Source organism: Luteimicrobium sp. DT211 (assembly GCF_049844995.1).
GTDB lineage: Bacteria > Actinomycetota > Actinomycetes > Actinomycetales > Cellulomonadaceae > Luteimicrobium.
Genome location: NZ_JBNCMC010000004.1, coordinates 1 through 109,974, shown reverse-complemented (window position 1 = coordinate 109,974; position 109,974 = coordinate 1). Strand labels below are relative to the sequence as shown.

At 74.5% G+C, this 109,974-nt stretch carries 114 protein-coding genes, 4 tRNA genes and 1 pseudogene (1 of these 119 only partly in view); 53 read left to right on the top strand and 66 right to left on the bottom strand.

Features of this window, described 5'->3' with window-relative positions; translation table 11 throughout:
• The 3 genes from ACLQ14_RS11630 to ACLQ14_RS11620 all read left to right on the top strand — a co-directional run.
• Window positions 1-364, top strand: the 3' portion of a protein-coding gene (locus ACLQ14_RS11630; protein WP_425813103.1) for a uridine kinase family protein. It extends 287 nt beyond the left edge of the window; only the last 364 of its 651 coding nucleotides appear in the window; its start codon lies beyond the left edge, outside the window; the stop codon is at window positions 362-364.
• 120 nt (window positions 365-484) lie between these two features.
• A complete protein-coding gene (locus ACLQ14_RS11625; protein ID WP_425813101.1) occupies window positions 485-1,714 on the top strand; it encodes a glycosyltransferase in 1,230 nt (409 codons plus the stop codon).
• 7 nt (window positions 1,715-1,721) lie between these two features.
• On the top strand, window positions 1,722-2,717 hold the full coding sequence (locus tag ACLQ14_RS11620) for an SDR family oxidoreductase (RefSeq protein ID WP_425813099.1): 996 nt from the start codon (window positions 1,722-1,724) through the stop codon (window positions 2,715-2,717).
• 32 nt (window positions 2,718-2,749) lie between these two features.
• Here the strand turns inward: ACLQ14_RS11620 and ACLQ14_RS11615 are convergent, their stop codons facing one another.
• From ACLQ14_RS11615 to ACLQ14_RS11575, 9 genes are all read right to left on the bottom strand, one after another.
• Entirely contained in the window at window positions 2,750-3,616 is an 867-nt protein-coding gene (locus tag ACLQ14_RS11615; RefSeq protein WP_425813097.1) for a MurR/RpiR family transcriptional regulator, read from the bottom strand.
• The gene (gene murQ, locus ACLQ14_RS11610; RefSeq protein ID WP_425813095.1) at window positions 3,613-4,545 is read right to left on the bottom strand and encodes an N-acetylmuramic acid 6-phosphate etherase; all 933 of its coding nucleotides are present in this window, start codon (window positions 4,543-4,545) and stop codon (window positions 3,613-3,615) included. Before murQ ends, ACLQ14_RS11615 begins: the two co-directional genes overlap by 4 nt.
• Window positions 4,532-5,443, bottom strand: a complete 912-nt coding sequence (locus ACLQ14_RS11605) for an N-acetylglucosamine kinase (protein WP_425813093.1) — start codon at window positions 5,441-5,443, stop codon at window positions 4,532-4,534. Before ACLQ14_RS11605 ends, murQ begins: the two co-directional genes overlap by 14 nt.
• Window positions 5,440-6,684, bottom strand: a complete 1,245-nt coding sequence (locus tag ACLQ14_RS11600) for an anhydro-N-acetylmuramic acid kinase (RefSeq protein WP_425813091.1) — start codon at window positions 6,682-6,684, stop codon at window positions 5,440-5,442. The genes ACLQ14_RS11605 and ACLQ14_RS11600 overlap by 4 nt, the downstream gene beginning before the upstream one ends.
• Window positions 6,681-8,258, bottom strand: a complete 1,578-nt coding sequence (locus tag ACLQ14_RS11595) for a glycoside hydrolase family 3 N-terminal domain-containing protein (protein ID WP_425813089.1) — start codon at window positions 8,256-8,258, stop codon at window positions 6,681-6,683. Before ACLQ14_RS11595 ends, ACLQ14_RS11600 begins: the two co-directional genes overlap by 4 nt.
• Entirely contained in the window at window positions 8,255-9,085 is an 831-nt protein-coding gene (locus ACLQ14_RS11590; RefSeq protein WP_425813087.1) for a carbohydrate ABC transporter permease, read from the bottom strand. The genes ACLQ14_RS11595 and ACLQ14_RS11590 overlap by 4 nt, the downstream gene beginning before the upstream one ends.
• Entirely contained in the window at window positions 9,082-10,059 is a 978-nt protein-coding gene (locus ACLQ14_RS11585; protein ID WP_425813085.1) for a carbohydrate ABC transporter permease, read from the bottom strand. The genes ACLQ14_RS11590 and ACLQ14_RS11585 overlap by 4 nt, the downstream gene beginning before the upstream one ends.
• A 10-nt stretch (window positions 10,060-10,069) precedes the next feature.
• Entirely contained in the window at window positions 10,070-11,365 is a 1,296-nt protein-coding gene (locus tag ACLQ14_RS11580; RefSeq protein ID WP_425813083.1) for a sugar ABC transporter substrate-binding protein, read from the bottom strand.
• A gap of 311 nt (window positions 11,366-11,676) precedes the next feature.
• Window positions 11,677-14,244: an ATP-dependent Clp protease ATP-binding subunit gene (locus ACLQ14_RS11575; protein ID WP_425813081.1), complete on the bottom strand. Its 2,568-nt coding sequence runs from the start codon at window positions 14,242-14,244 to the stop codon at window positions 11,677-11,679.
• Between the two features lie 185 nt (window positions 14,245-14,429).
• On the opposite strand from ACLQ14_RS11575, the gene ACLQ14_RS11570 reads away from it, so the two are divergent.
• The 3 genes from ACLQ14_RS11570 to ACLQ14_RS11560 all read left to right on the top strand — a co-directional run bounded on the left by ACLQ14_RS11570 (window position 14,430) and on the right by ACLQ14_RS11560 (window position 18,403).
• Window positions 14,430-15,356, top strand: a complete 927-nt coding sequence (locus ACLQ14_RS11570) for a universal stress protein (protein WP_425813079.1) — start codon at window positions 14,430-14,432, stop codon at window positions 15,354-15,356.
• A 66-nt stretch (window positions 15,357-15,422) separates the two neighbouring features.
• On the top strand, window positions 15,423-17,312 hold the full coding sequence (locus ACLQ14_RS11565) for a DUF4012 domain-containing protein (protein ID WP_425813078.1): 1,890 nt from the start codon (window positions 15,423-15,425) through the stop codon (window positions 17,310-17,312).
• Window positions 17,313-17,548: 236 nt separating this feature from the next.
• Window positions 17,549-18,403: an LPXTG cell wall anchor domain-containing protein gene (locus ACLQ14_RS11560; RefSeq protein ID WP_425813077.1), complete on the top strand. Its 855-nt coding sequence runs from the start codon at window positions 17,549-17,551 to the stop codon at window positions 18,401-18,403.
• A 123-nt stretch (window positions 18,404-18,526) separates the two neighbouring features.
• On the opposite strand, the gene dtd is transcribed toward ACLQ14_RS11560, so the two are convergent.
• The 8 genes from dtd to ACLQ14_RS11520 form a co-directional block, all read right to left on the bottom strand.
• On the bottom strand, window positions 18,527-18,952 hold the full coding sequence (gene dtd / locus ACLQ14_RS11555) for a D-aminoacyl-tRNA deacylase (protein ID WP_425813076.1): 426 nt from the start codon (window positions 18,950-18,952) through the stop codon (window positions 18,527-18,529).
• Window positions 18,949-19,977 carry an asparaginase gene (locus tag ACLQ14_RS11550; protein ID WP_425813075.1) on the bottom strand — a complete coding sequence of 343 codons (1,029 nt, stop codon included), beginning with the start codon at window positions 19,975-19,977 and terminating at the stop codon, window positions 18,949-18,951. Before ACLQ14_RS11550 ends, dtd begins: the two co-directional genes overlap by 4 nt.
• 26 nt (window positions 19,978-20,003) lie before the next feature.
• Complete coding sequence (locus tag ACLQ14_RS11545; protein ID WP_425813074.1) at window positions 20,004-20,324, bottom strand: DUF2516 family protein; 321 nt, start codon at window positions 20,322-20,324, stop codon at window positions 20,004-20,006.
• Window positions 20,325-20,382: 58 nt separating this feature from the next.
• Complete coding sequence (locus ACLQ14_RS11540; protein ID WP_425813072.1) at window positions 20,383-20,865, bottom strand: type II toxin-antitoxin system VapC family toxin; 483 nt, start codon at window positions 20,863-20,865, stop codon at window positions 20,383-20,385.
• Between the two features lie 28 nt (window positions 20,866-20,893).
• Window positions 20,894-21,229, bottom strand: a complete 336-nt coding sequence (locus tag ACLQ14_RS11535; protein ID WP_425813070.1) for a type II toxin-antitoxin system Phd/YefM family antitoxin — start codon at window positions 21,227-21,229, stop codon at window positions 20,894-20,896.
• Between the two features lie 114 nt (window positions 21,230-21,343).
• Window positions 21,344-22,522, bottom strand: a complete 1,179-nt coding sequence (locus ACLQ14_RS11530) for an FUSC family protein (RefSeq protein ID WP_425813068.1) — start codon at window positions 22,520-22,522, stop codon at window positions 21,344-21,346.
• Between the two features lie 10 nt (window positions 22,523-22,532).
• Window positions 22,533-23,747 carry a YgfZ/GcvT domain-containing protein gene (locus tag ACLQ14_RS11525; protein WP_425813066.1) on the bottom strand — a complete coding sequence of 405 codons (1,215 nt, stop codon included), beginning with the start codon at window positions 23,745-23,747 and terminating at the stop codon, window positions 22,533-22,535.
• A complete protein-coding gene (locus ACLQ14_RS11520; protein ID WP_425813064.1) occupies window positions 23,744-24,352 on the bottom strand; it encodes an FABP family protein in 609 nt (202 codons plus the stop codon). The genes ACLQ14_RS11525 and ACLQ14_RS11520 overlap by 4 nt, the downstream gene beginning before the upstream one ends.
• Before the next feature lie 194 nt (window positions 24,353-24,546).
• Between ACLQ14_RS11520 and ACLQ14_RS11515 the strand changes: the two genes are divergently transcribed.
• Window positions 24,547-24,918 (top strand): DsrE family protein, encoded by a 372-nt coding sequence (locus tag ACLQ14_RS11515; protein ID WP_425813062.1) that lies wholly within the window; start codon window positions 24,547-24,549, stop codon window positions 24,916-24,918.
• A gap of 21 nt (window positions 24,919-24,939) precedes the next feature.
• On the opposite strand, the gene ACLQ14_RS11510 is transcribed toward ACLQ14_RS11515, so the two are convergent.
• Complete coding sequence (locus tag ACLQ14_RS11510) at window positions 24,940-26,481, bottom strand: zf-HC2 domain-containing protein (RefSeq protein WP_425813060.1); 1,542 nt, start codon at window positions 26,479-26,481, stop codon at window positions 24,940-24,942.
• Between the two features lie 147 nt (window positions 26,482-26,628).
• On the opposite strand from ACLQ14_RS11510, the gene ACLQ14_RS11505 reads away from it, so the two are divergent.
• The 5 genes from ACLQ14_RS11505 (at window position 26,629) to gap (ending at window position 29,592) form a co-directional block, all read left to right on the top strand.
• Window positions 26,629-26,853, top strand: a complete 225-nt coding sequence (locus ACLQ14_RS11505) for a hypothetical protein (RefSeq protein ID WP_425813058.1) — start codon at window positions 26,629-26,631, stop codon at window positions 26,851-26,853.
• Window positions 26,850-26,984 carry a hypothetical protein gene (locus ACLQ14_RS11500; protein ID WP_425813056.1) on the top strand — a complete coding sequence of 45 codons (135 nt, stop codon included), beginning with the start codon at window positions 26,850-26,852 and terminating at the stop codon, window positions 26,982-26,984. Before ACLQ14_RS11505 ends, ACLQ14_RS11500 begins: the two co-directional genes overlap by 4 nt.
• A gap of 10 nt (window positions 26,985-26,994) precedes the next feature.
• Window positions 26,995-27,459 carry a hypothetical protein gene (locus tag ACLQ14_RS11495; RefSeq protein WP_425813054.1) on the top strand — a complete coding sequence of 155 codons (465 nt, stop codon included), beginning with the start codon at window positions 26,995-26,997 and terminating at the stop codon, window positions 27,457-27,459.
• An 82-nt stretch (window positions 27,460-27,541) separates the two neighbouring features.
• Window positions 27,542-28,483: a GlxA family transcriptional regulator gene (locus tag ACLQ14_RS11490; RefSeq protein WP_425813962.1), complete on the top strand. Its 942-nt coding sequence runs from the start codon at window positions 27,542-27,544 to the stop codon at window positions 28,481-28,483.
• A gap of 95 nt (window positions 28,484-28,578) precedes the next feature.
• Window positions 28,579-29,592: a type I glyceraldehyde-3-phosphate dehydrogenase gene (gap, locus tag ACLQ14_RS11485; RefSeq protein ID WP_425813052.1), complete on the top strand. Its 1,014-nt coding sequence runs from the start codon at window positions 28,579-28,581 to the stop codon at window positions 29,590-29,592.
• A 66-nt stretch (window positions 29,593-29,658) separates the two neighbouring features.
• Here the strand turns inward: gap and ACLQ14_RS11480 are convergent, their stop codons facing one another.
• On the bottom strand, window positions 29,659-29,883 hold the full coding sequence (locus tag ACLQ14_RS11480; RefSeq protein ID WP_425813050.1) for a hypothetical protein: 225 nt from the start codon (window positions 29,881-29,883) through the stop codon (window positions 29,659-29,661).
• 98 nt (window positions 29,884-29,981) lie between these two features.
• Here ACLQ14_RS11480 and ACLQ14_RS11475 point away from each other — a divergent pair, with 98 nt between their 5' ends.
• The gene (locus ACLQ14_RS11475) at window positions 29,982-30,536 is read left to right on the top strand and encodes a MarR family winged helix-turn-helix transcriptional regulator (RefSeq protein ID WP_425813048.1); all 555 of its coding nucleotides are present in this window, start codon (window positions 29,982-29,984) and stop codon (window positions 30,534-30,536) included.
• A 95-nt stretch (window positions 30,537-30,631) separates the two neighbouring features.
• Here ACLQ14_RS11475 and ACLQ14_RS11470 read toward each other — a convergent pair whose 3' ends face one another.
• Genes ACLQ14_RS11470 through ACLQ14_RS11460 form a run of 3 tightly spaced genes read right to left on the bottom strand, consistent with a single transcriptional unit; the run spans window position 30,632 to window position 32,363 of the window.
• Window positions 30,632-31,105 carry a DUF4395 domain-containing protein gene (locus tag ACLQ14_RS11470; protein ID WP_425813047.1) on the bottom strand — a complete coding sequence of 158 codons (474 nt, stop codon included), beginning with the start codon at window positions 31,103-31,105 and terminating at the stop codon, window positions 30,632-30,634.
• A 43-nt stretch (window positions 31,106-31,148) separates the two neighbouring features.
• Window positions 31,149-31,592, bottom strand: a complete 444-nt coding sequence (locus tag ACLQ14_RS11465; RefSeq protein ID WP_425813045.1) for a thioredoxin family protein — start codon at window positions 31,590-31,592, stop codon at window positions 31,149-31,151.
• Window positions 31,593-31,631: 39 nt separating this feature from the next.
• The gene (locus tag ACLQ14_RS11460; RefSeq protein ID WP_425813043.1) at window positions 31,632-32,363 is read right to left on the bottom strand and encodes a hypothetical protein; all 732 of its coding nucleotides are present in this window, start codon (window positions 32,361-32,363) and stop codon (window positions 31,632-31,634) included.
• Window positions 32,364-32,562: 199 nt separating this feature from the next.
• On the opposite strand from ACLQ14_RS11460, the gene ACLQ14_RS11455 reads away from it, so the two are divergent.
• The 4 genes from ACLQ14_RS11455 to ACLQ14_RS11440 are packed head-to-tail and all read left to right on the top strand — an operon-like array spanning window position 32,563 to window position 36,247.
• Window positions 32,563-33,354 (top strand): winged helix-turn-helix domain-containing protein, encoded by a 792-nt coding sequence (locus ACLQ14_RS11455; RefSeq protein ID WP_425813041.1) that lies wholly within the window; start codon window positions 32,563-32,565, stop codon window positions 33,352-33,354.
• A complete protein-coding gene (locus ACLQ14_RS11450; RefSeq protein WP_425813039.1) occupies window positions 33,351-34,280 on the top strand; it encodes an alpha/beta fold hydrolase in 930 nt (309 codons plus the stop codon). Before ACLQ14_RS11455 ends, ACLQ14_RS11450 begins: the two co-directional genes overlap by 4 nt.
• Before the next feature lie 54 nt (window positions 34,281-34,334).
• Window positions 34,335-35,246: a DUF2510 domain-containing protein gene (locus ACLQ14_RS11445; RefSeq protein ID WP_425813037.1), complete on the top strand. Its 912-nt coding sequence runs from the start codon at window positions 34,335-34,337 to the stop codon at window positions 35,244-35,246.
• Window positions 35,243-36,247: an HNH endonuclease family protein gene (locus ACLQ14_RS11440; RefSeq protein ID WP_425813035.1), complete on the top strand. Its 1,005-nt coding sequence runs from the start codon at window positions 35,243-35,245 to the stop codon at window positions 36,245-36,247. The genes ACLQ14_RS11445 and ACLQ14_RS11440 overlap by 4 nt, the downstream gene beginning before the upstream one ends.
• 37 nt (window positions 36,248-36,284) lie before the next feature.
• On the opposite strand, the gene ACLQ14_RS11435 is transcribed toward ACLQ14_RS11440, so the two are convergent.
• The 12 genes from ACLQ14_RS11435 to ACLQ14_RS11380 form a co-directional block, all read right to left on the bottom strand.
• The gene (locus ACLQ14_RS11435) at window positions 36,285-36,452 is read right to left on the bottom strand and encodes a hypothetical protein (protein ID WP_425813034.1); all 168 of its coding nucleotides are present in this window, start codon (window positions 36,450-36,452) and stop codon (window positions 36,285-36,287) included.
• 116 nt (window positions 36,453-36,568) lie between these two features.
• Complete coding sequence (locus tag ACLQ14_RS11430) at window positions 36,569-37,408, bottom strand: phosphoribosyltransferase family protein (protein ID WP_425813032.1); 840 nt, start codon at window positions 37,406-37,408, stop codon at window positions 36,569-36,571.
• The gene (locus tag ACLQ14_RS11425; protein WP_425813030.1) at window positions 37,405-39,111 is read right to left on the bottom strand and encodes a phosphoribosyltransferase family protein; all 1,707 of its coding nucleotides are present in this window, start codon (window positions 39,109-39,111) and stop codon (window positions 37,405-37,407) included. Before ACLQ14_RS11425 ends, ACLQ14_RS11430 begins: the two co-directional genes overlap by 4 nt.
• 7 nt (window positions 39,112-39,118) lie before the next feature.
• Window positions 39,119-39,712: a TerD family protein gene (locus tag ACLQ14_RS11420; protein ID WP_425813028.1), complete on the bottom strand. Its 594-nt coding sequence runs from the start codon at window positions 39,710-39,712 to the stop codon at window positions 39,119-39,121.
• Between the two features lie 37 nt (window positions 39,713-39,749).
• Entirely contained in the window at window positions 39,750-40,337 is a 588-nt protein-coding gene (locus tag ACLQ14_RS11415; protein WP_425813027.1) for a TerD family protein, read from the bottom strand.
• Between the two features lie 47 nt (window positions 40,338-40,384).
• The gene (locus tag ACLQ14_RS11410) at window positions 40,385-41,197 is read right to left on the bottom strand and encodes a hypothetical protein (RefSeq protein WP_425813025.1); all 813 of its coding nucleotides are present in this window, start codon (window positions 41,195-41,197) and stop codon (window positions 40,385-40,387) included.
• A complete protein-coding gene (locus ACLQ14_RS11405) occupies window positions 41,194-41,757 on the bottom strand; it encodes a TerD family protein (protein WP_425813023.1) in 564 nt (187 codons plus the stop codon). Before ACLQ14_RS11405 ends, ACLQ14_RS11410 begins: the two co-directional genes overlap by 4 nt.
• Window positions 41,754-42,263 carry a hypothetical protein gene (locus ACLQ14_RS11400; RefSeq protein WP_425813021.1) on the bottom strand — a complete coding sequence of 170 codons (510 nt, stop codon included), beginning with the start codon at window positions 42,261-42,263 and terminating at the stop codon, window positions 41,754-41,756. The genes ACLQ14_RS11405 and ACLQ14_RS11400 overlap by 4 nt, the downstream gene beginning before the upstream one ends.
• Window positions 42,264-42,273: 10 nt before the next feature.
• Window positions 42,274-43,455, bottom strand: a complete 1,182-nt coding sequence (locus ACLQ14_RS11395) for a toxic anion resistance protein (protein ID WP_425813019.1) — start codon at window positions 43,453-43,455, stop codon at window positions 42,274-42,276.
• A gap of 32 nt (window positions 43,456-43,487) precedes the next feature.
• Complete coding sequence (locus ACLQ14_RS11390) at window positions 43,488-44,165, bottom strand: hypothetical protein (protein ID WP_425813017.1); 678 nt, start codon at window positions 44,163-44,165, stop codon at window positions 43,488-43,490.
• A 5-nt stretch (window positions 44,166-44,170) separates the two neighbouring features.
• Window positions 44,171-45,376 carry a DUF475 domain-containing protein gene (locus ACLQ14_RS11385; RefSeq protein WP_425813015.1) on the bottom strand — a complete coding sequence of 402 codons (1,206 nt, stop codon included), beginning with the start codon at window positions 45,374-45,376 and terminating at the stop codon, window positions 44,171-44,173.
• A gap of 102 nt (window positions 45,377-45,478) precedes the next feature.
• Window positions 45,479-46,069, bottom strand: a complete 591-nt coding sequence (locus ACLQ14_RS11380; RefSeq protein WP_425813013.1) for a TerD family protein — start codon at window positions 46,067-46,069, stop codon at window positions 45,479-45,481.
• A 351-nt stretch (window positions 46,070-46,420) separates the two neighbouring features.
• On the opposite strand from ACLQ14_RS11380, the gene ACLQ14_RS11375 reads away from it, so the two are divergent.
• Window positions 46,421-46,897, top strand: a complete 477-nt coding sequence (locus ACLQ14_RS11375; RefSeq protein ID WP_425813011.1) for an Hsp20/alpha crystallin family protein — start codon at window positions 46,421-46,423, stop codon at window positions 46,895-46,897.
• 157 nt (window positions 46,898-47,054) lie between these two features.
• Entirely contained in the window at window positions 47,055-47,999 is a 945-nt protein-coding gene (locus tag ACLQ14_RS11370) for an aldo/keto reductase (RefSeq protein ID WP_425813009.1), read from the top strand.
• A gap of 10 nt (window positions 48,000-48,009) precedes the next feature.
• On the opposite strand, the gene ald is transcribed toward ACLQ14_RS11370, so the two are convergent.
• Window positions 48,010-49,110, bottom strand: coding sequence for an alanine dehydrogenase (ald, locus tag ACLQ14_RS11365; RefSeq protein WP_425813007.1), 1,101 nt, complete (start codon window positions 49,108-49,110; stop codon window positions 48,010-48,012).
• A 135-nt stretch (window positions 49,111-49,245) separates the two neighbouring features.
• On the opposite strand from ald, the gene ACLQ14_RS11360 reads away from it, so the two are divergent.
• Window positions 49,246-49,782 (top strand): Lrp/AsnC family transcriptional regulator, encoded by a 537-nt coding sequence (locus tag ACLQ14_RS11360; protein ID WP_425813005.1) that lies wholly within the window; start codon window positions 49,246-49,248, stop codon window positions 49,780-49,782.
• Window positions 49,783-49,801: 19 nt separating this feature from the next.
• Here ACLQ14_RS11360 and ACLQ14_RS11355 read toward each other — a convergent pair whose 3' ends face one another.
• A complete protein-coding gene (locus ACLQ14_RS11355; protein WP_425813003.1) occupies window positions 49,802-50,206 on the bottom strand; it encodes a hypothetical protein in 405 nt (134 codons plus the stop codon).
• Window positions 50,207-50,295: 89 nt separating this feature from the next.
• On the opposite strand from ACLQ14_RS11355, the gene ACLQ14_RS11350 reads away from it, so the two are divergent.
• Genes ACLQ14_RS11350 through ACLQ14_RS11340 form a run of 3 tightly spaced genes read left to right on the top strand, consistent with a single transcriptional unit; the run spans window position 50,296 to window position 54,295 of the window.
• Window positions 50,296-52,638, top strand: coding sequence for an RNA degradosome polyphosphate kinase (locus ACLQ14_RS11350; RefSeq protein ID WP_425813001.1), 2,343 nt, complete (start codon window positions 50,296-50,298; stop codon window positions 52,636-52,638).
• Window positions 52,635-53,735, top strand: a complete 1,101-nt coding sequence (locus ACLQ14_RS11345) for an NUDIX domain-containing protein (RefSeq protein ID WP_425812999.1) — start codon at window positions 52,635-52,637, stop codon at window positions 53,733-53,735. The genes ACLQ14_RS11350 and ACLQ14_RS11345 overlap by 4 nt, the downstream gene beginning before the upstream one ends.
• A 2-nt stretch (window positions 53,736-53,737) precedes the next feature.
• Window positions 53,738-54,295, top strand: a complete 558-nt coding sequence (locus ACLQ14_RS11340; protein ID WP_425812997.1) for an AAA family ATPase — start codon at window positions 53,738-53,740, stop codon at window positions 54,293-54,295.
• 47 nt (window positions 54,296-54,342) lie between these two features.
• Here ACLQ14_RS11340 and ACLQ14_RS11335 read toward each other — a convergent pair whose 3' ends face one another.
• Window positions 54,343-54,975 carry an FMN-dependent NADH-azoreductase gene (locus ACLQ14_RS11335; protein WP_425812995.1) on the bottom strand — a complete coding sequence of 211 codons (633 nt, stop codon included), beginning with the start codon at window positions 54,973-54,975 and terminating at the stop codon, window positions 54,343-54,345.
• A 106-nt stretch (window positions 54,976-55,081) separates the two neighbouring features.
• On the opposite strand from ACLQ14_RS11335, the gene ACLQ14_RS11330 reads away from it, so the two are divergent.
• The gene (locus tag ACLQ14_RS11330; protein ID WP_425812993.1) at window positions 55,082-55,615 is read left to right on the top strand and encodes a MarR family winged helix-turn-helix transcriptional regulator; all 534 of its coding nucleotides are present in this window, start codon (window positions 55,082-55,084) and stop codon (window positions 55,613-55,615) included.
• A 26-nt stretch (window positions 55,616-55,641) separates the two neighbouring features.
• Here the strand turns inward: ACLQ14_RS11330 and ACLQ14_RS11325 are convergent, their stop codons facing one another.
• The 3 genes from ACLQ14_RS11325 to ACLQ14_RS11315 form a co-directional block, all read right to left on the bottom strand.
• Window positions 55,642-56,646 (bottom strand): anion permease, encoded by a 1,005-nt coding sequence (locus tag ACLQ14_RS11325; protein ID WP_425812992.1) that lies wholly within the window; start codon window positions 56,644-56,646, stop codon window positions 55,642-55,644.
• A gap of 6 nt (window positions 56,647-56,652) precedes the next feature.
• Window positions 56,653-57,273, bottom strand: coding sequence for a DUF47 domain-containing protein (locus ACLQ14_RS11320; protein WP_425812990.1), 621 nt, complete (start codon window positions 57,271-57,273; stop codon window positions 56,653-56,655).
• Window positions 57,274-57,526: 253 nt separating this feature from the next.
• The gene (locus tag ACLQ14_RS11315) at window positions 57,527-58,126 is read right to left on the bottom strand and encodes a hypothetical protein (protein ID WP_425813961.1); all 600 of its coding nucleotides are present in this window, start codon (window positions 58,124-58,126) and stop codon (window positions 57,527-57,529) included.
• Window positions 58,127-58,341: 215 nt separating this feature from the next.
• On the opposite strand from ACLQ14_RS11315, the gene ACLQ14_RS11310 reads away from it, so the two are divergent.
• The 3 genes from ACLQ14_RS11310 to ACLQ14_RS11300 all read left to right on the top strand — a co-directional run bounded on the left by ACLQ14_RS11310 (window position 58,342) and on the right by ACLQ14_RS11300 (window position 61,175).
• The gene (locus ACLQ14_RS11310; RefSeq protein ID WP_425812988.1) at window positions 58,342-58,875 is read left to right on the top strand and encodes a MarR family winged helix-turn-helix transcriptional regulator; all 534 of its coding nucleotides are present in this window, start codon (window positions 58,342-58,344) and stop codon (window positions 58,873-58,875) included.
• The gene (locus tag ACLQ14_RS11305; RefSeq protein ID WP_425812986.1) at window positions 58,872-60,599 is read left to right on the top strand and encodes an MDR family MFS transporter; all 1,728 of its coding nucleotides are present in this window, start codon (window positions 58,872-58,874) and stop codon (window positions 60,597-60,599) included. Before ACLQ14_RS11310 ends, ACLQ14_RS11305 begins: the two co-directional genes overlap by 4 nt.
• A gap of 72 nt (window positions 60,600-60,671) precedes the next feature.
• Complete coding sequence (locus tag ACLQ14_RS11300; protein ID WP_425812984.1) at window positions 60,672-61,175, top strand: MarR family winged helix-turn-helix transcriptional regulator; 504 nt, start codon at window positions 60,672-60,674, stop codon at window positions 61,173-61,175.
• Window positions 61,176-61,179: 4 nt separating this feature from the next.
• On the opposite strand, the gene msrB is transcribed toward ACLQ14_RS11300, so the two are convergent.
• The 3 genes from msrB to ACLQ14_RS11285 form a co-directional block, all read right to left on the bottom strand.
• Complete coding sequence (msrB, locus tag ACLQ14_RS11295; RefSeq protein ID WP_425812982.1) at window positions 61,180-61,623, bottom strand: peptide-methionine (R)-S-oxide reductase MsrB; 444 nt, start codon at window positions 61,621-61,623, stop codon at window positions 61,180-61,182.
• 143 nt (window positions 61,624-61,766) lie between these two features.
• The gene (locus ACLQ14_RS11290; RefSeq protein ID WP_425812980.1) at window positions 61,767-63,284 is read right to left on the bottom strand and encodes a DEAD/DEAH box helicase; all 1,518 of its coding nucleotides are present in this window, start codon (window positions 63,282-63,284) and stop codon (window positions 61,767-61,769) included.
• Between the two features lie 193 nt (window positions 63,285-63,477).
• Window positions 63,478-64,527: an LLM class flavin-dependent oxidoreductase gene (locus ACLQ14_RS11285; protein WP_425812978.1), complete on the bottom strand. Its 1,050-nt coding sequence runs from the start codon at window positions 64,525-64,527 to the stop codon at window positions 63,478-63,480.
• A gap of 79 nt (window positions 64,528-64,606) precedes the next feature.
• Between ACLQ14_RS11285 and ACLQ14_RS11280 the strand changes: the two genes are divergently transcribed.
• Window positions 64,607-65,323, top strand: coding sequence for a M50 family metallopeptidase (locus ACLQ14_RS11280; protein ID WP_425812976.1), 717 nt, complete (start codon window positions 64,607-64,609; stop codon window positions 65,321-65,323).
• A gap of 129 nt (window positions 65,324-65,452) precedes the next feature.
• Here ACLQ14_RS11280 and ACLQ14_RS11275 read toward each other — a convergent pair whose 3' ends face one another.
• The gene (locus ACLQ14_RS11275; protein ID WP_425812974.1) at window positions 65,453-65,734 is read right to left on the bottom strand and encodes a Fe-S cluster assembly protein HesB; all 282 of its coding nucleotides are present in this window, start codon (window positions 65,732-65,734) and stop codon (window positions 65,453-65,455) included.
• Between the two features lie 248 nt (window positions 65,735-65,982).
• Here ACLQ14_RS11275 and ACLQ14_RS11270 point away from each other — a divergent pair.
• Window positions 65,983-66,055 (top strand) — tRNA-Lys (locus ACLQ14_RS11270).
• Window positions 66,056-66,067: 12 nt separating this feature from the next.
• On the opposite strand, the gene ACLQ14_RS11265 is transcribed toward ACLQ14_RS11270, so the two are convergent.
• A complete protein-coding gene (locus ACLQ14_RS11265; RefSeq protein WP_425812972.1) occupies window positions 66,068-66,439 on the bottom strand; it encodes a MerR family transcriptional regulator in 372 nt (123 codons plus the stop codon).
• 45 nt (window positions 66,440-66,484) lie between these two features.
• Between ACLQ14_RS11265 and ACLQ14_RS11260 the strand changes: the two genes are divergently transcribed.
• From ACLQ14_RS11260 to uraD, 9 genes are all read left to right on the top strand, one after another.
• Window positions 66,485-67,375: an aldo/keto reductase gene (locus ACLQ14_RS11260; protein WP_425812970.1), complete on the top strand. Its 891-nt coding sequence runs from the start codon at window positions 66,485-66,487 to the stop codon at window positions 67,373-67,375.
• 183 nt (window positions 67,376-67,558) lie between these two features.
• On the top strand, window positions 67,559-68,632 hold the full coding sequence (locus ACLQ14_RS11255) for an aromatic ring-hydroxylating oxygenase subunit alpha (protein WP_425812968.1): 1,074 nt from the start codon (window positions 67,559-67,561) through the stop codon (window positions 68,630-68,632).
• A gap of 8 nt (window positions 68,633-68,640) precedes the next feature.
• A complete protein-coding gene (locus ACLQ14_RS11250; RefSeq protein WP_425812966.1) occupies window positions 68,641-69,609 on the top strand; it encodes a PDR/VanB family oxidoreductase in 969 nt (322 codons plus the stop codon).
• Between the two features lie 50 nt (window positions 69,610-69,659).
• Window positions 69,660-70,280 carry a TIGR00730 family Rossman fold protein gene (locus ACLQ14_RS11245; protein WP_425812964.1) on the top strand — a complete coding sequence of 207 codons (621 nt, stop codon included), beginning with the start codon at window positions 69,660-69,662 and terminating at the stop codon, window positions 70,278-70,280.
• Complete coding sequence (locus ACLQ14_RS11240) at window positions 70,277-71,395, top strand: acetamidase/formamidase family protein (RefSeq protein WP_425812962.1); 1,119 nt, start codon at window positions 70,277-70,279, stop codon at window positions 71,393-71,395. Before ACLQ14_RS11245 ends, ACLQ14_RS11240 begins: the two co-directional genes overlap by 4 nt.
• Before the next feature lie 17 nt (window positions 71,396-71,412).
• Window positions 71,413-73,005, top strand: coding sequence for an AtzH-like domain-containing protein (locus tag ACLQ14_RS11235; RefSeq protein ID WP_425812960.1), 1,593 nt, complete (start codon window positions 71,413-71,415; stop codon window positions 73,003-73,005).
• Window positions 73,006-73,046: 41 nt separating this feature from the next.
• Window positions 73,047-74,255 carry a pyridoxal-phosphate-dependent aminotransferase family protein gene (locus tag ACLQ14_RS11230; RefSeq protein ID WP_425813959.1) on the top strand — a complete coding sequence of 403 codons (1,209 nt, stop codon included), beginning with the start codon at window positions 73,047-73,049 and terminating at the stop codon, window positions 74,253-74,255.
• Window positions 74,252-75,559, top strand: coding sequence for an allantoate amidohydrolase (locus tag ACLQ14_RS11225; RefSeq protein WP_425812958.1), 1,308 nt, complete (start codon window positions 74,252-74,254; stop codon window positions 75,557-75,559). Before ACLQ14_RS11230 ends, ACLQ14_RS11225 begins: the two co-directional genes overlap by 4 nt.
• Window positions 75,552-76,427, top strand: a complete 876-nt coding sequence (gene uraD / locus ACLQ14_RS11220; RefSeq protein ID WP_425812956.1) for a 2-oxo-4-hydroxy-4-carboxy-5-ureidoimidazoline decarboxylase — start codon at window positions 75,552-75,554, stop codon at window positions 76,425-76,427. Before ACLQ14_RS11225 ends, uraD begins: the two co-directional genes overlap by 8 nt.
• Before the next feature lie 39 nt (window positions 76,428-76,466).
• On the opposite strand, the gene ACLQ14_RS11215 is transcribed toward uraD, so the two are convergent.
• The 12 genes from ACLQ14_RS11215 to ACLQ14_RS11160 all read right to left on the bottom strand — a co-directional run bounded on the left by ACLQ14_RS11215 (window position 76,467) and on the right by ACLQ14_RS11160 (window position 88,692).
• Window positions 76,467-76,706, bottom strand: a complete 240-nt coding sequence (locus ACLQ14_RS11215) for a hypothetical protein (RefSeq protein ID WP_425812954.1) — start codon at window positions 76,704-76,706, stop codon at window positions 76,467-76,469.
• A gap of 138 nt (window positions 76,707-76,844) precedes the next feature.
• Window positions 76,845-78,686 (bottom strand): DUF222 domain-containing protein, encoded by a 1,842-nt coding sequence (locus tag ACLQ14_RS11210; protein ID WP_425812952.1) that lies wholly within the window; start codon window positions 78,684-78,686, stop codon window positions 76,845-76,847.
• A gap of 230 nt (window positions 78,687-78,916) precedes the next feature.
• Window positions 78,917-79,444, bottom strand: coding sequence for a nucleoside deaminase (locus ACLQ14_RS11205; RefSeq protein WP_425813957.1), 528 nt, complete (start codon window positions 79,442-79,444; stop codon window positions 78,917-78,919).
• 5 nt (window positions 79,445-79,449) lie between these two features.
• A complete protein-coding gene (gene pucL, locus ACLQ14_RS11200) occupies window positions 79,450-80,328 on the bottom strand; it encodes a factor-independent urate hydroxylase (protein WP_425812950.1) in 879 nt (292 codons plus the stop codon).
• Between the two features lie 34 nt (window positions 80,329-80,362).
• Window positions 80,363-81,721: an allantoinase AllB gene (gene allB, locus ACLQ14_RS11195; protein WP_425813955.1), complete on the bottom strand. Its 1,359-nt coding sequence runs from the start codon at window positions 81,719-81,721 to the stop codon at window positions 80,363-80,365.
• Window positions 81,721-82,323, bottom strand: coding sequence for a pyridoxine/pyridoxamine 5'-phosphate oxidase (locus tag ACLQ14_RS11190; RefSeq protein WP_425812948.1), 603 nt, complete (start codon window positions 82,321-82,323; stop codon window positions 81,721-81,723). The genes allB and ACLQ14_RS11190 overlap by 1 nt, the downstream gene beginning before the upstream one ends.
• Window positions 82,320-83,108 (bottom strand): creatininase family protein, encoded by a 789-nt coding sequence (locus tag ACLQ14_RS11185; protein ID WP_425812946.1) that lies wholly within the window; start codon window positions 83,106-83,108, stop codon window positions 82,320-82,322. Before ACLQ14_RS11185 ends, ACLQ14_RS11190 begins: the two co-directional genes overlap by 4 nt.
• Window positions 83,105-84,478 carry an FAD-binding oxidoreductase gene (locus ACLQ14_RS11180; protein ID WP_425812944.1) on the bottom strand — a complete coding sequence of 458 codons (1,374 nt, stop codon included), beginning with the start codon at window positions 84,476-84,478 and terminating at the stop codon, window positions 83,105-83,107. The genes ACLQ14_RS11185 and ACLQ14_RS11180 overlap by 4 nt, the downstream gene beginning before the upstream one ends.
• A gap of 5 nt (window positions 84,479-84,483) precedes the next feature.
• Entirely contained in the window at window positions 84,484-85,689 is a 1,206-nt protein-coding gene (locus ACLQ14_RS11175) for an ABC transporter substrate-binding protein (RefSeq protein WP_425812942.1), read from the bottom strand.
• 41 nt (window positions 85,690-85,730) lie between these two features.
• Entirely contained in the window at window positions 85,731-86,585 is an 855-nt protein-coding gene (locus tag ACLQ14_RS11170) for an ABC transporter permease (RefSeq protein ID WP_425812940.1), read from the bottom strand.
• The gene (locus tag ACLQ14_RS11165; protein ID WP_425812938.1) at window positions 86,585-87,355 is read right to left on the bottom strand and encodes an ABC transporter ATP-binding protein; all 771 of its coding nucleotides are present in this window, start codon (window positions 87,353-87,355) and stop codon (window positions 86,585-86,587) included. Before ACLQ14_RS11165 ends, ACLQ14_RS11170 begins: the two co-directional genes overlap by 1 nt.
• Before the next feature lie 44 nt (window positions 87,356-87,399).
• Window positions 87,400-88,692: an amidohydrolase family protein gene (locus tag ACLQ14_RS11160; protein WP_425812936.1), complete on the bottom strand. Its 1,293-nt coding sequence runs from the start codon at window positions 88,690-88,692 to the stop codon at window positions 87,400-87,402.
• A gap of 196 nt (window positions 88,693-88,888) precedes the next feature.
• Here ACLQ14_RS11160 and ACLQ14_RS11155 point away from each other — a divergent pair, with 196 nt between their 5' ends.
• The 4 genes from ACLQ14_RS11155 (at window position 88,889) to ACLQ14_RS11140 (ending at window position 92,891) form a co-directional block, all read left to right on the top strand.
• Entirely contained in the window at window positions 88,889-89,542 is a 654-nt protein-coding gene (locus ACLQ14_RS11155) for a helix-turn-helix domain-containing protein (protein WP_425812934.1), read from the top strand.
• Entirely contained in the window at window positions 89,539-90,513 is a 975-nt protein-coding gene (locus tag ACLQ14_RS11150; RefSeq protein ID WP_425812932.1) for a PDR/VanB family oxidoreductase, read from the top strand. The genes ACLQ14_RS11155 and ACLQ14_RS11150 overlap by 4 nt, the downstream gene beginning before the upstream one ends.
• 48 nt (window positions 90,514-90,561) lie before the next feature.
• Window positions 90,562-91,875, top strand: a complete 1,314-nt coding sequence (locus tag ACLQ14_RS11145; RefSeq protein WP_425812930.1) for an amidohydrolase family protein — start codon at window positions 90,562-90,564, stop codon at window positions 91,873-91,875.
• Between the two features lie 209 nt (window positions 91,876-92,084).
• Window positions 92,085-92,891: a glycosyltransferase gene (locus ACLQ14_RS11140; RefSeq protein ID WP_425812928.1), complete on the top strand. Its 807-nt coding sequence runs from the start codon at window positions 92,085-92,087 to the stop codon at window positions 92,889-92,891.
• Here ACLQ14_RS11140 and ACLQ14_RS11135 read toward each other — a convergent pair.
• Window positions 92,822-93,766, bottom strand: a complete 945-nt coding sequence (locus ACLQ14_RS11135; protein ID WP_425812926.1) for an alpha/beta fold hydrolase — start codon at window positions 93,764-93,766, stop codon at window positions 92,822-92,824. The two genes, ACLQ14_RS11140 and ACLQ14_RS11135, sit on opposite strands and share 70 nt — an antisense overlap.
• Before the next feature lie 98 nt (window positions 93,767-93,864).
• Here ACLQ14_RS11135 and ACLQ14_RS11130 point away from each other — a divergent pair, with 98 nt between their 5' ends.
• The 3 genes from ACLQ14_RS11130 to ACLQ14_RS11120 are packed head-to-tail and all read left to right on the top strand — an operon-like array spanning window position 93,865 to window position 95,765.
• Window positions 93,865-94,509, top strand: a complete 645-nt coding sequence (locus ACLQ14_RS11130) for a dihydrofolate reductase family protein (RefSeq protein ID WP_425812924.1) — start codon at window positions 93,865-93,867, stop codon at window positions 94,507-94,509.
• Window positions 94,510-94,552: 43 nt separating this feature from the next.
• On the top strand, window positions 94,553-95,317 hold the full coding sequence (locus tag ACLQ14_RS11125) for a glycerophosphodiester phosphodiesterase (protein WP_425812922.1): 765 nt from the start codon (window positions 94,553-94,555) through the stop codon (window positions 95,315-95,317).
• Window positions 95,318-95,333: 16 nt separating this feature from the next.
• Window positions 95,334-95,765: a pilus assembly protein CpaE gene (locus ACLQ14_RS11120; protein ID WP_425812921.1), complete on the top strand. Its 432-nt coding sequence runs from the start codon at window positions 95,334-95,336 to the stop codon at window positions 95,763-95,765.
• 40 nt (window positions 95,766-95,805) lie between these two features.
• Here ACLQ14_RS11120 and ACLQ14_RS11115 read toward each other — a convergent pair whose 3' ends face one another.
• Window positions 95,806-96,612 (bottom strand): alpha/beta hydrolase family protein, encoded by an 807-nt coding sequence (locus ACLQ14_RS11115; protein ID WP_425812919.1) that lies wholly within the window; start codon window positions 96,610-96,612, stop codon window positions 95,806-95,808.
• 68 nt (window positions 96,613-96,680) lie between these two features.
• Between ACLQ14_RS11115 and galE the strand changes: the two genes are divergently transcribed.
• The gene (gene galE, locus ACLQ14_RS11110; RefSeq protein WP_425812917.1) at window positions 96,681-97,682 is read left to right on the top strand and encodes a UDP-glucose 4-epimerase GalE; all 1,002 of its coding nucleotides are present in this window, start codon (window positions 96,681-96,683) and stop codon (window positions 97,680-97,682) included.
• 44 nt (window positions 97,683-97,726) lie between these two features.
• Here galE and ACLQ14_RS11105 read toward each other — a convergent pair whose 3' ends face one another.
• Window positions 97,727-98,071 carry a metallopeptidase family protein gene (locus ACLQ14_RS11105; protein ID WP_425813953.1) on the bottom strand — a complete coding sequence of 115 codons (345 nt, stop codon included), beginning with the start codon at window positions 98,069-98,071 and terminating at the stop codon, window positions 97,727-97,729.
• 51 nt (window positions 98,072-98,122) lie between these two features.
• Here ACLQ14_RS11105 and ACLQ14_RS11100 point away from each other — a divergent pair.
• The 5 genes from ACLQ14_RS11100 to ACLQ14_RS11080 all read left to right on the top strand — a co-directional run bounded on the left by ACLQ14_RS11100 (window position 98,123) and on the right by ACLQ14_RS11080 (window position 99,342).
• A tRNA-Glu gene (locus ACLQ14_RS11100) sits at window positions 98,123-98,195 on the top strand.
• A gap of 100 nt (window positions 98,196-98,295) precedes the next feature.
• Window positions 98,296-98,369, top strand: a tRNA-Asp gene (locus ACLQ14_RS11095).
• A gap of 53 nt (window positions 98,370-98,422) precedes the next feature.
• A tRNA-Phe gene (locus ACLQ14_RS11090) sits at window positions 98,423-98,495 on the top strand.
• A gap of 158 nt (window positions 98,496-98,653) precedes the next feature.
• Window positions 98,654-99,070, top strand: coding sequence for a phage holin family protein (locus ACLQ14_RS11085; RefSeq protein WP_425812915.1), 417 nt, complete (start codon window positions 98,654-98,656; stop codon window positions 99,068-99,070).
• A complete protein-coding gene (locus ACLQ14_RS11080; protein WP_425812913.1) occupies window positions 99,067-99,342 on the top strand; it encodes a DUF3618 domain-containing protein in 276 nt (91 codons plus the stop codon). The genes ACLQ14_RS11085 and ACLQ14_RS11080 overlap by 4 nt, the downstream gene beginning before the upstream one ends.
• A gap of 98 nt (window positions 99,343-99,440) precedes the next feature.
• On the opposite strand, the gene ACLQ14_RS11075 is transcribed toward ACLQ14_RS11080, so the two are convergent.
• Entirely contained in the window at window positions 99,441-99,662 is a 222-nt protein-coding gene (locus tag ACLQ14_RS11075) for a BldC family transcriptional regulator (protein ID WP_036947462.1), read from the bottom strand.
• Window positions 99,663-100,049: 387 nt separating this feature from the next.
• Between ACLQ14_RS11075 and ACLQ14_RS11070 the strand changes: the two genes are divergently transcribed.
• Window positions 100,050-100,250 carry a DUF3073 domain-containing protein gene (locus ACLQ14_RS11070; RefSeq protein WP_425812910.1) on the top strand — a complete coding sequence of 67 codons (201 nt, stop codon included), beginning with the start codon at window positions 100,050-100,052 and terminating at the stop codon, window positions 100,248-100,250.
• 55 nt (window positions 100,251-100,305) lie between these two features.
• Here the strand turns inward: ACLQ14_RS11070 and purM are convergent, their stop codons facing one another.
• The 5 genes and pseudogenes from purM to ACLQ14_RS11045 all read right to left on the bottom strand — a co-directional run bounded on the left by purM (window position 100,306) and on the right by ACLQ14_RS11045 (window position 109,092).
• Entirely contained in the window at window positions 100,306-101,415 is a 1,110-nt protein-coding gene (purM, locus tag ACLQ14_RS11065) for a phosphoribosylformylglycinamidine cyclo-ligase (RefSeq protein ID WP_425812908.1), read from the bottom strand.
• A gap of 109 nt (window positions 101,416-101,524) precedes the next feature.
• Window positions 101,525-103,072 (bottom strand): amidophosphoribosyltransferase, encoded by a 1,548-nt coding sequence (purF, locus tag ACLQ14_RS11060; RefSeq protein WP_425812906.1) that lies wholly within the window; start codon window positions 103,070-103,072, stop codon window positions 101,525-101,527.
• Window positions 103,073-103,177: 105 nt separating this feature from the next.
• Window positions 103,178-105,424 (bottom strand): annotated as a pseudogene (locus ACLQ14_RS11055) (bifunctional metallophosphatase/5'-nucleotidase); the annotation flags it as partial.
• 298 nt (window positions 105,425-105,722) lie between these two features.
• Window positions 105,723-106,169: a hypothetical protein gene (locus tag ACLQ14_RS11050; RefSeq protein WP_425812904.1), complete on the bottom strand. Its 447-nt coding sequence runs from the start codon at window positions 106,167-106,169 to the stop codon at window positions 105,723-105,725.
• 73 nt (window positions 106,170-106,242) lie between these two features.
• Window positions 106,243-109,092 carry an ExeM/NucH family extracellular endonuclease gene (locus ACLQ14_RS11045; RefSeq protein ID WP_425812902.1) on the bottom strand — a complete coding sequence of 950 codons (2,850 nt, stop codon included), beginning with the start codon at window positions 109,090-109,092 and terminating at the stop codon, window positions 106,243-106,245.
• Between the two features lie 232 nt (window positions 109,093-109,324).
• On the opposite strand from ACLQ14_RS11045, the gene ACLQ14_RS11040 reads away from it, so the two are divergent.
• A complete protein-coding gene (locus tag ACLQ14_RS11040) occupies window positions 109,325-109,720 on the top strand; it encodes a hypothetical protein (RefSeq protein WP_425812900.1) in 396 nt (131 codons plus the stop codon).
• Window positions 109,721-109,974 lie beyond the last annotated feature (254 nt).

The following is a 109,974-nucleotide window of genomic DNA, read 5'->3' as shown; positions in this document are numbered from 1 at the left end:
ACGCGCCGAGGTGCCCGTCTACGACATCTCGACGTCGCGCCGCACGGGCTCCACGCAGCTCGACGTGACCGGGGCACCGCTCCTCGTGGCGGAGGGCATCTTCGCCGCCCAGCTCGTCGACGCCTGCCGCGCCGAGGGCATCCTCGCGGACGCGATCTGCCTGCGCCGCCCGCGCGTCGTCACCGCCTGGTACCGGCTGCTGCGCGACCTCGGCGAGATGCGCAAGCCGCCCCTCACGCTGCTGCGCCGGGGCTGGGGGCTGCTGCGGGCCGAGCCCGCGCTCGTGCGGCGCTGGGTCGCGCTCGGCTGCCGCCCCATGGGTCCGGCCGAGGCCGAACGGACGATCCGGGCCCTCGCCCGCTGACCCGCGTCACCGTCGGCGCACGGACGTCACCGCCGGCGGGTTCGAGCGTTGACCCTGCCGTAACAGCGCGGACATCCCCCGGCCACGGGCGGCCCGCATGCTCGCGGCAGGAGGTGGGTCATGACCACGAGGCCGTTGCGGGTGCTGTCGGTGTACGAGGGGTTCTTCAGCGGTGGTGCGCGCGCGCTCCACACGAGCGTGGTGACGGGGCTGCACACGGGCGGCACGCAGACCCATCGCGTGCTCGCGATCCACCGCGAGGTGCAGCGCGAGAGCCTGCGCCAACGCATGGCGGACGACCCGCGCTACCGTGCCCTGCGCCAGGCCGGGGTGCGCGTGTCGAGCCTCGGGCGCGGCTGGGACGACCCGGCGGACCGGCCGTTCGACCCGACCGAGCTGGCGCGGGCGGCGCGGCAGGCCGCGGCGTCCGACGTCGTGCTGACGCTCAAGGAGCAGCCGCTGCGCCTGGTCGCGACCGACGCCTTCGGGGACGCGCCGGTCGTGGCGTGCCTGCACCGCTCGGACCCCGAGCACTCGGGGCGCGGCCTGGGGGACCTGCTGGCCGCCGCGGCGTCGGGCCGGCTCGCGGGCGCCGTCTGCTGCGCGTACTCGACCCGCGACGCGTACGCCGCGGCGGGCGTGCCCGAGCACCTGCTCACGGTCGTGCCCAACGGCATCGACCTGCTGCGCTTCCGGCCGGCCGGGGTCGGGCGCCGCGCGACCCTGCGCGTGAGGTCGGGCATCCCGGTCGACGCGTCCGTCGTCGTGCTGGCCGCCCGCTACGACACGATGAAGGACGTCCCGCTGTTCCTCGCGGCCGCGCGGGTGCACCTCGCCGCCGACGACGCCGCCCACGTCGTCGCGTGCGGCGCCGGCATGAGCCTCGCGAACCCGGGACTGGTGGACGACGTCGAGCGCGCGTTCGGGGACCGGCCCGACCTCCTCGACCGGCTCCACCTGCTCGGGGTCCGGGACGACGTGCCGTCGATCCTCGCGACCGCCGACGTCGTCGCGCTCACGTCGTCGTTCGGGGAGGCGGCGCCGCTGTGCCTCATCGAGGGCGCGATGTGCGGGGCCGTGCCGGTGACGACCGCCGTGGGCGACAGCGAGCGGATCGTCGACGGCATCGGGCTCGTCGTCGCGCGCGACCCGCACGCCGTCGCCGCCGGCTGGGCCGAGGGCGTGTCCCGGCGCGACGAGCTGACCCCGGCCCTCGTCCGCAGCCGTTCGCGCTTCAGCCGGACGCGGATGGTCGCGGCGTACGGGGGCGTCGTCGAGCGGGTCGCCGGCGGGCGCGGCGTCGGGCGGCGGGTCGAATCGATGCGAGGGGTGCCCGTGCGGGTGCGATGATCGGCGCATGACTGCGACGAAGCGGATCCTGTTCCTCGGCGGCAGCGGCGTCATCTCCGCGGCCACCGTCCAGCGTGCGGTCGAGGCGGGGCACCATGTGACCGTCCTCAACCGCGGCACCACCAGCCTGCGCCCCCTGCCCGACGACGTCCGCCGCCTCACCGGCGACCTGCGCGACCCGGCGTCGCTCGACGCCGCGCTCGGCGGCGAGGAGTTCGACGTCGTCGCGCAGTTCATGGCGTTCACCACCGAGCACGTCGCCGCGGACGTCGAACGGTTCGACGGGCGCGTCGGGCAGTACGTGTTCATCAGCTCGGCGTCGGCGTACCAGAAGCCGCCGGCGCGGCTGCCCGTGACCGAGTCGACGCCGCTGCGCAACCCGTTCTGGCAGTACTCGCGCGACAAGGCCGCGTGCGAGGACCTGCTCGTCGCCGCGTACCGCGACCGCGGGTTCCCGGGCACGATCATCCGGCCGTCCCACACGTACGACCGCACCATCCTGCCGACCATGGGCGGCTGGACCGACGTCGCCCGGATGCGGGCCGGCAAGCCCGTCGTCGTGCACGGGGACGGCACCAGCCTGTGGACGCTCACGCACGCGCAGGACGTCGCCGTCGGGCTCGCCGGGCTGCTCGGGCACCCCGCCGCGACCGGCGAGGCGTTCACGCTGACCGGCGACCACACGCCCACGTGGGACCAGGTCTACACGTGGCTCGGGCAGGCCGCGGGGGTCGAGGCGGAGCTCGTGCACGTCGCGTCCGAGACCATCGCGCTCGCGTCCCCCGAGCACGGGCCCGGGCTGCTGGGCGACAAGGCGCACTCGATGGTCTTCGACAACGCCAAGGTCCGTGCCCTCGTCCCGGAGTTCCGGACCACGACGACGTACGACGAGGGCGCCGCCGAGCAGGTCGCCTGGTTCGACGCGCACTCGCACTACCAGGACGTCGACCCCGCGTTCGACGCGCTGTCCGACCGCCTGGTCGCCCACGCCCGCGCGATCTGACCCCAACCCGACCGCGAGGTAGACGGGCCGATTCAGCGGGCGGGGCGGTGCGGGGCGACAGCCTCGTAGGTGCGGCGCAGGGCGTCGGCTGCAGTGTCGAAGCTGCGCTGCACGACGCGGACGAACAGGATGTCGACGATCGCGAGCTGGGCGGTCCGGCTCACCATGGCGCCCGCGCGGAACAGGCTCTCGCGCACCTGGGTGGTCAGGACGACGTCGGCGTGCTGGTCCACCGACGTCCCGGTCCCGTTGGTGACGGCGACGGTCGTCGCGCCGGCGGCCCGCGCGGCGGCGAGCACGTCGAGGGTCTCGTGGGTCGCGCCGGAGTGCGTGAACCCGATCGCGACGTCGCCGGGCTCGAGGAGCGCGACCTGCGCGAGCGTCTGGTGCACGTCCGACGAGCACCCGACGGCGAAGCGGACGCGCGACAGCTTCTGGAAGAGGTCCTGCGCCGCCAGCCCGGACGCCCCCGCTCCGTACACCTCGACGCGCCGGGCACCGAGAAGGGCCTCGACCACCCGGTCGACGGCGGCCACGTCGAGCTGGTCGCCCAGCGCGCGCAGCGCTTGGACCTCCTGGAAGACGACCTTCGCGACGGTCTCGGCGGCGGTATCGGTGGGGTCGATCTCGGCGTCGTCGATGTGGAAGTGGTCGCGCGCAGCGCCCTCGCGCGAGAGCGCCTCGACGACCGCGAGGCGGAAGTCCCGGTACCCCCCGTACCCGAGCGACTGGCAGTAGCGGGCCACCGTCGCCTGGGACGTGCCCGACGCCCGCGCGATCTCGGTGATCGTGGACGCCGCGACGATCTCAGGACGCGCCGCCACGAGCTGTGCGACCCGGGCCTCCGCCGCGCGCGGCGCCTCGAGCGAGCGGCGGATCTCCAGCAGGACGTCGGTCACGTCGTCGCCTCGAGCGCGTCGCGCAGGCGGCCGTCGTGCGCGGCGAGCAGGTCGAGCGCCTCCGGGCCCGGCAGGTCCTTCATGCAGACCAGGATCGCAGCCTTCACCGCTCCCCCGGTGTCACGCAGCGCCGCACGCGCCGCGTCCTCGTCCACGCCCGTGACCAGCATGACCGTCCGCTCCCCCCGGGCCAGGAGCTTCTCGTTCGACGTCTGCAGGTCCACCATGTGCCCGGCGTACGTCTTGCCGAGCCGGATCATCGTGACGGTCGAGATCGTGTTGAGCACGAGCTTCTGCGCGGTGCCCGCCTTGAGCCGGGTCGACCCGGCGACGACCTCCGGCCCGACGACGACCTCGATGCCGACGTCCGCGAGCGCCGCGACCGCCGTCCCCCGGTTGCACGCGACAGCGACGGTGCCCGCCCCGACGCCGCGCGCGTGCGCGAGCCCGCCCACGACGTACGGGGTCCGCCCCGACGCCGTGATCCCGACGACGACGTCGTCCGGCCCGACGCCAGCCGCCTCGAGGTCCGCGGCGCCGAGGCTCGCGTCGTCCTCGGCGCCCTCGATCGAGCTGACGAGCGCGGCGGGCCCGCCCGCGATGATCCCGACGACGCGGCTCGGGTCGAGCCCGAACGTGGGCGGGATCTCGCTGGCGTCGAGCACACCGAGCCTGCCGGGCGTCCCGGCCCCGAGGTAGACGAGGCGGCCACCGCGGCGCATCCGTTCCGCGACGAGGTCCACGGCCCGGGCGATGTCGTCGGCCCGGGCGAGGACCGCGTCGGCGACCTGGCGGCCGTCGTCGAGCATGACGCGGACGACGTCGCGGGTGGGCAGCACGTCCAGGTCGGCGAACTCGGCGGCGGCGTGCTCGGTGGTGAGCCCTTCCAGCTCGGTGCGCAGGCGGGCGATGCGGTCAGACCGGGTCACGGCGGCTCACCGTCCTCTCGTAGGGGGTGGTGGGGTCGGCGGCGAGGAGCAGCCCGCCGTGGGGCGGCGCCGACTCGGGCACGACGACGGAGCCCGGGCCGAGCACGGCACGGAGCGCGGAGGCGAAGGGCTCGGCGGTGGCGATGCCGCCGACCGGCGCGTAGGGCGCGGTGGCGTGGGAGCACGCGTCGGCGACGGCGCGCACGGCTTCGGCGACGATCGTCCGCGCGACGCCGTCGCCCTGCGACGCCGCGGCGAGCACGTGGGGGGCGAACGACGCGAGCGTCCGTGCGGGCGCGTCGGCGCCGGCGACGCGGGCCGGCAGGGCGTCCGGCGGCCCGCCCCACGCGCCCGCCCGGTCGGTCAGCGCGGTCGGCTCGCCCCGCCCCTCGTGGGCCCGGAGCACGGCGCGGAGCCCCGCGCGGCCGAGCCAGGTCCCGCTGCCGTCGTCGCCGAGCCACGGGCCCCAGCCGTCGAGCGTGCGCAGGTCTCCGGACCTGTCGAGCTCGACGAGCACCGTCCCCGTCCCGACCGCCACGACCGTGCCCGGCCGCCCGGCGAACGCGCCGGCGTGCGCGACCGTGGCGTCGGACGTGACGGCGACGGGCGCCCCGCACGCGGCCGCGAGCTCCGTGGCGAGCCGGGCGGCGGCGTCCGGGGCTGCGAGCGCACCGGCGGCGCCGACGCCGACCGCCCGAAGCGTCCCGGCGCCGGCCGCCGCCGCCCGCAGGCCGGCGAGCACCGCGTCGACGGCGCGCGCGACCCCGTCGGGGGACGCGAGCCCCGGCGCACCGACGGCCTCGCCGACCCGCTCGCCGTTCGCGTCCCGGACGACCACGCGGCACGACGTCTTGCCGAGGTCGACGCCGGCCACGCCCGTCGCCCCGCCCGCCGTCACGACGCCGCCCCACGGCCGCTGCTCACGGTCAGCCGGGCGACGTCGTCGACGGGCGCGGCGAGCGCCTCCGCGAAGGCCGGCCCGCCGAACGCCCAGCCCGCGAGGTGCCCGGCGACCCGCGGCCGACCCGCGGTGCGCGTGGGCAGGTCGAGCGGGAGGCGCCGCGCCGAGAGGTACCCGAGCACCGCGAACATCACGGCCTCGCGCGCGTCCGGGTCGATGCCGTGCGCCGCGCTGGACTCGAGCCGCACGGCGTCAGGACCGGCCTCCCGGTCGAGCGCCGCCCGCAGCGCGGCGACGAGCGCGGGGTTCCGCATGCCGCCGCCCGACCCGATCAGGAGCCCCGGCAGGCCCGCGCCCAGCCCCGCGACGCCTCGCGCGACCGTCCGGGCCGTGAGCTCGACGAGCGTCGCGCACTGGTCCTCGAGCCCGACCGTCCGGCCCGCGGCGTGAGCGCGGTCGAGCGCGGCGTCGACGACGGCGACCGAGAAGGTCTCCCGACCGGTCGTCGTCGGCGGGCGGCGGAAGTAGGGGTGGTCGAGCAGCGCGGCGAGCAGCGCCTCGTCGACGCGGCCGGCCCGCGCGAGCGCCCCGTCGGCGTCGTACGGGCGGCCGGTCGCGCGTCGCACGACCGCGTCGAGCAGCCCGTTCCCGGGCCCGGTGTCGAACGCCTCCACGCCGCCCGGCCGCACGCGCTGGACGTTCGCGATCCCGCCGAGGTTGAGGGTCGCGACGCCGCCCGGCCCGGCCTGCGCGGCGAGGTCGCGCAGCCAGAGCCGGTCGAACGCGGCGATCAACGGCGCACCGGCTCCCCCGGCGGCGACGTCGGCGACGCGCAGGTCGAACAGCACGGGGGTGGCGAGCGCCTCGGCGAGCCACGCGGGCTGGCCGACCTGGAGCGTGCCCCAGGTGCGGCCGTCCCGGGTGCCGTGGAAGACGGTCTGGCCGGGCGAGACGACGAGGTCCACGGCCCCGCGCTCCGCCACGACCGCGCGACCGGCGTCGGCGAGACCCAGGCCGACCGCCGTCTCGAGCCGGCACCACGCGCCGGGATCGAGAGGAACGCCCTCGACCGCTTGCAGCACGGCCGCCTGCGCCTCGGCCTCCCACGCGACGGTCCGCACGTCGAGCACGCGCACGTCGAGGTCGGGGCGCCGCGGCTCCCCCGACGCCGCGACCTCGACCAGCGCCGCGTCGACGCCGTCCGCTGACGTCCCCGACTGCAGAGCCAGCACCCTCATCGCAGCGCCCCCGGGGCGGAGGCGCGGCCGGCAGCTGCGGGCGTCGCGCGGCTGTCGACCACCGAGTCGGCGCCGAGCCCCGCGAGCACCCGGTCGAGGACGCGCACCGAGAACCGCGAGTCGGCGCCCAGCGGGACGCGCGGCACGCCCGCGCGCACGACGGAGCCGGGCACGTGCGCCTCGGGCGCCCCGACGTCGACGACGAGCGCCAGACGACCCTGCTCGCGCAGCCACTGCACCGCGGCCCGCTGCCTGCGGTCGGAGAGCCGGTCCACGACGACGGCAACGCCGGTCGCCCCCGGCGTCACGTGCTGCTCGAGCGCGGGGACGACGGGGTGCGCGCGCGACGCCACGGCCGCGGTGGCGGCGGCCCGCGCGTCGCGCACGGAGCCGAAGGGCGCGGGCGCCGACGACCCCGAGCGGGCGAGGACCGCGCCGGCGACGCGCGCGACGGCGTCGTCGAGGTCCAGGGCGCGGGCTACCGGCCCGGCGACGGCGGGCGTCGCAGCCCCCGCCGCCGTCGGGCCGCCGTTTCCGGAGACGCGCAGTGTCGCGACACGCAGCGACGCCTGCTCCAGCCGGTCGCGGTCGAGGTTGCCCTCCCGGACAGCATCGACGACGGCGCTGTGTACCGCCAGGTAGAGCGCTTCGTCGTCGGTCCCGGCAGAGCCGTCGCCGGGAGAGCCCCCGGCGGCGAAGCCCGGATTTCCCAGGCAGACGAGGTCGACGCCGGCCCGCAACGCGGCGACGGCACCGGCGGGCGTGCCGTAGGTGGCGCGGATGGCGGCCATGTCGATCGCGTCGGTCACGACCGGCCCGTCGAAGCCGAGCGCGCGCAGCTCGCCGATCAGGGTGGCGTTCACCGTCGCGGGCGCCGGACCGGCCTCGGGCACGACGACGTGCGCCGTCATGACGGCCGCGACCCCGGCCTGGACCGCTGCACGGAACGGGAGGTCGTGGCCGGCGTCGAGCACGGCGCGCGGGACCATGGGCAGGTCGACGTGCGAGTCGACCGAGGTCGCGCCGTGGCCGGGCCAGTGCTTCGCGCACGCGGCGACGCCGGCCGCCTGGATCCCGCGGACGGCCGCCGCGACGTGCCGCGCCACGAGCCCCGGGTCCGAGCCGAACGCGCGCGGGCCTATCACGGGGTTGCGCGGGTCGGACGCGACGTCCGCGTCCGGGGCCAGGACGAGCGTGACGCCCGCCGCCCGGACGCGCTCGCCCAGCGCACGCCCGACGGCCTCGGTGAGCGCCACGTCGTCGACGAGGCCGAGCTGCGCGGGCGAGGGCAGCGTCGAGCCGTGGGCCGACTCGAGCCGGGTCACGACCCCGCCCTCCTCGTCGACCGCGACGACCGGCGCCCCGGCGTGCTCGCGCAGGGCGGCCGTCAGCCGGGCCGGCTGGGCCCGGTCGTCCGGGTCGAGGTTCTGCGCGAACAGCACGACGCCGGCCAGGCCGTCGTCGAGCGCGCGCGCCAGCCATCCCGGGACCGTCCGGCCCAGGAAGCCGGGCAGCAGCACGCTCGCCGCGAGCCGGTCGAGCTCGCGGTCCGGGCCGCCGCCGTGCACGCTCATCCCTTGACCGCCCCGGCGACGAGCCCCGCGGACAGCCGCTTCTGGACCAGGATGAAGAAGATCATGACGGGCACGGTGATGATCGTGGAGCCCGCCATGATGGAGCCCCAGTCGTTCGAGTTCTGCTGGAAGAACGACTTGAGTCCGATCGCCACGGTGTACTTGTCGGCCTCGCCGCCCAGCAGGGTCATGGCGAAGATGAACTCGTTCCAGGCGGTGATGAAGCTGAAGATGCTGGTCGCGACGAGCCCTGGCGCCACGAGCGGCAGCAGCACCGAGCGGAACATCCGGGACCAGCTCGCGCCGTCCAGGTACGCGGCCTCCTCGAGCTCGACGGGCACCGCCGCCACGAACCCGCGCAGCATCCAGATCCCGAACGGCAGCGCGAGCGACACGTAGACGATCACGAGGCCTGTGAGCGTGCCGAGGAGCTTGAGGTCGCGGATCTGCACGAAGAGCGGGATCACGAGCGCCTCGAGCGGCACCATCTGCACGACGAGGATCAGCATGAGCATCTGCGTGCGGAACCTGAACCGGAACCGCGCGACCGCGACCGACGCGAGCAGCGCCACGACGCCGGACACCACGACGGTCGCGAGCGCCACCACGACGGAGTTGCGCAGGAACGTGCCGAACCCGCCGTCCGTCAGGACGTACGAGAAGTTGTGGAGGGTGAGCTCGCGCGGCAGCAGGGTCGCGCCGCCCTGCCCGGCGCGGCCGTCGAACGCGCTGACGAGCATCCAGTACGTCGGGAAGAGCGTGAAGACGAGCAGCAGGACGACGAGGACCGCCTTGACAGCCTTCACGGAGGCCGAGGACCGCCTCACAGGTCCTTCTCCTCTCGCAGGATCGTCCGCACGTACACCGCGGTGATGACGAGCAGCAGCAGCGTGAGCAGGACGGCGATCGCGGACCCGAAGCCGTACCGGTTCTGGCCGAACGACTCGACGTACGACCACACGCCCAGGTTGAGGACGTCCCGGTTCGAGCCCGCTCCGCCCGGCATGAGATACACCTGCGCGAAGACCTTGAAGTCCCAGATCGTCGACAGGATGATCACGACCGCGAACACCTGGCGCAGCTGCGGGAACGTGATCTGGAAGAAGCGGCGGAACGCGCCCGCGCCGTCGACCTCCGCGGCCTCGTGGATCTCGCGCGGCACCCCCAGCAGGCCAGCGAGCACGGTGACCGCGACGAACGGGAACCCGTGGTGGATGACGTTGAGCAGGACGATCCCGTAGAACGACCACCGGTCCGTGAACCAGTTGACCGGCTGGTCGATCAGCCCGAGCGACGTGAGCACCTGGTTGACGACGCCGTGGTCCGCGTCGAAGATCCACACCCACACGTACGTGCCCGTGACCGCGGGCATCGCCCACGCGGCCATGATGGCGCCCGTGACGAACCCGCGGGTGCGCGGTCCGAGCGACTGCAGGAGCAGCGCCACGAGCGTCCCGAAGACGACGGTCCCCGTGACGGACAGGACCGCGAAGCCCACCGTGTTGGGCAGGACGACGGCCCACAGGTCGTGCGAGGTGAGGATCTCACTGAAGTTCGCGAACCCGATCCAGTTCGTGCTCCCCGAGACGATCTCGCGCAGGCCGTAGTCCTGCAGCGAGAACATCGCCACCCGGACCAGCGGCCACAGCAGGAGCACGCCGAGGATCACCAGGGCCGGCGCCAGCAGCAGCCAGGGCCGGATCCGCGCGATCCCGCGACGGCTCGGGCCGCGGGCCGCCTGCGGCCCCCCGTCCGGGGCGGCCTGCGAGGAGGCCGCCCCGGCCGGGGTCGGGTACGTCACCGCCACCGGGTCACTTCCCGTTGAGCAGCGAGGTCATCTCCTGCGCGGCCGCGGTGGTCGCGTCGTCGACGCTCTCCTTGCCGGACAGGATCGCCTGCATCATGACGCTCGTCGTCTTCTTCGCCTGGACGGCGCCGAAGTTCGGCGAGACGGGGACGGACGCGCCGCCGTCGACGAACTGCTTCGCGAACGGCGCGACGAGCGGGTCCGTGCTCTTCGTCGCCTTGTCGAGCAGCGACGTCTGGCCCGGGAAGTAGCCCGACTGGTCGGCCCACTGCTGCGCGAACTTGCCGGTCGTCATGAGCTTGATGAAGTCCCAGGCCAGGTCCTTGTCCTTGGCCGTGTTGAACATGCTCAGGTGCGAGCCGCCGAGCACGGACGGCGCGATCCCGCCGGTCTCGCCCGGGATGGGCACGGCCGCGAACTTGCCCTTCATCTCCGGGTTCTTCTCGGTGATGGCCGCCGGGGTCCACGAGCCCATGACCGCCATGCCGACGTCGCCGTTCGCGAACGCGTCGAGGACGTCGGTCTCCTTCCACGTGGTCGCGCCCGCGGACGACAGCTTGTCCTGCGTCGCCAGGCCGGTCCAGAACGAGATGCCCTTGCGCGCCTCGGCGCTGTCGAGGCCGGACGTCCACTGGCCGCCCGACTGCGTGGCGACCTGGCCCCCCGCACCCCAGACCCACGGGTACACCGTGAACTCGGCGTCGCCCGGGACCGCGACGCCCGACATCTTCGGGTTCGCCTTCTTGATCGCCTGCGCGTCGGCCTGCAGCTCCGCCCAGGTGGTCGGCGCCTTGAGGCCGAGCTTGTCGAACAGGTCGCTGCGGTAGACCAGCGAGCGCACGCCCGCGTACCAGGGCATGCCGTAGAGCTTGTCGTTGTACGTGCCCGCGTCGACGAGGCCCTTGACGAGGTCGTCGCCCAGTCCGTCCTTCTTCACGTAGTCGTCGAGCGGGGCGAGCGCGCCGGCGTCCGCGAACTCGGGCGTCCAGGTGGTGCCCGTCTCGGCGACGTCCGGGGTGGTGCCGCCGGCGATCGCGGTGACGAACCGGTCGTGGGCGTCGGCCCACTCGACGTACTCGACCTTGAGGGTCGCGCCCGTCTCCTCCTTGAACGCCTTGGCGACGTCCGCGAAGAACGGCTCGGAGTCCGGGTTGGTGCCCTTCATGATCCAGACGTCGAGCGTCTTGCCCTTGCCCGAGCCCGAGCCCGAGTCGTCGTCCGAGCCGCCCGAGCAGGCGGCGAGCGTGAGCGTCAGGACCGTCGCCGCGGCGGCGAGCGGGTAGAACTTCGATCTCCTCATGAGAGCTCCTCGTCCGTGTCGTGTTCAGCCTCGTTGCTGGGACGCCCCCTCCGCGTCTGGGAGTAACTCTCATACATTGACCCCGCGATGAAAAGTGCTTTCACGCGGTGGTGACCAGATCGTGACATGCCTGTCATCTTGGCCGCCCTCCCCGGACCTGTCAGAAGCTCGTGAGCCTCGGGCCTCACCACGTTCTGACAGCGCTCGAGGGCGGAACGCGCGAAGGGCCCCGGTCCCACCTCCGAGGAGGCGGGGCCGGGGCCCTCGTTGCCAGGCCTGCGCCGGGCGGCAGTGCGCCCGACGACGGCGCGTCAGTCCGCGGTCGCGCTCAGCGTGCCCGTGGGCGGGAGGTCGCGCGGATGGACCCCGGTCGGCGCGTCGAGCGCTGCGCTCGCGCCCACCGACACCGGGCCACGCTCGTGCTCGGCCTTCGGGACGCCACGGAACGTGAACTCCCCGAGGATCCCCTCGCCGACCGCGTCGACCAGGACGACCTGGCCGGACGTGAGCTCGCCGAACAGGATCTTCTCGGACAGCGCGTCCTCGATCTCCCGCTGGATCGCGCGACGCAGCGGCCGCGCGCCGAGCACCGGGTCGTAGCCCTTCTCGGAGAGCAGGGTCTTCGCCGCGGGCGTGAGCTCGATGCCCATGTCCTTGTCGTGCAGGCGCCGGTCGAGCTTCGCGACCTCGAGGTCCACGATGGCGACGATCTCCGACTGCGTGAGCTGCGGGAAGACGATCGTGTCGTCCACGCGGTTCAGGAACTCGGGACGGAAGTGCGTCTTGAGCTCCTCGTTGACCTTGGCCTTCATGCGCTCGTAGCTCGTCGTGGTGTCGTTGCCGGTGTTGAAGCCGGTCTGGAGACCCTTGGCGATGTCACGGGTGCCGAGGTTCGTGGTCATGATGATCACGGTGTTCTTGAAGTCGACCACGCGGCCCTGCGAGTCGGTCAGGCGACCGTCCTCGAGGATCTGCAGGAGCGAGTTGAAGATGTCCGGGTGCGCCTTCTCGACCTCGTCGAACAGCACGACCGAGAACGGCTTGCGCCGGACCTTCTCGGTGAGCTGGCCGCCCTCGTCGTACCCGACGTAGCCGGGGGGCGAGCCGAACAGCCGCGAGACCGTGTGCTTCTCCGAGAACTCGGACATGTCGAGCTGGATGAGCGCGTCCTCGTCCCCGAAGAGGAACTCGGCGAGCGCCTTGGCGAGCTCGGTCTTCCCGACGCCGGTCGGGCCGGCGAAGATGAACGACCCACCCGGGCGCTTCGGGTCCTTGAGCCCGGCACGCGTGCGGCGGATGGCCTGCGACAGCGCCTTGATGGCGATGTCCTGGCCGACGATCCGCTTGTGCAGCTCGTCCTCCATGTGGAGCAGGCGGCTGGACTCCTCCTCGGTGAGCCGGACGACGGGGATGCCCGTCGACATGGCCAGCACCTCGGCGATGAGCTCCTCGTCGACCTCGGCGATGACGTCGAGGTCGCCCGACTTCCAGGCCTTCTCCTTGTCCTGGCGCTGCTGCGTGAGCTGCTTCTCGGTGTCGCGCAGGCGCGCGGCCTTCTCGAAGTCCTGCTCGTCGATCGCCGACTCCTTGTCGCGGCGCGCCCCGGCGATCTGCTCGTCGAGGTCACGCAGCTCCGGCGGCGCCGTCATGCGGCGGATGCGCAGGCGCGCGCCCGCCTCGTCGACGAGGTCGATCGCCTTGTCCGGGAGGTAGCGGTCGTTGATGTACCGGTCGGCCAGCGTGGCGGCCGCGACGAGCGCGCCGTCCGTGATGGACACCCGGTGGTGCGCCTCGTACTGGTCGCGCAGGCCACGGAGGATCTCGATGGCGTGCACGAGCGACGGCTCGGCGACCTGGATCGGCTGGAAGCGGCGCTCCAGCGCCGGGTCCTTCTCGACGTACTTGCGGTACTCGTCGAGCGTCGTCGCGCCGATGGTCTGCAGCTCGCCGCGGGCCAGCATCGGCTTGAGGATGCTGGCGGCGTCGATCGCGCCCTCGGCGGCACCGGCACCCACGAGGGTGTGGATCTCGTCGATGAACAGGATGATGTCGCCGCGCGTGCGGATCTCCTTGAGGACCTTCTTCAGGCGCTCCTCGAAGTCGCCGCGGTAGCGGCTGCCGGCCACGAGGGCCCCGAGGTCCAGCGTGTAGAGCTGCTTGTCCTTCAGGGTCTCCGGGACGTCGCCGCGCACGATGTCCTGGGCGAGGCCCTCGACGATCGCCGTCTTGCCGACGCCGGGCTCGCCGATGAGGACAGGGTTGTTCTTGGTGCGGCGGGACAGCACCTGCATGACCCGCTCGATCTCCTTCTCGCGCCCGATCACCGGGTCGAGCTTGGAGTCGCGTGCGGCCTGCGTGAGGTTGCGGCCGAACTGGTCGAGCACGGCCGAGCCGGACGGCTGGCCCTCGGCGGGGCCGCCGGCGGTCGCGGGCTCCTTGCCCTGGTAGCCGGACAGGAGCTGGATGACCTGCTGGCGCACGCGGTTGAGGTCGGCGCCCATCTTGGTGAGCACCTGGGCGGCGACGCCCTCACCCTCGCGGATGAGGCCGAGCAGGATGTGCTCGGTGCCGATGTAGTTGTGGCCGAGCTGCAGCGCCTCGCGCAGCGAGAGCTCGAGGACCTTCTTGGCGCGCGGCGTGAACGGGATGTGACCCGTCGGGGCCTGCTGGCCCTCGCCGATGATCTCGATGACCTGGGCGCGCACGCCGTCGAGGGAGATGTCGAGCGACTCCAGCGCCTTGGCGGCGACGCCCTCTCCCTCGTGGATGAGCCCGAGCAGGATGTGCTCGGTCCCGATGTAGTTGTGGTTCAGCATCCGCGCCTCTTCTTGGGCGAGGACGACCACCCGACGGGCTCGGTCGGTGAAACGTTCGAACATGTGCTGCTCCTCACGAGCGGCGTGTGCCTGCGCGCTACAGGCCTGACCGCTTCGACTCTAGTGGGGTCCAACCGCCGCCACGCCGCGGATCTGCCCGTGTTCGCCCCTGGCGTGACGATCGGCGTCGTCCTGCACGACGACGCGGCCTGGGGAACGATGGAACCGACCGACGGACGGAGCGAGTCATGGGTGGTCTGGTGGTCGGGGTCGACGGGTCGGCCCAGTCGGACGGGGCACTGGACTGGGCCCTGCGCGAGGCGGCCCGGCGGGACACGACGCTGGTCGCGGTCCACGCGTGGGTGCAGAGCTGGGACGACGGCGCCCGGGGCGTGCACCCCGACGGTGCCGAGGAGCTCTTCGCCGCCCGCCAGACCTACGTCCGGTCGCTCCTCGACGCCGCGGTGCAGCGGGGCCGGGACGCGGGCCACGTGGTCGGCGACCCGGACCGCGTGACGGCCCGCCAGGTGCACGGGTGGCCGGCGGAGGTGCTCCTCGCGCTCGGCACGGAGACGGACGCCGAGATGCTCGTGGTCGGGCGCAGCGGGCTCGGCCGGTTCGGGCGGTTCCTGCTGGGCTCGGTCTCGAGCTCGGTGGTGCAGCACGCGCACGTCCCGGTGACCGTCGTCGCGCACGAGGGCGCGCCCGTGCCCCTGCCCGAGCCCCCGGCGGGCGGGACGACGGACGACGGGCCGCGCGTCGTCGTCGGCGTGGACGGCTCGGACGTGTCGCTCGCCGCGCTGCGCGAGGCGGCGGCCGCGGCCGAGCGCGTGGGCGGTGTCCTCGAGCCGGTGTACTGCTGGCAGATCACGACGATCTCGCCCCTGCCCGAGGCGTGGGGCTGGGTGCCCCCGGTCGACGACTACGACCGCTGGGCGCACACCAGGCTCGCCGAGACGGTCCGCGACGCGCGGCTGGACCTCCCCGCGGACCGGGTGCGCCCCGTCGTCGTGCACGCCCCTCCCGCACCGGGACTCCTCGGCGTGGCCGCCGGGGCCGAGCGGCTCGTCGTCGGCGCTCGGGGGCTCGGCGGCTTCGAGCGGCTCGTGCTCGGGTCGGTGAGCCGTCAGGTGCTCGAGGCGGCGCCCTGCCCGGTGACCGTCGTCCGCGGCTGACGACCGCCGGGTGAGGTTCCGTCCGACGGCCACGGCGCGCCGGCCGCGGCCCTTAGAGTGGCGGCCATGCCGAGCGACCCGCCCGACGCCCCCGGCGACCCCGACCCGGCGTCGGAGCTCCACCCGGTCCCCGCGCACGGGCGCGCCAGGCCGAGGCGCCGGCACGTGGGGCGCTGGGTCGCGCTCGGGATCACGGTCGCCGTCGTGGCGGTGGCGGTCGCGGTCGGGCTGGCCGTCAGGGGCGGCCTGGAGGCGCGCGACGCGCTGACCTCCGCGCTCGACGACGTCCCCGCCGTCGAGCAGGCGCTCACCGGCGGCGACACGCAGGCCGCGCAGCATGCGCTGACCCAGGTTCAGGAGAAGACGGCGAAGGCCCGGCGCGGCACGAGCGGGCCCGTCTGGGCGGTGGCGGGCTCGCTGCCCGGGATCGGCACGGACGCCGAGGCGTTCCGGACGGCCACGCGCTCCGTCGACGACCTCGCCCAGGACGTGCTGCCGCCGCTCGTCGAGGCGTCGGGCGTCGTCGACCTGGCGGGGCTGCGCGCGAAGGACGGCGGCGTCGACCTCGGGCCCCTCGAGCGGGCGGCCCCGCTCGTCGCTCGGTCCGCCGCGGCACTGGTGCCCGTCGAGCGGGACCTGGACGCGCTCGACCCCTCGTCCCTGCGGCCGCAGCTCGGCGACCCGGTCGCAAGCCTGCAGGACAAGGTGCGCACGCTCGGCTCGACGGTCACCACCGCCCACCGCGCCACCGCGCTGCTGCCGTCGATGCTCGGCGCGGACGGCACACGCACCTATCTGCTCCTGTCGCTCAACAACGCCGAGCTGCGCTCGTCGGGCGGGATCCCCGGCTCCATCACGGTGCTGCGCGCCAAGGCCGGGAAGGTCACGGTCGTCGGGCATGCGTCGTCGGCGGACCTGGGCCCCTGGGCGAGGCCCGTGGTCGACCTCGGCAAGGACGCCACCGACGTGTTCGGGACGCAGCCCGCCCGCTACCCGCAGGACACGACGATGCTCGCGGACTTCCCCGACACCGGCCGCACCATGGCCGCGATGTGGAAGAAGGCGGGGCACGGGTCCGTCGACGGCGTGCTCGCGACCGACCCCGTCGCGCTCTCGCACCTGCTCGGAGCGACCGGACCGGTCACGGTGAAGGCCCCGGCGACGGGCGGCGGGACCACCGACGTCGAGCTCACGTCCGACAACGCGGTGGACGTGCTGCTCTCGCAGGTCTACGCGGCGATCGCCGACCCGGCCGAGCAGGACGCGTTCTTCTCCGCGGCCGCCGGCGCCGTGTTCGACACGCTCCTGCACGGCGACGTCCCGGCGTCCGACCTCCAGCACGCGCTGACCGCGTCCGCCGACGAGCGCCGCCTCCTCGTGTGGTCCGCGCACGACCGCGAGCAGGCCCTCCTCGCGGGCACCGAGCTGAGCGGGGCGCTGACCTCGACGCCGCGCGGCGGCGCGGCGGTGGCGGTGCTCCTCAACGACGGGACGTCCGGGAAGATGGGCTACTACCTGCGGACGAGCACGCGGCTCACGTCGTCGCAGTGCGTCGCCGGCTCGTCGGGCACCCGGCGCGACGTCTACACGGTGACGCTCCGGTCCGAGGCCCCGAAGGACGCGAAGGAGTCCCTGCCGAGCTACGTGACGGGCGAGGCCGCCGGGATCGACCTCAAGCCCGGCACGATCCGGACCAACGTCGCCGTGTACACGCCGCAGGGGGTGGGGGCGCCGGTGATCGAGCGCGGCACGCAGACCGTCGGCGGCGACACCCACGACGTCGCCGGCCGCACCGCGACCCAGCTCACGGTCGACCTCGCGCCCGGACGGACCGCCACCCTCCGGGTCACGCTCCTCACCCCCCGAGCGGGCGCCGGGAGCCTCGAGCTGTGGACCACACCGACGACGACGGCCGGCGGCCTGGCGGTCGTCGATCCGGCGTCCTGCACGGGCTGAGGGCAGGATTCCGGCGCCCCGGGCGACGGACCGGCGGGAGCCCGGTAACGAATCGGCATCGACACGCGGGATCACCCCCGGTTCACCCGCCTGACCTGCAGTTGCGTCGTCCTTCCGTGAGTAGTATCAGGCCCACGAGCGAGGGCTCACCGAGGTGGTGCCGCCGTCGGCCGTCACACGTCCCGCTTCACGTCGCCCGTGAACCATCCGCCGTGAACCTACGAGAAGAGTTCGTCATGGTGTCAGCCCGCACATGGCGTCGCGGGGCCGCGGCCGCCGCGCTGGTCCTCCCCCTCACGCTGGTCGCCGCCTCGGCCGCGTCCGCCGCCGACCCGACCCCGACGCCGACGCCCACCGACGGGTACGGCGCACCGCACCAGCCGTCCGTGGGGCTCGCCGTGAAGTCGCCCGAGTGCGACGGGAACGTCCCCTACCTGCGCTACGCCGTCGACGTGTCGAAGGACCCGTCCGCGACGGCGGTCGACCTCACCTGGACGTCGCTCGACGGCTCGCACTCGCAGACGCAGAAGAACCTCCCGGTCTCCGGCAAGGTCCTGTGGCTCGGCGCCGAGGAGTCGGGCGGCCAGCCGACCGCCTGGCCCGGCTGGGTCTTCAAGGACGGCACGTGGGAGGAGGGCGGCCCGTACACCTGGGTGCGGCCCGACGTGAAGGTCACCTTCACCGTGCACGACGCCGACTACACCGGGGTCGCCACGACCGCCCGGGCCCACGTCAGCGACGGCGTGTACCGGACCGGGACGGCGAAGACCGTCACTGCGGCGCTCGCGCTCCCGGCCGTCAACGCCGTCTCCAGCGTCGTCAGCTACCCGCCGGCGACGACCGCGTGCGCCAACCCGGCCAACGTGCCGGGCCCGTCGAGCTCGCCCAGCACGTCGGTCGAGCCGACGTCCGGGACGACGACGGCCGGCGTGGTCCCCGGCGAGACGCCGGCGTCCCGCTCGGACGCCCGCTCCGGCCTCGCCGAGACCGGCGCGAACGTGCTCCCGTTCGCCGGCGCGGCGGCCGCGCTCCTGCTCATCGGCGGCGGCCTCCTCCTCGCCGGACGCCGGCGCCGCAAGGCAGCGCTCTGACGCCCTGAGCCGCGGGACCTCACCCCCCTGAGAGCCCCGTGAAGGCGCGACGACCCCCCACGGCGTCGCGCGGAGGGCCCCGGTCACCCCCGTGACCGGGGCCCTCGTCGCCTGGGTGGTGGGTCAGACGTCGACGACGAGGGTGAACGGGCCGTCGTTGACCAGCGCGACGTCCATCATCGCGCCGAACCGGCCCGTCTCGACGTGCACCCCGGCGGCCCGCAGCCCCGCGACGACCGCGTCGACGAGCGGCTCCGCCACGGGCCCGGGCGCGGCCGCGACCCAGGACGGGCGCCGCCCTTTGCGCGTGTCGCCGTACAGCGTGAACTGGCTGACCACGAGGACCGGTGCGCCGGCGTCCAGCACCGAGCGCTCGTCGCGCAGGATCCGCAGCCCGGCGACCTTGCGGGCGAGGGTCGCGGAGGCCTCCGGCGTGTCGTCGTGGGTCACGCCGACGAGCACCAGCAGGCCGGGCTCCTCGATCGCGCCGACGACCTCGCCGTCGACGGTCACGCTCGCCCGGGAGACGCGCTGGACGACCGCCCTCACGCCCGGTCCCCGCCGACGACGGCACGCACCTCGCCCACGCCGACCCCGCCGCCCTCGACGGCGACCGGCGGCAGCAGCGGCAGCACGAGACCGTCGGGGCCGGGTCCGGGACCGATCCCGAGGGCCCGCAGGGCGGCGTCGAGCACGGCGTGCACGGGGCGCTTGGAGCCGTCGGCGACCTTGAACGCGAGCGCGCGCCCGTCGGGGGCGGCGAGCGCGAACACGCCGTCGGCGCCGTCCTTCGCGATCAGCCCGTCGACGGCCTGCATGAGGACGGTCGCGTCCCGGCCGCTGCCCGACACCATGTGCGGGTGCTGGCTCATGGCGCGGGCGATCCGGGCCTCGGGCGACAGCGGGTCGCGGCGACCGGCGCCGCCGATGCGGGCGAAGGCCCGGGCCAGCCCCGCGACGGTCGTCGAGAACAGGGGCGCGCCGCAGCCGTCGACGGTCGCGTGCGCGGCGCCGGGCTCCTCGTCCGCCCCGCCCTCGGCGTCGGGTCGGGCCGCGGTCAGCTCGCGCACCGTCGCGGCGACCGCCTGCTGCAGCGGGTGCTCGGGGTCGAGGTACGTGCCCGTGTCCCAGCCGTTGACGCGGCAGGTGACGAGCATGGCGGCGTGCTTGCCCGAGCAGTTCTGGGTCAGGTGGGTCGGACCGTGCCCGGCGAGCTCCCACTCCAGCGCGACGGCCGGGTCGAGCGGCAGCGCCGGGGCGTTGCGCAGGGCCGACTCGTCGAGACCGGCGAGCCCGAGGAGCTCGTGGACGCCGTCGCGGTGGACGGCGTCGCCGGCGTGGCTCGCGCACGCGAGCGCGAGCAGGCGGTCGGGCACGTCGAGACCGGCGCGCACCATGGCGAGCGCCTGCACCGGCTTGAGGGAGGACCGCGGCCAGAACGTGACGGCAGGGTCGCCCGCCTCGAGCACGGTGCGGCCGGCGGCGTCGAACGCGACCAGGTGCCCCGCGTGCACCGACTCGACGAGGTCTCCGCGGATCACCTCGGCGAGCGGCGCGGCGGGCGAGGCGGACATGGTGCGCGCCGTCCGACCCATCGGGGTCACCACCCGCCCGACGACGGCCGACGCGGACCGGACCCGCCGCCGCTCCGGCGGGAGTACGGCTGCAGCTTGGGCCGCACGTCGGCGAGGTAGACCAGGGCCGGGGTCACGAGGAGCAGCGAGTAGAAGCTCCCGCCGAGCGCGTAGGTGAGCAGCGCCGCGACGAGCAGGATGAGCAGCCAGATCGGCTTCTTGAGCTTGTTCTCGGCGAGGTAGGCGTGCGCGGGCCGGATCCCGGCGTCGATCAGCGCGAAGACCTGCACGAGGAACGACGCGAGGACGAGGAGCAGGAGCACGACGCTCTGGCTGGTGCTGAACACCCTCCGAGCGTAGGGGACGCCGCCCACCCGGGGCACCGACCCGCGGCGGGTCGCGGGCTCAGGATCCCCCGGCCGCGCGCCGCGACGCCGCGCGCGGGGCGTGCCGCTCGTGCGCGGCGTACCGGCCGGGCAGCACCGTGAGCCCTTCGGCCTCCGCCGCGGCGGCGACGTGCTCGTCCCAGACGGCGACGACGACGTCCGGCGCGAGCAGCAGCGCGGACGCGAGGTGCACGGCGTCCCCTCCGCGCAACGGGTGGACCGTCACGAGCTCGGCGGCCCGGTCGGCGACGGCGCGCGTCATCTCGACGAGGTACAGCGAGGGCCAGAGGTGGGACCACGCGTCGAGGGCGGCCGCGTGCTCGTCGTCGGACAGGAGGCCACGCCGCGCGCCCGCGGCGAGCACCGCCCGGAGCTCGACGTCGCTGGTGCGGCTGGTCGCGACGATCGGCGCGCGGTTCCACAGCGCGGCGGCGAGCTCGCTCCCCGGCTCGCGCCGCACCAGCCGGACGAGCGCGCTCGTGTCGAGGTAGGCGGTCGTCATGCCGGCGTCACCGGCCGCTCACCGGCCCTCACCGACGCAACCGCCGGACGAGGCCAGACACGGCGTTCTGGCCGCGCGCGACGGGAGCCGGCAGGCTCGGCCGCTCCTCCTCGGGCGCCGTGAGGAGCCCGTCCCGGAGCAGCCCGGCCACCAGGTCGGAGCCGTCGATGCCGGAGAGGCGGGCGACGGGCACCCCGCGGTCGGTGACGACGACCTCCTCCCCCGCCTTGGCGTGGTCGAGCCACGTCTTGAGCTCGGCGCGGAGCGCGCTCACGGAGACCTCCATGTCCGGGACCGTACACCCCGACGCCTGCCAGGTGTACAGCGACGCCCCGACCACCCGCGACCCGTCAGAACGTGGCACGGCCATAGGGTCGCCAGGTTCTGACACGTGCGGGAGCGCCCGGGCTTGTCAGAACCTCGACCGGGCATACCCCGCTCAGGTTCTGGCAGGTCCCGGGCCCCTCGTGCGGGCACCTCAGAGCGGCGGGAGCGCGTCGCGCGCCGCGGCCGGGTCCTCGCCGGCCGCCTCGAGCGCGTCGACGACGGCCGACCGCACGAGCAGTGCGAGCGACGCGACCTCCCAGTCGTCGGGCGCGAGCTCCCGCGGATCCAGCAGCGCCGCAGCGACCCGGAGCCCGTCGCGGGCGCGCGCCGGGTCCCGCCCCTCGCCCACCGCGGCCGACAGGTCGCGCACCGCCACCGCGAACCGGGAGACGACGTCGGCCAGCCCGGTCGTGTCGTGGTCGCCGGCCAGCGCGGCGGTCCGGCGCGCCAGCACGCGGACCGTGCGCATGACCCGGTCGGTGAGCACCGCCTGCTCGGCGGACCGGTCGATCACCGTGATGTGCCGGCGTCCCTGGGCGTTCACGCGGGCCAGCTCACGCGCGTCGGACGCGGACGTGTGCCAGATCTCGAGCGCCGGCTCGGCCGCGCGGCCGCGAGCGAGCGCCGCGCGCGCCTCGTCGGCCCGCCCGTGCGCGAGCGCGCCCGCGAGCATCGTCAGCGTGTCGGCGAGCGCGGCGATCGCCTCCCGGCCCAGCAGGGCGAGGCGGCGCCGCGGGTCGCGCGGCCACAGCATCGCGACGACGAGCGCGATCGCCCCGCCGACCAGCGCGTCGACGAGCCGGCTCACCGGACCGCCCGTGCCCGACGGCGGCAGCAGGACGATCACGACCGCCTGGACCCCGGCCTGGGTGGTGAGCAGGATCCCCGCGTCGACGAACCGCGCGACCAGCGCCGACACGACGAGCACCACGGCGACCTGCCACGCGCCCGACCCGATCACGTGGACGATCGCGTCGCCGATCCCGACGCCCAGCGCGACCCCGATCGCGAGCTCGAGCACCCGGCGGATCTGCCGGTCGGGCGCGAAGCCCAGGCAGACCCAGGCGGCGACGGGAGCGAAGAACGGGAACGGGTGCCCGAAGAGCTGGTGGGCCACGAAGTACGCGAGCCCGGCCGCGAGCGCCGACACGGCGATCGGCACGAACGACGTGCGCACGCGGGCCACGCCCTGGCGCGCGCGTGCGCGGCCGGTGAGGATCCGCAGGCGCCGCCAGGTGTCGGCGGCGACGACGCGCGCCTGCGTCACGCCGTCGTGCGGGCCGCCGGGGCGCGCACCCGGGCCGGGCTGCGGGCGGGCGTCGTCGGGCATGGGGCCAGCGTCAGGCGCCGGGGCCGAGCGCGCCACCGAAGCCGGGCGAGCCCACGCCGGCCGAGCCCCCGCCGAGGCCGCGCGCCAGCGGGCCGCGTGCCTCGGGCCGGTCGGTGCTGACGCCGTCGCCGGGGACGATCTCCTCCTGCCCCGCGGCGATCACGCCGCCGGCAGGGTCCCCGGACGCGAGCCCGTCGACGATCAGCTCGCCGGTCGGCGCGGACCGCTTGAGCACGACGAGCGCCACAGGCCCCAGCTCGTGGTGCCGGACGACGCTCGTCACGCGCCCGACCGGGCGCGCCTGCGGGTCGGCGTCGGGGCCGCCGGGGCGGACGAGCGCGCCGGCCTCCGGGACGGTGTGCCCCGACCCGTCGAGGTGCGCGAACGCGAGCCGGCGCGGCGGGCGCCCGAGGTTGTGGACGCGCGCCACCGTCTCCTGGCCGCGGTAGCAGCCCTTGTGCAGGTGGACGGCGGTGCGGAGCCAGTCGAGCTCGTGCGGGATGGTGCGGTCGTCGACCTCGGTCGCGACCCGGGGGCGCCAGGCCGCGACGCGGGACGCCTCGGTCGCCCAGGTGCCGACGAGCCGCCGGCCCACGGCCTCGCGCGCCTCGACCTCACGCACGAGGTCAGCGCGGGGCACCAGCACGAGCCGCCAGTCGCGCTCGGCGCCCGGGTGCTCGTCGTCGGGCAGGCCGTAGCGGGTGCCACCGGGGGCCGTCGTGGGCCACGGGTCGCGCCAGGTCACGGGGCCGCCTTCAGGGCCCTCGGCGTCGACGGGCTCGCCGAGCACCGCGTACTCCGGGGTCGCGTCGGTGATCTCGACGCGCAGCATGAACTTCATGCGGTCCAGCCACGCGGCCAGGGTGGGAGCGTGCGAGCCCTCGGTGATCAGCCAGGTGGACTCGCCGTCGTCGACGACGCCCGCGGCGTGCTCGACGTGACCGTGCGGGTCCAGCACGAGCAGCTCGGTGGACGTGCGCGGCGGCAGGCCGAGCAGGTCCTGAGAGGTGATCGAGTCCAGCCAGCTCAGGCGGTCGGGGCCGGCGACGCGCACCACGCCCGTGTGCGACAGGTCCGCGACCCCGACGCCGCGCTCGAGCGCGCGCTGCTCGGCCGTCGGGTCGCCGTAGTGCCACGCGACGCCCGCGTCGGGGCCGGACGCCTCGACCGCGCCGTGCCGCGCGAGCAGGGGGCTCCGGTAGCCGGTGGCGGCGTCGGCGGTCATGACTGCTCCTGCCGGACGAGCCGGGCCGACGCGTAGTTCTGCAGCGGGTGGCCGAACGCCGCGAGCTCCCAGACCCACATGAGGTCGCCCTCGACGAGGCCGTAGAGCCGCTTGGCGGCCGTGACCTCCGCGGACGACGACGTCCGGGCGATGAGGTCGTGCACCAGGTCGATCCGGCCGTTGCCGACGGCGCCGACGTAGAGGGTCAGCCAGCCCGCCGGGTCCGCGAGCATCACCTCGAGCGGCTGCTGCGCCTCCGTCAGTCCCTCGGGGCGCTCCGGCGAGACGCGCCAGAAGCCCGTCTCGGTCTCCCACACGGGGAGCTCGGCGGTGGACGACGCGACGGGCGCGGCGTCACCGGCCGGGGCATCGCCGTCGGCCGTCCACTCGTCCGGCACGGTCTCGGGGAGCTCGGGCTCGACCAGCCGGATCGTCGACTCGTAGCGCAGGTACGGGCCGCCGTCGTGGTCGAACTCCACGTCCTGGACGAATGCGGCCTCGTCGATCCCCGGGTAGGAGATCACGCCCTCGCCGCGCCAGCGGCCGACGAGCCAGGCGAGCGGGTAGGCCTCGGGCGCGAGCCCCTCGGGGAACTCGAACGGCATGGGTCAGCGCTGGCCCTCGAACAGGCGGTACACCGCGTAGCAGGTGAACCAGACGATCGCGACGGTGGTCACCCCGAGCAGCGTGACGAAGAAGATCTCGGTACCGGTCATGGGCCGATCCTACGTCGGGGAGGTGCCGGTCCCACGGCGACCGACGGGCCCCGGACGTGGCGTCCGTCTCATACGCTCGACCCGTGACCACCCCCACCCCGACCCTCGTCGTGAAGACCACCAGCGGCACCGACCGCCCCGAGGCCGCCAACCAGGCGTTCACCGTCGCCGCGGCCGCCGTCGCGGCCGGCGTGCCGGTCAGCCTGTGGCTCACGGGCGAGTCCGCGTGGTTCGGCGTGCCCGGGCGCGCGGCCGAGCTCGTCCTCGAGCACGCCGCCCCCCTGCCCGACCTGCTCGACGCCGTCCTCGCCGCCGGGACGGTGACCGTGTGCACGCAGTGCGCGGCGCGGCGCGGGATCACGCCCGACGACGTCCTCCCGGGCGTCCGGATCGCCGGCGCGCCGGTGTTCGTCGAGGAGGTCATGACGCCCGGAGCCCAGGCGCTCGTCTACTGACGGGCGGCTCCGCGCGGGACGTCAGGCGGCGCGCAGCCAGGCCGTCGAGCCCGGCGGCCCCGTGAGGGTGACCGTCACGACGTGCGGGCTCGACGTGCGCCACACCTGGACGTACCACCGGTCGCGCACCCAGTGGTAGACCCACGTGTCCGCGTGCGGGGCGCTCACGCCCGTGATCGCCGCGCCGTCGCTCACCGCGATCCGGTACAGGCCGATCGCGAGGTCCCGGACGGGCAGCTCGACGGTGACCGTCCGCGCCACCGGCGGCGAGGGCGACGCCGTCGGCTCGGGGGTCTCCGGGGCGGACGGCGTCGCGGACGGGGTCGTCACCGGCGCGGACGACGGCGTGGGGCCGGGCGACGTGGGCCGGGCGGCGGCGGTGGGCGCCGCGGCCGCCGGCGACGACGGGGCGGCCCCGGGCGCGGGGCCCGCCGGGCCCGCAGCCGACGGGGACGCCACGGGCGTCGGGGCGCGGTCGGGGGCCTCCGTGGCGGCGGCGGTCGACCGGCCGGCGTCGTCGCTCCGGCTCGCGGTGCCGGGGACGTCCGCGGCGCGGCCCGGGGCCGCGGCAGGCGCGCTCGGGTCCGCCGACGCGCCGGCAGACGCCGACGCTGACCGGGGTGCCGACGGGCTCGCGGCCCCCGGGCCGGCGGGTTGCCCCGCGCCCGGGTCGGCAGCCACGCCGCCCGCGGCCATCACCGCGACGGTCGCCGCCGGCGCCGGGTCGCCCCCGTCGCCCAGGACCAGGGCCGCGGCCACGCCCGCCGCGACCGCGAGCACACCGCCCGCGACCGCGGCCGTCGTCGTGCGGCCCCGGCGCGACGCGGCCGTGGCGCCCGCCGTTCCCGACAGGACGGCCGCGCCCTTGAGCCCCGCCCCGGCGCCGAGCCACGGCGCGATCGCCTTGAGCCCCCACGAGACCTCGCGCACGTCGACGAAGGCGCGCGTGCACGCTGCGCAGCCGTCGACGTGCTGCTCGAGCTCCCGGCGCCGGCGCACGCTCAGCCGCCCCTTGAGGTAGGCGTGCATCCCCGCGCGGGCGGCGCGGCAGGAGGCCTCCTCGGTCAGGGCGGCGTGCGCGGCGGCGAACCCCGCGGCGAGGCGCTCCTCCGCACGGCGCAGGCGCACCGTCACCGCGTGCGGCCGCACGTCCAGGCCCTCGGCGATGGCGGTGACGGACCGCTCGTCGACGTGCCTGCTCCAGAGCAGGTCCCGGTCCGCGCCGGTGAGCCCGTCGAGCGCGCGCCGCAGCATGTCGACGTCGGCCTGCCGCTCCGTCTCGAGCGCGGCGACGTCGAGCGCGGGCGGGGCGAGCTCGTCGAGGACGTCGTCCTCGACGGGGCGGGCCCGTGCGGCCTCGCGCGCGAGCGAGCAGGCCTCGTTGACGGCCGCGCGGCGCCAGTACGCGAGCGGCGCCTCGAAGACGACGCCCTCGTGGGCGAGGCGGAGCATCTTCACGAGCGCGCGGCTCGCGGCCTCCTCCGCGTCGACCCCGCGGACGGCCCCCGCGGCGGCGGCGACCACGCGTGGACGGTGCTGTGCCCACGTGCTGGTGTCGTCCACCCGTCACCCTTCCGTCGCGGCTCGTCGGCGGCCACTATGCCATCCTTGCGACCCCCGTCCGGACGCCTCCCGCCCGCCGCTCCCCGGGCCCACCAGGAGGTGCGGCGGAACCGTGTGACATCCGCGCGGCTCGCGCGTCCAGGAGGTATGACACACCCCGTCGACCGCACCGCGCTCCTGCGCCTGGGAGCGGACTATCTCGTCGCGTACGCCGCGCGCGACGCCGTCACGCTGTTCCGTCTGTCCGACCGCTGGACCGACACCGAGCTCCGGGACGCGGCCTGCGAGGTCGCGCTCGTGGGGTTCCGGGCGGCGCTCGGACCGAGCGGCCTGGACGCCGTGTGCTCGCACCTGCGGGCGGCCGCGGCATGAGCGGGCTCCTCGCCCGGGCGAACGTGGCCCTCCGACGCCGCCCGCGGACCCCGCCCGCCGTGCTCGCCCCCGTGTGCCTCGTCGTGGGCGGGCTCGCCGGCGTCGTCGTCGGCGCGCTCACGCTGCGCTGAGGCCGCGGTCGTGCTCCCCGAAGACCCCGACCGCACCGGGTCGCGCCCGGGCCCCGTCGCCTGCGCCGCCGGCTGCAGCCGCCCCGCCGAGCGCGGCCTGCTGTGCGCGGCGTGCCACGGCCGGCTCGCCCGCGCGCTGCGGCAGCTCCCCGACACGATCCTCGACCGGCACGCCGGCTGCGCGCGGCGGGCGTACGACGTCTACGACGCTCTCGCCGGCTGGGTGCGCGACGCCCTGGAGGTGTACCCGCCGCCCACGGCGCGGCCGCCTCGGCTCGACGCGGTCGTGGGCCCGTCCGCGCACGGTCCGCTCACGCCGCGGCACCGGCCGCTCGGCGTGCCCGACGACGCGCACGGTCTCGCCGACGCCGCCCGCGCCCTGTGCGGGTGGCTCGACCGGCACCTGCCGTGGGTCGAGTCCCAGCCGTGGGCGGCCCGCATGGCCGCCGAGCTCGGCAGCCTCGTGGAACCCTGACGCGACGCGGGGCGCCCCTCGTGCGTACCGTGCGGCCGTGTCCTCCCCTGCGACCGCCGGCCCGGCGGCAGACCTCGACCGCCTGCGACGCGTGGCCGTCCTCGTCCTCGAGGGCGCGAAGCCGCTCGACGTCGGGATCCCCGCCCAGGTCTTCACGACGCGCCCGAGCATGCCGTACGAGGTGCGCGTGTGCGGGCCCGCGCCGGGACTCGTGACGGGCGGCGACGGCCTCGCGTACCACGTGGCGTCCGGCCTGGAGGCGCTGACCTGGGCGGACGTCGTGTTCGTGCCGGGGTACCGGTTCCCGGACCGGGAGGACCCGCCGCGGGCCGTCGTCGACGCCCTCGTCGCGGCGCACGACCGCGGCGCCCGGCTCGCCGCGATCTCGACGGGCGCGTTCGCGCTCGCCGCGACCGGGCTGCTCGACGGCCGACGCGCGACCACGCACTGGCACTACACGCGCGCCCTCGCGGCCCGGCATCCCGCGGTGCGGGTGGACGAGAACGTCCTGTTCGTCGACGAGGGCAGCGTGCTCACGTCCGCGGGCGCGGCGTCCGGCATCGACCTGTGCCTCCACGTGCTGCGCGGCGACCTGGGCGTGGCGGCGTCGAACCACGCGGCGCGCCGGCTCGTCGCCGCCCCGTACCGCAGCGGCGGGCAGGCGCAGTACGTGCCGCGCAGCGTGCCCGAGCCGCTGGGCGAGCGGTTCGCCGCGACGCGCGAGTGGGCGCTCCACCGCCTCGACCGGCCGCTGACGCTCGACCTCCTGGCCCGGCACGCCGCCGTGTCGCCCCGCACGTTCTCGCGGCGCTTCGCGGACGAGACCGGGTGCACGCCCATGCAGTGGGTGCTGCGGGCGCGCGTCGACCTCGCCCGCGAGCTGCTCGAGCGGTCCGAGCGGAGCGTCGAGCAGATCGCCGACGACGTCGGCCTGGGCACGGGTGCGAACCTCCGCCTGCACTTCCAGCGGGTCCTCGGGACGACGCCGCGCGAGTACCGGCGCACCTTCGCGGGCGGCGAGTAGCGGCTGGCGCGATCCTTGCGGACCGTGGCGCAGGCGCCTCTGGTCGGTGACCTGCGTCACGCGCGAGCCTGGTGGGGACCGAGAGGAGAACACCCATGACCCGCTCCACCACCCCGACCCGCGTCGCGATCAACGGCTTCGGCCGGATCGGGCGCAACGTGCTGCGCGCGCTGCTCGAGCGCGACACCGCGATCGAGGTCGTCGCCGTCAACGACCTCACCGAGCCCGCCGCCCTCGCGCGGCTGCTCCGCTTCGACACCACCGCCGGCCGCCTCGGGCGCCCGGTGTCCGTCGACGGGGACGACCTCGTCGTCGACGGCCGCCGCATCCGCGTGCTGGCCGAGCGCGAGCCCGCGAAGCTCCCCTGGGGCGAGCTCGGCGTGGACGTGGCGCTGGAGTCGACGGGCCGCTTCACCGCCGCGACCGCGGCGCGCGCCCACCTCGACGCCGGCGCCCGCAGGGTGCTCGTCAGCGCCCCGTCCGACGGCGCCGACGTCACCCTCGCCCCCGGAGTCAACACCGAGGCCTACGACCCGGCGCGGCACACGATCGTGTCGAACGCGTCCTGCACGACGAACGCCCTCGCCCCCCTGGCCCAGGTGCTCGACGAGCTCGCCGGCATCGAGCACGGGTTCATGACGACCGTCCACGCGTACACGCAGGAGCAGAACCTCCAGGACGGCCCGCACCGCGACCCGCGGCGGGCCCGGGCGGCGGCCGAGAACATCGTGCCGACGACGACGGGCGCCGCCAAGGCGATCGGGCTCGTCCTGCCGCAGCTCGACGGGAAGCTGTCGGGCGACTCGATCCGCGTGCCGGTGCCGGTGGGCTCGATCGTCGAGCTCAACACGGTCGTGGCGCGCGACGTCACGCGCGACGACGTCCTGGCGGCCTACCGCGCCGCGGCCGACGGGCGGCTCGCGGGGATCCTCGAGTACTCGGACGACCCGCTGGTGTCGTCGGACATCACCGGGAACCCCGCGTCGTCGATCTTCGACTCCGCGCTGACCCGCGTCGATGGCCGGAACGTCAAGGTCGTCGCCTGGTACGACAACGAGTGGGGCTTCTCGAACCGCGTCGTCGACACGCTCGAGCTGCTCGGCGACTGACGGCCCGCCCGTCCGGTGACGGCCTTCGCCTGTGGGCCGTCACCGGCGGCGAGGGACCGGCCGGGCTCAGCCGGTCGTCTCCCGCTCGACGACGTACGCGTGCCCGTCCGGCCCGACGACCCGCTCGTAGACGGTCCGGATCCGTCGCTCGCGCTCGCGCGCGTCGTCCGAAACCTCGCCGACGGCGTGGACCGGGCTGACCTGGGCCGGCCCGAAGAACGGCAGCAGCGCGGTGTCGAGGCGGTCGCTGAAGGCGTCGCCACGGGGCGAGCGAGAACGGTGTCGTCGCACGGGTGCTCCGTTCGGGAGATGGGGCGCTGGGCACCGATACTTGGTGCACCAACCTTTGGTGCACCCTACACCGCTCGCTCCGGACCTACCATGGCGAGGTGGCCACCACCGCAGAGCACACGACCCGACGCACCGCCGCGGACCCGGACGCCGAGCCGACCACGGCCGACCGTCTGCGGGACGACCCGCTCGCGCTCGAGTCCCAGGTCTGCTTCGCGCTCTCCGCGGGGGCCCGGGGGCTCGTCGCGCTCTACCGACCGCTGCTGGAGCCCCTCGGGCTGACCCACCCGCAGTACCTCGTCCTGCTGGCGCTCTGGCAGGACGACGCCGACGGCCGCCCGGGGACCGTCACCGACCTCGCCGACCGCCTCGCGCTCGACGCCGGGACCCTGTCTCCCCTGCTCCGCCGTCTGGAGGGGAGCGGCCTGCTGACACGGGAGCGCTCCGTCGACGACGCCCGCGTGGTGCACGTCCGCCTCACCGCACGCGGCAGGGCGCTGCGTGCGGAGGCGGCCACGGTGCCGCCGGCGATCGCTGCCGCGACCGGCCTCACGATCGACGAGCTCGCGGAGGTCCACACCGCGGCGTCGAAGGTCGTGGCCGCGGCACGGCGGGCCGGCGTCATCGGGGGCGCCGCGCCGCGCCCCGCCTGAGCCGTCGCCGGGACGGACCCCGCCGCGCGGCCTACCTCACGAGGGACCCCTCCCGGAGGCCTACGTCGTCGCGGGACCCGGTCCCGTGTCCGCGCTCAGGCGGCGGTGGGGCGCAGCCGCCGCAGGACGACGTAGAGCTCGCAGCCGAGGCAGAGGTCGAAGACCGCGTTGAGCACGGCCGCGACGAGCGCGAGCGCCGCGGCGACGGGGATGGCGGCGTCGACGCCCGCGACCCCGAGGACGAGCCCGAGGCCCGTGATGACCAGCCCGACGAGCTGAGCGAAGCGGGGCGGCCGCGGGTCCTCGAGGTCGTTGGGAGGCGCGAGGCGCGGTCGGACGAGCCGCCGGAAGATCGTCCCCTGCCACGTGCCCTGCGTGCCGAGCGCGGCGCCGAGCGCGAACGACGCCGCCACGACCAGCAGCAGCCAGGCGGCGGCGGAGGTCCCGGTGAGCAGCAGGACCACCGCGAGCAGCACCGCCGTCACGCCGGCCCCGAAACGCGGCCCGCGCGGGTCGATGCCCTCGGGCGCGTCGGTGGCGGTGCGGTCGGTCACGCTGTCGTGGCTCATCGTGGGCTCCTGCGGCTGGGGTCGAGGCGCGGGTCGGGCGCCGTCACGCGCCGACGACGGCGAGCGCCTGCTCGGCCTGCGCGCGCCGGACGGCGCCGGTCATCCGTGCGACCTCGTTCCCGTCGCGGTCGAGGATGAGCACGGTCGGTGCGCGCAGCACCGAGAAGCGTCGCACCAGATCCAGGTTGTGGTCGATGTCCATCTCGCGGTGCGAGACGTCGTCACGCCGTGCGACCAGCTCTCCGAGCACCCGTGAGGTCGCGCGGCACGGGCTGCAGTGGTCGGTCGAGAACTGGACGAACGTGGCCGCGCCGCCGAGCTCGACGCCGCGGTCCCGCCACACGTCACCGGCCGTGCGGGCGTCGGCCGCGGGCACGTCGGCGGACGGCTCGGGACCGCGCACCCGCACGACGCCCTGGCGCGAGCGCCACCACCGGCCGAGCACGAGCGCGACGGCGACGACGACGGCCACGAGCAGCACGCGCACCAGCACAGGAGACCTCCACGCCCCGGGGGACCGAACAGGTCAGCCGATCAGCCGGCCGACCACGAAGATCAGGATGCCACCGACGGCGACGGGCACGGTCGCGGCGCTCAGGGACGCCCACCGGCCCCGCGCCGTGGGCACGTGCCCGAACAGCGCCGTCACCGACGTCACGACGACGCCGGCGACGAGGCCCGCCCACAGCCCCGACGGCCAGTCGATGCGGGGCAGCGCCCGGGCCACGCCCGCCCCGGCGCCCGCGGCGAGCGCGACCGCAAGGAGGATGCCCGTCCAGCCGTGGAGCGGCGTCGAGCACACGACGGCGGCCACCGCGATCGCGACGGCGCAGCTCACGACGAGGGCCGCGCCCTCCTCCGAGAGGCCGGCGGCGAGCCAGCCGGAGCAGCCCACCGCGACGACGATCCCCGACACCTCGCCGGACACGTTCGCCACGACGTCCTCGCGCGGCCCGCGCCGGGCCAGCTCGTTGACGAACGCGAGGAGCAGACCCATCGCGACGACGACGGGGAGGTTGCGCAGCACCGGCTCCCCGTCGGTGACGTCCACGACCAGCGCCGCCCCCAGGCCGACGAGGGCCACCAGGAAGCCCGACGCGCCGCGGGCGTGCAGGTGCATAAGACCGGACCAGCCGATCGCCGTCAGGAGCACGAGGACGACGACCGCGCCCGCGAGCGGCACGGTGCCGAAGTACGCGGCCACGGCGACCAGCGCGGCGAGGCACGCGGTCACGACGGAGCGGGTGGTCGACCTCATGCGTGGCCGAGGGTCGGACGCTCCCCGCGGGCACGGGCCGTCACGGGGACACTGGGGGTGGGCACGCCTCCGAGTGTCCCAGATCCGCGCCCGGATCAGGCCATCCGTCCCGCGACGCGGGCGGCGCTGGTCGGGCGCGGCGCGCGGAGGCGCTACCGTGGCGACACGCGCCGCACGACCACCGAGTGGAGGTGACGAGGTGGCACAGCTCCTCGTGCTGACCCCGACGACGGGAGGATCCGTCGAGATCCTCCCTGCCCTCGGCCTGCTCTCGCACCGGGTACGGGTGCTGCCGATGGAGCCGTCCGCGCTGGTGGACGCCCCGGACTCCGACCTGGTGCTCCTCGACGCGCGACGCGACCTCGTGGCCGCCCGCACCACGTGCCGGGTGCTCCGCGCGACCGGCATGACGGTGCCCCTCGTCCTCGTGATGACCGAGGGCGGGCTGACCGTCGTGACGGCCGAGTGGGGCGCGTCGGACGTCGTCCTGTCGGACGCGGGACCGGCCGAGGTCGAGGCCCGGATCCGCCTCGCCGTCGAGCGGGGCGCCGGCAGCGCCCGCGACGACAAGGAGGAGATCTCCGCGGGCGAGCTGACGATCGACGCCTCGGGGTACACGGCGCGGCTGCGCGGCCGCCCCGTGGACCTCACGTACAAGGAGTTCGAGCTCCTCAAGCACCTCGTGCAGCACCCGGGCCGCGTCTTCACGCGCGCCCAGCTCCTCCAGGAGGTCTGGGGCTACGACTACTACGGCGGCACCCGGACGGTGGACGTGCACGTGCGTCGTCTGCGCGCCAAGCTCGGCCCCGAGCACGAGCAGCTCATCGGGACGGTCCGGAACGTCGGCTACCGGTTCGATCCCCCCAAGGAGCGACGCGAGCGCGCCGGGACCGCGGACGGCTCCGCGCCGGCCGCCGTCGGCGCCGGGCACGGCACGCCGACCGAGGACGCGCCCGCCGTGGGCAGCGACCCGGTAGGTTCGCTCGGGTGATCGCCGACTACTCGACCGCCCTCGTCGAGGGTCCGTGGCGGCACGAGTTCGTCGCCGCCAACGCCGCCCGGTTCCACGTCGCCCTGGCGGAGCCCGCGGGCGAGCAGGGCGCACACGGCACGCGCGCGCCGCTCGTCGTCCTCCTGCACACCTACCCGCAGTTCTGGTGGGCGTGGCGCCACCAGGTCGAGGCGCTCGCCGGCGCCGGGTACCGCGTGGCCGCGATGGACCTGCGCGGGACGGGCGCCTCCGACAAGCCGCCCCTCGGCTACGACGTCCCGACCCGTACGCGCGACGTGGCCGGAGTGATCCGGTCGCTCGGCGCGGACTCGGCGGTCGTCGTCGGGCACGGGGAGGGCGGCACGATCGCCTGGGCGATGGCGGCCATGCAGCCCGCGGTGACGCGGGCCGTCGCCGCGCTCGCCGCTCCGCACCCGGCGCACCTGCACGTGTCGCACCGCGCCCCGTACACGGCCGCGATGCGGCGGCACGTCGCGTTCGCCCAGGTGCCGTTCCTGCCCGAGCGGGCGCTCGGCGACGGCAGGCTGGTCGACGACGTGCTCCGCGGCGGGGCGGTGCGCCCCTTCGACGAGGAGACGCTCGAGCTGTACCGGACCGCCGCCCGGATCCCCTTCGCCGCGCACTGCTCGACGGAGGCGCTGCGCTGGTCGGTGCGCTCGATCCCCCGGATGGACGGGCGCCGGTTCACCACGGCGGTGCGCCGCCGCGTCGACCAGCCAGGTCTGCTGCTCCTCGGCGCCGAGGACCCGTACCTGCGCACGGACGCCGCCGCGATCGACGCGACCGCGCTCGTCCGGAACCTGCGGGTCCAGGTGCTCGACGGCGTCGGGCACTACCTCCCGGAGGAGGACCCGGAGGCGGTGTCGGGCGCGCTCGTCGAGTGGCTGGCCACGCTCGAGCGGTGACCACGCCGACACGCGGAAGTCGGCGTTTCGTGCCCGATGGCGCAGAATGTGCGGATGTCGAACGCGCAGCCCGGGTGGTACCCGGACCCGAACGCGCGCGGTCGCATGCGGTGGTGGGACGGCGTCCGCTGGCACCACGCGACCCGCGCGGAGACCACGCAGGCTCCCGCGCCTGCCGACCCGGACGCCGCCACGCCGCCCAGCGCCCCTGACGCGACGACGCAGGCCATCCCGCTCGCACCGGTGCTGCCGTCGCTCATGGAGGCGGCCCGCGAGCTGGGCGCGGAGGGGCCGCTCGGGGCTGACGGCGCCCACACTCCGGGCGCCGACACCCCGGGCGCCGACACCCCGGGCGCCGACACCGGGTCCGGGGACGGTCCCGGCCGCCGGCGGCGGAAGGGCTGGTGGTGGGCCGCGGGCGCGGCCGGCGCCGCCGCGATCGTCTGCGCAGCGGTCGCGCTCCCCGGGCACGACGGCGACCCCGCCGCCGCGCCGAGCCCCACGCCGTCGTTCGTCACGCTCGACCCGGCGGCCCGCGCGCACGCGACGCCGACGCCCACGGCGACGCCGACCAGGACGCCCACGCCGACCCCGAGCGCGACCGCCCGCCCGACGCCGACGCCCACGCCGACCGCGACGCGGACGCCCGTCCCCTCCGCCACGCCCACCCGCGGGGCGACGACGAGGCCGGGCCGCACGACAGGGCCGTCGACGACCCCGTCCGCCTCCCCGACCGCGACGCCCAGCGCGACGACGAGCCCGACCGCGACGCCGACGCCCACCCCCGTGCCCACGGGCCCGGTCGAGCCGCTCGCGTCGGGCACCTGCCCGAGCGACGCGCCGATCATGGTCGTCTACCACACCGCCTACGGCCCCGACAGCTGGATGTACACCCACGCGACGCCCGACGAGTGCTACCGGTCGTTCGACGACGCGGAAGCCGCCGGCTACTGGCGGGGCCTGTGACGCGCTGGGCGCGCGCCCTCGCCGCGGGCGGCGTCGCCGCCCTGCTCGCGGGCACGGCCGCCTGCGCGCCGACCGCCTCCGAAGGGCACGACGGCGCGACCCCGGGCGGCCCCGCCACCACGGCTCCGGCCACGACGGCGACCGCCGGGACCGCGCTCGCCGTGCTCGGGACGCTCCCCGTCAAGGGCAGCGCGCCCATGACCGGCTACGAGCGCGACCGGTTCGGCGCCGCGTGGAAGGACGTCGACCACAACGGCTGCGACACGCGCAACGACATCCTCGGGCGCGACCTCGACGACGCGACGTACAAGGCAGGGACGCACGACTGCGTCGTCCTCACGGGCACCCTCCCGGACCCGTACTCGGGGCGCAGCATCGCGTTCACGCGCGGCGTCACGACGTCGACGGCGGTGCAGATCGACCATCTCGTCGCGCTCGCCGACGCCTGGCGCACCGGCGCCCAGCTGCTGTCCCCGGCCACGCGCGAGCTCCTCGCCAACGACCCGCTCAACCTCCTCGCCGTCGACGGGCCGCTCAACGAGCAGAAGTCCGACGGCGACGCCGCCACCTGGCTGCCGCCCGCGAAGTCGTCCCGGTGCTCCTACGTCGCGCGGCAGGTGGCGGTCAAGCAGCGCTACCGCCTGTGGGTGACCACCGCCGAGAAGGCGGCGATCACGCGCGTCCTCGACACGTGCCCCGCGCAGCGCGTGCCCGTGGGCGGCCTCACGGGCACGAAGGTGGTGACGCAGAAGGGACCGTCGGGTGCGTCGGCGACCACGGCGCCGTCGTCGGGGACCGGGAAGCCGACCACGACGCACCCCGCGGTCGCGGCGCCGGTCTCGGCGTACGACTGCCCGAGCTGGGCGCCCATCAAGGGCAACGCGTCGAGCCACCTCTACCACCTGCCGACGGGCGGGTCCTACGACGCCACGAAGCCCGAGGTGTGCTTCGCGACGGAAGCGGCCGCACAGGCCGACGGGTACCGGGCCGCGAAGCGGTAGCGCGGTGTCCCCGTGATCAGCGCTCCGCGTCGTTCCTCTACCGCTCGCAGGCGTCGTCGTACCGGCTCATGAGGCTCTGGACGAAGTCGTCCCGCTCGGCGTTCGAGACGAACCTGTCAGCAGGGGCGAGCTCCGTGACCCCCTTCTCGAGCGCGCCCTCCGTCGCGTCGTAGCGGTCGCCGTCGATCGCATCCCGGACGGACACGTGGACGTCGGGGCCCCCCTGCGTCGTCGTGCGGTCTTCGTCCCACCTGCGCCGAGGCCACGGACTCGTCGACGGCACGAGATGGGGAGTCCTCCCCCTCACGCCCGCGACAGCGCTCAGACCGGGCGCGACGCGTCGAGCGCGCGGACCCGTTCGGCTCCGGGCAGGTACCGCGGGAGGCCCGCGAGGCCGTCGCGCGCGGCCACTCGGACGAGCCACGCGACGAGATCCGACGGTGCGTCCGCGAGCGCCGCGTCGAGCGCGGCCGGCGCCAGCGCGAGCAGCCGCCGGGCCACGCGGGCGTTGGGGACGAACCCCGGCACGGCCGCGAGCGCCAGCACGTCCTCCACACGGCTGACGGACGCGGCGTTGAGCTCGGCCTCGACCGACGCGGGGCGGCCCCGCGGGACCCGGACGACGTACAGGTGGTCGACGTGCCGCGCGCCCGCAGCGCGCAGCGCCACGTGCGCCGCGTGCTCGTGGGCGCCCGTGACCCGCACGTCGTCGAGCGCGACGACGTGCGCGCCGCGGACGTCCGAGGGCACCGTCAGGTGCGCCGGTCGCAGCCGCGCCCGGCGCTGCGCCGCCCCCCAGGTCGCGTAGTCCCCGTCGGAGGGCACGTGCCGGTGCACGACGACGACCCGGGCCTGGTGCCCGTGGCGCGCCAGCGTCGCGACGAAGGGCGCGACGAGCGCGGCCGCCGCAGGGGGTGCGACGTCGTAGCCGGACGACGTCACGACCAGCGGCCCCCGACGCTGCGTCCGCCCGCTCACGAGGTAGGTCAGGGCGAGCGCCTCGCCGTACCGGGCCGCCACGGCACCGTCGCCGTGCTTGAAGCGGCTGTACGCGGCGGCCGTCCCAGGATCCGCGCCGGCGCGGCGAGCGAGCGAGGTCGGCGTGAGGGCGAAGCCCGCGTCGGCGGCGCCGTCGAGCCGGGCGAGGGCGTGCCGGGTCACCCTCGGGCCGCCTCGGCGAGCCCGGCGGCGCGTCGACGCGCGTCGTGGACAGCCGCGAGGCCGGACGGGAACGCGGCGCAGAACGCGGGACCCGTGGCGAGCGCGCCGTCGGCGATCTCGTCGAGGAGCGAGGCGTCGCACGCCCCCAGGAACGTCTCGCGCTCGGCGTCCGGCGCGGCGAGCAGCCGCTTGAGGAAGCGGATCGTGAGCGCGAAGCGGCCGGCGCGGACGGCGTCGGCGAGGTCGGCGACGGACCGGGCCGCGGCGTGGTTGAGCACCGACTCGACGGTCGGGTCGGCGGCGAGCCCCGGCTCGCAGACCGCGACGTAGGCGGTGACGACCTCGGCGGGAGGGCCCGCACCGTCGCGGGCAAGGACGTCGAGCAGCGTCTGCTCGGCGAGCCCCGTCACCCGCACGTCGTCGACGAGCACCACGCGCGCGCCGGTGAGGTCCTCGTCGAGGCGGAAGCCGATGGAGGCGAGCTCGGCGCGGCGCGCCTCGGCGGACGCGCCCGCGTAGTCGGTGCGGGTCACGGAGCCCTTCGCGACCCGCACGACCCGGCCGGGGCCGAGCCCGCGCGCCGCCCGGGCGTCGTTGACGACCGCGAGGACCGCGCGTGCCAGCAGCAGGCACGCGGGCGGCACGGCGAGGTAGGCGACGGGGAGCACGACGGGCGCCGGATCCGTCGCGAGGGCCGGGACGCGCGCGAGGAGCTCGCGGCCGAGACTCCGACCGAGCGCCCCCGCGGCGTCGAGGTCTCCGTGCTTCATGCGCGAGTACGTCCGCAGGTCGAACGGGCGACCGGTCGCGACGTCGCGCAGGTCGTCCCGCGTCCCGTCGAGCCGGGTCACCGCGACCGTCCGGACGCGAGGGTCCGCACCCGCCGGGGCCGTCGGACCGTCCGCCGGGCGGACGACGCCACCACCCGGCCGACGGACCGTCCGGACCTCGGCGAGAACCCGCCGGAGCAGCACGTCGGTCGGCTCGTCCGGCCCGACGAGCGCCGCGCGCAGCCCGGCGTCGAGTGCACCGCAGACGTCCGCGACGGGGTTGTCGCCCACGTGCAGCACGTCGCCCGCCGGCACCCCCAGCCCAGCCACGGTCGCGGCGAAGACGGCGGCGTGCGGCTTGCCGGTACCCAGCTCGTCGGAGAACGTGAGGACCCCCATCGGCGCGAGGAGCCCGGCGGCGTCGAGGAGGGCGCGCATCGTCGTGCCCGGGAGCATGCCCGTGTTGCTCGTGACGGCCAGCGGCACGTGCTCAGCGAGCGCTGCGAGCAACGCCGGAAGGTCGGGGTGCAGCGGCAGCGGGGGCAGCTCGAGCGCGAGCTCGCGTTGGCGCGCGAGGAGCCCCGCCACGAGCTCCGGCGCCTCCGCCAGCGCGACGCCGGCCGCGGGTCCCGCCTGGCCGTCGCGGCGGAGCGCCGCGACGGCCAGGTCCACCCGTTCGGCGAGCCCGCGGTCCCGTCCGTCGGCCTCGACCAGCCGGTCCGCGGCGACGTCGGCGGACCGCAGCGCGGCCGAGAAGACGTCGTCGGGCACCGGGAGGCGGAGCGCCGACCGCAGCGCCGCGTCCCGTGCCGCCTTGAAGCGCGGGTTGCTGCGGAGCAGCGTCAGCCACACGTCGAGGCTGACCGCGCGGACCGTCGCGAGCGCCCCGGGGGCCTCGGGGCCGGCACCGCCGGGGCGGGCGTCGTCGGTCACGGCAGTGTCAGAGCGAGCCGAGCGCGAGCGCCTGGAGCTGGTGCGCGGTGCGCCCCTGCCCGGGCGTCCCGAGGGCCGTGAGCTGCCACCCGTCGGCCGTGCGGGACACGCGAGCCATCACGAGCGCCGTGTGCGCGCCCGAGCCGGTGAGCGTGAACTTCGCGAGCTCGGCGTCGCGGGCCGTGGTGTCGACGACGCGCACGGAGGCGTTGTCGATCTGCTCGAACGTCTCGCCGCTGTACGAGTTGACGGTGAACACGATGTGCTCGATCTCGGGGTGCACCCGCGCGAGGTCGACGAGGATCGACTCGTCGTCGCCGTCGCCGTCACCCGTGAGGTTGTCGCCCGTGTGCTGGACGGAGCCGTCCTTCGAGCGGAGCTGGCCGAAGTACACGATGTCGCGGACCTGGCCACCGCCGACGAGCAGCGCGGACGCGTCGAGGTCGATCGCCTTGCGGATCTCCTTCGTGCCCCCGAACAGCGACTTCTTCTGCACCACCTTGACGTCCCAGCCCAGCCCCATGCGGACGTGGGTGAGCCCGGCGCTGCGGTCCGGCTTGGTGAGGTCGATGGTCTGGCCCTTGGCGAGGTTGATACCCATGGTCGGTTCCCTTGCTGGTCGGAGGTGGGGGCGGCGCTCAGGCCGCGGCGAGGCCGTAGTCGGCGACGATGCCCGCGAGGCCGGACGCATAGCCCTGCCCGACCGCGCGGAACTTCCAGTCGCCGGCGTTGCGGTAGAGCTCGCCGAACACGAGCGCCGTCTCGGTCGAGGCGTCCTCGCCGAGATCGAACACGACGGTCTTCGCGTCGTCCTGCGGGTCCTCGGCGTCGAAGACGCGGATGTAGGCGTCGGACACCTGGCCGAAGTTCTGCCGGCGGTCCTCCGCCTCGTAGATGCTCGCGAGGAACACGACGCGCACGACCTCCGCGGGCAGGGCCGCGAGGTCGACGGCGATCTGCTCGTCGTCCCCGTCGCCGTCGCCCGTGCGGTTGTCGCCCTGGTGCACGACGGCGCCGCTCGGGTCCTGCAGGTTGTTGAAGAACACGAAGTGCCGGTCCGAGAGGGCGCGGCCGTCGGAGTCGACGAGCAGCGCCGCCGCGTCGAGGTCGAACGCGGCGCCGTCCGTGGTGCGCGGCTTCCAGCCGAGCCCGACGACCGCCTTCGTGAGGCCGGGCGCGACCTTCGTGAGCGAGATGTTGCCGCCCTTGGAGAGGTTGACTGCCATGGTGGGTGCCTTTCTCTGGTGCCCCCGCGCGGGGACGACGTGTGGGGTCAGCCGGCGAGCACCGTGTCGGCGTCGCGCCAGGACAGGCGCCGGTAGCCGTACGCGGCGAGCGCGTCGCGCAGCGGGCGGACCTGCCGGGCGTGCTCGGCGCGGAGCACGAGGGCGCCGCGGACGAGGTGCCCCGTGAGCGCGACGGTCGACGTGCGCCCCGGGTCGGGCCCCGAGGGTCCGGCGTCGCTCGGGTCGAGCGGGATCTCGAGGCGGCTGCCGCCCGTCGTGGTGACGACGAGCACACCTTCGACCGCGGCGGCGGGCTCCGCCGGCCGCACCACGACGACGAACCGGCGCAGCTCGCGCGCCTGGCGCAGGTCGACCGTGAAGCGTGTGCCCGCGAGGTGCACGACGGGCCGCCGCTCGTCCGGGCCGTAGGGGTGCGCCTCCCGCACGACGCCCTGCGTGCGGTCCGCCAGCTCGTAGGCCACGACGACGCTCGCGTCGACGGCGGTGTGGAGCTCGCCGCGCAGGCCCCCGACGCCGCTCTGCACGCGCGTGAGCTGGACGACCGGGGCGTCCCTGGCGAGCAGCAGCCGCTCCCCCTGGCCGACGCCGGGCAGGCCCGCGAGCAGCGGGGGCAACGGCGTGCGGCCCGGGCGGGTGGGGGGCGTCGCGCCGGAGGGCGGGGCGAGCGCGAGCGCGGGGGCCGGCGCCGTCGGCCCCGCTGCGACGGGCTCCTCGGCTGCCGGCGCGGGCGCCGCGGGACGCGCGCGCCGACGCAGGAACGTGAGGTCCTCGCGGACGGGCGCGCCGGCGGGTGCGCCGGTCACGAGGGTCCGGACGGTCGTCGTGCTCGCGGTGCTCATAGCGGCAGCCCGTACTGCTCGGCGACGCCCACGATCCCTGCCGCGTAGCCCTGCCCGACGACCTTGAACTTCCAGCCGCCCTGGTGCCGGTAGACCTCCCCGAGCACGACGGCGGTCTCGGGGCCGAACCCGGGCGCGAGGTCCTCGGACGAGACGATGCCCGCGCCGGTGGCGCCGTCGAGCACGCGGACGACGCACCGCTTGAGCTGTCCCAGCGTGCGGCGTCGCGGGCCGCCCTCGCTGAGGTAGAGCACGACGACGACCCGCTCGACGGCGGCGGGCACCCCGTCGAGGTCGATCTCGAGCTGCTCGGTGTCGTCGCCCAGCGCGGCGTCGACGGCCGCGACGGACAGGTCGGACGAGACCACCTGCTGGAAGAAGACGAAGTCGTCCGCGGACGTGGCGCGCCCGTCCGGCCCGCACAGCACGGCAGCCAGGACGAGGTTGTCGTCGAGCGCGTGCTCGCCGCCCGCGTCCCACGCGGCCCCGACGACGAGCGTCCGCAGCCCCGGGATCTCCTTGGTGAGCGCGACGTTCGCGCCGCGCATGAGGCCGCTCACAGGCCGGCCTCCGCGAGGTCGGCCCCCGTGAACCGGGCGCGCAGGAAGATGCCCTGCGCCTCGACGGCGCGCAGGTCGTCGTCCCGGAGCGCGTCGACGGACTCGCGCACGGCCGCGCGGATCGTGCCGAGCTGCTCGACGAGCGCCGCCTCGAGTCGCGCGTGGTCCGCGCCGGCCACGCCGCGGGCGGCCGCGTGGCGGCGCAGCGACGTGGGGACGTAGTCGGTGACGACGGCGTGCAGCGCGACCCGGCCGTGGATGTTCATGCCGGTCGGGGCGGTCTCGGCCCGGCGCAGCGCCTCGTCCGCGAGGTCGGTGATCCGCCGCGCCACCACGACGGCCTCGGTCGGCAGGTCCCCCGCGTCCGCGTCGACCTGTGCGACGAGGGCCGCGACGTGCCGGTGCAGCGCGTCGACGGAGTCGGGCGCGGCGTCCGCGGGCGCCGGCACGACGGATGCCGCGCCGTCGGACGACGACCCGGTGATCCGTTCGAGCCAGCGCGGCACCGCGGCGCCCTCAGGCCTCGATCGAGCGACGCGCCCGGTCCACGTACGGCTTCGCGCGCTCGACCTGCTGCTCGAGCTGGGTGATCGTCGTCGCCATGGCCTCGGTCGCCTGCCCGCGGAACGTGTCGATCGCGTCCATGGTCGCGAACACGTTCTCGAACGCGGCCTGGAGCTTGTCGATCTCGATCGTGGACTCGGCGGCCTGCTGCTGGATCGCGGCGCCCTGCTGGCGGAGCTGGAGCGACGTCGCCTCGATGAGGCTGCTCGTGGTCGAGTTGAGCGCGTTGATCTGGTCGAGCACGAGCTTCTGCTGGCCGAGGGCCTGCGACACGATCACCGCGGTGCGCAGGGCGGCGACCGTCGTGGTCTGGGCGCGGTCGACGCCGCGGATCAGCTCGAGGTTGTTCTTGCGGATGAGGTCCATCGCCAGGTAGCCCTGCACGGACACCGCGGCCTGGGTCATAAGGTCCTGGTGGCGCTGGCGCACCGCGAACAGGACGTCGGACCGCATGGCGTCCGCCGTCTCGGTGTCGCCCGCGGCCTCGGTCTGCGCGATCTTCTCGACGACGGCCGCGTCGAGCGCCTCGAGCTCGACCTTGAGCTCGCCGAGGCGGTTCATGGTCTCCCAGAGCTGGTTGCGCTCGACCTCGATGGCCGCGTTGTCCTTGCGGAGCTCGTCCTGCCCCGCGGACAGCGCGCGGATGATCGCGTCGAGGTGCGACTGCGCCGACTTGTACTTCTGGAAGTACCGGTCGATCTTGTTGCCGCCCGGGATGAACTTGAGGACCTTCTTGACGCCCTTGAGGTCTGCGCGCGTCGGGTCGAGCTCGGTGACGGTGATGCGCAGGTCGACGAGCGTCTTGGACACCTTGCCCTGCGGGCTCGCGTCGCCGCTCGCGGCGGCGGGGCGGTCGAGCATCCGGTTGGAGGCGCCCGCGGACTGGCGCACCTCCTTGTCCCCGATGCTCCCGATCTTCGCGACCTCCTGCGAGAACTGCGGCGAGCGAGCGTCGAGCGCGGACAGGCGCTCGACGACGGCCGCGGCCTTGCGCTCGGCCTCCGTCTGCTGCTCCACCGCCTTCCCCTGGTTGGCGGACGCGATGGTCGCGACGGCCTGCTCGGGCGTCACGAGCGGCGCGGGCTGCGGCGGCTCGAGCACGAGGACGGGGGCGGAGTCGGCGGTCGTCGTCATGACGGGTCCTTCCGGGAGGGTGGCGCGGGTGGTTACTTGTAGGCGTTGACGGGCCCGGCGTCCATGACGACGGACAACCGGTCGTCGACGACGGGGCGGCGTTCCGAGCCGCGCGCCGAGTAGAGCTCGAGGGCCTCGACGCGTACCCCGTCGGCGCCGTTGAGGACGATCCCCGGCACGCAGGTGTAGACGGCGTCGTCGCGGCTCGCGTTCGCGGACTCGATCTCGACGACCTCGCCCGCCCCGTTGTCGATCCGCACGGACACGCGGTACCGGCGGAACGACCCGGTGCCGTTGGACTGGGCCGAGTAGGCGACGGGGACGACGGCGGCGACGGTGGGCGTGAGCCGGATCTCGACCGTCTCGGTGGCCTGGCTCCCGTCGCCGCGCCGGACGTCGCCGAGGTGCCGGACCGCGCCGTCGGGCGTCGTGGGGCTGAACAGCTTCGGGGCGTCCTCGGTGCCGAACTGGCTGACCGTGACCTGGGTCCCGTCGTGGTAGCGCACGAGCGCGTACACGTCGTAGTCGGTCACCGACGGCCAGGAGACCGTGGCCGTGAGGACCGGAGTCTTGGTGAGGGAGATGCCCTGGCCCCGCGAGAGCTTGGTGAGGGACACCGTGCCGACGGCGGCCGGCGCCGCGGGCGCGGGCGCGGGGGCCGGCGCGGGGCCCGGGGCCGGCCGGGAGGACGAGCGCGTGAAGAGTCCCACGGCGGTCAGGCCTCGCTGTCGACGCCGGCGGCGACGGGCGTGGCCGGGGCCGCGTCGTCGACGGACGCCGGTCGCGACGCGAAGATGCCGGGCGCGGGGACGTCCTCGACGTCGACGATCGCTGCGAGCTCGGCCTCCTCGCGGCGGTTGGCGGAGACCGACGTGAGGATGGCCGCGACGATGAACGCGATGCCCACGAGCCCGACGACGACGTCCGGGATCTCGAACCGCAGCGTCACCACGAGCAGCAGCGCGAGCGCGCCGATCGCCCAGTGGGCGCCGTGCTCGAGGAACCGGTACTCGGCGAGCGTGCCCTGGCGGACGAGGTAGACGGTCATCGACCGAACGAACAGCGCACCGACGCCGAGGCCCAGCGCGATGATGACCGGGTCGGGGGTGATCGCGAACGCCCCGATCACGCCGTCGAAGCTGAACGAGGCGTCGAGCACCTCGAGGAACACGAACAGCGAGAACGCGGCCTTGCCGGCGAGCGCGACCTGCGCGCCCAGGCCCGGGCCCTCCTCGGCGCCGGACTCCGCGAGCGCCTCGGCCTTCTCCGCCTCCTTGTCCTCCATCACGGACGCGAGCCCGTTGACGGCGAGGTAGGTCACGAGGCCGAGGAGGCCCGCGAAGAGCACCGTGGACTGCTCGTCGCCGTGCACGAGGGTCTGGGACGCGACCAGGAGGATCACGGCGGCGACGATGACGCTGAGCTGGTCGAGCCGGCCCACCTTGAGCAGCGGCTTCTCGATCCACGACAGCCACGTCGAGTCGCGCTCGGTGTCGAAGAGGAAGTCCAGGAACAGCATGAGCAGGAAGATCCCGCCGAACGCGGCGATCGCGGGGTGCGCCTGGTTGAGGATGTACCCGTACGTGCCCGCTGTGTCGGGGTCGCCCTTCTCGAGTGCGAGGCGGATCGCCTCGGCCGGGCTCACGCTGCCCGTGAGGCAGACGATCACGAACGGGAACACGAGGCGCATCCCCACGACGGCGACGAGCACGCCGACCGTGAGGAAGATGCGCTGCCAGGCGTCGTTGAGCCGAGCGAGGTACTTGGCGTTGACGGCCGCGTTGTCGAACGAGAACACGATCTCGACGACGATGAGGATGGCCGCGAGCCAGACGGCGCCCCACCCCTGGTAGACGAACGCGACCGCGAGCGCGGCCAGCATCACCACGAGGTCCCACTTGAAGTGGCGGACGGTGTGCACGGGGGTTCTCTTCTCTGCCGCGCGCGCGGCGCGACGGTGGAGCGGGGGGAGGTGGAGCGCGCTCGGCGGAGCCGGGGCGGCGGGTCGTCCGAGGAGGGGCGGTCAGCTCGCCTGGAGCCCGTAGTCGCGGATGACCCCCGCGAGCCCCGACGAGTACCCCTGCCCGATGGCGCGGAACTTCCAGTCGCCGGCGTGCCGGTAGATCTCGCCGAACACGAGGGCAGTCTCGGTCGAGGCCTCCTCGCCCAGGTCGAAGAGGACGACCTTGGCGTCGTCGGTCGGGTCGTCGCCGTCGTACACGCGGATGTAGGCGCCCGAGACCTGGCCGAAGTTCTGGCCGCGCTTGTCCGCGTCGTAGATGCTCGCGACGACGACGATGCGCGCGACGCGCGGGTCGAGCGCCGGCAGGTCGACGGTGATGGTCTCGTCGTCGGCGCCCTCGGTACCGCCGACGCGCTCGTCGCCCAGGTGGACGACCGAGCCCCGGGGGTCCTGGAGGTTGCCGTAGAAGACGAAGTCCTCGTCCGAGAGGGCGCGACCGTCGTCTCCCACGAGGATGGCCGACGCGTCGAGGTCGAAGTCGACGCCGTCGGTCACGCGCGGGTTCCACCCCAGGCCGACGACCGCGTGGACGAGACCCGGCGCGACCTTCTCGAGGGAGATGTTGCCGCCCTTGGCGAGGCTCACGGCCATGCTGGTCCTCCGTCTGGCGCGTCGCGCCGGTGTCGCTCGAGAAGGGAGCGAACGCGACGAACGCCGCGAACGACGTTTTTTCGGCCCTACCCCCCAAGATGGTGGCTCAAGGTATCAGTCTGGTTCGGAGCGTCACAAGGACGGTTCGTCCGTCATATCCCGCTTCTTGATGACTTTTCACCCGCGACGGTCGTGGTCGCGATCGGCGTCGACCACCCGCACGCCACGACGGTCGCGTCGTCGTGCGCCGGGCGTTCGTCCTGGGCGTACCCGAACCGGGATTGAGCGGCCCTCGCTCAAGGTTGTCGTGGTCAGACCGGGCCGCTCCGGCCCCGCACGAAGGAGACCACGATGACTGCAACGCTCACCGGCTACACCGACGTCGACCGCCTGTTCCGCGACCTCTGGACGGGCCGACCGGTTCGCACGGCCGACCGCCGCGAGGCGGACGGCTTCTCCCCCGCCGCCGACGTGTACCGCGACGGAGACGACCTCGTCGCCCGCTTCGACCTCCCGGGCATCGACCCGGCCGAGGACGTGTCGGTCGAGGTCCAGGGGCGCCGCCTCGTCGTCTCGGGCGAGCGCAAGGACGCCCGGGCTCACGACGCCGACGGCGCCGCCGACACGCCGAGGGTCCGCGAGACCCGCTACGGGTCGTTCCGCCGCGGCGTGACGCTGCCCCGCGCAGCGTCCGGCGACGACGTCACAGCCCGCTACGACGCCGGCGTCCTCGCCGTCACGGTCGGCGGCGTGCTCGCCGGCCCGACGACGCACCGCGTCACGGTCGAGACGGGCGCCGCGCCCGTCGTCGCGGCCGACGCGGACTGACGGAATCAGCCGCCGGCGCCCCGGCAGGACGGCCGGGGCGCCGGGGGCGCGGGCGCACCGTGACGCACGCCACACGGCTGGAGCGCGCCGCCGGGAAACGTTGCCCCGGCCGCGCGGTTGGCACCTGGTGCAGGGACCAGCGAGCATCGGAGCAACCATGACCCACCAGACCCGCACCCGGCTCGACCTCGGCCCCGTCGTCCTGGGCGGCAACGTCTTCGGGTGGACCACCGACCGCGACGAGGGCTTCCGCGTCCTCGACGCGTTCGTCGACGGCGGCGGCCGGGCCATCGACACCGCCGACGTCTACCCGGCCTGGGTGCCGGGCAACTCGGGCGGCGAGTCGGAGGCGATCATCGGCGAGTGGCTCGCGTCGCGCGGGAACCGCGACCGCGTCGAGATCGCCACCAAGGTCTACTCGCTCGCGACCCGCCCCGGCCTGTCCCCGGCAAACATCCGGGCCGCCGTCGAGGACTCGCTGCGCCGCCTGCGGACGGACCACCTCGACCTCTACTACGCGCACCGCGACGACGCCGACGTGCCGCAGGAGGAGTACCTCGCCGCGTTCGACGCGCTCGTCCGCGAGGGCAAGGTCCGCGAGCTCGGCGCGTCGAACTTCTCGGCCGACCGCCTCGTCTCCGCCGCCAAGATCGCCGAGGCCGAGGGCCTCACGCCCTTCACCGTCGCGCAGGACCGCTGGTCGCTCGTCGAGCGCGCCGTCGAGGCGGAGCTCGTGCCGACGCTGCGCGAGCTGGGGATCGTCGAGGCGCCGTACCACTCGCTCGCCGCCGGGTTCCTCACGGGCAAGTACCGCGCGGGCGGGGCGCCCGTCGACTCGCCGCGGGCCGGGAAGGCCGCCACGTACCTCGACGACCCGCGCAACGTCGAGCTCCTCTCGCTCCTCGACGACGTCGCCGCCGCCCACGCGACGAGCGTCGCCGCGGTCGCGCTCGCCTGGCTGCGGCAGCAGGACGCGGTCGCGGCCCCGATCGCGAGCGGTCGGAACGTCGAGCAGGTCGCGACGCTGCTCGAGTCGGCGCGCGTGGAGCTCGACGCCGACGAGCTGGCCCGCCTGTCGGAGGCCACCGCGCCGCGCGGCTGAGCGCAGCGCGTCAGGCCGGGACGGTCGTCCCCCGTCGCGCGACGGCGGCCGCGACGGCCGGGTGCACGACCTTCCCGTCCACGGTGCTGAGTCCGTGGGCCAGGGCGGGGTCGTCGGCGACGGCGGCGCGCCAGCCCCGGCCGGCGAGCTCGCGCACGTAGGGCAGCGTGGCGTTGGTGAGCGCGGGCGTCGCGGTGGCCGCCGCCGCGCCGGGCATGTTGGCCACGCAGTAGAACACCGAACCCTCGACGCGGAAGGTGGGGTCGGCGTGCGTCGTCGGGTGCGAGTCCTCGAAGCAGCCCCCCTGGTCGATCGCGACGTCGACGAGCACGCTGCCCGGCCTCATGCGCGCCACCAGGTCGTGGCTGACGAGCCGGGGCGCCCGGGCGCCGGGGACGAGGACGGCCCCGACGACGAGGTCCGCGTCGAGCAGCGTCCGCTCGACCTCGTACGCGGAGGACGCGACGGTCGCGACCCGCCCCTGGAACAGGGCGTCGATCTCGCGCAGCCGCGGCAGCGAGAGGTCGAGCACGGTCGTCCGGGCACCCAGCGCGACGGCCTGGCGCGCGGCCTCGAGGCCCGCCGACCCGCCGCCGATGATCGCCACGTTCGCGGGCCGCACGCCCGGCACGCCGCCGAGCAGGGTCCCGGAGCCGCCCTGCGCCCCGAGCAGGTGGTAGGCCCCCGCGACGACGGACATCCGCCCGGCGACCTCGCTCATCGGCGCGAGCAGCGGCAGGCTGCCGTCGGCGAGCTGCACGGTCTCGTACGCGAGCGCCGTCGTGCGGGCCGCGAGCAGCGCGTCGACGAGCGGCAGGTCCGCGGCCAGGTGCAGGTAGGTGAACAGGGTGAGGTCGGGGCGCAGGTACCCGTACTCGGACGCGACCGGCTCCTTGACCTTGAGGACGAGGTCCGCGCCCCACGCCTCGTCGACGGACCCGAGCCGGGCGCCGACGGCCGTGTAGGCGTCGTCGGCCAGGGCGGACCCCAGCCCGGCGCCCCGCTGCACCGTGACGGTGTGGCCGGCGCGCACCAGATCCTGCGCCCCGGCGGGCGTGAGCGCGACGCGGCCTTCGTGGTCCTTGACCTCGGCGGGAACTCCGATGCGCATGACGACTCCCTCGACTGACCGGACGGCACGGCGCGCCCGGCACCTGGTGGTGATACGCGCCACACTAGGAAGAACGTCCCGTGGCCCAGGCCGGGGGCGAAGATCCTTCGACGAACAGCCCGAGGAGCGCAGAAGATGCCGCGAGCGGACGCGCGAGGAGGCCGCACGGAGCAGGACGTTCGCCTCGACGACCTCGACGAGCAGATCCTCTGGGAGCTCGCGCGCGACGCGGACCTCACCAACGCGGCTCTGGCGGACCGCCTCCACGTCGCGCCGTCGACGACGCACGCCCGGGTCCGCGCGCTGCGCAGCGCCGGGGTGCTCGGCGCGTCGCACGCGGACGTCGACTACCGCGCCGTCGGGCTGCCGCTGCAGGCGATCGTGTCCGTGCGGCTCCGCGCGCAGGCACGCACCGTCATCAAGACGTTCGCCTCCAAGATGGCGCGGCACCCGAACGTCCTCGACGTGTTCTTCGTGGGCGGCCAGGACGACTTCCTCGTGCGCGTCGTCACGACGTCGCCCGAGCAGCTGCGGGACTTCGTGGCCGGCCCGCTGTCCAGCGACCCGGTCGTCGCGTCGACCCACACGCAGATCGTCTTCGACCACCTGCGCGGGCTCGACCACTGGGGCGACGCCGACGGGTTCGACGAGCTGCGCGGGCCTCTGTCCTGAGCGGCGCGCGGCGCCGCGCTCAGGGCCGGAGTCGGGCGAGCAGCCGCTCGTCGAGCACGACGTCGTGCGGCAGCCGGGCGAGCCCGGCGCCGTCCACGACGACGCCCTCCCCGCCGAGGCGCGCCGCGAGCGCGGCCCAGTGCAGGGCGTCCTCCTCCTCGCGCGTGCGCCCGGGCGCGGGCTCGTCGGGCCCCACGACGACGCGCGCGGTCTCCTCGAGCTCCGCTGCGGTCTCGCGTCCCCACAGGCCCGGCGGGTCGACCGGGCCGAAGGCGGTGGTGCTCCAGCCGCGGTCGTCGAGCAGGACGACGCGGCGCCCCTCGTCGAGAACCGCGTCGAGGTGCGCGGACACCGCGTAGGAGCGTCCGTCGGCGGGCGCGTGGACGAGCCGCACCGTCGTCTCCAGCCGTTCCGCGCGCGCCATGCCGACATCCTGGCAGGTGAGCGCGTCCCCGGAGCACGCGCCGTGAACCACGTCACCCGGTGTTCACGATTCGGTGCCACGATGAGTGCATGACTGAGAGCACCGCCGCCACCGCGGGGACCCAGGCGACGCTCGAGCCCGAGCTTGCCGCCCACATCGCGGAGCACATCGCCGACGACGGAGCGGCGGACGCTCCCGCCGCGCTCGCCGCCGGGATCGCCCGGCTGGACGAGTCGCTCCCCGAGCTGCCGGACGACCGTTTCCTCGACCGCGAGGTCAGCTGGTTGGCGTTCAACCGCCGGGTCCTGGAGCTGGCCGCGGACGACGCGCTCCCCCTCCTCGAACGCGTCCGGTTCCTGGCCATCGTGGCGTCGAACCTGGACGAGTTCTTCATGGTCCGCGTCGCCGGCCTGAAGCGCCGCATCGCCACGGGCATCGCGATGACGGCGGCGTCGGGCCTTTCCCCGCACCAGGTCCTCGAGGTGATCAGCGAGCACGCCCACGCGCACATGGACGAGCACGCGCGGGTGTTCCGCGAGCAGGTGCAGCCGGCGCTCGTCGGCGAGGGCATCACGCTGGTGCACTGGGACGAGCTCTCCGAGCACGAGCAGGACCGGCTGCGCAAGTACTTCCGCAAGCAGATCTTCCCCGTCCTGACGCCGCTCGCCGTCGACCCGGCGCACCCCTTCCCCTACATCTCGGGTCTCTCGCTCAACCTCGCGGTCGTCGTCGTGAACCCGACGACCGGCAAGGAGCACTTCGCCCGCGTCAAGATCCCGCCGCTGCTGCCCCGCTTCATCGCGGTCGACGCGCGGGGCCGCCCGTCGGCGCCGAGCACGCAGACCGCGGACCCGGAGAAGGGCCCCACGTCGTTCGTGCCCCTCGAGGAGGTCATCGGGCAGCACCTCGACCAGCTCTTCCCCGGGATGGAGGTGCTGGAGCACCACACGTTCCGCGTGACCCGCAACGAGGACGTGGAGGTCGAGGAGGACGACGCCGAGAACCTCCTCAAGGCCATGGAGAAGGAGCTGCTGCGGCGCCGGTTCGGCCCGCCCGTGCGGCTCGAGCTCGCCGAGGGCATCAGCCCGCGCATCCGCGAGCTGCTGATCCGGGAGCTCGGCATGGACGCGTCCGAGGTCTACACGCTGCCCGCGCCGCTCGACCTCACGGGCCTCAACCTCATCGCGGACCTCGAGCGCCCCGAGCTCCACTACCCCCGGTTCGTCCCGACGACGCACCGCCAGCTCGCCGAGGTCGAGTCCGCGCTGCCGACGGACATCTTCGCGGCGATCCGCGAGCAGGACATCCTGCTCCACCACCCGTACGACTCGTTCTCGACGTCGGTCCAGACGTTCGTCCAGCAGGCGGCGGCCGACCCGCGCGTCCTCGCGATCAAGCAGACGCTGTACCGCACGTCGGGCGACTCGCCCATCGTCGACGCGCTCATCGACGCGGCCGAGGCCGGCAAGCAGGTGCTGGCTCTCGTCGAGATCAAGGCCCGGTTCGACGAGCAGGCGAACATCGAGTGGGCCCGCAAGCTCGAGCAGGCGGGCGTGCACGTCGTGTACGGGATCGTGGGGCTGAAGACGCACTGCAAGCTCGCGCTCGTCGTCCGGCAGGAGCCGGACGGCTCGCTGCGGCGCTACTGCCACGTCGGCACGGGGAACTACAACCCGAAGACGGCCCGCCTGTACACCGACCTCGGGCTGCTCACGTGCGACCCGGACGTCGGGCAGGACCTCACGCGCCTGTTCAACCAGCTGTCGGGCTACGCCCCGCGCTCGACCTTCCACCGGCTCCTCGTGGCGCCGCGCGCGGTGCGGACGGGCCTGGTCGAGCGGATCGAGCGCGAGCGCCGCGCCGCGCTGGCGGGCCGCGAGGCGTGGGTCAAGATCAAGGTCAACTCGGTCGTCGACGAGGCCACGATCGACGCGCTGTACCGGGCCTCGCAGGCCGGCGTCCCGGTCGACCTGGTGGTCCGGGGCATCTGCGCGCTGCGTGCCGGCGTGCCGGGGCTGTCGGAGACGATCCGGGTCCGGTCGATCCTGGGCCGCTACCTGGAGCACTCGCGGATCTACGCGTTCGCGAACTCCGGCGGGGAGCCCGACGACGCCCCCGCCGTCACCGGAACCTCCGACGGCGCCGCCCCGGGTCCGGAGATCTTCATCGGGTCCGCCGACCTCATGCACCGCAACCTCGACCGCCGCGTCGAGGCGCTGGTCCGGCTCAAGGACCCCGGCCACATCGACGAGCTCCTCGAGCTCTTCGACCTGTCGATGTCCGACGCGACGAGCAGCTGGCACCTGCTGCCCGACGGGACCTGGGTGCGCCACGACCGCGGCGACGACGGCAAGCCCCTCGCCGACCTGCAGGACGTGCTGATCCAGCGCCAGCGCGCCCAGCTGTCGTCGGCGCGGGCGGTCGGGTCGTGACGGGCGACCCCAAGCCCGTGGCGGGCACCGTGCTCGCCGTGCCGTACTCGTCGCCCAAGCCGAGCAAGGCGACGTCGCGGCGGCCCGCCGTCCTGACGCCGGTCGAGATGACGCAGCCCGGCACGCTCCCCAGGCCACGGTCGCGGCTCATCGAGGCCGCGGGCGCCCTGGTGTGGCGCGAGCGGCGCCGCGAGCTCCAGGTGCTGCTGGTGCACCGGCCCCGGTACGGCGACTGGTCCTGGCCCAAGGGGAAGGTCGACCCGGGCGAGTCGCGGGCGACGACGGCCGTGCGTGAGGTCCAGGAGGAGACGGGCCACGCCGTCGTGCTGGGGCAGCCGCTGCCGGGACTGCAGTACCTCGTGCCCGACGGGCGCGTGAAGCGGGTGCACTACTGGGCGGCCCGCACCGCCGCCGACGCCGACGGCCCGGCCCTGCGGGCACGCCACCCGGTCGCGCCCGTCGACCCGGACGAGATCGACACCACCGAGTGGCTCGGCGTCGAGGAGGCGGCGCGGCGGCTGACCCGCACCGCCGACCGGCAGCCGCTCGTCGCCCTCGTGGAGGCGCACGCGCACGGCCGCCTCGGGACGCACGCAGTGATCGTGGCGCGGCACGGCAGCGCGCTGGCCCGCTCGCAGTGGGCCGGCAAGGAGCACGCGCGGCCGATCACGCCGATCGGCTGGGCGCAGGCCGCCGCCCTCGTGCCCGTCCTCGCGGCGTACGGGGTGCGGGACGTGCTGACGAGCCGCTGGTCGCGCTGCGCCCAGACCGTCGCCCCGTACGCCGCCGCCTCGGGACTGGCGCCCCGGCGGCACGACAGGCTCACCGAGGCCCAGCACGAGAAGGCGCCGTCGCGCGTCGCGGCGGTCGTCCGGGAGCTCCTCGAGGCCGAGGAGTCGTCGGTCCTGTGCACGCACCGGCCGGTGCTGCCGACCGTCCTCGACGTGCTCGCCGAGCACACCGGCCGCAGCGTCGCGGACGCCCTGCCGCAGAAGGACCCGTACCTGGAGCCGGGCGAGGCGCTGGTCGCGCACGTCGCCCTCACCGCGAAGGGCCCGCGCGTGGCCGCGGCCGAGACGATCGCCCCGACCATCTGACCGTGCCGACGATCCTCCTTCTGGGCGGTGCGCCAGGGACCGGCAAGTCCACGCTCGCGCACCGGTGGGCCGACGCCCGCCCGCTCACGCTCGTCCTGGACGTCGACCGGATCCGCGGACTGCTCGGCGCCTGGCAGGACGACGTCGGGGCCGCGGGGCTCCGGGCTCGCAGGCTCGCCGTGGCAGCAGCGTGGGCGCAGCTCGAGGCGGGCGGCGACGTCGTCGTGCCACAGCTGCTCACCCGCCCGGAGCTCGCCGACGAGCTCGACGGCCTCGCCACGGTCGCGGGCGCGCGCTTCGTCGAGGTGGTGCTCACCGCCGAGCCCGACGACCTCGCCCGCAGGCTGGCCGCGCGGATCGGCGCGCGCCCGCCCGACGGCGACGCCGACCCGTGGTCGGCGCTCGAGGGCGAGCCGACCGTCGAACGGCTGACCGAGCTGACCGCCGCGGTCGACGCCTACGCCGCGACGCGGCCCGGGACGCTCCGGATCACGAGCGTCCCGGGCGACGTCGACGCCACGCTCGCGCGTCTCACCTCGGCCGTCGCGACGTCCGGCTGAGGCCCGACGCGCGGCACCGTCGGCCGCGGCCCGGGGCCGGGGGGGGGTCAGCGGGACGCGAGCGCCCGGCCGGCGTCGACGGCCGCGGTCTCGGCCTCCTTCTTGATGAGCTGCGCGGCCTCGAGGAAGTCGTCCATCGCGGGGTTGACCCCGGCGAGGGTGAGCTCGCGCTCGACGACGGTCAGGTCGGCCTGCCAGACCTCGCCGAGGATGCGCCGGAGGTAGGCGACGCTGTGGTCCCAGCCCTCCTTGGGCGTGCCCGGCTGGTACGACCCGCCGCGCGTCGCGAGGAGGACCGTGGGCGTGCCCTGGAGCAGCGGCGTGCCGGCGCTGCTGCCGGCGATGGCGAGGTCGATCCACGTCTTGACGTGCTGCGAGACGCCCCAGTTGTACAGCGGGAGCGCGAGCACGGCGACGTCGGCCGCGCGCAGCTCGTCCGCGATCGACGTCGCGAGGGCCAGCGCCTCGAGCTGGGCCGGGGTCCGGTCCGCCTCCGGGGTGAACTGCCCGGCGATCGCCGCCGGCCAGGCCTCGGCGGGGAGCGGCTCGGAGCCGAGGTGGCGCCGCACGACGGTGGCCTCGGGCCGCGCCTGGGTCAGCTCGCTCGTGACGAGGTCGGCGAGCGCGCTGCTGGCCGACGCCGGGCCCTGGATGCTGGCATCCACGCGGAGGACGTTCATGGGGGCTCCTGTCCGCGGGCCGAGGCGGCCCGACGTTCGAGTTGAACATTCAAGTGGCACGCTACGCCCATCCGACTTGAATGTTCAACTTCGGTAGACTGGGAGGATGAGCACGCAGGCGACCGAGACGGCCCCCGCGCTGTCGGACGCCCAGGTCGAGGCGTGGACGGCGCTCGTCGCGCTCCTCGCGACGCTCCCCACGGCCCTCGACAACCAGCTCAAGCGCGACGCCGGCATGAACATGTACGAGTACCACGTGCTCGCCGCGCTCGCGGCGTCGCCCGGCGGCGTCCTGCCGATGACCGACCTCGCGCTCAGCGCCCAGGGGTCGGCGTCACGCCTCTCGCACGCCGTGACGCGCCTGGAGCGGGCGGGCTGGGTCGAGCGCGTCAGCTGCGCCGAGGCGGGCCGCCGGACGAGCGCCCTCCTGACCCGGTCGGGCGAGGCGCACCTGCGGACCGTCGCGGCGGCCCACGTCCGCGAGGTCCGACGGCTCGTCGTCGACGCGCTCGCTCCCGAGCAGCTCGCACAGCTGGGCGACGCGGCCCGGGCGATCGTCGGCAGGGTCGACCCCGACGTCGCCGCGGCGCTCGGCGACACGCCCTGCGGAGCCGGCCCGTCCGGCACCACCGTCTGCTGACGGCGCCCCGGAGCCCGGGGCTCCCGCTAGGTCAGGAACGGGCGCAGCACCACGTAGAACAGCGCGGCCACGGCCGCGGCGGCCGGCAGCGTCAGCACCCACGCCAGCATGATGTTCTTGGCGACGCCCCAGCGCACGGCGCTGAGCCGCTTGGTCGCGCCGACGCCCATGATCGCCGACGTCACGGTGTGCGTCGTCGAGACCGGCGCGTGGAGCGCGAACGCGTTGACGTAGAGCACCGTGGCGGAGACCGACTCGGCGACGAACCCGCGCGCCGGGTCGACCTCGATGATCTTGCGCCCGAGGGTGCGCATGATGCGCCAGCCTCCCGAGTACGTGCCGAGCGAGATCGCGCTCGCCGCGCAGATCTTGACCCAGAGCGGGATGCCCGCGTTGGGGTCGGCCCACCCGACGGTGAGGAGCGCGAGGTAGATGACGCCCATCGTCTTCTGCGCGTCCTGCAGGCCGTGGCCGAGCGCCATCGCGGACGCCGAGACCGTCTGGGCCAGCCGGAACCGCCGGAAGGTCTTGGCCGGTGCCGCGTTCCGCAGGACCCACAGGATGCCGAGCATCACCCCGAACGCGAGGACGAAGCCGATGAGCGGCGAGAAGACCATCGGCAGGACGACCTTGTCGACGACCGAGCTCCAGTAGATGCCCAGCCCGCCGACGAGCCCCGCACCGACGAGGCCGCCGATCAACGCGTGCGTCGAGGACGACGGGAGCCCGAACCACCAGGTGATGAGGTTCCAGCAGGTCGCCCCGATCAGCGCGCACACGATGACGGTGAGCGAAACCCTGTTGGAGGCGTCGCCGAGGTCGACGATCGACTTGGCGATGGTCTCCGCGACGGCCGTGCCGAGCAGGGCTCCGACGAAGTTCATGACGGCCGCCATGGCGAGCGCGACGCGGGGCGTCAGGGCCCGCGTCGAGACGGACGTCGCGATTGCGTTCGCCGCGTCGTGGAAGCCGTTGGTGTAGTCGAACCCGAGGGCGAACGCGACGATGACGACGACGAGTGCCGCTTCCACCGGGGCTCAGGACTCCTTGAGCGCGATGGTCTCGACGGTGTTCGCCACCTTCTCGAAACCGTCGGCCGCAGCCTCGAGGATCTCCACGATCTCCTTGAGCTTCATGAGCTCGATCGGGTCGGAGACGTTGTCGAACAGCTCGGCGAGGAGCTTCCGGTGCGCCTTGTCGGCCTGGTTCTCGAGCCGGTTGACCTCGACCCAGTACTCGGCAAGGTCGTTCATGCCGCGCAGCCGGGGCATGGCCTCGGCGGTGAGCTCGGCGGCGCGCTGCAGCACCTGGACCTGGTCGGACACGCGCGCGGGCAGCTCCCCGATCCGGTACAGGACGATGAGGTCCGCCGCCTCCTCCATGAAGTCCATGCAGTCGTCGAGCGACGACGTCAGCTCGTAGATGTCGTCGCGGTCGAACGGGGTGACGAACGTCTGGTTCAGGCGACGCATGATCGAGTGCGTCGACTCGTCGGCGTCGTGCTCCGCCTCGCTGAGCCGCTTCGCGAGCTCCTTGCGCTCGGGCCGGTCCGCGCCGAGCATCTCGGCGAGCAGGTTCGACCCCGTCACGAGGTGCTGGGCGAGCTCCGTCAACAGGTCGAAGAAGGTGGTGTCGCGCGGCGTCAGGCGCAGGGGCACGGTGGGCTCCGGAGGGGGGTGCGAGGGGCTACGCGCGAGTCGTCGCCCCGCAGGACGGTTCCAATGTAACGGAGCGGTCGGGGCGCCTTGTAACCGTGGCGTGTCGCGTGCTGGTGAGCGCGACACCGGGCCGCAGAGCGCCTGTCGGCGCGAAGGCCGCTCGTAGCGGCTGAGTGTGGAGCCCGGGGCTACCGCGACCCGGTGTCGCGCCTCCATCCTACGGCCCGGGCGGCGGTGCCCGGGCCCGCTCGGGTCACTCGAGCTTGCCCTGACGCCAGAGCGAGGCGGCGTGCTCGAGGTCCTCGGCGGTCCCCTGCAGCGACGCGGCGCCCCGGGTCAGGCGGCGCGCCCAGTCCGCGTCGAGGTCGTCGCGGGCGTCGGCGTCGTGCGTGGCGCCGATGGCGAGGATGCGGCAGAACGCGCCCGCGCGCTCGAGCGCCACCGCGAGGTCGCCGGTGTAGACGCCGGAGAGGACGTCGTCGGCGAGCCGGCGCACCTCGTCCGGCCCGGGAGGGCCGGCGACGCCCGCGACGACCTCGGCCACGGGCGCCGCGTGGACGCCCAGCCGGTAGCGCAGCGCCACGATCTCGCCGTCGCGCCGCACCCACTCGCGCAGCGCGTACAGGCGCCAGAGGGCGCCCGGGAGGCTCGCGGGCGCCGCGTTCGACCACAGGCCCGCGACGACGTCGAGCCCCTCACGCTCGACGAGGCTCACGAGCCGGTCGACGACGGCGGGGTCCTCGCTCTCCCGCGCGCCGCGGACGAGCGCCGCGGCCGTCGTGTGGGCGACCTGGTCGCGCAGCGCGGGGTCGAGGTCGCCAGGGATCTCGTCGGCCTCACGGGGGTCGAGCATCGCGGGCCGGCGGGGCCGCCGGCTGCGGCCGTCGGGGGGCAGCGTCATGCCTCCAGCCTCGCACGCGCCCCTGCCGAGACGGCAGGGCGGGGGGCACAGCCGACTCTAGTTGCTTGATGCAAGCAAGCGTTATATCCTTGCTAGGAGCAAACGTTGGGGCGACGCTCGATCCGAGCGGGATCGCCCCAGCGGCAGGCAGCGAACAGGCAGGCACCATGACCACTCTCACCCCCGTCGAACCGCGGTCCCGCAAGTCCGGCCCGCACGCCGACGCGGCGACCGTCGACGGTCTCCTGGGCGCGCTCGAGGAGCTCGGGCGGGCGCAGCGGGAGTCGGCGACGGCGACGGCGCGCGGCCTGGGGTGCACCCGGTCGAGCCTCGCCGTCCTGCGGATCCTGGAGAAGAACGAGGTGCCGATCCAGATCGGCGACCTCGCGCACGCGATGCGCATCGACGTGTCCGTGGCCAGCCGCCAGGTCGGAGCCCTCGTGCGCGAGGGCCACGTCGTCCGCGAGGTCGACGAGGACGACCGGCGGGCCCGGACGCTCGCCCTCACCGACAGCGGGCGGACGCTCGCCGCCGAGGCGTTCGGCGCCTGGCGCGAGCAGGCCCGAGGAGTTTTCGGGGACTGGTCCCCGGACGAGCTGCAGGACGCCGTCCTGCAGCTCCGCAAGATCGCGGACAGCGTCGTCCGACACCACGACACCCCTGACCACCGTGCCACGACCGGAAAGAGCAGGACCGTATGACCACCACCTCCGAAGCGACGGTCGCCGAGGGTTCACCCTCGTCGACCGGGCGCGCCACCGAGAAGCCCGCCATGACGCGGCGCGAGACCCTCGAGGCGATGTCGGGCATCCTCCTCGGGATGTTCGTCGCGCTCCTCGCGACGTCCGTCGTGTCGTCCTCCCTGCCCCGGATCGTCTCCGAGCTCGACGGCTCCGGCAGCTCCTACACCTGGGTCGTCACCGCGACCCTCCTGACCACGACGATCGCCACGCCCATCTGGGGCAAGCTCGCCGACATGACCAACCGCAAGCTGCTGATCCAGGTCGCGATGGTCATCGCGGTCCTGTCCGCGGCCGCGGCGGGCCTGTCGCAGAACGTCGGCGAGCTGATCGTGTTCCGCGCCTTCCAGGGCATCGGCGCCGGTGGCCTGACCGCGCTCGGCACCGTGCTGATCGCGGACATCGTCTCCCCGCGCGAACGCGGCAAGTACATGGGCCTCATGGGCGGCGTCATGGGCATCTCGATGGTCGGCGGCCCGATCCTCGGCGGCGTCCTCACCGACTCGGTCGGCTGGCGCTGGGACTTCTTCGTCGGGCTCCCCTTCGCGGTCATCGCGATCGCCGTCCTGCAGAAGACGCTGCACCTGCCCAAGCGCTCCCGCGGCGGCGCGCGGATCGACTACTGGGGCGCGTCCCTGATCGCCGCGGGCGTCGCCCTGCTGCTCCTGTGGGTCACGTTCGCCGGCACCAACTACGACTGGCTGTCCTGGCAGACGTTCGCGATGGTCGGCGGCGCGCTCGTGCTGCTCGCCGTGGCCGTCGTCGTCGAGCAGCGCCTCGGCACGCAGGCGATCATCCCCATGCACCTGTTCAAGAACCGGACGTTCGTCCTCGCCGTCATCGCCAGCATCGCGGTCGGCGTGGCCATGTTCGGCTCGACCGTGTTCCTGAGCCAGTACATCCAGATCGCGAAGGGCCGCACCCCGACCGAGTCCGGGCTCCTGACCATCCCGATGGTCGCGGGCATGCTCCTGTCGTCGATCGTCGTCGGGAACCTGATCGCCCGCACCGGCCGCTACAAGTACTTCATGGTCGCGGGCGGCGCGCTGCTCACGACGGGGCTCCTGCTCATGTCGACCATCGACTACCAGACGAGCTTCGTCACCGTCGGCATCTTCCTCGCCATCCTCGGCATCGGCGTCGGCATGCTCATGCAGAACCTCGTCCTCGCCGTCCAGAACACCCTGGACGTCCACGAGGTCGGCTCGGGCACGGCGACCGTCGCGTTCTTCCGGACGCTCGGCGGCACCATCGGGGTCTCGGTCCTCGGCGCCGCGCTGACCACGAAGGTCACCGACCAGATCTCCTCGGGTCTCGCCAAGCTGGGCGTCGACGCCGGTCTCTCGGGCGGCGGGACCCTCCCCGAGGTGGACAAGCTCCCCGGCCCGGTCCGCACGGTCGTCGAGCAGGCGTACGGCGACGGCGTCGCCCACGTGTTCCTGATCGCCGCGCCGCTGGCGCTCGTGACCGTCATCGCGTGCCTCCTGCTCAAGGAGATCCCGCTCGGCACGAAGTCCGGCGTGGAGCTCCTGCAGGAGGAGAACGACGCCGCCGGCGAGCTCTCCGCAGCCGGTGCGGAGCACCGGGCCGAGCTCGACACCGCGATGTCGGTCGTCGCGCCCGTCAGCTCCGAGGAGCCCGACGAGGTCCCGGCCGGCCCCGCGCAGGGCACCCACCGGGGCTGAAGTTCGCGTCCTGGCACGACGGGGCGGCTCTCACTGTGGTGAGAGCTGCCCCGTTGCCGTCACAATGGCCGCATGACTACTGGCAGCACCGCCGGTCCCAGCCCGGCCGCGACCCCGGGCACCGCCGCCCGAGCGCCCCTCAACCGAGTCGAGCAGGAGCTCCGCATCGTGCTGCGCCGTGCCGCGGCAGCCCAGTCCGAGCTCGCCCGACGCATCCACCCCGACCTCGACGCGAGCGCGTACCCGCTCCTCGCGATCATCACCGCGGAGCCGGGCGTCCACGCCACCGAGCTCGCCCGACGCTTCGGCATCGGCCGGGCCACCATCTCGCGCCAGCTGAGCCGCCTCGACGAGCTCGGCCTGATCCACCGCGCCGTCGACCCGGAGGACAACCGCGGGCAGCTCCTGACCGCGACCGACTCCGGCCGCGCCCACGTCGAGGCCGCGCTCGCCGCGCGCCTCGACTACCTGTCCCAGGTGTTCTCGGACTGGCCCGACGACGACGTCTCCGCCCTCGCCGACCTGCTCGCCCGTTACAGCGCGAGCGTCGACGAGGTGCGGGCCCGCCGGTCGTGACGCCTCAGGCGTCGACCGGCTCGAAGCTCAGCGAGACGGAGTTCATGCAGTAGCGGTCGCCGGTCGGGGTCTGGGGCGCGTCGTCGAACACGTGCCCCAGGTGCGAGCCGCAGCGTGCGCAGCGCACCTCGGTGCGCAGCATGCCGAGCGTGCGATCCTCGATCAGCTCGACGGCGTCCGAGTCCTCCGGCTTGAAGAAGCTGGGCCAGCCGCAGTGCGAGTCGAACTTCGTGTCCGAGCGGAAGAGCTCCTGGCCGCACGCGCGACACCGGTAGACGCCGGTGCGCTTCTCGTCGAGGAGCTCGCCCGTCCACGGACGCTCCGTCGCCGCGTGCCGCAGCACCGCGTACTCCTGCGGATCCAGCTCGGCGCGCCACTCGGCGTCGGACTTGGTGACCTCGTAGCCGTTCGCGGGGCTGGGCTGCGAGAACAGGTCGTTCAGGGACATGGGGTCCACCTCCGGTGTTCCAACCGTAGGCCGGATCCCCGTGTTCCACCCCGCCGAGATACCGAAGAACGGCCGAGATACCGAGGCGAACTCGGTATCTCGGCCGTTCTTCGGTATCTCGCGGGCGCGCGGGGCGCCGCGGGTCAGCGCGGGGTGGAGGTCGAGTAGACGCTCGGGCTGCCGGTGCCGCGCTGGGCACGGCCGCGCCCGCCGCGACGACGACCGCCGCCGGCCGCCGAGCCACCCGCCGAGGCGGCCGAGCCGCCGCGCGAGGTGCCGGCCTGCGCGGTGGTGCGCTGCGCCGTCGTGCGCGGGGCCGAGCCGCCCTGCGATCCGCCGCGCTGCGACGGCTGGCCGCCGCCCTGCGGGTTCCCGCCGCGGCCGCGGCGACGGCGCCCGGACGAGCTGCCGCCCGACGACGACGGCGCGCCCGCGGGCTTCGACCCGCCGCGCTGGGCGGGGGCGGGCGGCGCGACGGGCGCGACGTACGGGGCGCGCTCGCCGACGAGCGCCGCGACCTGGGGGTCGCCGGCGGCGGTGCGCCGCGGGGTCGCGGTGATGCGCGCCTTGCGGAGCAGGTCCTTGACGTCGCCGGTCTGCTCGGGCAGGACGAGCGTCACGACGTCGCCGCCGGAGCCGGCACGGGCGGTACGGCCCGAGCGGTGCAGGTACGCCTTGTGCTCGGCGGGCGGGTCGACGTGGACGACGAGCTCGACCTCGTCGACGTGGATGCCACGCGCCGCGATGTCCGTGGCGACGAGGACCTTGACCGCGCCCGACGTGAACGCCTCGAGGTTGCGCTCACGCGCCCCCTGGCCGAGGTTGCCGTGCAGCTCGACGGCGGGGACGCCGTCGGCGGTGAGCTGCTTGGCGAGCTTCTTGGCCTGGTGCTTGGTCCGCATGAACAGCACGCGACGCCCGGTGCCCGACGCGAGGTCGTGGACGAGCTGCTTCTTGACGCCGGCGTCGGCGAGGAGCAGGACGTGGTGCGTCATCTCGGCGACGGGCGCGGCGGCCGGGTCGACCGCGTGGGTGACGGGCGCGTGGAGGTAGCGCTGGACGATCTTGTCCACCCCGTTGTCGAGGGTCGCGGAGAACAGGAGCCGCTGACCCTGCTTCGGGGTGCGGTCCATGATCCGCTTGACGCCCGGCAGGAAGCCGAGGTCGGCCATGTGGTCGGCCTCGTCGAGCACGGTGATCTCGATGCCGTCGAGCGTGAGGAGCCGCTGGTTGAGGAGGTCCTCGAGCCGGCCGGGGCACGCGACGAGCACGTCGACGCCCGCGTCGAGCGCGGCGACCTGCTTGCCCTGCCCGACGCCGCCGAAGACCGTCGTGGTCCGCAGGCCGAGCGCGGCCGCGAGGGGCGCGAGGGTCGCGTCGATCTGGTTGGCGAGCTCACGGGTCGGCGCCAGGACGAGCGCGCGGGGGCGACGGGCCTGACGGCGGTTGGCCTGGGCGGTCTCCGCGAGGCGCGTGACGACGGGGAGCGAGAACGCGAGCGTCTTGCCGGAGCCGGTGCGGCCGCGGCCGAGCACGTCGCGGCCGGCGAGCGTGTCGGGGAGCGTCGCCGTCTGGATGGGGAACGGGGACTCGATGCCCTGGTCGGCCAGCGTCCGCACGACGGCGGCGGGCAGGGGGAAGTCGGAGAAACGGGAAGTCATGAAGAAGGCCTCTCGCGTCCGGGTCGGTCCGATCGTCGGGCGCGGGAATGCGCTCGCGGTCCGGACGGACCGTGGGACGGGTTGGGTAGGTCGTGGGTCGCCGCGCGAGTCTTCGGGGGAATCTCCACGACGTCAGGCGCGCGGGAATCGCGCTGCCTCACCACCAGTGTCCCACACCGACCTGGGGAAGACCTCAGAGCAGGGCCGACGCCAGCAGCCGCAGCGTCTCCTCGCGGGCCGGCGACGCCGTGGCGTCCGTGCCCTCGTGCGCGCCCGCGACCGGGGCGACCATGATCTCGTCGGTGCGCAGCTCGTCGGCGACGGCGCGGAGCCGCGCGGCCGCCTCCTCGGGCGAACCGACGATCCACGTCTGCGCGAACCGGTCGGCCGCCGCCTGGTCGGCGGGCGCGAGCGGCGTGGCGTCGGCCTCCTCGACGAGCTCCTGCGGGGCGAGCGGGCCGCCCGAGCGCAGGCGCCACATGCTGCGGACCTGCGGCAGCGCGAGCCGGCGCGCCTCCTCGGTGGTCTCGGCCACCACGGCGTTCACGACGCCGATCGTCACGGGTTCGGCGAGGCGCTCCGACGGCCGGAACTGCGACCGGTACGCCGCGAGGGCCTCGAGCGTCCCGCCTCCTCCGAAGTGGTTGGCGAACACGTACGGCAGGCCGTTCGCGGCGGCGAGCTGCGCCGAGTACATCGAGGAGCCGAGGAGCCAGATCGTGGGCTCGGTCGTGGCCTTCGGTGTGCCCGCCAGGTCGTACCGCTGGGAGCCGAGCGCGAGCGACACGCCACCGGGCGCGAGCAGCCCCGCGACGGTGGCGACGTCGTCCGGGAACGAGTCCACGCCGTCGTCGGGGCGGACGCCGCGGCGCAGCAGGTGGCTCGTCACGGGGTCGCTGCCGGGCGCGCGGCCGAGGCCGAGGTCGACACGGCCGGGGAAGGCCGCCTCGAGCAGCGCGAGCTGCTCCGCGACGACGAGCGGCGCGTGGTTGGGCAGCATCACGCCACCGGACCCGACCCGGATCCGGGACGTCGCCGACCCGACGAGCGCCATGAGGACCGGCGGGTTGGTCGCCGCGACCGCGCGCATGTTGTGGTGCTCGGCCAGCCAGTAGCGGGTGAAGCCGAGGTCGTCGGCCGTCCTGGCCAGCGCGACCGTGGCCGCGAGGGCGTCGGCCGTCGACTGGTCGGAGCGGACGGGGACGAGGTCGAGCACGGACAGCCGGAGCGCACGGTCGGTCATGCTCGGGGCAACCTCCCGGGCGCCCGCGGCATTCCGACCGTGGGAACGCCCCAGGGGGCGCCCCGGAGGGCATGGTTCGATGGGCGCCGTGACCGACGTCCTCTCCGACATCTGGCATCGCGCCACCACCGTCGCCCCGGCCCCCGACGCGCGGGTCGCGTTCACCGCCGCGGCGGTGGCCGCGCTCGTCGTCCTCGTGACGCCCGTGTGGCGGGTCGCGCGGAACGTCGTGACCATCGCGCACGAGGGCTCGCACGGCCTCGTCGCCGTGCTGTGCGGGCGGCGCCTCGCCGGCATCCGACTCCACTCCGACACCTCGGGCCTCACCGTCTCGAAGGGGCGGACGCGCGGCTTCGGGATGGTCGCGACCGGGTTCGCCGGCTACGTCGGGCCGGGCGTGCTGGGGCTGGGCGCCGCGTGGCTCACGAGCCGCGGGTACGGCGTCGGGATGCTGTGGCTCGTGCTCGTCGCGCTGACGCTCCTGCTGCTGCAGATCCGCAACTGGTACGGGCTGTGGTCGGTCCTCGTGACGGGCGCGCTGCTGTTCGTGGTCACCTGGTGGCTCGACGTCGAGTGGCAGGTCGGCATCGCCTGGACGCTCAGCTGGTTCCTGCTGCTCGGTGCGGTGCGGCCCGTCGTCGAGCTGCAGGCCGACCGCTCGCGCGGACGCGCGCGCTCGTCGGACGCCGACCTGCTCGCACGGCTCACGGGCCTGCCCGGGATCTGCTGGGTGATCCTGTTCGGCCTGATCACCGTGGGCTGCGCGGTGCTCGGCGGGCGCTGGCTCTGGCCGTGACCCTCGGCTCCCGCCGCCGACGGAGGCGCACGGAGCCGGACGCACAGAGCCAGACGCACAGAGGCCCGACGACGCGCGCTGCGCCGTCGGGCCTTCGTGCGACCCCGCGGGGTCAGGTCTGCGGAGCCGTCACGGCTGCGGCGCGAGCACGAACGCCGTCCCGGACGCCGCCGGGTCGGTGTCGAGCGTGAGGTTCGCGAGCGCCGGGGCGGTCGTGGACTCGACGAACACGCGGGCGTCGTCCTCGACGACGACCTGGTCGTCCTCCTGCGGTGCGGGTACGACAGCGAGCTCGAGGCTGCCGGCGACGGTCGGCGACTCCGCGATGCGCAGGCCGCCGTCCGGTCCGACCCCGGCCTGGGAGGCGAGTCCGACGACGGCGGTACGGGCGTTCTCGGTCAGGGTGAGCATGGTGCTCCTCTCGTTGCCGTGGAGGCGCCCGCTCGGTCGTGCGCGGGGCCTCGCTGTCGTGTCCACCCGAGCATCCGGGGCGACACGCGATCAAGCGCTTCGCGGCGTTTTGGCCTGATCTTCCCGCTCAGCGGGACGGGGCGTGCACAGGGACGACCGGGTCGCGTAAGGTCCGCCCGCTCCCGGCCCGACGGCCCGGCGGACCACGGCCCACGTAGACTCGCCGCGGGTCGCGGTCCGCCGCGCCCGGGCCTCTAGCTCAATTGGCAGAGCTGCGGACTTTTAATCCGTAGGTTGTGGGTTCGAGCCCCACGGGGCCCACCGTCGTCACCGTCACCCCGCCCGGTCGCCGATCAGGCCGACCAGGGCTCCGCGGTGGGCGGCGAGCTCGGCGAGCCGATCGTCCACCCGCGAGACCTCGTCGATGAGCAGCGGGTCGAGGCACGGCTCGACGTCGCCCTCCCCGCCGCAGGCGCACGCGAGGATCGTGCGGATCGTGCGGGTGCCGAGGCCCGCGTCGAGCAGGCGACGGATGCGACCGACGGTCTCGACGTCCTCCGCCGCGTAGAGGCGCTGGCCCGACGGGGTGCGCCGCGGGGCGAGGAGCCCCTGCTCCTCGTAGTACCGCAGGAGCCGCACGCTGACGCCCGTCGCGTCGGAGATCTCCCCGATCCGCATCGTCGCTGCGGCTGTGACCTGCGTCATGTTCGCTTGCCCCTCACACCGGTGTCAGTTCCTACCGTCGTCGTCATGACCACGAACACCGTAGTGAGCACCGCACTTCCCGTCTCCCGCATCGGGCTCGGCACCATGCGCTTCGCCGACGCTCCCGGGCGGCGCAACGGGGACACCGCCCCGATCTGGGGGCCGCCGACGGACCGGGACGACCTCATCGCGCTCGTGCGCCGAGCCGTCGACCTCGGCGTCGACCACTTCGACACCGCCGCGGCCTACGCGCTCGGCGAGGGCGAGCGGCTCCTCGCGGAGGCGCTCCGGGGCGCCGACGTCACCGTCGCGACCAAGGTCGGCGTCGCCCGGCCGAGCCCGGCCGAGTGGGTCCCGGTGGGCCGTCCCGCCGCCCTGCGTCAGCAGGTCGAGCAGAGCCTGCGGCGCCTCGGGACCGACAGCCTCGACCTCGTCTACCTGCACCGGGTCGACCCCGACGTCCCGCTCGAGGACCAGGTGGGCGCGCTGAGGACGGCGCAGGAGGAGGGCAAGGTCCAGCGTGTCGGTGTGTCCGAGGTGGACGCCGACACGCTCGAGCGAGCCCACGCCGTGACGCCGGTGGCCGCGGTCCAGAACCTCTACAACTACGCGGCGCGCGACCACGACCCCGTGCTCCGGCGAGCGGCCGAGCTGGGCATCGCGTTCGTGCCGTTCTTCCCCGTGTCTCCCGGCGACGAGGTCGACGGGTCGCCGCTCAAGTCGGTCGCCGACGAGACCGGGGCGACCGTCACCCAGGTCCAGCTCGCGTGGCTGCTGAGCCGGGGCGACCACGTGCTGCCGATCCCCGGGACGACCGTGGTCCGGCACCTGACCGAGAACGTCGCGGCGTCGACGCTGGAGCTGACGGCCGCGGAGCTCGCCCGCCTCGACGGGTGGACACCGTGGCGTAACCGGGCCGAAACAGGCACTCGCTAGCGTCGCCGTCAACGGGTCACACCCGGACCGGACGAGGAGGCGAGCCCGCATGAATCCCACGCACGGCCCCTCCTGCTGGAACCGCGGCACCATCGCCCACGGGCATCCGAGCGCCTGAAGCACCGGCAGCCTCCGCGCCGCCTCACCCTTCACCGCCCGCTCGACGTCCCCGAAGGAGCCCCCGTGTCCCTGCTGACCCCTGACGCGCCGACCACCGCCCCCGCACCGCTCCCCCTGCCCCGCAACCTCACGTTCGACCCCGACGACTGGCAGGTGATCGCGCGCTACTGGTACCCCGTCGCCAAGAGCGACGAGGTCACGGAGGGGCCGCTGGGCGCGACGCTGCTCGACGTGCCGCTCGTCGTCTACCGGTTCGAGGGCGAGGTCGTCGTCGCCGACAACCTGTGCACCCACCGCGGCATGATGCTCAGCCTCGGCGAGGACCAGCGCGACGGGCAGGGCATCAAGTGCCCGTACCACGGGCTGCGGTTCGGGGCGGCAGGCCGGTGCACGTCGATCCCCGCCCACCCGGACGACAAGATCCCCGAGCGCATGCACCTGCGCTCGTACGGCGCCGTCGAGCGGTACGGCCTGGTCTGGGCGTGCCTCGCGGCCAAGCCCGGCGACGAGCCCGCGATCCCGCCGGTCCCCCACTGGGACGACGCCGGCTTCCAGCAGATCAACTGCCCGTGGATCGACATCGAGGCGTTCGCGGGCCGGCAGGTCGAGGGTTTCATCGACGTCGCGCACTTCGCGTTCGTCCACGACAAGTCGTTCGCGGACTCGAGCAACCCTGTCGTCCCGGACTACACGCCGGTCTCGACGGCGGACGGGTTCGAGACCGAGTACTGGTCGAACATGGGCAACATCCCCGTCGGTGTGGAGGCGGACATCCCCGACGGGTTCCTGTGGCTGCGGCACTACCGGCTGCACGTCCCGTTCACCGCGAGCCTCGTGGTGCACTTCCCGGGCGGCGGCCGGCTCAGCATGATGAACGCCGCCTCCCCGGTCTCGGCGCGCAAGACGCGGCTGTTCGACGCGCGGTGCCGCAACTTCGACACCGACCAGCCGGTCCAGGACGTCTACGACTTCAACCGGCAGGTCTTCGAGGAGGACCGCGCCATGGTGGAGAACCAGAAGCCCGAGAACCTGCCGCTCGACCCGAAGCTCGAGGTCCACATCCCCGCCGACCGCTCCTCCATCGCCTATCGGCGTGCGCTGCGGGACATCGGCCTGACCGCGTTCTTCACGGCATGAGCGCGGGTATGAGCGCGCCCCGTCCGCTCGACGTCGTCGTCCGCCGTGTCGAGCCGGCGGGCGACCGCGTCGTCCTGATCGAGCTGGGACCCGCCGACGCGGCCGCAACCCTGCCGCCCTTCACGGCCGGCGCGCACGTCGACGTCCACGTCGGGGGGTTCGTGCGGCAGTACTCCCTCCTCGGCAGCGACGACGACGCGTCGTCGTACCTCGTCGCCGTCCTGCGCGAGCGGGACGGGCGGGGCGGGTCGGCGGCGGTCCACGACACGGTCCGGCCGGGCGACCGGCTGCAGGTCTCGGCGCCGCGCACCACCTTCGCGCTCGACCCCGACGCCGAGCACAGCGTCCTCGTCGCGGGTGGCATCGGGCTCACGCCGCTGGTCGCGATGGCCGAGCGGCTCCACCGCGAGGGCCGGTCGTTCGAGCTGCACGTCTACTCGCCGTCGGCCGCGACACTCCCGCTGGGCGCGCACCTGGCCACGCGGCCCTGGCGCGACCGCGTCGTCACGCACTTCAGCGCGTACGGCGACAGCTTCCGCGGGAACGCGCCCGCCGTCGTCCCGCGCCCGCGGCCGGGTGTCGCGCTGTACGTGTGCGGCCCCCTCGGCATGGTCGCGTCGGCGACGGCGTGCGCGTCCGCGCTCGGGTGGCCGCGCGCCGACGTCCACGTCGAGCGCTTCGAGCGGTCGGCGCCGGTCGAGACCGGCGGCGAGGCGTTCACCGTCGTCGCCGCGTCGACGGGCCGGCGGATGGACGTCGGCGAGGACGAGACCGTCGCCGAGGTGCTCCAGCGCCACGGCTACGAGGTGTTCCTCTCGTGCGAGCAGGGCATCTGCGGTTCGTGCCTGACCGGCGTCGTCGACGGCTTCCCCGACCACCGCGACGAGGTGCAGACGCCCGCCGAGCACGCCGCGAACACGCAGGTCAACGTGTGCTGCTCGCGCTCGCTGACCCCCACCCTGACCCTGGCCGTCTGACCGGTGTCGTCGACCGACCCGACCGTTCGCCCGACCGAGAGAAGGCCCTCATGACGCCACGCTTCACCCTGACGGTGTTCTGCGGCTCCGCGCCCGGGCACGACCCGCTCTACCTCGCGGCCGCGGTCGAGGTCGGCCGCGCGCTCGGCCGGCACGGCATGGACCTCGTCTACGGGGGTGGCCACGTGGGCCTCATGGGCGCCGTCGCCGACGCCGCGCTGCGGGCGGGAGCGCGCGTCACCGGCGTCATCCCGGCGGCCCTCCAGGCGCGCGAGGCGGTGCACGAGAAGCTCACCGAGCTCGTCCTCGTCGACAGCATGCACGAGCGCAAGACGATCATGTCCGAGCGCGCCGACGGCTTCCTCGCCCTGCCCGGCGGACCCGGCACGCTCGAGGAGCTCACCGAGCAGTGGACGTGGGCGCAGCTCGGACTGCACGAGAAGCCGTGCGGCGTGCTCAACGTGGGCGGCTACTTCGACCCGCTGCTCGCGTTCGTCGCGGGCATGCGCGACCGCGGCTTCACGCACCCCCGCTACGTCGACATGCTCGTCGTCGCGGACGAGGTCGACGACGCGCTCGAGCGCCTGCGCGCGTACAGCCCGCCGCCCCGGGCGCTCGCGTCGCCGGGCGCCGAGATGGCCGACCGGCTCGCCGCGGCGGTGCGCCCGTGAGCGCCGGCACACTGACGGCGGACGCGCGCGCCGGCGTCGTCCCGACGCTCCAGCCGGGCGAGGGCCCCGGCCGCTCGGCCGCGTACCTGAGCGCCGAGCCCGCGCACGTCCTGTGGGGCCGGCTCCCCTGCGCGTCCGACGCCCCGGTCCTCACCGTCGACGACGGCGCCACCGTCACCATCGACACGCTCAGCCACGAGGGCCTGCTCGAGGACCAGGGCCGCGACCCGCTGGCGTTCTTCGCGGGGCACGGGGTCGCGCCCGAGGACGTGCTCGCCGACGGGGTGGCCCTCGCCGCCCTGGACCGCGAGCGGGACGCGGACGACGACGGCCCGCACGTCGTGACCGGCCCGATCGCCGTGCGCGGCGCGATGCCGGGCGACGTCCTCACCATGACCGTCCTGGAGACGCTGCCGCGCGTCGGCTACGGCGTCGTCTCGAACCGGCACGGCCGCGGCGCGCTCCCGGGCGAGCTCCCGGAGGGGCCGGGGACCGTCAGCGTCTTCACGCGGCTCACCCAGGATCCCGCGGGCGGGTACAGCCTCAGCATGCCGCGCGACGCCGCGGGGTCCCGGACCGTCGCGTTCCGCGCCGCGCCGTTCCTCGGGATCATGGGTGTCGCGACGGCGACCGGCGAGCGCGCGCACTCGGTCCCCCCGGGCCCGCACGGCGGCAACATCGACATCCGCCTGCTCACCGTGGGCGCGGCCCTCCACCTGCCCGTCCAGGTGCCGGGCGCGCTCGCCTACGTGGGCGACCCGCACTTCGCGCAGGGCGACGGCGAGGTCGCGCTGACCGCCGTCGAGGGCTCGCTCCGCGCGACCGTGCGCTTCGACGTCGTGCCGGCCGCGGTCGCGGCGGAGCGGTTCGGCGACCTCACGGGCCCGCTCGTCGAGACCGCGGAGCACCTCGTGCCGACGGGGCTCGACGAGGACCTCGACGAGGCGGTGCGCGAGTGCGTCCGGCACGCGATCGCTCTGCTCACGGCGCGCTACGGCTTCGACCGGGCGCACGCCCTCGCCTACCTGAGCGCGGCCACGGACTTCGACATCTCGCAGGTCGTCGACCGCGTCAAGGGCGTGCACGCGCGCATCTCGAAGGCGGACGTGGCGTGACGGATACGCTCGACCCCGTGGCTCCCCCGCCCTCTCCCCTGGTCGCCGGCGACCCGGCCCCCGACGGCCTGCTCGACGCGTTCTGGGCGTACGAGGCAGCGCTCATGACGGACGACCTGCCCGCGCTCGACCGGCTCTTCGCGCCGGGCCCGGACACGCTGCGGGGCGACGCCGCGGGTCTGCTCGTCGGCCACGACCGCATCGCCGCGTACCGTGCCGCCCGGGGCGGCGCGCCGTCGCGCACGATCGCGCGGGTGCACGTGCGGCGCGCCGGCGACGACGCCGCGCTCGTCGTGGCCGTGACCCGGAACGACGCGGGCGGCGTCGGGCAGCAGACGCAGCTGTGGCGGCGCGGCCCCGCGGGCTGGCAGGTCACGGCCGCGCACGTCAGCCACACCGCGCCGGCCGCGCTCGACGCGAGCGTGTGGCGCGTCGCCGGGACGCCGCTCGTGGACGGCGCGCCCTCCGGTCCCCTGCGCGGCCGTCGGGTCGCGGTCAAGGACCTGTTCGCCGTCGCCGGGCACCCGATCGGCGCGGGCGTGCCAGCGTTCCTCGCCGGTCGCTCGCCCGAGCCCGCGCACGCCCCGGCCGTCCAGGCGCTCCTCGACGCGGGCGCGAGCGTCGTCGGGATCGCGCGGACCGACGAGCTCGCGTACAGCGTCGCCGGCCGCAACCCGCACTACGGCACGCCCCCCAACCCGGCCGTGCCGGGCGGGCTGCCGGGCGGCTCGTCGAGCGGGCCCGCGACGGCCGTCGCCCTCGGGCAGGCGGACGTCGGGCTCGCGACGGACACCGCCGGCTCGGTCCGCGTGCCCGCGTCGTACCAGGGGCTGTGGGGCCTGCGCACGACGCACGGCGCGGTGCCCCGCGACGGCCTGGTCCCCCTCGCGCCGAGCTACGACACGGTGGGGTGGCTCGCGCGCGACGCCGCAACGCTGCTCGACGCGGCCTGCGTCGGCCTCGCGGGCGCCCCGCAGCGAGCCGGCGCCGGTCGGCTCGCCGTGGTCGACCTCGCCTCCGCCGGCCTCGGGGGGCCGGTGGCCGACGTCTTCGCCCGGACCGTGGACGCCCTGGTCGCCGCGGGCGTCGAGGTCGACGGGACGGTCGACGTGGGCGACCTCCGGGACCTGTACGAGGCGTTCCGCGTGACGCAGGCCGCCGAGGCGTGGCGGCAGCACGGCGCGTGGATCACCGCCCACCCGGGCGCGCTCGGCGCAGACGTGGCCGCCCGGTTCGCGACGGCGTCGCGCATCACGGCGGACGAGTCCGCGGGCGCGGCGGCGGAGGTCGCGGCGGCGCGGGCGCGGATCGAGGCCCGCGCCGGCGGCCGGGTCCTCCTGCTCCCCTCGGCGTCGTCGACCGCACCCGAGGCCACGGCGCCGACGGCCGAGGTCGAGGCCAGCCGGGCCGCCACGCTGCGGCTGACGTGCCTCGCCGGCATCACCGGCCGCCCGGCGGTCTCGGCCCCCGTCATGACCGTCGACGGCGCGCCGCTGGGGCTCGGCCTCGTCGGCGAGCGCGACGGCGACCTCGCTACCCTCGCGCTGGCCCGGCAGGTCGCCGCGGTCCTCCGCCCTGCGAACCCACCGACCCGAGAGGCTCGCCCGTGAGCGCACCCGTCCTGCCAATCGACCCGCCGCGCCGCCTGCTGATGGGCCCGGGACCCATCGACGCGGACCCGCGCGTGCTGCGGGCGATGTCGTCGGCGCTCGTCGGGCAGTACGACCCCGTCATGACCCAGTACATGGCGCAGACGCAGGAGCTCTACCGCACGGTCTTCCGCACGGCGAACCAGGCGACGCTGCTCGTCGACGGCACGTCGCGGGCCGGGATCGAGGCGGCGCTCGTCTCGCTCGTCTCGCCGGGCGACCGGGTGCTCGTGCCGGTGTTCGGGCGGTTCGGTCACCTGCTGCGTGAGATCGCCGAGCGGGCCGGGGCCGAGGTCCACGTGGTCGAGCGCGAGTGGGGCACGGTCTTCACGACCGAGGAGCTCGTCGCGGCCCTCGACGACGTCCGCCCAACTCTCCTGGCGCTCGTCCACGGCGACACCTCGACGACGGTCGCGCAGCCGCTCGCGGAGATCGGCGCCGTCTGCCGCGAGCGTGGCGTGCTGCTCTACACGGACGTCACGGCGTCGCTCGGCGGCAACGCGTTCGCGATGGACGAGTGGGGCGTCGACGCCGCGACGGCCGGGCTGCAGAAGTGCCTGGCGGGGCCGTCGGGGTCCTCGCCCGTGAGCCTCTCGGACCGGGCGGTCGAGGTCGTCTCCCGACGCACGAGCGTCGAGGCCGGGCTGCGCGACGACCCCGACGACGACCTCGCCCGCGGCGGCGACCGGATCCGCTCCAACTATCTCGACCTCGGCCAGATCCTCGCGTACTGGGGGCCGCAGCGGCTCAACCACCACACCGAGGCGACGTCGATGCTGTACGCGGCCCGCGAGTGCGCGCGGCTGCTGGCCGAGGAGGGCATGGACGCTGCGGTGGCGCGGCACGCGCTGCACGGGTCCGCGATGGTCGCGGGGCTGCAGGGGCTCGGGCTCACCCTGTTCGGCGACCAGGCCCACCGGATGAACAACGTGGTCGGCGTCGAGATCCCCGACGGGATCGACGGCGAGGCCGCGCGTGCCGCGCTGCTGCGCGACTTCGGGATCGAGATCGGGACGTCGTTCGGTCCGCTGCACGGGCGGATCTGGCGGGTCGGGGTCATGGGCTACAACGCGCGCCGCGACACCGTGCTCACGACGCTCGCCGCGCTCGAGCACGTCCTGCGCGCGGGCGGCGTCCGGGTCACCGGGGGCGCGGGCGTCGGGGCGGCGCTCGAGCGGTATGAATCCACCGGCGAGGAGGTCGCGGCATGACCGACGCCGCCGCGCGGATCATGGCGCGCGCCGACGAGCTGGGCGCGATCAGCGCCCGGCCCGACGCGCTCGAGCGCACCCACTTCACCCCCGAGCACTGCAGGGCCGCGGATCTCGTCGCTTCGTGGATGCGCGACGCCGGCCTCGCCGTCCACGAGGACGCCGCGGGCAACGTGTGCGGCCGGATCGAGGGCGTCAGCCCCGGCCTCCCGGCCGTGCTGCTCGGGTCCCACATCGACACCGTGCCCGACGCCGGCCGGTACGACGGGCCCCTCGGCGTCCTGCTCGCGATCGAGGTCGCGCGGGGCGTGCGGGCCGGCGAGCTGCCGTTCGCGCTCGAGGTCGTCGCGTTCTCGGACGAGGAGGGCACGCGGTTCGGCAGTGCGTTGAGCGGCAGCCGCGCGCTCGCCGGGTCCTGGGTCGAGGACTGGTGGGGCTTCACCGACGACGGCGGCGTCACCCTGGCCGACGCGTTCCGCGCCTACGGCCTCGACCCGGCCTGCGTGGGCGAGGCGGCCCGCGTGCCGGGCTCGCTCGTCGCCTACCTCGAGGCGCACATCGAGCAGGGCCCGTACCTCGAGGACGCGGACGTGCCGCTCGCGGTCGTCTCGTCGATCGCGGGGGCGCGACGGTTCGCGCTCACCATGACGGGCCGCGCCGGGCACGCCGGGGGCACGCCGTACCAGCGGCGGCGGGACGCGCTCGTCGGGGCGGCGGAGCTCGTCGTCGAGGTGGAGCGGATCGGGCGGTCGTCGGGCGTGGTCGCGACGGTCGGGCGGCTGCAGGCCTTCCCCGGCGGGGTCAACGTGGTGCCCGGGCTCGTCGAGCTCAGCCTCGACCTGCGCGCCGAGGACGACGCCCCCCGCGACGCCGCGTGGGACCGGATCGAGGCCGCCGCCGAACGGATCGCCAGCGACCGGTCGCTGGCCTTCGCCGCCACCGAGACCTACCGCGCCGACGCCGTCGCGTGCGCACCCTGGCTGCAGGACGCCGTCCGCGCGGGAGCCCACGCGGCGGGCGTGCCCGAACCCCCGACGCTGTGGTCGCGGGCGGGCCACGACGCGATGGTCGTTGCGGGGGTCGCGCCGGTCGGGATGCTGTTCGTGCGCAACGGGAACGGCGGCGTGAGCCACAGCCCCGACGAGATCGTCACCGAGGCCGACGTCGCCGTCGCGCTCGACGCGTTCGCGGCGACGGTTGCCGCCCTGGCCGGGAGTGTCGAGGTCGGGGCTGGTACCGCGGTCGGGGCCCACACCGCGGTCGGGGCCGACACCGGGGCCGCGGTTGGGGCCAGCCGTGGCTAGGCTCACCGCGGCCGCGATGCGCGACGCCCTGCTGCCCGCGCTCGCGGTTCGACGCTGGGCCGACGACGTCCTCGCGGGCGCGCCATACGACTCCGTCGACGCGCTCGTCGAGGCCGCGACCGCCGCGGCGACGCCGCTCACCGATGCCGAGCTTGACGAGGCCCTGGCCGCGCACCCCCGCATCGGCGAGCGTCCGTCCGCGGAGCACGGCGAGGCGGAGGCGCGGTTCTCGCGGACGGAGCAGGCGTCGTCGGACGCGGGCGACCCGGCCCTCGCCGCCCGGCTCGCGGAGGGCAACCGGGCGTACGAGGGGCGGTTCGGGCGGGTGTTCCTCATCCGCGCCGCGGGCCGCACGCGGGCCGAGATCCTCGCCGAGCTCGACCGTCGGCTCGCGCTCGACGACGATCAGGAGCGCGCGGTCGTCGCCGAGCAGCTGCGGGAGATCATGGCGCTGCGGCTCCGGGCGACGTTTGCCGCCGACGCCGCGCCCGTGCCCGCGCCGCCGGCGCCCAGCCTCGTGACGACGCACGTGCTCGACACCGCCGCGGGCCGCCCGGCGGCGGGCATCCCGGTCCGCCTCGAGGCGCTCGTCGACGGGACGTGGCAGGAGCTCGGCTCGGGGGTCACCGACGACGACGGCCGGGTGCGATCGTTCGAGCCGAACGCCGTCGCGCCCGGCCGATGCCGGCTGGTCTTCGACACCGAGGCCTACCTGGCCGAGGCCGTGGAGCCCCCCGACGAGAGCGGAGGTGGCGAGGTGTTCTTCCCCGAGGTCACGGTGACGTTCGTCGTCGGGCCGGACGACGAGCACCTGCACGTCCCGCTGCTGCTCAGCCCGTTCGGCTACTCGACCTACCGCGGAAGCTGACCGTCCAGGAGAGGACTGACGCTCAGCCGGGGCTGCCGTTCAGCGCCGCAGCGCCCGGTACAGGCAATAGATCGCCGACGCTCCACCGAGGGCGACGACCACGTAGACGTACACGCCGAGGGGCGACGACGAGCCGCACTCCTCCACCGAGCCGCCCGCCTCGCTGGCGCAGCTCCCGGTCTTCCATCCGCCGACGACCACCGTGACGAGCGCGATGACCACACCGAGGATGGCCCACGCCACTCGGGCGATCAGGCCGGCGTCCGCGGGGCGCTCCATGGGGAGCGATCGTAGCGTCGCGCGCGACCCAGCGGACGGCACACGCGTCATCGCACACCATCACCATCGTGCAGTCAGCACACCGCTCGGCCAGCACAGCACGCGGTCAGAACAGCACGCGGTCAGACCAGCGCGGGATCAGAACGGAGGGTCGTCAGGATCCTTCGGCGTTGACGCTGTCAGCCCGACGCCCGTCGGGCCTACTCCTCCCGGCCCGGACGGAGTCGGACCTGCCGATGGCGCGCCCGTGCGCTCCGAACCTGCACCCCCGGACCCTGCGCTCGCGGTGCGTCTGGTCACAGCACCGGGTGGGCGACTCGGATCGGTCGGGTTCGGCGGGACGACGTACTCGCGCCCGGTCGGGGACGTCCAGACGATCGTCCCGTCACCACCACCGCTGTCGCCACCGCCGGCGTCCCCGCCGGCGCGGGTCGACCATCCGCCGTGGGTCTTGGCGTTGTGGTGTGCCCGGCACACGGGGTGCAGGTTCGACGCACGGGTCTGCCCTCTCGTGTCTCGTGCCGGGTCGAACGGGTCGACATGGTCCAGGTCGCACCGGGCCGCGGGCACGTGGCAGCCCGGGAACGTGCACACCGGGTCCCTGGTGCGCACCAGGTCCCCGAGCACCACGCCCGGACGGTAGCCGGTGCGTGAGACGTCGGTCGCGGCCCCGGTGACCGGGTCCGTCACGATCCGGCGCCACGTCGCGTCACCGCCCGCCGCGAGCACCCGGGCGACCGCCGCCGGGACCGGCCCGTACCCACCCAGCAGCGCCGGCGCGTCGTCCAGGCCCAGGAGCGTGGTGGCCGACACCGTCACGTTCACCACCGCACCCACCACACTGACCGAAGATCCACCGGCCGCCGCGGAACCCGTCGCCGCGGAACCGGTCGTCGTGGGGCCGGTCGTCGTCGAGGCCTCTCGGGTGGTCACCAGGTCGGTCAACGCGTCCGCGCGCAGCTGCCCGAGCGTGCGTGCCTCCCCCGGCAGGCGCACACCGCGCCGGGCGGTCTCGTCCACCCGTGCCCACACCCGGGCCGCGTCCGCAGCCGGCAGCAACGCCGTCAACCACGCCATCTGATCGGGCGCGGGATCGATCCACACGCCCCGCTCCGTGGCCGCCTTCTCGGCCCTGACCGCGGAACCACCCGGGTCCGCCTCGATCGCGGCCCGCCGCAACCGGTCCCGCAGCTGGCGGGGCGTGAGCCCCGACGCCGGCCCCGGCACCTCCGCCGTGCCCACGAGTTCGGTCGCGACCCGGTCCCGCACCCCCACCGGGACCGTCCCACCCGCGAGCAACGCGTCCGCCCGAGCGACATCGATCCGACCATCAGTCAGCGCATCAGCGACCGCGGGAACCTGCCCCAGGCCCACCGCCCGCCCGACCAGGGCCCCCGCAGCATGCCGCGAGGACACCAACGCCGCAGACAGCTCGTGCGTCACACCCTCGACGGCCCGCGAGGACCCGCCCGACCGCGCGACCAGCTCGTCCACGACCCGGGCCTGCGCCGCCACCGCCCACGACACCACGTGCTGCCACGCGACCACCGCATCCACCAGGACGTCATCGCTCGCCCCCGACAGGTCAGCACCCACCAAGCCGGCAGCCTTCGCAAGGACCACCGCGTCAAGCCCGCCCAAGCCGGCGCCGTCCGCGCCCTTCACGCCGTCGCCCGGACCGGCGTCCACCTCACGGTCGGCCTGACCGGCGTCGCCGCCACCGCCCTTGACCGGGCCGGCGTCCACCTCACGGTCGGCTTGACCGGCGTCATCCTCACCACTGTCGACCGGGCAAGACCCGTGGCGACCCCAGTCCGCCCGACCGACGTCGAGCACCCCCGCCACCAGGCTCGCGAACCCGACCTCCAGGAGCGACACACCGTCCCGCACCTCATCGCCGACCAGGGCGCGCCCACGAGCCGCAGCGGCGCCGTCGTCGGCCACCCCGCCACCCTCGAACACATCCCCGGACTCGAACACGTGTTCGATTCTACCGGTTCGGACCGTGCCACCGCCACCCCTCGACCCGGCCTGTGGACGACGACTTTTCGCGCCCGCGCCCACCCCGCGACCCGCGCAAGCCGCGCAGTCCGCACGCGTCTGGGCTCGACGCCCGACGACCGACGCCACCATCGGCGAACGCGGCGTCACCATCGGCGAACAGGCGTCACCATCGGCGAACGCGGCGTCGCCATCGCCAAGCCGGAGCCTCAGTACTCGACGCGGGCCGCGTGCACGCTCCACCGCTCGAAGGGCAGGGTCGCGGTCGCGATGCGCTGCGAGGCGACGCGCGGGCTCGGCCACGTCGCGCGGTCGGTGGCCCACCGCGCATAGAACTCGTCGTCGTCGAACCCGGCGAGCGCGGCGTCGTTGCGGTCGGCGGCGAACACGACGCGGTCGACGCGCGCCCACAGGGCGGCGGAGAGACACAGCGGGCACGGCTCGCACGAGCTGTAGAGCGTCGTGCCGCCCAGGTCGAAGGTCCCGAGCGCCCGGCCGGCGGCGCGAACCGCGTTGACCTCGGCGTGCGCGGTCGGGTCGTTGTCGCGGGTCACGCTGTTGGCACCCTCCGCGACGAGCAGCCCCGCCCGCACGACGACGGCCCCGAACGGCCCGCCCCCGGCCGTGACGTTCGCGACGGCGAGCTCGACGGTCCGCGCGAGCCAGGCCTCGTCGTCGGCGGGCCACTCCCGGACCCCGGCGGGCGCGGTCCCGGCGGCGGGCGCCGGCTCCTGCACCGCGGTCACCGGGTCACCGTGGCCTCGATCAGACCGTACGGGCGGTCGGCGGCGTGGAACACCTCGCCGGCGTTCTCGACGCCGGGCTCCAGGTCGTAGCGCGAGAAGTCGTAGAGGAAGTGGTGCTTGTTGGGCGCGGAGAGCGAGATCGACGCGACCTCCGGCACGGCGTCGAGGACGGCGCCGCCGATGTGCCACAGCGTCTGCTGCAGCGCGAGCGAGTGCAGGGTCGCGAACGTCCCGACGACGGCGGCACGCACGGCCGCGTACGCCGCGTCCCAGTCGGCGGGAGCGGTCGCGAACTCCCACGTCGCGTCGATCGCGGTCGCGAGGATCCGGTCCTTGGTCTCCTCGAGCGTGGTGAAGCCGTCGGTCAGGAAGTCGTGGAACTCGCTCCCGGTCGACTTGAGGATCACGAGGTCGCGGATGCCCCCGCCCACGCGGACGGTCTGCGGCTCGCCGTCGCCCGCGCCCTTCCCGTCGACGGTCACCGTGACCGTCCGGTTCTCGGGGCCGCGGCGCACCCAGGTGTGGTCGTGCTCCTCTCCGTCGACGACGACCCGCTCCCAGTCGTCCACGACGACGTCGACGCGCGCCCCGTGGATCGGCTCGACGTCGTCGACGAAGTGCTTCGCGAGCGCGACGCCGTACTCCTCGACAGTCCCGCCACCGTGCTGCTTGGCGTAGACGAACGCGGTGTTCTTCTGCGAGTCGGTGGGCAGCACCTTCGACTGGTCGCCGGTGAGGTACGCGTCGTCGAACGCGCCGCGCATGGCCGTGGTGACCGTCAGGTCGCGGATCTCGTGCCGCGGGGTGTCGCGGTAGATCCGCACGATGTGGTTCTCGGCCTTGCCGTACTGGTGGCTCGTGAGCGTGTAGGCCATGGGGGGTCCTCTCGGGTGGACGGGGACGAAGGGGTCAGGGGACGGGCACCGCGGGCACGGGGTCGCGCCGGGCCAGCAGCTCGCCGCGCGGCACACCGCGGGCGACGGGCACGCCCGCCAGCCAGGTCTCGCGCACGACGCCGCGCAGCCGGGCGCCGTCGTACGCGGAGACGGGGTTGCGGTGCTCGAGGCGGGCGGCGTCGACCAGGAGCTCGGCGTCCGGCGCGAGCACGGCCAGGTCGGCACGCAGCCCGGGAGCGATCGAGCCGCGGTCGTCGAGCCCCGCGAACCGGGCCGTCGCGGACGCCATCCAGCCGACGACGCGCTCCAGCGGGACCCCCCGGCGCGCGGCCTGGGTCCACACCGCCGCGAGCCCGAGCTGGAGCCCCGCGATCCCGCCCCAGGCGAGCCCGAAGTCGCCGTCGCCGGCGGTCTTGAGCTCGACGGTCGACGGCGAGTGGTCGGTCACGACGAGGTCGATCGTGCCGTCGTCGAGCGCCTCCCAGAGCAGGTCCTGGTTGCGGGCGTCGCGGATCGGCGGGGCGCACTTGAACCGGGTCGCGCCGTCGGGGACGTCGGCGGAGTCGAGCGCGAGGTAGTGCGGGCAGGTCTCGGCGGTGATCCGCAGGCCCTCGGCCTTGGCGGCCCGGAGCACGGGCAGCACCTGCGCGCTGGATACGTGCAGCACGTGCGCGCGGCCGCCCGTGCGGCGGACACCCTCGACGACGTGCTCGACGGCGGCGACCTCCGCGGCGTCGGGCCGCGACGCCACGTAGCCCGCGTAGCCGCGCCCGCCGCGGTAGCCGTGGTGCAGGGCGTCCGGGTCCTCGGCGTGCACGATCAGCAGGCCGTCGAACTCCGCGAGCTCGTCGAGCGCGGCGTCGAGCTGCGGGCGGTCCAGGTGCGGGAACTCGTCCACGCCGCTCGGCGCGAGGAAGCACTTGAACCCGAAGACGCCGGCCTCGTGCAGCGCGCGCAGCCGGCCGAGGTTCCCCGGCACCGCGCCGCCCCAGAAGCCCACGTCCACGACGGCCGAGCGCTCCGCGGCGGCCCGCTTCACGTCGAGCGCCTCCGGCGAGAGCGTGGGCGGGATCGAGTTCAGGGGCATGTCGACGATCGTCGTGACGCCGCCCGCCGCGGCCGCGGCGGTCGCGGTCGCGAAGCCCTCCCACTCGGTGCGGCCCGGCTCGTTGACGTGCACGTGCGTGTCGACGAGCCCCGGGATCAGCACCTCGTCGGGTGCCAGGAGACGCTCGTCGCGGGCGTCGAAGAGCGCGTCGGCAGGCCCGACGGCGACGATCGTCCCGTTCGCGACCGCGACGGCCGCGACGCGCTCGCCGTCCGGCAGGACGACCCGCCCGCGGATCACGAGGTCCAGCGCGTCCCCCGGCATCAGCCCGGCCACCGCTCGGACGTCCACGTGTCCGAACCCGGCTCGCGCTCGTACGCGACCCGCGTGCTCGGGCCGTCGTCGTCGCCCTCCCACAGCACGACACGCACGGGCGTGAGTGCGTACCCGCGCCACGTCGGCGGCGGGTCGAGCGGGCCGGGGTGCGCGGCGTCGAACGCCGCCCAGCGGGCCCGGCGCTCGTCCCTGCCCGCCTGCGCCGTCCCGACGTCGTTGACCCACGCGAGCAGCTGGAGGTAGCGGGGCCGCCGCCGGTAGGCCGCGAGCGCCTCCTCGGCGGTGACCGGCGCGACGTCGCCCGTCAGCACGACCTGGCGGGCGACGTCGGGCTGCAGCACGGTGACGGTCGCGCGCGGGTCGACGCCGAGCTCGACGGCCTTGCGCGACCGCGAGTCGGAGTGGAAGTGGACGCGCTCGCCGTCGAACAGGGACAGGAGCACGGTCCGCGCGTCGGGGTACCCGTCGACGCCGGTCGTCGACAGCGTCATGACGGGCGTCTCGCCGCTCTCGGGCGAGGGCAGCCAGTCCGCCAGCAGCCCGAAGGGGTCGGCGGGGAGCGTCCCGGGTCCCTCGGGAAGCCCTGTCATGCGCGCCGCACCGGGTCGAACGCCGCGATCTCCCGCAGCGCGGCCGTCGCCTGGGCGACGGACTCGTCCCACAGGAGCTTCCCGTACTCCGCGGTCGCCTGGGTGGGGTCGCCGACGACGCCGGGGGTCCCGAAGTCGTCCGAGAGCCACCCGAAGCTCACGGGCATGCCGTTGAACCCGACGTGCTCGAGGTCGGCGAGGTGCTCGGGCACCCACCGCTCGGCCACCGTCAGGTCCACGAGGTGCGGCCGCAGGTGCAGGATGATCGACGTCTCGGCGGCCCCGCCGTGGATCCCGAGGCCGCGCTCGTCGTCGCCCTCGCCGTTCGGCGGGTCGGTGCGCCGCAGGGTCGGCATGAGGAACGTCCGCAGGCCGTAGAGCCTCCGGATCTCCCGGAGCGCGACCTGCAGGAGCGCCACGTTGCCGCCGTGCCCGTTCGCGAAGACGAGCGTCCCCGCGCCCATGAGCGCGACCGAGCGACCCACCTGCACGACGGTCTCGAACATCGTGGACGCGTCGAGCCACACGGTCCCGGGCGCCCAGGAGTGCTCGTCGGACTTCGTGAACGCGAGCGTCGGGAGCGCCCAGACGTCGAGCCCGCCGGCCGCCGCGGCATCGACCGCGGCGTTGCCGATCTCGTCGGCGAGCAGGTAGTCGGTCTGGAGCGGCAGGTGCGGCCCGTGGTGCTCGATCGCCCCGGTCGGCTGGACGACGATCGTGTCCTTCGTGAAGCGCCCGGCGAGCGCGGGACCCGGGAGCTCGACGAGGCGGCGCGTCCCGGTCACTTGCCGAACCCCGGGATCGCGGCCGCCGGCTGGGCCGACGCGGTCGCGTCCCCGACGAGGAGCCCCTCGGGCGTCCCGAGCTTGCCGGGATTGAGGATCCCGGCCGGGTCGGTCGTCGCCTTGAGCGCGAGGAGCTCCTCGACGCCGTGGTCGACGTAGTACTGGTGCGGGCTGTGCACCCGGACCCCGAGGCGCTGCAGCGCGGCGTAGCCCGCGTAGACGTCGTCGGCGCCGGTGTACGGGGCGGTCAGCATGCCGATCGGGAACAGGTGGGCCGCCTCGATGTGCAGCATCCCGCCCGGGTAGACCGCCTGGACCTCGTCGATCGCGTCGATCAGCGCCTCTCCGCCGACCTCGACGTGGAAGTACACGGTGTCCGGCTCGTTCTTCTTGAGCCACCAGATCGGGTGGTTGTAGGAGAGCATCGAGACCTTGACGGTCTGCGGGGTGCCCTCCCGGACGTCGGTCACGACGCCGCCCGCGGCCTCCACGAGCGCCGTCGCCTCCTCCAGCACCGCGGCGTCGATGATGCCCCGCAGCGAGGACGTGCCCCGGACGATCGCGGGGTCGGCCGGGAGCCGGTCCGTGATGAACGCCGGGTCGGCGCTCACGAGCCGCGGCGCGGGGTCGAGCGCCCGCAGCGACCGCACGGCCGCGAGCGCCCCGCCGAGGTCGGGGAAGCTCGCGTACACCGCCCGCCAGTCCTGCAGCGGCTCGAGCCGCACGGTCGCCCGGGCGATCACGCCGGCCGTCCCGTAGGTGTGGACGAACGTCTGGGCCTCCTCGTCCTCGACGTGCCGCAGCCCGGCCTCGCCGGGGAGCGCGACGTCGAGGGCAGTGACGAAGCCCTCCCAGTTGGAGCCGTGCACGATCGACCCGGTCCCCCCGGACCCGCCCGACAGGAAGCCCCCGACGGTGGACTGCGCCGTCGACGGGTACATCCACAGCTGCTGCCCCGCCGCGTTCGCGGCCTGCTCGAGCGCGACCATCGAGGCCCCGGCCTCGGCGGTGACCCAGCCGTCCCCGACCTCGACGACGGCGCGGGCCCGCGTGGTGTCGAGGACGAGGCCGCCGCGGAGCGGGATGCCCTGCCCGTAGTTGCCGGTGCCCTTGCCGCGCGTGGTCACGGGGACGCCGTGGCGGCTCGCGGCGGCGACGACCTGGGCGATCTCGTCGGCGCTCGTCGGGTAGGCGACGAGGTCGGCGAGCCCGAGCGGGAGCTGCTCGCTGAGGATCGGGCTCATGGTCGCCTCGTCGACGGACGCGCGGGCGCGGGTGCGCTCGTCGTCGCTGACGCCGCGTTCGCCGAGCGTGGCCAGGAGGTCGTCACGCAGCGCGGCGATCGCCTCGATGGTTGCAGTCACGGTCATCTCCCTCAGAAGCCGATCGAGGTGTCGAGGAACTCGTTGGTGTAGAGGTCGCCGGCCTTGAGGCCCGACTTCACGTGGCCGCCGGTCTGCTGGAAGACCGGGACGGCGACCTTCATGAAGTCCTCGACGCGCTTCTCGCTGAGGTCGCCGACGTAGTCGTTGTCGCCGTTCGTCGCGATGTCGAGCTTGCGCATCTGCTCAGCCGCGAACGCCCCCACCTCGGCGTCGTACGCCCAGCCGTTGTTGTACGAGTTGACGAGCTTGACGATGAGGTCGTTGGTGGGCGCCGGGTCCTTGAAGTAGTCGACGTCGGCCTGCTGCATCACGGGGACGAGCTTCTTCAGGCAGGGGGTGAGCTTCGTCAGGTCGCCCGACCGCACGGACATGGTCTCGGGGTACGGCGACCACCCGGTGTCGGCGATGAGCTGGTACGCGAGCGGCTTGGACCAGGCTCCGACCTCGTGCTCGTACACGTACGGCTCGGCGGTCGCGAAGCCCTGCTGGCCGTCCTTGCCCTTCGCGGTGACGAACTTCGCGGGGGTCCCGTCGTAGCTGCCGTCGGTCACGGACTTGGGCAGGATGCCGCTCTCGGTCAGGTACGTCATGTAGGCCGCGCCGTTGAAGTACCGGACGACGCCCTTGTCCTGCTGGAGCGCCTTCCCGAGGTCGGCGATCGTCTTGACGTCCGGGTAGGTCTTCGGGTCCCACATGACGGCCATGGGCGACTTGTCGTTCTCGGCGAACACCGCCGTCGTCGGCAGGTTGCCGGAGAACTGGACGGCCTCGTCGGTCGAGACGTAGCCGATCGTGATGCTCTTGTCCTGGTACATCTGTGCGCTCGTGGTCGCGAACCCGATCGCGGGGCCGCCCGCGCGGATCTCGAGCTTGACGCCCGTAGGCTTGCCGTTCGCGTAAAGGTCGCCCGTGACGGACTTCTTCTCGGTGTCGATCGACGGGTTCGGGCCGAGCATCTGGTACAGGTGCGCGTGGTCGGCCTCGGGGTTCCAGTCGGTCTGGGCGACCACGGTCGCCGGGCACACGCCTGACAGGTCGACGGCGGGACCGGCCGCGGCGGCGGACGCGGACGACGTCGCGCCCGTGGTCGAGCCGCTGGTGCCGCCGCTGCAGCCGGCGAGGGCGACGACGGCGGCGGTGACGGACGACGCGACGGCGATGCGGGTGATGCGGGTGGCCGTGGTGCTCGTGCGCATGGGTGCTCCGTTTCGGTGGGGGCAGACGTGGGGCAGAGGGGTCAGCTGAAGTCGTACCAACGGCCCACGGCGAGACGGCCGAGGAGCCCGAAGACGAGGAAGACGGCGACGCCGAGCAGCGAGGCGACGATGATGGTCGCGTAGAGCTCGGGCCCCATGAGGCGGGACGCGGTCACCTGGATGAGCACGCCCAGCCCGGGGTTGCCGCGCTGGAAGAACTGGTCGCCGACGATCGCGCCGATGACCGACAGGCCGGCCGAGGTCCGGAGGCCCACGAAGATCGACGGCAGCGCGGCGGGGAGCTGGAGCTTCGCCAGGCGGGTCCCGCGGCCCGCGCCCTGGAGCTGGAACAGCTCGCGCTGCCCCTTGTCGGTGGACTGCAGCCCGAACAGGGTGTTCGACACCATCGGGAACAGGGCGATCATCACGGTCACGATCACGCGGGACGGGAAGCCGTACCCGAACAGGGCGCCGATGAGCGGCACGAGCGCGAGGATCGGGACGCACTGCAGCACGACGGCGTAGGGGTAGAGCGAGCGCTCGAGCCACTTGGCCTGGGACATCAGCACGGCCCACGCGACGCCGATGACGATCGCGATGGCGAGCCCCGTCAGCGCGACCGCCGTCGACCGGCCCAGCGCCTGCCAGAGCTCCTGGTTGAACGTCGGCTGGGCCGTGTCGTGGACGAGCGCCTCGAGCACGAGCCGCGGGTACGGGACGAGGAACGCCAGCCCCTTGGACTTGTCGTAGTACAGCGCGACGAGCGACCACACGCCGACCAGCAGCGCGAGGACGACGACGGGCTGCCACCACTGGACGGGCGTGCGCTTCCGCGAGCGCCGGACGGCGACCCGCGCCACGCGGGTCTCGGTGACTTCCTGCAGGGTGGTGGCCATCAGCGGTGTCCTTCCCTCAGAGCGCGGGAGACCTGGCCCACGAGCTCGGCGAACTCGGGGGTGAAGCGGATGTCGGGGTCGCGGGGCATCGGGAACGGCACCTCGAACTCCTGCACGACCGTCCCCGGCCGGCCCGACATGACGACGACCTTCGTCGAGAGGTAGACCGCCTCCGAGACCGAGTGCGTGATGAACAGGCCCGCGAACCGCTGCTCGACGAACAGCCGGAGGAGCTCGTCGTTGAGGCGTTCGCGCGTGATCTCGTCGAGCGCGCCGAACGGCTCGTCGAACAGGAAGAGCTCGGGGTCGAGGGTGAGCGAGCGGGCCAGCGAGGTCCGCATCCGCATGCCGCCCGACAGCTGCTTGGGCAGGTGCTTCTCGAACCCCGTGAGGCCCACGAGCTCGATCGCGCGGTCCCCCTTGGCGTGGCGCACGGCCTTGGGCTGCCCGTTCAGCTCGGCGAGCAGCTCGACGTTGTCCCGCACGGACCGCCAGGGCAGGAGCGTGGCGTCCTGGAAGACGTAGCCGATGCGGGACGCGTCGACCCGGGCGGCGCCGTCGGACGCGGTCTCCAGACCGGACGCGATCCGCAGCAGCGTCGACTTGCCGCAGCCGGACGGTCCGACGACGGAGACGAACTCGCCCCGGTCGACCGTGAGGTCCACGCCGCGGAGCGCGACGGTGCCGTCGGGGAACGTCATCTCGACGTCGCGGAAGTCGAGCAGGGTGCTGGTGACCGTCTCGGTGACGGGTGCGGTGGCAGTGGACACGGGTACCTCTTCCTCGGGCGCGGGCTGGAGGGTGCGGGGCAGGCTCATCCGACGGGCGCCGGCTCGCGGACGGCCGAGGCAGCGGGGACGGTGGCGACGGTGGTGGTGAGGGTCGTGCGGGCGACGACGCGCCCGCGGTGGATGACGACGCGGTCGGGGGACGCCGTCGCGACGACGTCCGCGAGGCTCGCGCCCCGGACGGCGAGCAGCTCCGCCCGGGCGCCCGGCCGCGGGCCGGCGGCCGGCAGCCCGAGGACGCTGCGCGCGCCGTCGGACACGAGGGCGTAGGCCTCGGCGGGCGACAGGTGCCCGGCGGTGACGAGCAGCGACGCCGTCTCGAGCGCGTCGCCGCGCCCGACGGGGTTGAACGGGTCGCGGACGTTGTCGGCCCCGGCGGCGACGCGCACGCCGGCGTCGAGCAGGCTCCGGAGCGCGGTCAGGCCGCGCGGCGTGCCGACCGGAGCGTCCCAGCCCTGCAGGTACAGGTTCGTGATCGGCAGGGTGATGATCCCCAGGTCCGACGCCGCGACCTCCGCCACGACCCGGTCCCGCTCGTCCGCGGGCAGGGTCCCCAGCCGGACGCAGTGCCCCGCGGAGTACTGCCGGTCGCGCGGCCAGTCGCGGACGGCGCGCGCGTACGCGTCGAGGGTGACGGGGCCGTCGAGGCTCTCGTCGGTGTGCAGGTCGACGGGCAGGCCGCGGCGCGACGCGATGGCGAGCAGCCGGTCCAGGTCGGCGAGCGGGTCGTCGGCGAGGTGCGGCGCGCCCCCGACGGCGTCCACGCCGAGGTCGAGGACCGCCTCGACGTGCGCGTCGGGGCACAGCGGCCCGGCGAGCGCGACGAGCTCGAGGTCGACCAGCGGCGCCAGCTCGTCGCGGACCGCGACCAGCGCACGGGTGCCGCGCGTCGCCTCCTCGACCGTCGCGGAGCCGTCGCCGCTCAGCACGTCGACGTGGGTGCGGATCGCGGTGGTGCCGAGCGCGAGCATCTCGAGGACCTGGGCGCGAGCCCGGTCGGCGATCGACTCCACCGACATCGTCGCGGCGTACTCGCGCCACGCGTCGATCGCGGAGCCGAGGTCGCCCAGCGGTGGGCCGATGAGCTCGAAGCTGCGCGCCTTGTCGAGGTGGGCGTGCGGCTCGGCGGGCGCGGTGAGGAGCACGTAGCCGGTCAGGTCGAGGACCTCGCCGTCGGCGCCGGCCGCCTCAGCGGCCCCGTGCCCGGCCGGCACGACGGCGGTCACGACGCCGCCCGCGATCGCGACGTCCGCGGTGCTCCCGTCGGGGAGCGTGGCGCCGCGCAGCAGGGAGACGGGGCGAGGCGGCGCATCGGTCACGGCGGGTCCTCCGAGGGTCCTTCACGGGCGGCCGCCACGCCCTCGCGGCGGCCCTGGGATGTTGATGGGATCAACATCGGCGACGCTACGGAGCGCGCGTTTCGGCCGCGTAACGCGTCGGGCCGCGCGTGTAAAGAGTGATCGACAGCTCGCCTCGAACGGAGACGGCGCGGTTACGGTCCAGGAATGAGGTCCGATGTCTAGCGCCGTCACCAGCCCAGCCGCGCCGCCCCCGGAGCGGGTCCTCGACGACCAGGCCCGCCGGGTCGGCGAGCGCATGCGAGCCCTGCGCCGCGCCCACGGGCTGACGCTGATCCAGGTCGCCGAGCGCACGGGCCTGTCCCACTCGTTCCTCAGCCAGCTCGAGCGCGGGCACACCCGGCCGAGCATGGTCTCGCTGGAGCGGATCGCGCAGGCGCTGCGCACCAGCCAGGTCGAGCTGCTGGCCGCGGGCGACCCGCAGCAGGCCGACCCGGACGACCGACGCCCCCGGGTGCTGCGGTCCACCGAGGGCGCCCGCGGCCCGTTCTCGCAGGGCGAGGCCCGCCTCCTCGTGCGGGGCGCCCGCGCGTTCGAGCCCCTCGAGTGGGTCGGCGCCAACACCGACCCGGGCGAGTACTACGTCCACGACGAGGACGAGTTCCTCTACGTCGTCGCGGGCGGCGTGGTGCTGGACCTCGGCGACGACGGCGTCTCGGAGCTCGCCGCCGGGGACTCGGCCTACTACCCGGGCGGCACGTCGCACCGGTGGCGCTCGGCGGACGGCTCGCTGTTCCGGCTGATCGTGGTCAAGCAGAAGCCCCGGCTCGACGCGCCCACCCGGCGCCGACGCGACCGGAGCCACCGGTGAGCGCCGCGGACGTCGCGCGCGGCGTCGTCGTCGTCGCCAAGGAGCAGCTCGCCGACGGCGTCGTGGCCCTCACGCTCGCCGCCGCGGACGGCGCGCCCTTGCCCGCCGCGGAGCCCGGGGCCCACGTCGACCTCACGCTCCCGGGCGCCGGCGTCGAGCGCCAGTACTCGCTGTGCGGCGCGTCCGACGCCCGCACGTGGACCGTGGCGGTGCTCCGCGAGCCGGCTGGCCGGGGCGGGTCGGCCTGGGTGCACGACGCGCTCGCCATCGGCGACGAGCTGACCGCCCGGGGGCCGCGCAACCACTTCGTGTTCGACGCGGCGGCGCCCGCGGTCCTCGTCGCCGGGGGGATCGGCATCACGCCGATGCTCCCGATGATCGCGGCGGCCGAGGCGGCCGGCACCGCGTGGGTGCTGCACTACGGCGGGTCGAGCCGCGCGCGGATGGCGTTCGCGGACGAGCTGACCGCCAAGCACCCGGGCCGGGTGGTCCTGCACGTCGCGGACGAGGGCAGCCGGGCCGACCTCGACGCGTTGCTGGGGAACCCTGCGGCCTTCGAGCCGGGCGCACAGGTCTACTGCTGCGGGCCGGGGCGGCTCATGGCGGGTGTCGAGGACGCGGTGCGCTCCTGGCCTCACGGCTCGCTGCACCTCGAGCGGTTCGAGCCCAAGGAGCAGCCCGCCGACGCCGCCGCGGACGTCGCGTTCGAGGTGGAGCTCGAGCTCACGGGCACGACGATCGAGGTCCCGGCGGACCGCACGGTGCTCGAGTGCGTCGAGGAGGCCGGGGTCCTGGTGCTCTCGTCGTGCCGCGAGGGCACGTGCGGGACGTGCGAGACGCCGATGGTCTCGGGCGAGGCCGACCACCGCGACTCGGTGCTCACGCCCGACGAGCAGGCGGAGCACCGCACGATGATGCTGTGCGTCTCGCGCGCAGCGGCAGGCTGCCCGCGCCTCGTCCTCGAGCTCTGACACGCGCACGTCACAAGCGCGTGACACGCGGCTGGTAGAAACGGCCGCATGCTGCACGTCACCTCCGCGGAACGCGTCCTGACCGACGCCGCGACCGACCTCCCGGGCGCCGACGCTCCCCTGCTCCTCGACGACGGCCTCCCCAGCACCACGTCCCTCGACGCGTCGGGGTGCGTCGTCACGCCCGGCCTGGTCAACGCGCACCACCACCTGCTCCAGAGCGCCTTCCGCACGCTGCCGGGGACGCGGGGCGTGCCGATGGCGCGCTGGCTGCCGACCATGGCGGCCGCCTACGACGGCGCGGGCCACGACCCGGACCTGTATCGGGCCGCCGCGGCGGTGGGCGCCGCGGAGTCGCTGCTGTGCGGCGTCACGACGGTCGCCGACCACCACCTCAACTGGCCGCACGACGTGGACGCGGAGCGGACCGTCGAGCTCGCGGCCGCGACCACCGGCGCGGTCCGGGACGTGGGCGCGCGCCTGGTGCTCGTGCGGGGCTCGGCCCGCGAGGACGCGGCCCGTGCCGCGCGCTCGGCCGACGCGATCGTGCGCGCCCTCCTCCCGGGCGGCGGGCCGGGGAACGGCGTGACCGACGACGGGATGCTGCAGCTCGCCGTCGGGCCGGCGGGCGTCCACTCGGACGACGAGGCGACGTTCCGCGCGCTCGGAGAGGTCGCGCGCGAGCACGGCCTGCGCCGCAGGACGCAGGCGAACGAGCAGGTCGACACGGCGATCGCGCTCGAGCGCTACGGCCGGCGGCCTCTCGACCTCCTCGAGGCGTGGGGCTGGCTCGCGCCCGACGTGACGGTCGCCCACCTGTGCGACGTGACGGACGACGAGATCGCCCGGCTGGCCGCCGCCGGCGTCACCGCCACGCACGCCCCGGGCTGCGACGTGCCGATGGGCTGGGGGGTCGCGCCGGTCGCCCGGATGCTCGACGCGGGGATCACGGTCGGCCTCGGCACCAGCGGCGGCGGCAGCAACGACGCGGGCCACCTGCTCGCCGACGCGCGCCTCGCGCTCCAGGTCTCGGCGCTGGTCGGGCCGCAGCTCCCCGCGCGCACGGTGCTCGGCCTGGCGACGGCGGGCTCGGCGGCGGGGCTCGGCCGGCCCGGGCTGGGCACGCTGGGCCCCGGCACGGCCGGCGACCTGTGCGTGTGGGACGTCTCCGGCGTGGCGGACGCGGGCGTCGCCGACCCCGTCGCGGGGCTCCTGTGGGCGGCCCCGGGCCGCCGGCCGAGGCACGTCGTCGTCGGCGGGCGAGTCGTCGTGCGGGACTACGCGCTGGTCGAGGTCGACGAGCGCGAGGTCGTCGCGGCGCTGCGCGAGCGCCTGGCCCGCACGCCCGCGGCGGCGGCGTGACGACCCGGCCCCGGAGCACGACGAAGCCCCGGCCGCGTGCTGCGACCGGGGCTTCGTGACGTAGGTGGTGACGCGGTGCAGGGGGGATACCGCGTCACCGTCGGACACACTAGCCCACGGACCTGGATAGGGCGAAACGCCTGGTCAGCGGCGGCTTCCACGCCGATCCTCCCGGGTTCGCGCCGCCCGACGCCGTAGGCTCACGACACGTGAGCGCTCCCTCGGTCGCGGTGGTCGTCCCCAGTCGCAACGACGCCGCCCTGCTGCGACGGTGCCTCGCCGCGCTCGAGGCCGGGACCCGCCGCCCGGACCGTGTGATCGTCGTCGACAACGACTCCGCCGACGACACCGCGGACGTCGCCCGGGCCCACGGCGCGACCGTGGTGACGCAGCCCGTCCACGGGATCTGGCCGGCGTCGGCGGCAGGGTACGACGCGGCCACCGAGGACGTGATCGCCCGCCTCGACGCGGACTCGCTCCCGGCGTGGGACTGGGTCGAGCGCCTCGTCGCCCGGTTCTCCGGCCCCGACGCCCCGGACCTGCTCACGGGGCGCGGCCGGTTCTACGGACCCCGGCGCGTGGTCAACTGGATGGGCGACCACTGGTACCTCGGCGGCCTGTACGCCGTGGTGGGCCCGTACCTGGGGCACCCGCCGCTGTTCGGCTCGTCGATGGCGATGCGTCGGGAGGCGTGGCGCGAGCTCCGCGACCTGGTCCACCGCGACCGCGCCGACATCCACGACGACCTCGACCTCAGCTTCCAGGTGCGGCCGTGGATGCGCGTCGTGCACGACGACGCCTGGGTGGTCGGGGTGTCGGCGCGGCCGTTCGACTCGTGGTCGAGCTTCGGCCGCCGGCTGCGGTGGGTCGTGACGACGGTCCGCGTCTGCTGGCCGGAGTCCCGGCCCTTCCGCCACCGCGCGGAGCGGCGCGCGTGGCGCCGTCGTCAGCCCGGCGTGCCCTCCGGGTCCTCGACGGGCGTCACGCCCTCGCCGGACGACGGCGCCGCTCGGTAGAGGCGCACCAGGTCCGCGGTGAGAGCGGCGGGCGCGGTCTCGTTGGGGCTGTGCCCGGAGCCGTACACCCCGAGCTCGGCGCCGATGCTCGCGGCGAAGCGGGCGTGCCGCCGCACGGGCCACAGGTCGTGCCGCCCGACCGCCACGAGCTTGGGCACAGGCAGCGCCGCGACGGCGTCCCGCACGTCGGGGATCGCCATCATGAGGGCGATGGTGTCGTCGACGCTGTCCCGGCGGGTCGCGCCGAGCCGGGCCCGGACGAACGCGAGCCGGTCGTCGTCGACCCGGTTGAGGTTGTTCCGGACGCCCCAGAGCATGAGCGACGCCGCCACGCGCGGCCCGAACGTCCCGGACGCCCAGCCGATCCAGGACACGCCCCGGAACCCGTTGCCGTAGCCGGGGGGCGTGGAGACGAGCGTGAGACTGCGGACGAGGTCGGGCCGCGCGACCGCCACGAGCTGCGCGACCACGCCCGCGAACGAGTACCCGACGACGTGCGCGGGCTCCCCGGCCTCGAGGATCGCCGTCACGTCCCCCGTGTACAGCGGGTAGTCGTACGAGGCAGACGGGCTCGCCCCCGCCGACGCGACGCCGCGCGGCCCGGCGGACGCCGACTCGTACTGTCCGGCGAGGTCCACCGACTCGCTGTCGAGGCCGGCGCGCGCGAGGAGCGGCATGACGAGCGCGAAGTCCTCCTTGGACCCCGTGAGCCCGGGCAGCAGGACGACGCGGCCGCCGCGCGCCCCGCCGGCGTCGACGGCCTCGGGGTCGGCGGCGAGGCTCACGGCCGCGAGCGTGCCGCTGGGGACGCGCACGCCGTGGTAGCGCGCACCCGGGACGGGTGCCGCCCAGTCGATGCCCGTGCGCGTGCTCACCGACCTCAAGGTAGCGGACCGGCGGCTCGCCGCCCGTGACCGACCCGTGACCCGTGCCCCCTGGCGCCCCGCGGCCTCACCCGGGAGGCTGGGGCGCTATGAGGCTGACGGCGACCATGTTCCAGACCATCGACGGCGTGGTGCAGGGGCCGGGCGCCCCGGACGAGGACCGCAGCGGCGCCTTCGACCGTGGCGGCTGGCTCGCCCCCTACGCCGACGAGGGCATGAACGAGGTGATCACCGCGGTGTTCGGGCGCGCGGCGGGCTTCCTGCTCGGCCGCCGGACCTACGACATCTTCGCGGCCTACTGGCCGACGGCGCCGCGCGAGGTCGGCGGCGTCACGAACGTCGTCGCCCAGCGCCTCGACGACCTGCCCAAGCACGTCGTCTCGACGACGCTCACCGACCCCACGTGGGCCGGGACGCACGTCGTGGGCCGCGACGGCGAGGACGTGCGCGCCGCCGTCGAGCGGCTCAAGGAGGCCCCGCCGTCGCCGGTCGGCGACGAGCTGCAGGTGCACGGCAGCCCGACGCTCGTCGCGTGGCTGGTCGCCCAGGGGCTGCTCGACGAGCTGCGCCTGCTGACGTTCCCGGTCGTCCTGGGGCGCGGCGAGCGGCTGTTCCCGACGGGGTCCGCGAGCGCTGCGTTCACGCTCGGGGACGTGCGCCGGACCGGCAGCGGGATCGTCGTGACGACCTATCGCCCGGCCGGGCGCCCGACCTACCGGTCGGTCGCGGGCTGACCCGCGGTTCGCCGGGACGCACGAAAGGCGGCAGGCTGGGGACATGCGCGTCGTCGCCCACCGGGGCAACTCGTCCGTCGCCCCGCAGAACACGCTCGCCGCGTTCGAGGCCGCCTGCCGGGTGGGCGCGGACGCGGTCGAGCTGGACGTCCGCCGGACGCGCGACGGCGCGCTCGTCGTGATCCACGACCGCGACGTGACCCTCACGACCGACGGCACCGGGCGCGTCAAGGACCTCACGCTCGCCGAGGTGCGAGCGCTCGACGCCGGCACGCGGTTCTCCCCCGTGTTCGCGGGCCAGCGGGTCCCCGAGCTCGCGGCCGTGCTCGAGCTGGTCGCCCGCTACGCGTCCGTCGGGGTGCTCGTCGAGCTCAAGGGGCTGTGGTCCGCCGACGACGCGCGGCGGGTCACCGACACGGTCCGGACCGCGGGGCTCGCGTCGCGCGCGACCTTCCAGAGCTTCCGGCGGCGCACGGTCGGCGCCCTCCGCGACGCCGCCCCGGACCTGCCCCGCGCGCTCCTCGTCGAGCTGTGGACGCCGGACGTCGTGCGCGCCTGCCGGCACCTCGGCGTCGTCGCCTGCAACCCCTCCAAGCGGCTGCTGCGCGAGCGGCTCTCGCGGGTCCGCGAGCTGCACGACGCGGGGCTCGAGGTCTATCCGTGGACGCTCGACGACCCGGTCGCGTGGACGGCGGTCGCGGCCGCGGGCGTCGAGGGTGTGATCACCAACCAGCCCGACCGGCTGCGGGGCTGGCTGGACGGGCGCGCGCTGACACCGGGCGCCGTCGGCCCTGCGAGCTCCGAGTAGCGGCGATACTGGGCCGATGATCTCTCGCTCCCTGGCCCGTGCCCTGCGTGACGCGGGCGTCCGCTGGACGCCCCTGGACGGCGACCGGTTCGCCCTCGACGCGGACGGCCTCGACGACCAGGTGTTCACCGTCTCGGAGATGACGATCGAGGAGCACCGCTACGAGACCGGCTCGGTCCTGGGCTTCAACGGGACGACGGAGTGGGCGCTCGACTCCGTGGCCCTGGAGGACGCCCTGTGGCTCCCGGCGGAGCACCAGCTCCGCGACCTGCTGGGCGGCACGTTCCGCTCCCTGAGCCGGGTCGCGGCGGAGGACGGCTCGGACGCGACCGCCCGCTGGACCGTCGACGTCGCCCTGCCCGCCGGCCCGCAGTCGTTCACCGCGGTCGACCCCTCCGACGCGTACGCCGAGGCGCTGCTCACGCTGGTCCGCGCCGCCGCGGCCTGAAGCCCCTCCCCGGCCCGACGACGCCCGGCCGGGACCGCGGTCACGACGTCGTCGGCGGCGCGTACGTCGCGAGGAACGCCTCGATGCTCTTCTCGACGGTCCCGCTCTGCGCCGACCGCAGCAGGCCGGTGCCGTGCTCCGACGAGTCGACGATCTTCACGGTCTTGTCCTTGCTCGGAACCTGCTTCGCGACGATGCGGGCGGCGTCCGCGAAGCCTCCGTTCGAGTCGTCCTTGCCCGCGATCAGCAGGACCGGCACGGTGACGCCGGCGGCGTCGACGGCCTCGTTCAGGAAGTTGAGCGGCGTCGCGAGCGACACGACGGCCTCGGGCGCGACCTCCCCGACGTCGTTGAGCGACGCCTCGGCGCCCATGGACGCCCCCATGAGGACGATCTTCGTGGCGCCGTGGGACTTGAGGTAGGCCGCGGCCTGCTCGACGTCGGCGTCGTTGCTCTGCGTCCCGGGCCCCAGCACCGATCCGCCGTTGCCGGCGAAGTCGAACGCGAGCGTGGTGTAGCCCTTCGCGGCGAGGGCCTTGGCGTACGGGAGCCAGTTGCAGGAGTCGGACTGGTACTCGTGGGCGAGCACGATGCCCGTCGTCCCGGACCCCATGACGACGCCGCCGAGGTAGTCGTCCTCGCCGAACCGCACCTGGGTGCCGCCCGCGGCGTCGGCCGGGCAGGCCGCGCCCACCTGCGGCTGCGGGGTCGCGCTGGGCGACGGCGACGACGCCGGGCCGTCCCCTCCGTCGTCGTCGGACGAGCAGCCCGCGGCGAGTGCGAGAACGGCCGCGAGGACGCCGGCCGCAGCGGTGCGGCGCCGACGGTGGGAGCGCTTCCACGTCATGGGTCCGAGTGAACCAGAGGCAGGGCGGGCACGGAAGCCCCCCGACCTCGTCGGATACCGTGTCGGGCATGACGTGGCTCGTGACCGGCGGTGCCGGCTACATCGGTTCTCATGTGGTGCGCGCGTTCTCGGAGGCGGGCATCGCGCCTGTCGTCGTGGACGACCTGTCGTCGGGGCACCGGGCGTTCGTGCCCGACGGCGCGGGCGACCTCCCCGCCGTCCCGTTCGTCGAGGCGTCGATCCTCGACACCGCGACGCTCGTCGCGGCGATGCGCGACCACGGCGTCACCGGCGTCGTGCACCTCGCGGGCTTCAAGTACGCGGGCGAGTCCGTCAAGCGCCCCCGGCACACCTACACCCAGAACGTCACGGGCACGGTCAGCCTGCTCGACGCGATGGCCCAGGCCGGCGTCCCGCGGATCGTCTTCTCGTCGTCGGCGGCCACGTACGGCACGCCCGACGTCGACCTGGTCACCGAGGCCACCGAGACGCACCCCGAGTCGCCGTACGGCGAGTCGAAGCTCATCGGCGAGTGGCTGCTCGCCGACGAGGGCCGCGCGGCCGAGGCCACGGGCGGCACGCCGTTCCGCCACACCTCGCTGCGCTACTTCAACGTCGTGGGCTCGGGCTCCCCCGACCTGTACGACACCAGCCCGCACAACCTGTTCCCGCTCGTGCTCGACGCACTGCTCGAGGGCCGCACGCCCCGCATCAACGGCACGGACTACGCGACGCCCGACGGCACCTGCGTGCGCGACTACGTGCACGTCGCCGACCTCGCGGTCTCCCACGTCGCCGCCGCGCAGGCGCTCGAGGCCGGCCGCGAGCTCGCGCCCGTCTACAACCTCGGCTCCGGCGACGGTGTCTCCGTGCGGCAGATCATGGACGCGATGGCGCGCGTGACGGGCATCGACTTCACGCCCGAGGTCGCACCCCGGCGCCCCGGCGACCCTGCGCGCATCGTCGCCTCGGGCGAGGCGGCCGCCCGCGACCTCGACTGGGCCATGCGGCACACGCTCGACGAGATGGTGCGGTCGGCCTGGGACGCGCGCCGCGCTCACCGCGGCTGAGAGCCACCCGCACCCCCCTCCAGGCCTCTGCAGCCGCCCTTCCCTCAGGCCCAGCCGAGCTCGTGGAGGCGCTCGTCGTCGATGCCGAAGTGGTGCGCGACCTCGTGGACGACGGTGATCACGACCTCCTCGACGACGTCCTCCCGGTCGTCGCAGATGGCGAGGGTCGGGTTGCGGAAGATCGTGATGCGGTCGGGCAGCGCGCCCGCCGCCCACCAGGAGCCGCGCTCGGTGAGCGGCGTGCCCTCGTACAGGCCGAGGAGCTCCGGGTCGTCGGCGGGCGCGTCGTCCTCGACGAGCACCACCACGTTGTCCATCTGGCGGGCGAGGTCCCGCGGGATCTCGTCGAGCGCGTCGCGCACGGCGTCCTCGAACTCGGCGCGCGTCATCTCCACCACCCGGCCATCCTCCCAGCCCGCTACACTTGCCGTCGTCCCTGAGCCCCCATCGTCTAGCGGCCTAGGACCCCGCCCTTTCACGGCGGTAGCACGGGTTCGAATCCCGTTGGGGGTACGCGAGCAGGTCGTTCTCCGGGGCCGGGACCGGATTTCGGGATCGGCGCCTCGGTGGGATACGATCCTCTCGGTTCGCTTCACGGAGCGGATCACCACCAGGCCCTGTAGCGCAGTTGGTTAGCGCGCCGCCCTGTCACGGCGGAGGTCGCGGGTTCAAGTCCCGTCAGGGTCGCTCGGCAGCGACACCCGGTCACGTCGAAGGACGCGTCCGGGTGTTTCCGTCAGGGCTCTGTAGCTCAGTTGGTAGAGCGTTCGACTGAAAATCGAAAGGTCACCGGATCGACGCCGGTCGGAGCCACCTCAGAAGGACCCTCGGGAATCCCGGGGGTCCTTCGTCGTCCCCCCGGCCTGTGGTTAGCCTGCGCCCGACCTGCACAGTCGATAGGCTCGGACTGGCCCCGCAGCGCAGGTCGACAGCTGGTCGACGGCCCTGCGGGGGACATCGAAGGAGGGCGCATGAGCGACTGGGACGACGGCCGACCGGCCTCCGAGCAGCGGGCGTCGCTGGGGCGGCTCGTCGAGAAGGCCACCGAGCAGGTCACCCGCATCGCACGCACCGAGATCGAGCTCGCCAAGGCGCAGCTCGTCGAGAAGGCGAAGAACGCCGGGATCGGGATCGCGCTGCTCGTCGTCGCGGGCGTCCTCGGCTTCTTCATCCTCGTCTACCTGGTGTTCGCCGGGTACCTGGGCCTCGCCCACGTGTTCGTCGACTGGCTCGCCGCGCTCCTGACGGCGGCCGGCCTGCTGATCATCGTGGGGGCGCTGGCGTTCGTCGGCGTGAAGGCCGTCCAACGGGGCATCCCGAAGACAGACGAGACCGTCGACAGCCTCAAGCAGGACATCGCCGCGCTCAAGGGAGGTGGTGCCCGATGAGCACCAAGGAGACCCAGCTCCAGGAGGAGCTCGCCCAGGCCCGCGCCGAGCTCGCGAGCACGGTCGACGAGCTCTCGGCACACCTCGATCCCCGGGCGCAGGCCACGCGCTTCGCCGCGTCGACCAAGCAGGCGGCGACCGACACCGCGGGCCTCTTCACCGGCGACGGCCTGCCGCGTCAGGCGGGCCGGGCACGCAACGTCAAGGTCCTCGTCGGGGTCGGCGTCGCCGTCCTCGCGCTCGGCGCGCGGACCGCGCTCCGCCGGCGCTGACGCCGTCTCCCCGGCACGCCGGGCGCGGCGCGGGCGCAGGGCCCGGGCGGGCGCGGCCGGCTGCGACGCCGGCCGTGCCACCTCGGTCCGTCGTCGCCTCAGTCCTTCTTCGCGTCGTCGTCCGACGTCGTCGCGGCACCCAGGAGCGCACGCACCTCGGCCTCGGGGTAGCGACGGTGGCCGCCGAGCGTGCGGATGTAGGAGAGCTTGCCCGCCTTGGCCCACCGGGTGACCGTCTTCGGGTCGACACGGAAGAGGCTCGCGACCTCGGCCGGGGTCAGGAGGACCTCGGGCTCGCCCTGCATGCCGTGCGCAGTCATGCTCCACCTCCACACCGGGCGTCGCACGGTCCGGCGGATTGCCGGACGCCCTCTGCACGACGCCACATCTCCCTTCCATGATGACAGTCCGCGCAAAGTCGACTACTCGGGCGATGGGTGAAATGAGCCGAGAGGCCGCGAGCGGGAGGAACGGCGCGCGTGCGTGATGTCCGACACGTCGAGCGACCCGGACGCCACGGACCACCCGCCCTTCTCCTGCCGAATCCCCCGGGCCAGACACGCGCGGAGCGACCCGCCAGGCCCGCGAGTGGCTGGAACGGCCCCTGACCATGTACCGTTGTGCACTGGAACAGACGAGACATCACCAGGGCCGCACGCGTCTGCGCGTCGCCTGCCCTGGCTTTCACGTTGAGGGGGTCGAGCCATATGGGACGCGGCCGTCAGAAGGCGAAGCAGACCAAGGTCGCTCGTCGTTTGAAGTACTACAGCCCCGACACGAACTACCACGCGCTCGAACGCGAGCTCGGCGGAAGTTCTTCGAACACCGACGTCGCCACCGACTCCAGGCTCGAGTCGAACGACGACGAGTTCCAGGATCAGTACAACGACTGGAACGACGAGCGCTGACACCTTCCGTCGGTGACGCCGCCCCCCGCTCGGTGGACGGCGTCACCCCGGTGGGTCACCCCCGGTAGCTCCCCACCATCCGCACCGCACCGGCGTGGACGCCCTTGGTCCCCGTGACCAGGTCCTCCCCCGCCGTGGACGTCGGGTCGTGCTGCTCCACGGTCCCCAGCACCCAGGCCGGCAGGCCGAGCGCCTCGCAGCGCGCCAGCGCCGCGTCGACGCCGTCCGCGCCGACGATCGCGACCATCCCGACGCCGAGGTTCAGGGTGTTCTCGAGGTCTCGCTGCGGGACCTTGCCCAGGTCGCGGACGGTGCGGAACACGGCTGGAACCTCCCACGACGCGCGGTCGACGGTCGCGAGCGTCCCCGACGGCAGCACACGGGCCAGGTTCGCGGCGAGGCCGCCGCCCGTGACGTGCGTGAACCCGTGCACCTGCGCGGCGTCGTCCGCGGCGAGGGCGAGGCAGTCGCTCGCGTAGACGCGGGTGGGGGTGAGCAGCTCCTCGCCGAGCGTCCGGCCGAACTCGTCGACGTGCCGGTCGAGCTCCCAGCCCGCGTGCTTCACGACCGCGCGCACCAGCGAGTAGCCGTTCGAGTGCAGACCGGACGACGCGAGCCCGATCAGCACGTCGCCGGGCCGGACCCGGTCCGGGCCGAGCAGCGCGTCCGCCTCGACGACGCCCGTCGCGGCGCCCGCGACGTCGTACTCGTCGGGCCCGAGCAGCCCGGGGTGCTCCGCCGTCTCGCCGCCGACGAGCGCCGTGCCGGCCACCTCGCACGCCGCCGCGATCCCGCGGACGACGTCGGCGATCCGCTCGGGGACGACCTTGCCGCACGCGATGTAGTCCGTCATGAAGAGCGGCTTGGCGCCCACCACGACGATGTCGTCGACGACCATGCCGACGAGGTCGAAGCCGATCGTGTCGTGCACGTCGAGCGCCTGCGCGATCGCGACCTTCGTCCCGACGCCGTCGGTCGACGTCGCGAGCAGGGGGTGACGGTAGCGGGTCAGCTCACGGGCGTCGTACAGGCCGGCGAACCCGCCGACGCCGCCCAGGACCTCGGGGCCGTGCGTGCGGCGCACCGCGTCCTTCATGAGCTCGACGGCCTTGTCGCCGGCCTCCGTGTCGACGCCCGCGGCGGCGTAGGTCAGACCATCGGTCACAGGGGATCTCCAGGGGTGTCGGAAGGTCGGCTGTCGTGGCGTCGTCGTGACGGCAGGACCGGCAGGACGACAGGACGTCCCGGGGGACATGAGGGGAACGGGCCGAAGGTCACGGGTGGTCGAGCGCCGTGGACCCGCCCACACCCACGGAGAGCGACAGCAGGCCGTCCTCCGGGGCACCCAGGGGCAGCACGTCCTGCTCGAGGAGGTGCTTGCCGAGCTGGTCGGCGGGCGGGAGCTCGATCGGGTACTTGCCGCTGAAGCACGCCGTGCACAGCTGGCTGGCGGGCTGCTCCGTCGCGGCGATCAGCCCCTCCATCGAGATGTAGCCGAGCGAGTCGGCGCCGAGCGACGCGGCGATCTCGTCGGCGCTCAGGCCGTTCGCGATGAGCTCGGCGCGCGACGCGAAGTCGATGCCGTAGAAGCAGGGCCACTTCACGGGCGGCGAGCTGATGCGCACGTGCACCTCGGCGGCGCCCGCCTCGCGGAGCATCCGGACCAGGGCACGCTGCGTGTTGCCGCGCACGATCGAGTCGTCGACGACGACGAGCCGCTTGCCGCGGATCACCTCGCGCAGCGGGTTCAGCTTGAGCCGGATCCCGAGCTGCCGGAGCGTGTCCGACGGCTGGATGAACGTGCGACCCACGTACGCGTTCTTGGTCAGGCCCTGCCCGAACGGGATGCCCGACTCCTGGGCGTACCCGACCGCGGCCGGCGTCCCCGACTCGGGGACGGGGATGACGAGATCCGCCTCGACGGGGTGCTCACGAGCGAGCTCGCGGCCCATCTCCACGCGGCTCGCGTGCACGGACTTCCCGTTGATCGACGTGTCGGGCCGCGCGAGGTACACGTACTCGAAGATGCAGCCCGCGCGCTCGACCGGGGCGAACCGCGTCGAGCGCAGGCCGTCGGCGTCGATCGCGATGAGCTCGCCGGGCTCGACCTCGCGCACGAACGACGCGCCCACGATGTCCAGGGCCGGCGTCTCCGACGCGACCACCCAGCCGCGCTCGAGCCGGCCGAGGACCAGCGGGCGGACGCCCTGCGGGTCGCGCGCCGCGTAGAGGGTGCGCTCGTCCATGAAGACCAGGCTGAACGCGCCCCGCAGACGCGGCAGCACCTCGAGCGCCGTCGCCTCCAGCGTGTGGTCCGCGTCGCCCGCGAGGAGCGCCGTCACCAGCGCGGTGTCCGTGGTGTTGCCCCGCGCGAGCTCGCCCCGGCGCTGCGCGCCGTACCGCTCCGCGACGAGGTTCACCAGCTCCGCGGTGTTCGTCAGGTTGCCGTTGTGCCCGAGCGCGATCGTGCCCGACGCCGTCGGGCCCAGGGTCGGCTGAGCGTTCTCCCAGGTCACCCCGCCCGTCGTCGAGTAGCGGCAGTGCCCGACGGCGATGTGCCCGGTGAGTGCGTTCAGCGCGGTCTCGTCGAAGACCTGGGAGACCAGTCCCATGTCCTTGTAGACGAGGATCTGCTCGCCGTTGCTGGTCGCGATGCCGGCCGACTCCTGGCCACGGTGCTGCAGCGCGTACAGACCGAAGTAGGAGAGCTTGGCGACCTCTTCGCCGGGTGCCCAGACGCCGAAGACCCCGCAAGCGTCCTGCGGGCCCTTCTCGCCTGGCATCAGATCGTGGTTGAGACGTCCATCTGCGCGGGGAGCCACGCATCAAGTGTGACACAGCAGATGTGAAGGAGCCGGCCGCGGTGTGTGGGCATGCGTCCTGCTGCTTCAGGGGTGTCCCGAGCAGCAGAACGCATGCCCACAGCGCTACTTGCAGGTCTTGGCCGGGTAGGCCTTGGTCGAGGTCTGGTAGTGGCCGGCGCCGTCGTAGTAGTACGCGGCGATGGTCACCGAGCCGGCGTCGACCGACGTCTTGCCGGTCGCGAAGACGTTCGAGACCGACGTGAACGGCGCGACGCCGCTGAACTTCTTGTCGCCGAACGCCGTGGTGAGCCGGACGTCGACCTTCTGGTCCGCCTCGCCGTTGACCACCGACGTGCTCAGGTACACCTGGCCGCCCGAGCAGAACGGGACGGCCGTGGGCGCCTTCGTCACGACGGCGGGCAGCGGGGCCTTGACCGTGAGCGGCAGGCGCACCACCGTGCCCGAGGGCTGCACGAGGAGCACGAGGTCGTAGGACCCGGGCTTCGTCGTCGTCGGCACCGTGACCGCGAGGTTGGCGACGCCGGCAGCGGTGACCGGCGCCGTGCCGAGCGAGGTGCCGGGCTTCTTCGGCTCGAAGGCCGCGCCCGAGGGCACGAGGTACTCGGTGAGCGACGTGTTGCGCGGGGCGCCGAGCGAGGTCAGGTTCACGCTCGAGACCTTGGCCTTCGCGACCTCGCCGGCCCGGGTCGTCTTGGGCGCCTTGTCGACGGCGACGTGCGAGCGCGCGAACGACGGCGACAGCGGCTGGTGCTTGCCGAGGTAGTCGATCCAGCCGTCGCGGTCGACCAGGCCGGAGTCCTTCGCGTCCGTGCCCTCGAGGAACTCGCGGAAGTTGTCGCCGCCCGCAGTGAGGAAGGAGAACGTGCCGATGCGGTACTCCCCCGCCGGGTCGATCGGCTTCCCGTCCACGTACACGCTGAGCACGTGGTGGCCGGGCGTCGCGCTCGGGTCGAGGGTGTCGACCGTGTAGGTCACGTTGTCGGACAGGCCGAGGTTGAGGTACGGGCGCGAGGGCCGGTTGCCGTTCGCGTCGGTCTGCCACTGCTGCTCGAGGAGCGCCGTGAACTGCGCGCCCGTGAGCGTGACCGTCCAGAGGTTGTTGACGAACGGCAGCACGCTGTTCGCCTCGGCATAGCTGATGACGCCGTCGTCGCCCTTGAAGAGCTCGGCCCGCAGGCCGCCCGGGTTGACGACGCCGATCTCGGCGCCGCCGCGCGTCGGGTCGGCGAGCGTGTCGCGGAGCGCGTTCGCCACCGTGTTGCCGAGCGCCGACTCGGACGCGCGGTCGTCGCGGCCCGTGATGGGGTTCGCGGGGTCGGGCTGGGTGTACTTCCCCTTGACGTACGAGCCGCCGGTGTACGCGGTCGTGATGTCGCCCGCGACCTTGCCGACCGGCGTCTTCCCGACCTCGTCGGCGTACGCGAGCGCGTCCTTGACGATGCCGTCGACCTTCGCGACGGCCGGGTACTGCGCGATCAGGTCGGCGGCCGGCGTCGTGGTGCGCGCGACGTTCTGGACCGTGTACGACTCGACCGCGTGCGTGGCCGTGTCGAGCGTGAGCGACACGTGCCCGACGTTCTCGCCGTAGTCGCCGGTCTGGATGATCGGGCGGGTCTTGCCTGCCTCACCGGGCACGGGGGCGTCCCACGCGTACTGCTTGTGCGTGTGGCCCGTGAAGATGGCCGCGACCTTGGGGCTCGTCTTCGTCACGATGTCGGCGAACGCGCCGCCCGCCGCTACCTCCTGGTCCAGCGTGGCGCCGTCGGGCGTGCCCTCGCTCGCGCCCTCGTGGAGCGTGGCGACGACGACGTCCGCCTCACCGTTCGACGGGTCGCCGTCCGTGAGCGCGTCGGCGGTCTTGTTGATGGCGGCCACGGGGTCGCCGAAGTCGAGGGTCGCGACGCCGGCCGGCGAGACGAGCGTCGGGGTCTCCTCGGTGACCGCGCCGATCACGCCGACCTTGACCCCGTCGACGTCGATCACGTCGTAGGCGGGCAGCGCGGGCGTCGTCGTGCCGTGCTCGTAGACGTTCGCGCCCAGGTAGGGCCAGTCCGCGCGGTCGTCGATCCGGCCCGTGAGGTCCGAGTAGCCCTTGTCGAACTCGTGGTTGCCGACCGAGGAGACCTGCAGCCCCAGCGCGTTCAGCACGTCGATCGTCGGAGCGTCGTCCTGCACGGACGACGCGAACAGCGACGCGCTGACGTTGTCGCCCGCCGACAGGAAGACCGTGCCGTCGGGGTTCTGCGCCTTGAGCTGCTCGACGGTCCCCGCGAAGCCCACGGTGTTCGCGTCGATGCGGCCGTGGAAGTCGTTGATGGCGACGAGGTCGAGGGTCGTCGTGGCAGCGTCTGCAGGGTCGGCGGCGACCGCAGAGCTCGCGGCGAGGAGCGAGCCCCCGCCGACCGCGAGCGCGGCCGCGGTGAAGCCGGCGACGGCGCGGCGGCGGGTGCGCCGTCGTCGTCGCGAGGGGGTGGGTGCGGTGCTCACAGTGCTCACGGTGCCTCCATGTCGGTGACCTGCGGTCCCACCCGGGCAGCGGGACGCTGGGTCACGACGTCAGCGGCACGGGTGGCGTAGCGATCTCACCTGATCCGCATGTCGGCGCTGTGTCAAGACTGTGACGCCCGGAAGACGTCGGCGTGTCGCGTCAGGCTCGGCGCCCGAGGCTGCGGCGGTCGGCGAGGACCGCCAGGAGGCCGGCCACGCCCAGGCCCACGCAGATTCCGGCGATCACGATCAGCGAGAAGAGGACGCCGGGCTTGTCGATCTGCTGCACGCCGTCGAGCGTGAGCATGAACCCGCCGACGAACAGCCCGACGACGGCACCCAGCAGAGCCCCCGCCTTGAGGAAGTTCTGGTAGCGCGGGGCGCGGCGGGTCCGACCCTGCACGGCCTCGTTCACGTCGACGTCCGTCGCCTCGACCCGCGCGTCGGCCGGGAGCTCGACCTCGACCGGCTCCTGCTCGACGGGGGCCGCGGGCGCCGGCTCGCGGTCCGCCGCGGCGACGCCGTCGGCCGCGTCAGGCACAGCGGCGTCGGTTCCTGCGTCGTCGGGACCCTCGACGGGGCCGGCGGGGTCGGGCGTGGTGCTCACGTCGCCCGACCCTACCGGCCCCGGCTGGGACCTCAGGACCTGCCCTGGTCAGGGGCGGTCAGCTCAGCTCACATCAGCTGCATGCCTTGGCTCCGTAGGACTTCGTGTCCACCTGGTAGTGCCCGGCGCCGTCCCAGTAGTAGCCGGCGACGGTGAGGGTGCCGGCCGGGATCGTCGCCCTGCCCGTCGCGAAGACCTGCGACACGGACGTCAGCGGCGCCACCTTGGTGAACTTCTGGTCGCCGTAGGGGGTGGTGAGGCGGATGTCGAGCGCGTGCTTCGGCTCGCCCGCCACGACCGACGTCGACAGGTAGACCTTCCCGGCCGAGCAGAACGGCACGGCCGTGAGCGCCTTGAGCCGGACGTCGACGGACGCCTTCAGCGGCAGGTCGAGGCCCACGAGGATCGGGTCGTGGTCGGACGACCGGAACGGGGTCGTGTCGTAGAGGTTCGACACGTTGTAGTTGTAGCGGCTGTACTCGTTCGCGATCGGCTCGACCGAGTTGATGTTCCAGACGTCGGCCTTCGCGACCTTCGCGAGCGACGCCGACGCGAACGCGTGGTCGAGCGAGCCGACGTACCCGTCGAACAGGTACGTCTGCTTGCCCGTGGTCGCGCCGAGGTCGGTGTAGCCCGCGTCGGTGATGGCCTTGACCGGGTCCTCCTGGCCGTAGGCGTTGAAGTCACCGACCAGCAGGACCTTGTCGGTGCCCGCGGAGACGGCGAAGCCGTTCGCGAAGTCGAGCAGCGCGTGCGCCTGCGCGACCCGGGTCGCGTTGAAGGCACCCTGGCCGTCGCCGGAGTCGGTGTCCCCCGGGCCGGCGGAGGCGTCGGCGCCCTTGGACTTGAAGTGGTTCGAGACCACGACGACGTCGTCGGCCTTCGTCCCGCCGACCGGGCGCCAGGCCTGGGCGAGCGGCTCGCGGGCGAGGTCGAACGCGGGCGCGCCCACGAGGATCTTCGAGTCGCCCACCGGCTGCACGGCGGCCGGCTTGTAGATGAACGCGACGCGGATCACGTCCTCGCCGGTCGGGACCGTCGACGGCGAGGGCACGAACTTCCAGGTGCCCGCACCGGCGGCGGCGTTGAGCGCGGCCGTGAGGGTCGCGAGCGAGGCGTCGCGGCTCTCGCCGTCGGTCGTGAGCGAGTTCTCGATCTCCTCGAGCGAGACGACGTCCGCACCGAGGCCGTTGATCGCGTTCACGATCTTGGTCTGCTGACGCTGCAGGTTCGCCGCGTCCCACGCGCCGCGCGCGTTGCAGCCCGTCTTGACCGTGACCGGGTTGCCGTCACGGTCGGTGTACGGCTGGCAGCCGGTGAGCTGGTCGCCCGTCGTCGTGAAGTAGTTGAGGACGTTGAAGCTCGAGACGTGCAGCGTGCCCGCGACCTTCGGGGCGTCCGTGCGCGTGTTCTCGAACGTCACCGGCTGGACGGCGGCTGCGACGTCGGGCGTGAGCTGGGCCAGCGGCTCGAAGGCCCAGGCGTCGTAGCGGTAGTCGAGGACGACCGGCGTCGTGAACGTAACCTGTGCGCCGACGCGGGCCGGCTTGCCGCCCGTGAGGTACGGCAGCGGCTTGCCCGAGTTGGCGGCCGTCGAGAAGTTCGTGGTCGCGCCGTCGTCGAGGACGACGCCGCGCGCGGCCCGGTCCGTCACGGCGGCCTGGGCCTCGGCGCTGCCCGGGCGACCGGCCTGGGTCGGCTGGACGAACGGCTTGTCGCCGGCCGCGAGGAGGAACGACCCGTAGTAGTTCGTGTCGTAGTTGTCGGCGACGACGTAGTGGCCCGTGGGCGCCAGCAGCATGCCCTCGAGGCTCTCGCGCTGGGCGCCCGACTGCGGGAAGGCGACCGTCGCGGGCTTGACCGCGGGGACGGCGTCGGGCAGGACGGACCAGGTGGTCGCGGACAGCTCCGTCAGGCCGGAGTACTCGGAGACCGTGCCCGTGACCTCGACGTACTGGCCCGGCTTGAGCTCGCCCGCGGCCTTGGTCGAGTACACGAACAGGCCGTCGGACGCCGTGTGCGTCGCGAGGTCGAGGTCGCCGCCCGTGCCGGGGGTCTGGATGTAGAGGCCGTTGTAGCCGCCGGTCGGGTAGGCCGCCGTCACGACGCCGCGCGTCGTCACCGTCTTGCCCACGTACGGGCTCGTGTCCGTCGTGCCCTGGACCTGAGCGATCGTGGCCGTGGTGCCGGGGTCGGTCGGCGGGTCCGTGGGCGGGTCGGTCGGGGTCGTGTCGTCGCCCGTGTTCTGCGGGGTGACGGTCGAGCCCACGGCGAGGTCGGCGGCGTTGTCGTCGGTGTCCGTGCCGGCTGCGCGCTGGAGCGAGCTCGGCGTCGTGTTGGCCGGCAGGCCCGTGACCGGGTGGCCCTCGTACGTGTTGGACGTGCCGTACCCGACCAGGTCGACGACGTGCGCCGCGGTCGCGGCGTCGCCCGTCACCGAGCCCGTGGGGAGGCTTAGCTTGTCGGTGGTCGACGCGAGCACGATCGTGCCCGCCGAGCCCGACGGGTTGAGCGCCGCACCGGACGCGTCAGGCGTCGGGAGGGCGGCGCCCGCCGCGCCGTTGGACCCGCCCGCGACCAGGTAGTGGCCGCCGGCCGCGACGCTCCCGGTGAGCGAGATCGTCGACGTCGACGCCCCCGTGCCCGTCGCGGGCCGGTACTGGACGGACCAGCCGTCCACGCTGACCGCGGCGCCCGTGGGGTTGAAGAGCTCGACGAACTTGGTCGTGTACGGCGCGTTCGCGCTCCCGCCCGACAGGTACGCCTCGGAGATCACGAGGTGCGAGGCGGCCGCGGCGTCCGCCGTCGTGCCGTCGTCGCCACCCCCGGACGCGGCCCACGCCGCCGCTCCCCCACCCGACACCACGAGGGCCGCGGCCGCTGTGAGTGCGGCGACCCTCCTCCAGTTGTGCTGACCGTCCACGCTGACTCCTCGGTGTGTCGAGCTGGTGCCTCGCGTACCCGGCCGGTGCCGGGCCGCACGACGACGACCGGGTTGCGGACGTCGTCGTCATCCCAGAGCACGCCCGTGTCGCCGTCGTGAACGGGCTGTGAACATGGCGTCACCCCGCGCCACACGCTGCCCGACGGCGGCCGGTTCCGCACGCGGGAGGCTCAGGTCTGGCAGCGGGACCGGCGGGCTAGTGTCGACCGTCATGGGTGAGGGTCTGGAGCTCGTGCGGCTCGAGGCGGTCGAGCCGAACCGACGCGGGCACCACCCCGGGGTGTTCGGGCTGGCGAACGGGCTCGCACGCGCGGGGTTCCTGACGCTCGAAGATCAGGTTTGGTGGCGCCGCAACAACGACTGGTGCGACGCCGCCTACCTCGACCCGTCGGGCGTCGACCCGCTCGTGTACGACCGGGACGTCAACCCAGGCGCCAAGGCCTGGTTCAGGGCCTCTGCGACGCCGCTCGTCGCCAAGGCTCGCGAGTACGGCGCTCTGCTCGACCGCTACGGCGTGGCATGCGCCGAGCGACACACTCGCGACCCCGGGCGGGTGGTGTACGAGGACGACGTCCAGGTCGTCGCGGTACCTCGTCCGGTCGGCTGAACGACGCCGAAGCGTCGCCTCACCTACTCGAACATGTGTTCGAGGGGATGTCAGTGGCTCGGTGTTGACTGGGGGCATGACGACGGCGGCGCGTGGGGCGGGTTCTGGGGTGGCGGTTGCGCCGCGCCCTGGGCCGCGGGGCGTGGATCCGGGCGGCGTGCTGGGCGCGACGGGGGTCGAGCGTGCGGAGACGATCGGTGACCTGGTGCGGGCGGTCGGTCAGGTGGAGTCGATGATCCGGACCGCGACGGCGT

Coding starts and splice junctions, on each gene's coding strand:
- ACLQ14_RS11520 (WP_425813064.1), bottom strand. CDS start 24,352: ATGCCGTTCGAGTTCCCCGAGGGGCTCGCGCCCGAGGCCTACCCGCTC.
- ACLQ14_RS11070 (WP_425812910.1), top strand. CDS start 100,050: ATGGGACGCGGCCGTCAGAAGGCGAAGCAGACCAAGGTCGCTCGTCGT.
- ACLQ14_RS11280 (WP_425812976.1), top strand. CDS start 64,607: ATGGGCGCCGTGACCGACGTCCTCTCCGACATCTGGCATCGCGCCACC.
- ACLQ14_RS11120 (WP_425812921.1), top strand. CDS start 95,334: ATGATCTCTCGCTCCCTGGCCCGTGCCCTGCGTGACGCGGGCGTCCGC.
- ACLQ14_RS11505 (WP_425813058.1), top strand. CDS start 26,629: ATGACACACCCCGTCGACCGCACCGCGCTCCTGCGCCTGGGAGCGGAC.
- ACLQ14_RS11350 (WP_425813001.1), top strand. CDS start 50,296: ATGACTGAGAGCACCGCCGCCACCGCGGGGACCCAGGCGACGCTCGAG.
- ACLQ14_RS11310 (WP_425812988.1), top strand. CDS start 58,342: ATGACCACTCTCACCCCCGTCGAACCGCGGTCCCGCAAGTCCGGCCCG.
- ACLQ14_RS11600 (WP_425813091.1), bottom strand. CDS start 6,684: ATGAGGGTGCTGGCTCTGCAGTCGGGGACGTCAGCGGACGGCGTCGAC.
- ACLQ14_RS11525 (WP_425813066.1), bottom strand. CDS start 23,747: ATGACCGCCGACGCCGCCACCGGCTACCGGAGCCCCCTGCTCGCGCGG.
- ald (WP_425813007.1), bottom strand. CDS start 49,110: ATGCGCATCGGAGTTCCCGCCGAGGTCAAGGACCACGAAGGCCGCGTC.
- ACLQ14_RS11155 (WP_425812934.1), top strand. CDS start 88,889: ATGTCTAGCGCCGTCACCAGCCCAGCCGCGCCGCCCCCGGAGCGGGTC.
- ACLQ14_RS11075 (WP_036947462.1), bottom strand. CDS start 99,662: ATGACTGCGCACGGCATGCAGGGCGAGCCCGAGGTCCTCCTGACCCCG.
- ACLQ14_RS11360 (WP_425813005.1), top strand. CDS start 49,246: ATGCCGCGAGCGGACGCGCGAGGAGGCCGCACGGAGCAGGACGTTCGC.
- ACLQ14_RS11410 (WP_425813025.1), bottom strand. CDS start 41,197: ATGAGCACCGCGAGCACGACGACCGTCCGGACCCTCGTGACCGGCGCA.
- ACLQ14_RS11420 (WP_425813028.1), bottom strand. CDS start 39,712: ATGGGTATCAACCTCGCCAAGGGCCAGACCATCGACCTCACCAAGCCG.
- ACLQ14_RS11620 (WP_425813099.1), top strand. CDS start 1,722: ATGACTGCGACGAAGCGGATCCTGTTCCTCGGCGGCAGCGGCGTCATC.
- ACLQ14_RS11275 (WP_425812974.1), bottom strand. CDS start 65,734: ATGCTCACCCTGACCGAGAACGCCCGTACCGCCGTCGTCGGACTCGCC.
- ACLQ14_RS11105 (WP_425813953.1), bottom strand. CDS start 98,071: ATGACGCGCGCCGAGTTCGAGGACGCCGTGCGCGACGCGCTCGACGAG.
- ACLQ14_RS11145 (WP_425812930.1), top strand. CDS start 90,562: ATGCTGCACGTCACCTCCGCGGAACGCGTCCTGACCGACGCCGCGACC.
- ACLQ14_RS11500 (WP_425813056.1), top strand. CDS start 26,850: ATGAGCGGGCTCCTCGCCCGGGCGAACGTGGCCCTCCGACGCCGCCCG.
- ACLQ14_RS11175 (WP_425812942.1), bottom strand. CDS start 85,689: ATGCGCACGAGCACCACGGCCACCCGCATCACCCGCATCGCCGTCGCG.
- ACLQ14_RS11190 (WP_425812948.1), bottom strand. CDS start 82,323: ATGACAGGGCTTCCCGAGGGACCCGGGACGCTCCCCGCCGACCCCTTC.
- ACLQ14_RS11380 (WP_425813013.1), bottom strand. CDS start 46,069: ATGGCCGTGAGCCTCGCCAAGGGCGGCAACATCTCCCTCGAGAAGGTC.
- ACLQ14_RS11130 (WP_425812924.1), top strand. CDS start 93,865: ATGAGGCTGACGGCGACCATGTTCCAGACCATCGACGGCGTGGTGCAG.
- ACLQ14_RS11530 (WP_425813068.1), bottom strand. CDS start 22,522: ATGCCCGACGACGCCCGCCCGCAGCCCGGCCCGGGTGCGCGCCCCGGC.
- ACLQ14_RS11445 (WP_425813037.1), top strand. CDS start 34,335: ATGTCGAACGCGCAGCCCGGGTGGTACCCGGACCCGAACGCGCGCGGT.
- ACLQ14_RS11375 (WP_425813011.1), top strand. CDS start 46,421: ATGACTGCAACGCTCACCGGCTACACCGACGTCGACCGCCTGTTCCGC.
- ACLQ14_RS11335 (WP_425812995.1), bottom strand. CDS start 54,975: ATGAACGTCCTCCGCGTGGATGCCAGCATCCAGGGCCCGGCGTCGGCC.
- ACLQ14_RS11565 (WP_425813078.1), top strand. CDS start 15,423: ATGCCGAGCGACCCGCCCGACGCCCCCGGCGACCCCGACCCGGCGTCG.
- ACLQ14_RS11470 (WP_425813047.1), bottom strand. CDS start 31,105: ATGAGCCACGACAGCGTGACCGACCGCACCGCCACCGACGCGCCCGAG.
- ACLQ14_RS11540 (WP_425813072.1), bottom strand. CDS start 20,865: ATGACGACCGCCTACCTCGACACGAGCGCGCTCGTCCGGCTGGTGCGG.
- gap (WP_425813052.1), top strand. CDS start 28,579: ATGACCCGCTCCACCACCCCGACCCGCGTCGCGATCAACGGCTTCGGC.
- ACLQ14_RS11245 (WP_425812964.1), top strand. CDS start 69,660: ATGACGCCACGCTTCACCCTGACGGTGTTCTGCGGCTCCGCGCCCGGG.
- ACLQ14_RS11230 (WP_425813959.1), top strand. CDS start 73,047: ATGGGCCCGGGACCCATCGACGCGGACCCGCGCGTGCTGCGGGCGATG.
- pucL (WP_425812950.1), bottom strand. CDS start 80,328: ATGGCCTACACGCTCACGAGCCACCAGTACGGCAAGGCCGAGAACCAC.
- ACLQ14_RS11625 (WP_425813101.1), top strand. CDS start 485: ATGACCACGAGGCCGTTGCGGGTGCTGTCGGTGTACGAGGGGTTCTTC.
- ACLQ14_RS11260 (WP_425812970.1), top strand. CDS start 66,485: ATGACCACGAACACCGTAGTGAGCACCGCACTTCCCGTCTCCCGCATC.
- ACLQ14_RS11040 (WP_425812900.1), top strand. CDS start 109,325: ATGGGTGAGGGTCTGGAGCTCGTGCGGCTCGAGGCGGTCGAGCCGAAC.
- ACLQ14_RS11550 (WP_425813075.1), bottom strand. CDS start 19,977: ATGTCCGCCTCGCCCGCCGCGCCGCTCGCCGAGGTGATCCGCGGAGAC.
- ACLQ14_RS11305 (WP_425812986.1), top strand. CDS start 58,872: ATGACCACCACCTCCGAAGCGACGGTCGCCGAGGGTTCACCCTCGTCG.
- ACLQ14_RS11580 (WP_425813083.1), bottom strand. CDS start 11,365: ATGAGGAGATCGAAGTTCTACCCGCTCGCCGCCGCGGCGACGGTCCTG.
- ACLQ14_RS11370 (WP_425813009.1), top strand. CDS start 47,055: ATGACCCACCAGACCCGCACCCGGCTCGACCTCGGCCCCGTCGTCCTG.
- ACLQ14_RS11570 (WP_425813079.1), top strand. CDS start 14,430: ATGGGTGGTCTGGTGGTCGGGGTCGACGGGTCGGCCCAGTCGGACGGG.
- ACLQ14_RS11395 (WP_425813019.1), bottom strand. CDS start 43,455: ATGACGACGACCGCCGACTCCGCCCCCGTCCTCGTGCTCGAGCCGCCG.
- allB (WP_425813955.1), bottom strand. CDS start 81,721: ATGCCGGGGGACGCGCTGGACCTCGTGATCCGCGGGCGGGTCGTCCTG.
- ACLQ14_RS11265 (WP_425812972.1), bottom strand. CDS start 66,439: ATGACGCAGGTCACAGCCGCAGCGACGATGCGGATCGGGGAGATCTCC.
- ACLQ14_RS11250 (WP_425812966.1), top strand. CDS start 68,641: ATGAGCGCGCCCCGTCCGCTCGACGTCGTCGTCCGCCGTGTCGAGCCG.
- ACLQ14_RS11460 (WP_425813043.1), bottom strand. CDS start 32,363: ATGAGGTCGACCACCCGCTCCGTCGTGACCGCGTGCCTCGCCGCGCTG.
- ACLQ14_RS11115 (WP_425812919.1), bottom strand. CDS start 96,612: ATGACGTGGAAGCGCTCCCACCGTCGGCGCCGCACCGCTGCGGCCGGC.
- ACLQ14_RS11080 (WP_425812913.1), top strand. CDS start 99,067: ATGAGCACCAAGGAGACCCAGCTCCAGGAGGAGCTCGCCCAGGCCCGC.
- ACLQ14_RS11170 (WP_425812940.1), bottom strand. CDS start 86,585: ATGGCCACCACCCTGCAGGAAGTCACCGAGACCCGCGTGGCGCGGGTC.
- ACLQ14_RS11300 (WP_425812984.1), top strand. CDS start 60,672: ATGACTACTGGCAGCACCGCCGGTCCCAGCCCGGCCGCGACCCCGGGC.
- ACLQ14_RS11355 (WP_425813003.1), bottom strand. CDS start 50,206: ATGGCGCGCGCGGAACGGCTGGAGACGACGGTGCGGCTCGTCCACGCG.
- ACLQ14_RS11215 (WP_425812954.1), bottom strand. CDS start 76,706: ATGGAGCGCCCCGCGGACGCCGGCCTGATCGCCCGAGTGGCGTGGGCC.
- ACLQ14_RS11285 (WP_425812978.1), bottom strand. CDS start 64,527: ATGACCGACCGTGCGCTCCGGCTGTCCGTGCTCGACCTCGTCCCCGTC.
- ACLQ14_RS11560 (WP_425813077.1), top strand. CDS start 17,549: ATGGTGTCAGCCCGCACATGGCGTCGCGGGGCCGCGGCCGCCGCGCTG.
- ACLQ14_RS11415 (WP_425813027.1), bottom strand. CDS start 40,337: ATGGCAGTCAACCTCTCCAAGGGCGGCAACATCTCGCTCACGAAGGTC.
- ACLQ14_RS11595 (WP_425813089.1), bottom strand. CDS start 8,258: ATGAGCGTGCACGGCGGCGGCCCGGACCGCGAGCTCGACCGGCTCGCG.
- ACLQ14_RS11330 (WP_425812993.1), top strand. CDS start 55,082: ATGAGCACGCAGGCGACCGAGACGGCCCCCGCGCTGTCGGACGCCCAG.
- ACLQ14_RS11085 (WP_425812915.1), top strand. CDS start 98,654: ATGAGCGACTGGGACGACGGCCGACCGGCCTCCGAGCAGCGGGCGTCG.
- ACLQ14_RS11315 (WP_425813961.1), bottom strand. CDS start 58,126: ATGCTCGACCCCCGTGAGGCCGACGAGATCCCTGGCGACCTCGACCCC.
- msrB (WP_425812982.1), bottom strand. CDS start 61,623: ATGTCCCTGAACGACCTGTTCTCGCAGCCCAGCCCCGCGAACGGCTAC.
- ACLQ14_RS11225 (WP_425812958.1), top strand. CDS start 74,252: ATGACCGACGCCGCCGCGCGGATCATGGCGCGCGCCGACGAGCTGGGC.
- ACLQ14_RS11180 (WP_425812944.1), bottom strand. CDS start 84,478: ATGACCGTGACTGCAACCATCGAGGCGATCGCCGCGCTGCGTGACGAC.
- galE (WP_425812917.1), top strand. CDS start 96,681: ATGACGTGGCTCGTGACCGGCGGTGCCGGCTACATCGGTTCTCATGTG.
- ACLQ14_RS11125 (WP_425812922.1), top strand. CDS start 94,553: ATGCGCGTCGTCGCCCACCGGGGCAACTCGTCCGTCGCCCCGCAGAAC.
- ACLQ14_RS11290 (WP_425812980.1), bottom strand. CDS start 63,284: ATGACTTCCCGTTTCTCCGACTTCCCCCTGCCCGCCGCCGTCGTGCGG.
- ACLQ14_RS11575 (WP_425813081.1), bottom strand. CDS start 14,244: ATGTTCGAACGTTTCACCGACCGAGCCCGTCGGGTGGTCGTCCTCGCC.